The following is a 115,343-nucleotide window of genomic DNA, read 5'->3' on the forward strand; positions in this document are numbered from 1 at the left end:
GGGAATGTTAGATGGAGAGAAATTAAGTCCGCTTCAAATCTTTGCTGGAATTATTATTTTGCTAGGTGTTTATTTAGTGAATAAGAAGAAGTAGTTTTTTTTAGTTTCAAAGTTTCAAAGTTTCAAAGTTTCAAAGTTTCAAAGTTTCAAAGTTTCAAGGTTTCAAGGTTTCAATATTTCAATATTTCAATATTTCAAAGTTTCAAGATTTTTCTCGCAAAATCGCGAAGAAGCAATTTTTTTTGTTCATCTTAAAATTCTTAATTCTTAATTCTTGATTTCTGTTTCTTGGTTCAAAAAAGTCTTCGACAAGCTCAGACTGACATTTCGAATTTAAATTGTAATTTGAAGAATAAAAGAAAAACTTCAAATAAATCTACAAACATTCTCCGTGAAAATCTGTGGGATTTGTATCAAGAAAAATACAAAAAAAGAGAGTCAAAACACAATGTCTTGACTCTCTTTAATCTATTATAAGTTTCTTCTAATTATTTAAAATCAGCATCAGAAACTCCTTCGTTTACTTTAATTTCTTTAATAATAAAACTTAAATCCATTGGTCCCATTTTTTGACCAATAGCATGAGGAAACATAATTCCATTTACTGCTTTATAATCAGAATACACAGTTGGTACTGCAACCTCTTTTCCATCTGGTCCTTTTGCGGTCTTAACAGATTTTACTTTTAAGCCAGAAGCCATGTCATAAAAAACTTCAGTATCGTTATATTTTAAAACAATAGCGTTTTTACCATCTAAAGGCTCAATTCTAACCAATTTACCTGAAGTATAATCTAAATCACTAAATAAAGCATTACCACTTTTTGCTTCCGTAATTTGTTCTGGAGTCATAGGTATTTTTTGACCTCTAGCTTCAGAAAAACCAGTTGTTCCATCAAAAACAGTTTTTTGCACGGTATTTCCCATCACAGAAATTACTTGAGAAGTTTTATTTGGTGAAGAAGCTTTTATTGTCATTACTAATGGAGTTCCTTGAATTGTTGCATTTGCAACCATCATTGTAGTTTTAATTGACATAACTTTGTCTTTACCACCAATTGCTTCTAAGTATTTATTTACCACTTTTTCAGCAGTCAATCCATCTGGAATTGGCATTGTCATTGCTGGTTTTGTTGTAGGGTTTCCTTCTTTGTCGAAATATTTTATAATATAATCTGTTTTTTCAAGATTTTTTAAAACATCTATTCCCTTTCCAGTAATAACAATTCTAGCTTTATCTCCTCTAAAATATTTAATTGCAGCATTTTGTACGTCTTCTAAAGTTACTGCGTTAATATTTTTTAGGTAATTTTCGTAATAATCTGCAGGCAAATCATTAATTAAAATATTAAGTGCATTATTGGCAACAGTATTAGGGCTTTCTAAAGATCTAACAAATCCTCCAACATAAGTAGACTTTGCTAAATCTAATTCGGCTTGAGAAGCTTTTTGATATCTAATTCTATTGATTTCTTTCATAAATTCAACAACAGAACTGTCTGTAACCATGTTTCTCACAGATGCAGATGCTTTAAATCTACTAGCATATCTGCTTGCTCCAATTCCTGAATAAGCACCATAAGTATACGCTTTATCTTCACGTAGATTTTTAAAAACTCTACCTGTTCCTCCTCCACCAAGAATTCGGTTTGCTAAAAGAGCAGCAAAGTAATCTTTATCTGAAACCTTTAAATTTATAGCATTTATAACCGCTACTTCAGATTGTACTGCGTTTGGCATATTTATAAAGTTAATTTCTGTTGTAGAAGGATTTTTTACCTCAGGTAAAGCTTCTGCAGACATTACACCTGGTTTCCATCCACTAAATAACTTTGTAATTTGATTTTTAATTGTTTTAAAATCTACATCACCAACAATTGCTAGATAGGCATTGTTAGGTTTAAATTTTTGAGCATATAAATCTTTAACATCTTGTAAGGTGATGTTTTTTAACGTCTCTTCTGAAGTAAATTCTGCATAAGGATGATTCTTTCCATATGTTAAAACTTGATCCACTCTACTTGCAATTGCTGCAACACTATTTTCGTTAGACTTAATACCTTCTAAAGATTGTTTCATTTGCTTATCGAACTCTGCTTGGTCGAAAACAGGATTAAAAGCGGCATCTGCCATTAACTCTAAAACTCTTGGGAAGTATTTAGATAAAGAGCTTGCAGAAGCATTTTCAGCTCCAAAAGAAATATTGGCTCCTAAATAATCTACTTCTTTATCGAATGCTTCTTTAGAGATTGTTGTTGTTCCTGTACCTAACATACCTCCTACAAAACCTTCTACACCTTTTTTAGCTCCTTTAGAATAAGGTGCATTGTCTATAATTAAGGTTGCACTTGCTCTTGGTAATTTATGATTTTCTACCACTAAGACTTTAAGTCCGTTTGGTAATGTGAATTTTTTTGGAGTTCCTAAGTTTATGGTAGGAGCTGGTCCAGATTCTGGCATTTTAGTTCTATCAATTTGAGCAGAAATACTCATTGATAAGAATAAAAATGTAATTATTGAATATATTTTAGTTTTCATTTTTTTACAGTTTTATAAAATTATTTCTTTTGAGATGCTGGTAAATACTCAATTACAACTCTACTATTTTTACCTAAGTATTTTTTTGCAACTTCTCTAATTTCTTCCTTTGTAATAGAGTTAATAATTTCTAACTCTTTATTAATTCTATTTGTGTCGCCAACTAACATATAATTAGTAGCTAAAGATGCTGCAATGTCTTCTACATTATCGTTTGAAGAAACAAAGGTGTTCTCAAACTGATTTCTTACTTTTTGTAAATCTTCATCAGAAATTAACTCAGTTTGTATTTTTAAAATCTCTTCATCCATATCTTTAATTAAATCGTTAACAGGTAATTTACCTGTATGCATAGCAGCAACTAAATAAACACTGTAATCTTCTAATGCTCTTGCGAAAGAAAATGCCTGTAGTGCATTTTTCTTGTCATCGACCATTTTCTTGTATAATCTAGAACTTTTACCATTACTTAAAACAGTAGAAATAACATCTAAAACTTTAGCGTCTCTTTCTTTCATAGAAGGAGTTACATAAGCTAAACCTATAATAGGTAGTTGAATATTAGAATCATATTCTTTAACTCTTTTTTCAGTAGTTCTTTTTGGTTCAGTAATTTTTACAACATTTGGTTTCGTTCTGGATGGAATTGGTGCAAAATATTGCTCTACTAATTTTTTTGTATCACCTTTTTCAAAATCTCCGGTAATTACTAAAACAGCATTGTTTGGCATATACCATTTTTTATAAAAATCTTGGAATTCTTCTAATGAAGCACCATCTAAGTCTTCAATAAAACCAATTAAAGGTCTTCCATAATTATGTTTATCAAAAATATGCTTGTAAATATCTCCATAAATTATTTTACCATAAGGAGCATTGTCTAAACGTTGTCTTTTTTCTTCTTTTACAACTTCATTTTGGGTGTCTATTGCTTTTTGGTCGATAATAGGGTGTAATAAACGCTCAGACTCCATCCATAAAGCTAACTTTAATTCGTTAGAAGGTAAAGTTTGGTAGTAATAAGTTCTATCCCAATTGGTGTTAGCATTTCCACTAGCGCCTCTATTAGATTGAATTTCTCTCCAAGTTGCTCTTTCGATATTCTTTGTTCCTGTAAAAAGTAAATGTTCGTAAAAGTGTGCCATACCAGTTTTACCAGTTTCTTCATCTTTAGAACCTACATGATACATAACACCCACTGTTACTATAGGAGCACTATTGTCTTGATGCAAAATTACATGCATTCCATTGCTTAAATCATACTCCTCAAATTCAACTTTTTGTGCACTTGCAGAAAATGCAACTAACAGAGCTGAAGCAAGAGTTAAAATACTTTTTTTCATTTATTTTTTATTTAATTAATAATTGATGTTTGATATGACGCTCTATTATTAAGTTTGTTACAACAAATTAACAATAAAACTAAAAGAAATTCAAAAGTAAAAAGATTCTATCTAATTATAAAGTTAAAGATTGTTTATTCTCTTGATTATGATTGTATTATTTTTATAATCAAATATTGTATTAAACCAAAAAAGATGTATATTTGCACCCGCATTTTCGGCAACGAAAAGCAAAAACAAAGTATAAATACGCAAAACAAATAGTATGTACGCAATCGTAGAGATAGCAGGGCAGCAGTTTAAAGTTGCAAAAGACCAAAAAGTATACGTACACCGTTTAAAAGGAGAAGAAGGATCGAAAGTTACTTTCGATAACGTTCTTTTACTTGACGATGCAGGTAACGTAACTTTAGGCGCCCCAGCTATAGAAGGAGCTTCAGTAACAGCTCAAATTTTAAGTCACTTACAAGGTGATAAAGTAATCGTTTTCAAAAAGAAAAGAAGAAAAGGTTACCAAAAGAAAAATGGTCACAGACAAGCTTTAAGCGAGATTCAAATTGAATCTATCGCAGCTTCTGGTACTAAGAAAGTAACTAAAAAAGCGGCTCCTAAAAAGGCAGAAGCTAAAGTAGAAGCTCCAAAAGTAGAGAAGAAGGCAGCTCCTAAAAAGGCAGCTAAAAAAGGTGACGATTTAAAGAAAATTGAAGGTGCTGGACCTAAAGCTGCAGAAGCTTTAGTTGCTGCAGGGATCGATACTTTTGCTAAAGTAGCAAAAACAGATGCTTCTAAATTAAGCGAAATCTTAACAGAAGCAAGCTCAAGATTATCTCATATCGTTACAGATACTTGGCCAAAGCAAGCTGGTTTAGCTGCAGAAGGTAAATGGGATGAATTAAAAGAATTACAAGATAGATTAGATGGTGGTATTGAAAAATAATCACTAAAAAATTTAACTTTTAACCTATAAAAACTCAATAAAATGGCACATAAAAAAGGTGTAGGTAGTTCAAAGAATGGTAGAGAATCAGAATCGAAACGTTTAGGCGTAAAGATTTTTGGTGGTCAAGCAGCAATTGCTGGTAATATTATCGTTCGTCAAAGAGGAACTACACACAATCCAGGAGAAAACGTTTACATGGGTAAAGATCATACTTTACACGCAAAAGTAGACGGAATTGTAGAGTTTAGAAAGAAAAAAGACGATAGATCTTACGTTTCTATAACTCCATTCGAAGCTTAGTATTTAAGCTTAAAAATATTAAACGCCCAAACAATTTATTGTTTGGGCGTTTTTGTTTTAGAACATTACTATATCGAAATTTGAATAGTTTACGTAACTTTAGCAACAAATCACAACCATGAAACTTTCCCTACAAGTAATAATGCTATTTTTAGTCATTACCACATTTTCACAAGAGAAAAAATCTTCAGAAAAATTTAAAATTTATAAAGTAGAAGAATTTATTCTCGATAAATCTCTAGATTCTGCAAAGACTTATCTAAAAACTTTTTCTGAGAATGAGTACTCAAAAATTCTTCAAAAAATAATAGATAAAGAAGCTATTTCGTATCTACAGCAATACGAATTCTTTAAAAGAGTTAGCAATAGGCAAACTGTTAAATTCGAAAAAATATCTAAATATTTATATGAAAATATAAAGGAGCCATCCAATAAAAAAAAAATTAACAAAGATTACGTTTTTTTACAATGGTCTCATGTTTCTAAACTTAGAGATGAAGTAGGTTTAGATGAAGCATCTGCCTTACAAAAATCTTTAGAAAAATATGTAAATCAATTTAATGTTGCTAACGTAGAAGTTCAGAAAGCAAAAGTTAGAATTACAACGCATCCTATTGTAATGTTTCAAATAGAGCAAGATGTAGCAAATGGTAAAAAATTATGTTTGGAAAGTTTAAAAAAAGCTGAAGAAATAGAAGACAAACAACTCCAAATTATATTATTGTATCACTTAACAGATTTTCTTATACTCGAGGGAAAACTTCAAGAATATATAGATGTAAGTGAAAAGAGTTTAGAAATAGAAAATGAACTACCAGAAAAATCGCCTTATTATTACAGCATAATTCAGCACTTAATAGATGCATATGTTTATAAAGGAGATAATAATAGTAGGGTTGTAGATCTGTTGGATGAGCTGTATGGTTATGAGCCCACAAAAATTCAAACCTATTCTTTATATGAAAAATTGGTTTCGCGATTGGATAAAAATTCAGATTTAAAAAATAAAATTTTACAGAAGTTTGAAGTTAAAAATGTTTTAGAGTTAGTTCAAAAATTCGAAGATTTAGGAAAAGACCTGAATGAAAATGACAAATTTCACTTGTATAATGAAGCTTCACGTGCATTGGCTAAACATAAATTTTATGATAATGCCATGTCTTACAAAGACAAAGCAATATTTTTAACAAGAAAAATTTATTCAGAAGATCTTTCTAATTCTTTAGCAAATTACAAAACTGAACAAGCTGTTAAAGTTAAAGAAAAAGAAATAGCTCACGAAAAAGAGAAAACAGCTCTATATGGTATTATTGCTCTACTAGCAATTGTTTTATTATTAATAACACTAGTAGTTTTAAGAAAAATTAGAAAACAATCTAAGGAACTATCAGAAAAAAATAGACTGATAAAACAAACCCTAAAAGAGAAAGAATTATTAGTGAAAGAAGTGCATCATAGAGTTAAGAACAATTTTCAGATTGTTTCTAGTTTGTTAGAGTTGCAAAGCAAAGGAATTGAAGATGAGAAGGCAAAAGAATTAGCAAACGAAGGTAAAAACAGAATTAAATCGATGGCTTTAATTCATCAAAAATTATATCAAAATGAAACTGGTTTGGTTAATTTCGATGATTATATTCAACTTTTAACCAAAGAATTAAGTGCTATTTATGGATCAGATAACTCTGTAAAAACAACTATTTCTTCAACAGATATGAGTTTTGATGTAGATACAGCAATTCCATTAGGTTTAATTATTAATGAAATTATTACAAATTCTTATAAATATGCTTTTAGAAACGATAAAGAAAACAAACTTTCTATAACTATCAATAAAGAAAAAAATAGCGATTATAAGTTAACAATAGAAGATAATGGACCAGGATTATCTAATAATTTTGATGTTAAAAAAGCAAAAAGCTTAGGTTTACGTTTGGTAAATAGGTTAGTAAAACAATTACAAGGAACAGTAAATCAAACAAACAAAAATGGCGCAAAGTTCGAAATATTGTTTAAAGATTTTAATACAAGGCAACTTGTAGATTAGTTTTTAGATTCTTAAACTAGACGTTCAGAACATTTTTTTTATGTTTGGGGATTGTTTTTTTATCTAATAACTATTTTAGTAGATTAAATATATAATATGAGTAAGGTAAAAATATTAGTTGTTGAAGACGAGATAATAATTGCAGATAATATTTGCGATGCTCTAAATGATCTAGGCTATAATGCATTAGAACCTGCTATAAATTATACAGAGGCTATAGCAACAATTGAGGCAGAAAAGCCAGATATTGCTATTCTAGACATTCTGCTTTCAGGAAAAAAAACAGGTATTGATATTGCTAAGAAAATTAACGAAAAGTACAAATTTCCTTTTATTTTTTTAACTTCAAATTCAGATGCATTAACTATTAATCAAGCAAAAGAAGTAATGCCACCAGCTTATTTGATAAAGCCTTTTTCTAAAGAAGAATTATTTAGTTCTATAGAAATAGCATTGCACAATTTTTCAAATAAAATTGGAAATGTAAATGACGATAATTTAATTATTAAAGATTCACTCTTTATAAAAGATAAAGGTTTTTACATAAAAATAAATTTTGATGAAATTTTATATTTAAAAAGTGCACATGTTTATATAGAAATGATTCTTAAAAACGATGTAAAGCACGTAGTTAGAAAAAGTTTAAACGATATTTTAGAAAGTTTGAATGATAATTTTGTTCGTATTCACAGGGGTTTTGTTATTAACACAAAATACTTGGAGAAAATTAATCATACTTCTGTAAAAATTAAAAATGAAGAAATTCCTATTGGTAAAAAATATAGAGAGGATATAGTAAAGAGAATTAATTTAATCTAAAAATCTTATTTTTAGAACATTAAAAGAATGGTTTAGAACATTTTTTGTAGTAAAAACTAATTTTTATATACATTTACAACAGTTAAAGTATTAATAAACATTTTTTTCGGGGGAATGTTAATGTTTATAAAAACTTTATTCTAAAATAAAAGAAAGTCGTCTGTAAAAGATGGCTTTTTTTATGTCTGGTTTTTAAGAAACAGACTAACTTCTATTTTGTACTTTTACAAGTATGAAATTCTTGTACGATTTTGCAATTTTTTTAGCCTCACTATTTTTACCAATAGTGGCAATCTTCAATAAAAAAATAACACTTTTTGTTGATGGAAGAAAAGAAACATTTTCTAAAATTGAAGCTTTAAAAAATGAAAAAGTAATTTGGTTTCATGCAGCTTCTTTAGGTGAATTCGAACAAGCAAGACCTATAATTGAAGAATTAAAAAAGAAGACTAAAAAACATAAAATTTTAGTCACATTTTTCTCGCCTTCAGGATATGAAATTCGCAAGAATTATAATTTAGCAGATGTTATTTGTTATTTGCCATTAGATTCTAAATCGAACGCAAGAAAATTTGTAAAAACTGTAAACCCAGAATTGGCAGTTTTTATAAAATATGAATTTTGGCCAAATCTCTTAAATGAATTAAAAAATAAAAAAGTTCCTACTATTTTAGTTTCTGGAATTTTAAGAGAAAAGCAATTATTTTTTAAGAGTTATGGTGGTTTTATGCGAAAATCTTTAGAAGCATTTCATCATTTTTTTGTGCAAGATATTAATTCAGAAAAATTACTGAATTCCATCAATTTTAAAAATGTAACAGTTGCAGGAGATACTCGTTTCGATAGAGTTTCAAAAATATTAGAACAAGATAATACGTTAGATTTTATCAACGAATTTAAAGACGATAAATACACAATTGTTGTAGGAAGTACTTGGCAAGAAGACGAAGAGTTATTAGTGAATTACATAAATAATAAAGCTACAGAAGACGAGAAATTTATTATTGCACCACATAATATTAAAAATGATGCAATTTTAGAGCTTCAAAAATCAATCAAAAAGAAAACTGTTTTGTACTCTAATGTCATTTCGAGCGGAGCCGAGAAATCTAAAAATTTAAAAGATTATCAAGTTTTTATAATTGATACTATTGGTATTTTAACCAAAATTTACGCAGCTGCAGATATAGCCTATGTTGGTGGAGGTTTAAAAACAGGATTACATAATATTTTAGAGCCAGCAACTTTCGGAATTCCGGTTGTCATTGGAAATAAATACGAAAAATTTAAAGAAGCAGTAGATTTAGTGAAAATAGGAGGTTGTCTTTCTATTAAAAATCAGCAAGAATTTACTTCAACTTTTATCAACTTAAAAGAAGATGTAAATTTTAGAAACTTAACCGGAATTATCAACAAAAAATATATTGAAGATAATTTAGGAGCAACAAAATTAATTATGAATTATATAAAAACGAAACTATAAAAATGGATTTTATTTTACAACCTTGGCCTTGGTATGTTGGTGGGCCATTAATTGCATTGTCACTTTTTCTTTATTTTTATTTTGGAAAAAATTTCGGAGCCTCTACAAATTTCGAAACGTTGTGTACAATGGCTGGCGCAGGAAAAGTGTCGGATTATTTTAAGAAAGATTGGAAAGAACGTGATTTTGCATTGCTTTTTGTAGTCGGTTTAATTATTGGAGGTTTTATTTCAGCGACGTATTTAATTCCGAATCAAAATATAGATTTAAACCCAAAAACGGTTCAAGAATTAACAGATTTAGGGTTTAGCAATGTTGCGAATCAGTATTTTCCTGATGAAATTTTTAGTGAAGAAGTTGTGTTTTCTTTAAAAGGATTTTTAATACTAATCTTATCTGGAGTTCTAATAGGTTTTGGAACACGTTATGCAGGTGGTTGTACTTCTGGACACGCAATTACAGGTTTAAGTAGTTTACAATTGCCATCTTTATTAGCGGTAATTGGCTTTTTTATTGGCGGTATTATTGCTGCTTGGTTTATAATCCCTATTTTATTTTAGCTATGAAAAACATAAAATTTTTAATACTCGGAATCTTTTTCGCAATTGTATTAAGTAAAACAGAGGCAATTTCTTGGTATCGTTTTTACGAAATGTTCCGTTTTCAATCTTTTCATATGTTTGGAATTATTGGAGGAGCAGTTGTAATTTCAGCAATAATTATGCAATTGTTTAAAAGCGGAAAAATAAAAGATATCAATGGAAACAAAATTGTTCCAAAACCAAAGAAAAAAGGATTTATAAGTACTATTTTAGGAGGAACATTATTCGGTTTAGGCTGGGGAATTTCTGGAGCTTGTGCAGCACCAATTTTTGTAATTCTTGGTTTTAAATTTTTACCAGCTTTAATTTTATTAGTAGGTGCACTTTTAGGAGCTTTTCTATATGGAATTATAAGTAGAAAACTTCCAAATTAAAATAACAGTTTAGGAACTATTATCATAAAGTAAGCATTAAAATCAGTGTAATTTTGCAATATAAATGAGCAAATTAATAGACAATTTTGGGCGACAAATGGAGTATGTACGTTTAGCGGTTACAGATCGCTGTAATTTGCGTTGCCAATATTGTATGCCAGCTCATGGAATAGATATTGTACCAAGACAAGAGCTACTTACTTTTAAAGAAATGTATCGTTTAATTCGTGTTTTAACAGAATTGGGCGTTAAAAAAGTACGTTTAACTGGTGGAGAACCTTTTGTTCGTAAAGATTTTGTCGGTTTTTTGGAAATGTTGTCTTATAACGATTTGTTAGACGCAATAAATATTACCACAAATGGAGCAATGATTTCTCAACATATTCCAAAGATTGAAAAGCTGGAAAAAGTAAAACACATCAATTTAAGTATCGATAGTTTGCAAAGAGAAAAATTCGCAAAAATTACAAGAAGAGACGTTTTTCCTGAAGTTTATAAAACCTTTGAATTATTAGAAAAAAGTAGCTTAAATTTAAAATTGAATGTAGTTGTACAATCTGGTTTTAATACAGATGAAATTGTAGATTTTGTAAGATTGACAAAAGATAAAAACGTTGCAGTCAGATTTATTGAAGAAATGCCTTTCAATGGAAAAGGACAACGTGACATGCAAGAAAATTGGACGTTCAAGAAGATTTTAAACGAGATAAAAACCGAGTTTGATGTTCAGGAAATTAAATCTGAAAAATCATCTACTTCAAGAAATTATAAAGTTGAAAACCATTTAGGTTCTATTGGGATTATTCCTGCCTTTACAAGAACAATTTGTAACGATTGTAATAGAATTAGAATCACTTCCACAGGAACTTTTAAAAATTGTTTATTTGATGATGGTGTTTTTAATTTGCGAGATTTTATAAGAAAAGGAGCATCCAATGACGATTTAAAAGAACTTTTTTTATCTTTAGTAAAAGATAAACCTGAAAATGGTTTTATAGCAGAAGCAAATAGAAAAGATGGTGGCGCTTCTGAAAGTATGAGTACAATTGGAGGGTAGAAAAAAGCCCATCTTAATCTTCCCAAAGGGAAGAGACACTATTGTGTTTGTAGTGCTCTAAATATTATGTCTTATGAATAATTATAAAAAAGAATTTGAAGTTAATAGAATTTTAGAGTTTAAAAAGGAAATTGAAAAAGGTCTTGATAGTGGGATTTCTGATAAAACTATAAGTCAAATAGTAATAGATGTTGATGAAGAATTAATAAAAAAGATAAATTAAATATTCATTTGTCATTCCTGCGAAGGCAGGAATCCATAATAAGTAGATAGATTCAGAAAATGATTAACTGGAAAACTGTAATTTTTAGAACCCTTTTATTTTACGGAATTACTTTCTTATTACAATCTTTGAATTTTATTATCTAAATTATGGTGCTGATAGCGAACCACCAATAATAATGAAAGTTTGGTATGTAGTTTTTCTATATAATTATCTTCCATTAATTCTACCAAGTTTATATTTGAATTACGTTATTTTTAAGGCTAAAATTAATAAAGATTTGATGAAATTTAATTCCAATATTATAGTCTTAATTTTATTAATTATTCTCTATTTTTTCAAAGAAGATTTTATAAATTTAATTTTGAATTAGATTACACATTTAAATAAATGATTTCAGTAAAAGAAGCAAAACATATAAATTATTCACTTGTCATTCCTGCGCATGCAGGAATCCATAATAAGTTTTTAGGTTTGTATAATGCTTAATAGTTACGATTACACAGTTAGACAAATAAACAACTACACGTTTTTGAAATGATTTCAGTAAAAGAGGCAAAAAAAATAATTTTAAACTCAACTCAAAACTTCGGAGTTGAAGAAATTCCGTTTATAAAATCTGTTGGTAGAATTTTAAAAGAAGATATTCTTGCAGATAGAGATTTCCCTCCATTTAATAGAGTTTCTATGGATGGAATTGCAATTGACTTTACATCATTCAAAAACGGACAAAGAAGCTTTAAAATTGAAGGAATTCAACCTGCAGGAAGTGAGCAAATTTCACTAAATAACCCAGAAAATTGTATTGAAGTTATGACTGGTGCAGTTTTGCCAAATAATACAAATTCAGTAATTCGTTATGAAGATATTACTATCAAAAACGGAGTTGCTACAATAAATATTGATGAAATTAAAGATGCACAAAACATTCATTCTAAAGGAAAGGATGGAAAATTTGGCGATTTATTAATCAAACAAAACACAAAAATATCAGCATCAGAAATTGGTGTTTTGGCAACTGTTGGTAAATCATTTGTAAAAGTTGCAAAGCAACCAAAAGTTATGATTGTTTCCACAGGTGATGAATTGGTTGGTGTAGATGAAATTCCTTTAGAACATCAAATTAGAAGATCTAATGTTTTTACGTTGGTTTCATTATTAGAAAGATTACATATTCCTTCTGAAACTGCTCATATTACAGATGATAAACCCATTTTAAAACAAAAAATAGAAAGGTATTTGCAAGAATATGACGTTTTGCTTTTCAGTGGAGCAGTCAGTAAAGGTAAATTCGATTTTTTACCAGAAGTTTTTAATGAATTGGGTGTAGAAAAATTGTTTCATAAAATTGCACAAAGACCTGGGAAGCCATTTTGGTTCGGAAGCACAGCTTCTTTAAGTATTAGTGAACAGGATGTTTATCAGAATGAAAAAGGAAATAGTAAAAAGAACACAATTGTGTTCGGATTTCCAGGAAATCCTATTTCAACATTTGTAAATTGTTTAGCGTATTTTTATCCTTGGTATTATAAATCAGTTGGAGTAGAGGTTGAAGAGGAAACCGCAATTTTATCAGAAGATTTTGTTTTTAAACCGAGCTTAACTTATTTTTTACAAGTAAAATTAAGTTACAAATTTGGGCATTTAGTGGCAACTCCAATTACTGGAAATGGTTCTGGAGATTTAGCAAGTTTGGTAAATGCAGATGCTTTTATTCAATTACCAAATGATAAAAATGAATTTAAAAGTGGAGAGGTTTTTCCAATAATTAGATATAGATAATGAGTGATTTCACACACATAAACAAAAAAGGAAATCCTAAAATGGTAAATGTTTCTGATAAGAAAATTACCAAAAGAACAGCAATTGCAAAAGCAACAATGTTTTTAGGAAAAGAAGTGATTTCTAATTTTTCAAATGATGAATTAACTACCAAAAAAGGCCCCGTTTTTCAAACAGCGATTATTGCAGGAATTCAAGGTGTTAAAAAAACATCAGAATTAATACCAATGTGTCATCCATTATTAATTAATGGTGTAGATATTGATATTAAAATTATCGATTCAGAAAATATAGAAGTGCTTTGTGAAGTTACTATCGAAGGAAAAACTGGTGTTGAAATGGAAGCATTAACTGGCGCAAATATTAGTTGTTTAACAATTTATGATATGTGTAAAAGCATCAGTCAAAAAATGGTGATTAAAGAAGTATTGTTGGTAGAAAAAACTGGAGGAAAATCGGATATTAAAAATGGCTAAACATAAAAAACATACAAATTTAGAGAGAAGAGATAACGATAATTTCGCTCCAAATGAAATCGCTATTTTAGGTACAAATTGTGGGATAATTTCAGATTTAGTTCATAAGGTTTCAAAAAAATTATCAAACTATAAATTAGCATATTTTGATGCTTCTCACGCAAAAGATATTCAAGAAAATAAACTATCAGAATATACTTTTCATCATGAAGGAAATTTACAAATAACCACTTCTGGAAACGTAAATAAATTTGAACAACGTTTGCAATTTGCACAATACGATTACGTTTTTATCAATGGAAATCATTATCAAGGTGCAAAACAAATATTGATTTTAGACGAAGCAAAAGAAGCTTCCGTATTAAAAAGGTTGGAGCAATTAGACAGCATTCAGTTTATTATAAAGTTGAAAAAAGAAACGGAGTTTTTTGATTTTTTAGTTGAGAAATTTCCAAACATAAAAAATAAGATTTGCTATACTATTGATGAAGTTGATAAAATTGCAAATCATATCAATAATTTAGTTCTAGAAAAAATTGCTCCCATAAAAGGACTCGTTTTAGTTGGTGGGAAAAGCACAAGAATGGGAAAAGATAAATCTGAATTGAATTATTTTGGAAAACCTCAAAAAGAACACGCTAAAGAATTATTAGAAAATAATAATTTTGAAACTTATTATTCTGTTCAAACTGAATTTTCTGTCATTTCGAGCGAAGTCGAGAAATCTCAAAACGAAATTCCAGATGTTTTTCTAAATCTTGGCCCTTTTGGTGGAATTTGTTCTGCATTTCAGAAAGACCCAAATTCAGCTTGGTTGGTTTTAGCAACAGATGTACCATTTGTAAATGATGAAGTAATTCAGCAATTATTAAAACATAGAAATCCGAGTAAAGTTGCTACAGCAATTAAAGGAAAAAGCAAGGAGTTTGTAGAGCCTTTAATTACTATTTACGAACCAAAAGCATATTCAATTTTATTACAATATTTAGCACAAGGATATTCTTGTCCACGTAAAATGTTAATTAATTCTGATGTAGAAATCGTAGAAATTGATGATTCTTTTATTAGAAATGTAAATACTCCTGAAGATTTTGAAAGTGCTAAAAGGGGGATAAAAAACTAACGAATGTCATTTCGACTTTATGGAGAAATCTTACATTAAATTTGAAACGCAGTTTGTCATTCCTGCGAAGGCAGGAATCCATAGAAAGTAAGTTTAGATTCCTGCCTTTGCAGGAATGATAAAACGAATTTAAATATGCATATCATAAAAATGAAACCAACAAAAAATCAACTTTTTAAACGTCAAATAACATTATCCGAAATTGGAGAAGTTGGGCAAGAAAAACTACAAAACGCATCTGTTTTGGTTGTTGGTTGTGGAGGTTTGGGAAGTCCGATTGCGGTTTATTTGGCTTCAAGTGGCATTGGAAAAATCCATTTAGTAGATTTCGATACTGTTGATATTACAAATCTTCACAGACAAGTTTTTTATTCTTTAGAAGATGTAGATCAACCAAAAGCGGAAGTTTTATCAGCATTTATAAAAAAAAGAGCGCCTTTTACAGAAGTAACTTTTTCTAACAACCCAATTACAAAAGAAAATGTTTTTGAATTGATAGAAAAAGTAGATATTATTGTAGATGGAACAGATTCTTTACCAACAAAATATTTGTTAAACGACGCTTGTGTTATTAAAAATAAACCTTTGGTTTATGGTTCCTTATATAAGTTCGATGGTTATGTTGCTACTTTTAATGTCTTGCAAAAAGATGGAAGTTATTCTACAAACTTAAGAGATGCTTTTCCCGAAATGGCAACAGATATCCCAAATTGTGAGGAAGCAGGAACGTTAAACGCAATCGTTGGTATGATTGCGATGCAACAAATAAATGAAGTTTTAAAATTAGTTACAGGAATTGGAAAACCGTTGACAAATCAACTTCGTATATATAATACGTTGCAAAACACCGAGTTAAAAATGAAGTTAAAACCGACTTTTTTGAAAGATAAAATTGCGAAACTTTTTAAAGTTCAAACCTATGTAGATGTTGCTTGTAGTGGACAAAATTCTGATTGGCAAATTTCCCCAGAAGAATTAAAAAAACGTTTGTCATTTCGAGCAGAGGCTAATAATCTGGAAATCATTGCAGTTTTAAACAATTTAAAACTTCCCTTTGATGTGCAACAAACAATTCATATTAATAGTTTTGATGCTGATAAAATTACTGTTGATAAAAACAAAACCTATGTAATGGTTTGTCAGCGTGGTTTTAATAGTTACAGAGCTACTGTAAAATTGAAAAATAAATATCCAGATTTAGAAGTGTTGAATTTAACTGGCGGAATTTCGAGTTACAAATAAAATAAATGAAAAATCCTTTAGAATTTTATACAAAAAATAAAGCTGAGCTAGAAGAAAAAGCAAAAGAGTTAAAAAGTAAATCTGCTAATTTAAGTGTATTTAGATTTGCTGTTTTTTTAGCAACTTGTTTTTTAGTTTATTTGACTTTCGGAAAATATCCTGATGTTTTTATTGTTGCTTTTTTAGGACTTTTACTTTTTGGTTTTTTGGTTACAAAACATGTAAATCTTAAAAGAAAAAGAAATATTCTTGCTAAAAAAATTAAAATAAATGCAGTTGAAATTCAGGTTTTAAAAGGAGATTTTCACCAGTTAGAAACTGGTGAAGAATTTATAAATCCTGCTCATTTTTATAGTAATGATATCGATTTATTTGGATTGGGTTCTTTCTTTCAATCTATAAATAGAACTAAAACAAAAGACGGAAAAGTAGTTTTAGCAAACAGTTTAACAGAAAATAAAACAAATAATATTGTTGAAAAACAAGAAACTTTAAAAGAACTTTCTGGTAAAGTAAAATGGCGTCAGCATTTCTCTGCTTTGGCAAGTTTGGTTTCGGTAAATAGTACTACAAACGCAATTGTTGGTTGGATTTCTAATTACAGTTCTGTATTTCCAAAATTTTTAAAAACCCTTCAAATTGTTTTTACAATCGTTTCTTTAAGCTTAATTGGTTTGATTTCTTTCGGACAAATTTCTTTCACTTATATTGTTATTTGGTTTTTTGTCGGACTTTTTATTACGGGTAGATTTGTAATGAAAATCAACCACCTATACACAGAAGCAAGTAAAGCAAGAGATACATTTAAGCAATATCATTATTTATTAAATGAAATTGAAAATGAGGGATTTACTTCAAAAATATTAAAAGAGAAACAGCAAATTATCAATTCAGAAAGTAAAAAAGCTTCTGTTATTTTTAAAGAATTCGCGAGAATTTTAGATACTTTCGATCAGAGAAATAATATTGTTATCGCAATTTTTGGAAATGGATTATTTCTGTCTGAAATTTACAATGTCTGTAAAGTTGAAAAATGGATTTCAGAATACAAGCATACAGTCGGAAATTGGTTTGAGGTGGTTGCTTATTTCGATGCTACAAATTCGTTGGCGAACTTTAAATACAATCATCCAAAGTTTATATTTCCAGAAATTACTTCAGAAAAAAATGTGATTGAATCTACCAATTTAGGTCATCCTTTATTGAATTCAGAAAAAAGAGTTGATAATGACTTCAACATCAATAAAGAAGAATTTTTTATTGTTACTGGGGCAAACATGGCTGGGAAAAGTACGTTTTTAAGAACGGTTTCTTTATCTATAGTTATGGCAAATTGTGGTTTGCCTGTTTGTGCAGAAAGTTTTAAATATTCGCCAATAAAACTAATTACAAGTATGCGAACTACAGATTCTTTAACGGAAGATGAATCGTATTTTTATTCAGAATTAAAACGTTTAAAATTTATTGTTGATGAAATCGAAAATGAAGATTACTTTATCATTTTAGATGAAATTTTAAAGGGAACCAACAGTAAAGACAAGGCAATTGGCTCTAAAAAATTCGTCGAAAAACTAACAAAATCGAAATCTACAGGAATTATTGCAACGCACGATGTAAGTTTATGTGAGTTGGAAAATGAATTCGAAGACGTAAAAAATTATTATTTCGATGCAGAAATAATCAACAACGAATTGCATTTCGATTATACTTTAAAAAATGGTGTTTGTAAAAATATGAATGCTTCTTTCTTGTTGCAAAAAATGGAGATTATTTAGAGGTTTTGGTGTGAAAAGAGATAGGATTTAAAAAAAGGGAATCAAGAACCAAGAAGAATAAGACTGAATGACGTAAGACTTTATAGTTCGATGTTTTGTTAAAACAAATTTATAAAAACCTCTGTGAACCTTTTGAGAAACAATTAAAGTAAAGAAATTAACACAAGAGTGTTTCTTCCCTTTGGGAAGATTAAGATGGGCTTTTCCATTCTAGCGTTTCCACCAAACGCAATATATCTTCTTTAATATAATCTACAGCAGGTAAAATAGAATCGTAGTTAGGTTTTACATAAAAATACAATGAACCTTTTATAAAGTTATTTGTGCTATCTGTAACATGAAATTGTAATTGAGAAGCGGCGTTTCCAGTAATTTCATACAAGCTACCAAACACTCTTTTTTTAGGGTTTACAAAGTCTTTTGGTATAATTTGTTCCGCTTTTACTGTGTGTTTAAAAACTAGCTTTTCGGCTTCTGTTAATAATTCTTTGATGTTGTTATTTACTGGTCTGTAGGTAATATCTAGAGAAGCTTTTAAACTTGGATATTTAATTGTTAGCCAATTATTAGGCTCGTTAATTACTTCAGTATTATTTAAAATTTCAAAAGTATAAGGTCTTTCAATTGATAATTTTTGATATGTTTTTGTAGGGTAATTTAAACTCAAATACGCTTTTGGTTTTGGTAAAACATCTTCTTTGCAGGAAACAAAAATCAATATTAAAAATAAGAAAAATAGATTACGCATTTCTAGTGGCTTTAACTTGTTTTATGCGTTTTCTGTCTAACGCTTCAATAGTAAACGTATAATTCTTGAATTTTATTTTCTCACCTCTTTTTGGGAATTTTCCAGAAATTTCTAAAATAAAACCAGCCAAGGTTTCACTTTCTCCTTTTTCCTCCTCGAAAATGGCTTCATCTTCGTCATCTAAAACTTTGCAAAAATCTTTAATGGTTGTTTTTCCTTCAAAAATATAATTGTTAGCATCAATTTTAGAGTACGCTAAATCTACATCGTCAAACTCGTCATTAATATCGCCTACAATTTCTTCAATAACATCATCTAAAGTAACCAATCCACTTGTTCCACCATATTCGTCTACTACAATAGCTAAGTGATTTTTTATTGCTCTAAAATCGCCTAATAAATCGTCTAATTTTTTGTTTTCTGGCACAAAAAATGGTTCTCGGAGTAAACCTTGCCATTTAAAAGATTTTTTATATAAATGAGCTAATAAATCTTTGGCATATAAAACTCCAATTATATTATCTATATTTTCGTGATATACTGGATTTCTAGAATATCCGTTTGCAAGAATTTTCTCTAAAACTACCTCATAAGGTTCCTCGTCTGAAAGTGCAAAAATATCGATTCGAGGTTTCATAATTTGTACGGTTTCTGTGTTTCCGAAATTTACGATTCCCTCTAAAATTTTCTGTTCATCTTTTGTAGTTGCTCCTTGGGAAGTAAGTTCTAATGCTTGCGATAAAGTTTCCACAGAAAAGTTGGTTCCTTTGCTTCCTAATTTCTTTTCAATCCATTTTGTTAGGCTGATTAATGGCAACGTAAATGGAGTTAATATGATGTTGATTATATGAATAAATTTAGACATTACTTTCGAAAAAGCAAGTGCATTTCTAGATGCATAAACTTTAGGTAAAACTTCGCCAAATAATAAGATTAAAAAAGTAACTAAAATTATTTCTAATAAAAATCGAACAGGAACTTGAAACAACACTAAATCTAAGGAATAATTAAAATCTCCAAACAATGTTTCCGCCAAAGAAGCAAAAAGCAACACAATTAAAATATTGATAAAATTATTAGTAATTAAAATGGTAGCTAATAGTTTTCTAGGTCTTTCTAATAAAGTAACCACAATATTTTGTTGTTTTCCGTTGTTGGAAAGTTCGTTAATATCAGTTTGAGAAAGTGAGAAAAAAGCAACTTCGGTTCCAGATACTAAAGCAGAACTTAAAAGTAATAAAAGAAGTGCAATTCCATTTAAAGTAGTAATGAAATCTATAGATGCTAATAGGAAATATATTTGTTGGGGATCTGGGTCCAATTTTAATTTTTTTATAAGTTAGAAGGGTAAATCGTCATTTTCTTCAGGAGCAACCGATTTATGTTCTGGCTGTGTAGAAGTAGTGTTTGTTGGTTGTTGAGCTGGATTTACAGGTTGCGAATTAGCAGGATTATCAGCATTTTTCTTAGTAGATAACATTGTCATTTCTAAAACCTGAACTTCGGTAGAATAACGCTTTACACCATCTTGTTCCCACTGTCTGTTTTTTAGCTTTCCTTCCACATAAATTTTATCTCCTTTAGATAAATATTTTTCACAAACTTTCGCCAAACCATTTCTTACCACAATATTATGCCAATCTGTATTTGTTACTTTTTCGCCAGTCTGTTTGCTGGTATAACTTTCGCTAGTTGCAATAGGAAAACGACCTACACAATTTTGATCATCAAAATAATGCATTTTCACGTCATCGCCTAAATTTCCAATCAAGATTACTTTGTTAATTGTACCTGCCATAGCTTTGTTATTTATATATCAAATGTACTAAATAATCATTAATTTTTAGGTTGAAATTCTTCCAAAAAATTGGAAATTAATATAGGAACAGGAAAATCTTGAATGCTTTCCCAAGAAATAGTGGCGTTTTCTAGGGATTTTGTCTCTACAATCCAAAATTGTGTATATAAATGTTGATGAGATAATTTGTGTACAATTTCCTTTTTATTAAACAAAGAAATTGTAGTTTCATTAGGAAATAAATCAGTAAAATATTGGTTTGAAATCAATTCGTTTTTATTGATAATTTGCTCAGTTTCAATCAATGGAAACTCATACAAACCTTGCCAAATTCCTTTTCCTTTTCTCTCAGATAAAATGGTTTTATTATTATTCGTTTTAATCACTAAAAAATTAAAATATCGTTTTCTAATCTTTATTTTCTTCTCTTTTACAGGTAATGCTTTAGTTAATTTTTTTTCGAAAGCGACACAACTATTAGCAAAAGGACATGAATCACACAAAGGATTTTGAGGTTTACAATGTAGTGCTCCAAAATCCATAATTGCTTGGTTGTAAGTTCCAGGTTGTTTTTTGTCTATTAAAGATTGCGCAATGGTTTTAAACTCTTTAATTCCTGCAGTTGAGTTGATTGCTGTAGAAATGCCAAAATAACGAGAAAGTACCCTGTAAACGTTTCCATCTACAACTGCAGTAGGTTCATTAAAACAAATAGACGCAATTGCAGAAGCTGTATAATCTCCAATTCCTTTAAGTTTTATAATTTCTTTATATGTTGATGGAAATTCACCATTTAGTTCATTTGCAATGTGTTTTGCACTATAATGAAGGTTTCTTGCACGCGAATAATAACCCAAACCTTGCCACATTTTTAAAACGGTACTTTCATCTGCTTTTGCAAGGTCGAAAACTGTCGGAAATGTCTCTGTAAATTTTAAATAATATGCCAAACCTTGAGCAACTCTTGTTTGTTGGAGCATAATTTCGCTCAACCAAATAAAATATGGGTTCTTTGTTTCTCGCCAAGGAAGTGTTCTCTTGTTTTGTAAGTACCAGGATATTAGTTTGTTATAAAATTTCATTATAAAAAAATAGAATTGCAATATTACATTTTAAAATTCACATAAATTTAAGTCTTTATCTTTTTGGAATTGATTAATTATCATATATTTGCATCCGCATTTTTGAAAGTAAATTAATAAAAATATAGTAAAAATAGAGACATGACGAAAGCAGATATCGTATCGAAAATTTCAGATAAATCAGGAATCGAAAAAACAGATGTTTTGGCAACTGTAGAAGCATTTATGACTGAAGTTAAAGGTGCATTAGAAAATGGCGACAACGTTTATTTAAGAGGTTTTGGTAGTTTTATTATCAAAACAAGAGCAGAAAAAACTGGTAGAAATATTTCTAAGAATACTACTATTAAGATTCCAGCTCACAATATTCCAGCATTTAAACCAGCAAAAACTTTTACTGAAGGAGTAAAAAGTAAAGTAGCTGTTAAGTAACACAGTATTAATCGAAACTAAGGTTTCTAAAAACAACAAGCATTATGCCAAGTGGTAAAAAAAGAAAGAGAGCAAAAATCTCTACACACAAAAGAAAGAAAAGAGCTAGAGCAAATAGACACAAGAAGAAAAAGTAAGCTAATGCTTACTTTTTCGTTTATTGTTTAGCGAAAAAACAAAAAGTTCATTGACATTTGAAGGTTTAACAACTGCTAACGCAGAAAATCTTCACACGGTATTTAAAAATACCTGACAATATTAATCCATCTGCACAATTATGTGCAGTGTTAAAACCAAATTCAGCATGAAAACAGAATTAATAATTCGTTCAAATTCATCTGATATTGATTTTGCCTTATTAAGAGATGGAAAACTTATTGAATTAAATAATGAAACAACTGGTAACAAGTTTTCTGTTGGCGACATATTTTTAGCCAAAATAGGAAAAGTGTTAACAGGTTTAAATGCATCCTTTGTAAATGTAGGTTATCCAAAAGACGGGTTCTTACATTATCACGATTTAGGCGCGCAAGTAAACTCATTAAACTCGTTCATTAAGAAAGTAAGCACAGGTAAGTATAAAGAATTCACTTTAAAGAACTTCCGATTTGAGGAAGACATTAACAAAGACGGTAGTATTAACAAAGTATTAAAAACAGGACAAAACCTGTTGGTACAAATTGTAAAAGAACCAATTTCTACAAAAGGCCCAAGATTAAGTTCCGAACTTTCTATAGCTGGTAGATTTTTAGTTTTAGTTCCTTTTTCTAACAGAGTTTCTGTTTCTCAAAAAATTGAAGATCCAAAAGAAAAAGAACGCTTAAAAAGATTAGCAAAGAGCATAAGACCAAAAGGTTTTGGCGTTATTCTAAGAACTGTAGCCGAAGGCAAAAAAGTAGCAGAATTAGATAAAGATTTGCAAAACTCATTAGAGCGTTGGAAAACAATGTGTAAGCGAATTGCAAACACAAACACACCAACCAAAATATTGAGTGAATTAAACAGAGCATCTTCTATTTTAAGAGATGTTATGAATGATTCTTTTACAAACATTGTAACAAATGATGAAACACTGAAAGTAGAAATAAAAGAGTATTTACAGGAAATTTATCCTGAAAAGGAGAGTATTGTAAAACTACACAGGTCTGAAACTCCAATTTTCGAAAAATACGGAATAGAAAGACAAATTAAAACATCGTTTGGAAAAACTGTTTCCATGAGCAAAGGTGCCTATTTAGTTATAGAACACACAGAGGCTTTACATGTTATTGATGTAAATAGTGGAAATCGTTCGAATAAAGCAGGTTCTCAAGAAGATACTGCATTAGAAGTAAATCTAATTTCAGCTACAGAAATAGCACGTCAATTACAATTGCGTGATATGGGAGGAATTATAGTTGTAGATTTTATTGATATGCACAAAGCTGAAAACAGAAATAAACTGTACCAGCACTTGAAAGAGCAAATGGCTTTTGACAGAACAAAACACAAAATATTACCTCCAAGTAAATTTGGATTGGTACAAATTACAAGACAAAGGGTAAGACCAGAGTTAAGTATAAAAACTACCGAAACCAACCCAAACAATAATGGAGAAGTAGAAGCGCCAATTGTCTTGTTAGACAAGATTGAAGCAGATTTAGAAAAATTTATTTCTAATCCAAAGAATAAAAAGATCCAATTACATTTACATCCTTTTATTGCTGCTTATTTATTAAAAGGCGTTAATTCTATTCGTTTTAAATGGTATTTAAAACACAAAAAGTGGATTACAATTATACCTAGAGATGCTTACACTTACTTACATTATCAATTTAAATCTGTAAAAGATTAATCGATAATAAGGCAATAATTTTTTATCAAAAAAACCCAAAACTTTTTAAGTTTTGGGTTTTTTCATTTTATAAAAGTTTAAGAAAATATTTTTCAAATTTTAATTGTATAGATTCTTGTCTATTTTTCTAAAAACTATTGTTTCTCTTTAATCAAATACATATACACAGGGTAATGGTCTGAATAACCACCTGTATAACCTCCGTTAGAAAAACTTCTAAAAGGATATCCCTTATATTGCCCTCTTCTACTTGTTAGAAAACGCTTATTAAAAATCATTGCTTTATACATCTTATAAGTAGAAAAATCTTTTTCACCTTTATCTAACAATGGTGAAGAAATTAAAACCATATCAAATAAGTTAATATTATCTCTATATCCTAAAGTATTAAAACCTCTTCTATGTAAATCTTCATAAGGGTTGTAAATATCGTCTTCTTGTACTTCTTTCTTTTTACCCTTCGTTTTTAAAACTTCTTTAAAACTAGAATTAATTGGGTCGTCGTTAAAATCGCCCATAATTAAAATTTTCGCATTTGGTTCTTTGTCTCTAATTTGAGCTATTATTTTAGTGTTTTGGAAAGCTGCTTTTTCTCTTAACGGTCTGCTTTTTGCTTCTCCACCACTTCTAGAAGGCCAGTGATTTACAATTAAATGAATTAACTCGTCATCTAAATAACCAGAAACTAATAACTGGTCTCTAGTATAAACTTTCCTATTTTCTCTATAAATATTAGGATTAAAAGCTTGATGAAAAACCGGTTTAAAATATCTTTTTTGATATAATAAAGCAACATCAATACCTCTTTTGTCTGGAGAATCGTAATGGATAATCCCATAATGTTTCTTCGCTAAATGTTTCGATTTTACCAAATCTTCTAAAACACTTAAATTTTCTACTTCAGAAACTCCAATTATTGCAGGACTTGTATTTGCTTTATCTGCACCAATTTGGGCGATTACATCTCCTAATTTATCAATCTTATCCCAATAAACTTTAGAACGGTTTGCTTTTAACTCCATCATTGGACTAGCTTCATCATTAATAGAAGTGTCGTTTATAGTATCAAAAAGATTTTCTAAATTATAAAAAGCAATGGTTCTAATATTGTATTTTTTGCCTTTCTTCTGAGAGAAAGTGGCAGAAATTGTAAATAGAAGAATTAAGAATGTGATTATTTTTTTATTCATTATATAATAATTTATGTTTACAAACATATAAAACAAAATTTAGGCCAAAAATATATATTGTTAATTTAACATTAGTATTTGTTAAAAAACGTTAATTTTGCATACATTTTAATGTAAAAATAATATAAAAATTCAAACAAACTTTTATGAGAAAAATTTTTCTATCAATGTTTTTGCTTTTATGCTGTTCAGCATATATAAACGCACAAAATGTTGTAAAGGGAATCGTTGTAGATGGCGATTCTGAAAATGCTCTGCAAAGTGTCTTAGTAAGTGTAAAAAATACTACCACAAGTAAAGCTACAGATGTAGATGGTGTATTTAATATTACTGGTATTATTAATGGCAATTATATTGTAGAGATTAAATTAGCAGGTTACGAAACACAAAACTTTCCTGTAGAACTTTCTGGTAATGTAGTAGATTTAGGCACAATTTTACTTTTTAAAGACATTACAGAAGACCAAGATTTAAGTTTAATTACTATTACAGACGACGAGTTAAACGACGATGCTAGTGCAGCAGATAATATTTCTGGTTTGCTACAAGCAACAAAAGATGTTTTTTTAAGATCTGCAGCTTTCGAATTCAGTTCTTCTTTTTTTAGAATTAAAGGTTTAGATTCTGGAAATGGAAAAGTGCTTATCAATGGAATAGAAATGAACAAAATCTATGATGGTAGAGCGCAATGGAGTAACTGGGGTGGTTTAAACGATGTTTTAAGAAATCAAGAATTTAGTAATGGATTATCTCCATCGAACTTTACTTTTGGAGGCGTTTTAGGTTCTACAAACATGAATACTAGAGCTTCTCAACAAAGACCAGGAGTTAGAATTTCTTATTCTTCTTCTAATAGAAGTTACCAACATAGAGCTATGGCTACTTATTCTACAGGAATGTTAGAAGATGGTTGGGCAATGACTTTTTCTGGTAGTAGAAGAGCAGGAATAGAGGGTTTTAACGATGGTACAACTTACAATGCTTATTCTCTTTTTGCATCTATAGAAAAGAAAATTAACGACAACCATAGTCTTAGTTTTACATCTATTTTTACGCCAAATAGAAGAGGTAAATCTTCTCCTAACACACAAGAAGTTTTCGATTTAAAAGGAATCGAGTATAACGAATATTGGGGGAATTTAAATGGTAGAAAAGTAAACTCTAGAATTAAGGAAGTAGAAGAACCAATTTTAATGTTAAATCATTTTTGGGACATATCTGAAGGAACTTCACTTCAAACAAACGTAGCATATCAATTTGGTAAAATAGGAAATAGTCGTTTAGATTTTAACGGAGGTGCAAATCCAAGCCCTACATATTACCAATATTTACCAAGTTTTTTTGTTAGGAACGACGATTTAGCTGGAGCATATACAGCTAGAGAAAACTTTGAAAATGATGGACAAATAGATTGGAACAGAATTTTCGATGCTAATATTACAAACGCTACAGCAGGCACAAACAATGCTTATGTTTTGTATGAAGATAGAAATGATGATAAGCAATTTACCGTTAATACAATTTTAAATACAGACATTTCTAACAACATTACTTTAAATGGAAAGTTAGAATACAAACGTTTACGTTCTAATAACTTTGCAGAAGTTGTGGATTTGTTAGGTGGAAATGGATATTTAGATATTAATAATTTTGCAGATACAGAAGCTCAAAAGCAAAACGATTTGCAAAATCCAAACAGAGTAGTTTCTGAAGGAGATACGTTTAGATATAATTATAATTTAAATTCAGATTTGGTAAGTGTCTTTGCACAAGCACAATTTAAATACAATAAAGTAGATTTTTATACTGCTGCAAATGTTTCTAGAATTACACATCAAAGAGAAGGTTTATATCAAAATGGACGTTTTCAAAATAACTCTTTAGGTGAATCTGAGAAATTAGATTTTACAAACTATGGAGTAAAAGCTGGAGCAACTTATAAAGTTACTGGACGTCATTTATTAGACGCAAATGTTGCTTATTTAACCCAAGCACCAACGATTAGAAATTCTTTTTCTAACTCTAGAGAAAATAATAACATTGTAGAAAATTTACAAAGCGAAAAAGTATTTTCTGCAGATGCAAGTTATATTGTAAGAAGCCCAATTATTACTTCTAGATTAACAGGTTATTATACATCTATAAAAGATGCAACAGAAATTTCTTTCTATTTTGCTGATGGTGTTGGAGGAGATAATACTGCTTTCGTGCAAGAAATTTTATCTGGAATAGAAAAGAAACATGTTGGTTTAGAATTGGGTATAGAAGCACAAGTTACACCAACAATTAAATTAAAAGGGGCAGCTTCTATTGGACAATTTACTTATGATAATAATCCTGATTTATATCTTACTTCAGATGTTATTAATGAGGGTGTTTTCGATGCAAATGGACGTTCTAAAAATTACACATCTAATTTAAAGAATTACAAGATTGCTGCAGGGCCACATAAAGCATATTCTGTAGGTTTTGAGTACAGGGACCCAGATTATTGGTGGGTTGGAGCAACAACTAACTTTTTTAGTAATACATATGTAGATGTAGCTCCATTAACAAGATCTAGTAATTTTTATGAAGATTCAGATGGTTTAGCATTTCCAGATTACGATTTAGAAGTTGCTAAAGAACTATTACAACAAGAAAGATTCGACGATTATATGGTTGTAAATCTTATTGGAGGAAAATCTTGGAAAATCGACGATAAATATATTAGTGTATTTGCAACAGTAAATAACTTGTTGGGTACAGAATATAAATCTGGAGGTTTTGAGCAAGGTAGAAATGCAAATTATAGACAATTAAGAGAAGATAAATCTTTAGATACACCAGTTTTTGGAAACAAATATTGGTATGGAAGAGGTGCTACTTATTTTCTTAACGTAAACATATCATTCTAAAAAAAAACAAATTAAAATGAAAACAAATAAAATAATAATCTTAGTACTAGCATTAATTACTAGTATATCTTTTACCTCTTGTGTAGAAGATGGAGACTTTACTGTACCACAAAATTTAGGAGCAGAAGAAAATGCAGCAGTAGAAGCAATTAAAGCAGCAGTAACTGCAGGAACTTTACAAGAAATTTCAATATCTAATTTAAAAGGTTTATTTGTTAGTGGTCAAGCAACAGAAATCACTTCAGATTTGGTAGTAAAAGGATTCGTAACATCTTCGGATATTTCTGGAAACTTCTACAAAGAACTTTTTATCCAAGATACACCAAGTAGCCCAACTGCAGCAATTAAAATTGCGATTGAGTTAACAGACTCTTACAATAAATATAATTTAGGAAGAGAAGTTTACGTAAACCTAAAAGGTTTATTTATTGGAGAAACAAGATCTGGAGATGGAGTTATAGCAATTGGTGGTTCTAAAAATGAAGATGATGAAATAGAAAACTTATCATTAAACCAAGTAGAAACTTTAACTTTAAGAGCAGGAAATACAGAAGAATTAGTAGGTTTAGAAATTAAATTATCTGAATTAAACGACAGTCATGTTGGTCTTTTTGTAAAAATTAGCGATGCTCAATTTCCTACGAGTTTAGCAGGAAAAACATATGTAGATGCTAATGATGCGTTCGATACACAAAGAATGTTAGAAGCTTGTGACGGTTTTGGATATTCGAACTTTATCTTAGAAACAAGTGCTTTTGCAAGTTTTAAATTTTCAGTTTTACCTTCTGGAGGTGGAAGTATATCTGCAGTAGTTTCTAAGACTTTTAATGGTAGCGACTTAGTATTGGCTTTAAACGATGTTAAAGATGTAGACATGGAAGGTGCAAGATGTGCTCCATTAAACATTGCAGATTTTACTGTATTAGAAGAATTAGATTTCGATGCAGGTACAGATAACACAAATTTAGATTTTCCAAATTGGACAAACGTGGCAACAGAAGGAAACGAACTTTGGACAGAGCAAATTTTTAGTGGAAATGGATATGCAGAGTTTAGTGGATTTAGATCTGGAGATGCAGTAAATGTTGGTTGGTTAATTTCTCCTGCAATAGATATGAGTGCAAGTAGCAATGTATTTTTAAGCTTTAAATCTGCACAACACCATTTAGATTCAGATGCAAATACATTAGAGGTTTTTGTTTCAACAGATTTCGATGGAACAGATGTAGCTGGAGCAACTTGGCAACCAATAAGTGCTAATTTAGCAAACAGAAGCGATTCTTGGTATGCATTTAAAGATGCTGGTTTAACCGATTTATCTTCTTATACAGGAACTTTATATGTAGGTTATAAATACACTGGTTCTGGAACAGATACAGAATTAGATGGAGCTTATATGATAGACGATTTTAAAATTTTAGGAAAGTAATTTCTTAGAAATTTAACGCATAAAAAAACCAGTAAAGAAGAACTTCTTTACTGGTTTTTTCATTTTGAGAATATACAATTATGGTGTATAAATTTTATGTTTTATTGCATACATAACCATACCAACCCTATTTTTTACATTCAATTTTGTAAATAAAACATCTCTATAACCATCTATTGTTTTTGGGCTTAAACACATTTTATCTGCAATTTCTTTGTAAGTTAATTCAGAACAAGAATGCTTCATAAAAGCAATTTCTCTATCTTTAAAAGTAATGTTGTTTGTTTCGTTTCCAGAAATAGATTGCATTAATAAATTAGTTACATTTTTTGTATGAAAAAAACCATTTTCTACTATTTCTAACAATGCATTTTCTAAAACAGTTTTCTCAGTATCTTTTAAAAGATAACCAACTGCACCTGCTTTTAGCATTTTTAAAACTGTAGTATCTGCATCTTCCACAGACAATGCCATTACATTTACATAACTATGGTTTTCCGAAATCCAAGCTGTGGTTTCAATTCCATTCATAATTGGCATATTAATGTCCATTAAAACAACGTCTGGAATATTTTGCGGAGAAGCATTAAATTTATCAATTAATTCTTGTCCGTTTTTGCAAGTATACAATACTTTAAACTTGTCAAAAGAATTAACCATGCCTGCAATTGCTTGAGACAATAATGTGTGGTCATCAACAATTACTACCGAATTTTTTATCATAATTTGTAATGTATTAAAAGTGTTGTTCCCTTATTTTTTTCTGATGTAAAAACAGCTTCTGCTCCAATTAACTTTGCTCTATTAGAAATATTATCAAGTCCAATTCCTTTGCCTTTTTCTTCGGAAGCTAAAAAACCAATTCCATTATCTTGGGCAGAGACAATCATTTCCTTTTCTGTGTATTTTAAAACTACATCCAATTTAGAAGCCTTAGAATGTTTAATTGTGTTCGAAAAGAATTCTTGTAAAATTCTAAATATAACAATACTTACTTTTTTATCAATTTGTTGTTCTTTTCCTTTGATAGTTAAACTAGAATCAATGAAATTAAGGCGATTAAAACGATCTATTTCCAATTGAATTGCTTCTTCTAATTCAATATTTTTAATCGCTTCTGGATTAATTAATTTTGATAAAGCTCGCACTTCATTTAAACCTTTAGAAATAGTTTGGGAAACGTCTTTTATATTTTCTGGTGTTGCATTTTGTAGCTGTATTTTTGCTAATGTTAAAAGCTGACCAATATTATCATGCAGTTCCCAACTAATATTTCGCAATGTTTCTTCTCGAATTTCTATTTGTGTTTCTATAATTTCACGTTCGAAACGTTTTTTTGTTGCTTTTTGCTTTAATAATAATTTATTCTTACGTTTTTGAAAAACTGCAAATAACAGTATAATAGAAATAATAATAAAAACAATAATAATTGTAGATATGTATAAAATTATTTGACTTTCTTCTGACTCCATAAGATTCCAAATATAAAACAAGAATGCATTAAAATTGCTAAAACTCTTTGAACATTAAAAATAAAATCTAAAGTATTTTCCGATAATCCATCCATTTTAGGAAATATTGATACAAAAGGAATTGATGCCAAATAATAAAGAAGTAAACCAAAAGTAATCCAAAAAGAAAGTGTTTTTTTATAATCTAAAATTTTATCAGAATTTAAAACTTCTTTTAAATATAATATTAAAACTATACTAATTAAAATTGAGCCGATAATGTCCGAAATACTATTGTAAGGTGTTAAAAATAAACCTTGTGTTATTTGATATAAAGATGTTATTAAAAAGTTAAATTAAAAATATAAAAAGAAAAAGTTAAAAATTTTTTAGTATTTTTTTCTTGTATTATTCCCCTATAAAATAGAAACAATAAATTATATTGTAATACAATTAATAAGTTATAGAAAATAATATTGGTGACTATAACTTTAAGGTAAGCTAAGATATAACCTACAAAATCAAGCGTAAACATACAAAATAAAAATCCTATAAAATAGTTGATATTTATATCTTTAATCTTACTTCTATATATAAGAAATAAGATTAAAGATATAAATGAAAAAAAATAGATTAGATTATTCATTACCTGAATTATGGTAAGGAGGATATACATTACTTCTATTTGCACTAGAGCTTTCCAAGTCTTGTGGAGGGCTTAATCTTGCAAAAATATTTGGTAAAATACTTGCTCTACTTACCTTTCTCGTATTTTCGTTTGTAAACTTGTTTAAAAACTCTTGCATAGCAACTGGGTTTCCATTATCTGAATATAAAGGCTCGTAAGCAACATTTTTCTTCCCTTTAATAGTTGTTGTAGGTGAAAGAATTAAGGTTTGCTTTTTTTGTAGTTTTTCATCTTTATAATTTGCTGGATAAGCAGCAGAAAAAATTCGTATTCCTTCTAAGGGAATATCTTTTTCTTTAGACAATCTCTCAATATAAGCAATGTATTGTTTAAGTTGTTCTATTGTATAATGCATAGAAATAGTTTCCACACCACCAGCATTCTCATCTAAAACTTTCTTTTGATTGTTATCATATTCCTCGAACATCGATGCCATTTCTTGGTAAGTTAAAGCAGTAGATGGCCTTTCGTTATTATTGTAACAAGAATTACAATCTTTTGGTTTTACTGGATCACACGAAAAAAGTACACTTATACAAAGTGCAAAAACAAAATAATTTAATTTCATAATTGGTTAATTTTAAATTTCATACAAAATACATATTTATGTTTATTATCGGCTAAAATATTTCATTCAAAATATTAAGTACCTGTTAAATAGTAGAGTAAGTTTTTTTTAATATATTTTTTAGGGTGTTTTTCCTGTAGAATTTATAATGTAATGCCTGATAGATTTATGAAACAATAATTTCAATTTTGTAGCAGAAAAAGAAGTTTTATTACTTAGGGAAGATTGCGAAAAAAAACACCTCATTTTATTTGAGGTGTTTTTTCTATTTTTACAATATGAAAAAAATAGAACATATTGGAATCGCAGTTAAAGATTTAGAAACTTCGAATACGTTATTTGCATCACTTTTTGGAAAACCACATTATAAAGTGGAAGAAGTAGCTTCTGAAGGTGTAAAAACAGCGTTTTTTAAATCTGGACCTAATAAAATTGAGTTATTACAAGCTACAAATCCAGAAAGTGCGATTGCAAAGTTTATTGATAAAAAGGGAGAAGGAATTCATCATATTGCATTTGCAGTTTCTAACATAAAAGCAGAAATAAAAAGACTTACAAAAGAAGGTTTTGTAGTTTTAAATAAAGAACCTAAAATAGGAGCAGACAACAAGTTAGTAGCTTTTTTGCATCCAAAATCTACTAATGGTGTTTTAATAGAACTATGTCAAGAAAGAGATTAGTTAAAATACTGCTAACGAACACTGTCAAATGCTCACGAATTATTATCTTGCACCGTTAAAAAAATAGTACGAATGGCTTCAAAATTTGAATCTTATCAAAAAAGACGTTTAGCATCTTCTTACATTTCTGTTGTAATAAGTATTGCTTTGGTACTTTTTATGGTAGGTGTTTTAGGTTTTGTACTTTTAAAATCTACCTTGGTTGCCAATCGTGTAAAGGAAAAAGTGGCTGTTACCTTGTTCTTAAAAGATAATGTAAGTAGAAAACAAATAGATGGTTTTAAGGAATCTCTACAAAAAGAAGAATTCACAAAAAGAATTATTTATACTTCTAAACAGCAAGCTGCAAAAAATTACAGCAAAGAAATTGGCGAAGATTTTATGAAGTTTGTTGGAGAAAATCCATTAAAAAACGGAATAGATATTTATTTAAAAGCGGCATTTGTAACACCAGAAAAAATGCAAGAACTAGAAACACGTTTTCTTAAAAATGCATTTGTTGCAGAAGTTACTTACGATAAATTGCTTATAAATTTAATTACAAAAAACATTAAAAGAATTAGCTTTTGGTTGTTAGTTTTAAGTGGTTTCTTTGGTTTGGTAGCAATTATTTTAATTAATAGTTCTATTCGACTTTCAATTTACTCTAAAAGATTTAATATAAAAACCATGCAAATGGTTGGTGCAACAAAAAGTTTTATTAGAAAACCTTTTATTTGGCGAAGTATAAGATTAGGTTTTATTGGTGCGTTTTTAGCATTAATTGGCCTGGCTGTTGTTATTTATTATGCAGATAAATTTGCACCAAGCTTAGGTTTGTTAAAGGATTATGTTTCTTTATCTTACTTAACTGGTGGTGTTTTAATAGTAGCATTTTTAATTACTTGGTTAAGCACTTTTTTTGCCACACAACGTTTCTTAAATTTACGAACAGACGAACTTTATTATTAATTACATGGAAAACGAAAACATTCAAAAACCAGAATTTTTATTCGGAAAAAAGAACTACATTATTATGGTAGTTGGTCTTATCTTTATCTCTTTAGGCTTTATTTTTATGGCTGGTGGAGGAAGTGATAACCCTGAAGTTTTTAACGAAGAAATTTACAATTGGCAACGAATTCGTTTGGCGCCAACTTTGGTAATTATTGGTTTGGGAATTGAAATTTATGCAATTTTAGCAAATCCTAATAAATAAAGAATGGATATTTTAGAAGCAATAATTCTTGGAATTATACAAGGATTAACAGAGTTTTTACCAGTTTCTTCAAGTGGACATTTAGAGTTGGCAAAAGCCATTTTAGGAGACACTTCTGTGCCAGAAGAAAGCTTAACATTTACAGTAGTTTTACATTTTGCAACAGCATTAAGTACCATTGTTATTTTTAGAAAAGAAATTTTAGAAATTTTTAAAGGTTTGTTTCAGTTTAAATGGAATGAAGAGTTTCAGTTTTCATTAAAAATTATTATTTCTATGATTCCTGCTGTAGTTGTAGGTTTACTTTTCGAAGAGGAATTAGAATCTTTTTTCGGAGGAAAAATATTATTAGTGGGTTGCATGTTACTTTTAACAGCTTTGTTATTATTGTTGGCAGATAAAGCAAAACAAACAAATAAAAAAGTTTCTTTTTCGAACTCCGTAATTATTGGAATATCGCAAGCAATTGCAATGTTGCCAGGAATTTCTAGATCTGGAGCAACTATTTCTACATCCGTTTTATTAGGAATAGACAGAACAAGAGCTGCACGTTTTTCTTTTTTAATGGTAGTTCCCTTAATTTTTGGTAAAATTGGAAAAGATGTTCTAAGTGGAGATTTAAATTTTGAATCTTCGCAAATGATTCCTATTTCTGCTGGTTTTATTGCTGCTTTTTTAGCAGGTTTATTGGCTTGTAAATGGATGATTTCTTTAGTTAAGAAAAGTAAACTTTCTTACTTTTCGATTTACTGTGCAATTGTGGGAAGTATAGCTATTGGTTACGCTTTATTAAATTAATAAAACTTTAAATTTCAGCAAATAAATGACTGAAGAAGATTACAAAAACGGACAAGTTTTATTAATTGATAAACCACTTACTTGGACTTCTTTTCAAGTAGTTAACAAATTAAGGTGGGAAATTAAACAGCGCTTTAAAATTAAAAAAATTAAAGTTGGTCATGCAGGAACTTTAGATCCTTTAGCGACAGGTTTGTTAATTATTTGTACAGGAAAACAAACCAAAAAAATAGATACCTATCAAGGTCAAATAAAAGAATATACTGGAACTTTTACAGTTGGAGCAACCACACCAAGTTACGATTTAGAAACAGAAATAAACGAAACATATCCAACAGAACATATTTCTAAAGAATTATTAGAAGAAACTACCAAACAGTTTATAGGCGATATTCAACAAAAACCTCCGATTTTTTCAGCGATTAAAAAAGAAGGAAAACGTTTATATGAATTGGCTAGAAAAGGGGAAACTACAGAAATTAAAGCAAGAACTGTAACTGTTTCGGAATTTGAAATTACCAATATTAACTTACCAAAAGTAGATTTTAGAATCGTTTGTAGCAAAGGAACTTACATTCGTTCCATCGCTTTCGATTATGGAAAAGCACTAAACTCAGGTGCTCATTTATCAGCACTAAGAAGAACAAAAATTGGAAATTTTTCAGTGGATAAAGCTTTATCTGTAGAAGAATTTATTCAGAATTTGAAAGAGAATTAGTTTTTTATATTCTATTTTTTAAAACCTTAAAGAGTCCATATTAAATTTATTTGCGTCAAGCTTAGGCTTGTTATTCATGTAATTTTGTATCATAATTATTAATTAAAATGATAAAGATTATGAAAATGAATTCAATTAAATTATTTGCGACAGCATTAACAGTTTCTAGTTTTATGTTTGTTTCTTGTGATGATGGTAGTAAAAAAGCGTCTGATATAAAAGAAGATATTTCTGAAAAAATAGAAACTACCATAGATAATATGGAGAAAGAAGGAGAAGAGGTAATGGAAGAGGTGAAAACACGTACTTATAAGATGAAAGATGGTACTTCTATCGCTTACGATATAGATTCTAAAGGTATTGTTGGTTTTGATGATTGGAACGATTATACTATCGTAAATTACGAATTGGCAGATATGAGAAAGTCTAAAAATTTTACAATTGCAGAACGTATTAATAACATGAACTACAGAATAGCTAATTTAGGAAACACAATTCCTGCTTGGTTAAAGACAGAAGAAGTTATGGAAGATGTTGCAGATGTTCAGAAAGAATATAAAGAATTAATAGACGATAAAGACGCTTCTGAAGAAGAAATGAAAGAAAATTTAGAAGAAGTTTCAGAAAAATTCGACGATTTAAAAGAAGAGCTGGATGAGACTGTAAAAGAATATACGAAAATTCATAAAGAAGCAATCGAAGAATTTAACGAAGAAATTAAAAAAGGAAAAATAAATGCTGCTATTGAAGAGTATAATGAAGAAATAAAAAAGTTAGATAAAATGATTGAAAAAAAATAAATTTTCGCTCATTATAAATTATATTTAAATAAAAAAAGGCAGATTTAATTCTGCCTTTTTTTATGCTTAAAATTCTTACTAACGAGAACTCTAAAGAGTTAACCTTAGTTTTATTTGAGATAATAATATTCTAGTTGCTTAGGTAATTTTGTTGGAGATTATAAAATCAAAAAATATTTTATTATGAAAACAATTAAAAAAATAACAGCAGTTTTAGCTTTGTTAGCAGTTTTATTTACATCTTGTAGCGATACAAAAAAAACAAATGAAGCATTTAAAACTGTAAAAATTGAATTAGCAGATGGTAACACAGTTAATTATAAACTAGGTACAACTGGAACTTTGTCTTTTGACGATTGGAAAGGTTATAATACTATAAATTCGGAACTTTACGAAATTGAGAGAATGGATTTAGTAGCAACCACAGCAAAAATTGAAGAAATGCAAGCATCTATTGCTAATTTGGGAAATACGATTCCTGCTTGGTTAAGAACAGAAGAGGTTTTAGAAGATATAGACGATGTTCAAGAAGAATATCAAAAACTTTTAAAAGAGAAAAACGAACCAGTTAAAAACGTAAAACAAAACTTAGAGGAATTAATAGAAAAGTTTGATGATTTACGTGAAGAATTAAATGAAACGATAGATAAATATAAGAAATAGTTGTTAGTTAGTGTAATAGGTAAAAAAGGATAGATTCTAAATCTATCCTTTTTTTTATAAATAAAGAGCAAAAAAAAACCACTCTAAAAAGAGTGGTTTTTAAATATTTTAAACAGCTAAAAATTACTTAGCATCTTGCTCTAACAAATCAAAAAACTGATTTAATTTAGGCATAATTATAATTTTAGTTCTTCTGTTTTTCGCCTTGTTTTCAGCAGAATTGTTTTCAACCAAAGGTACATATTGGCTTCTACCAGCAGCAATTAAACGAGCAGGTTTAACCCCAAACTTGTATTGTAAAATACGTGTAATAGAAGTTGCTCTTAAAGCAGATAAATCCCAGTTGTCTTGTATTAAATCTCTCTTAATTGGAGTCGAATCTGTATGACCTTCAATCATAACTTCCATTTGAGGTTGATCTTTAATTACTTTTGCTATTTTTTCTAAAACAGTGTAAGCATTGTCTGTTACATTATAGCTTCCGCTTTTAAACAATAATTTGTCTGAGATAGAAATAAAAACAACAGTTTTTTCTACATTTACTTCGATATCTTTATCTTGTATACCATCTGTTAAGTTTCTAGTTAAATGATATTTAATAGCCAAGTTAATAGAATCTTTCTGAGTCATTGCTTTTCTAACTCCATTAATATATTTGTCTTTCTCACTTAATTGAGAAATAACAGTTTTAATATTATCAGAAGAAGATTGTGTTAAAACAGTTAAATTTTCAACTTGTTTTAGAGCAGATTTCTTATCCTCTTTTAAGTATTTTACTTGTTCTTGAAGAGAGAACATTTTCGCGTCTTCTTTTTCTTTTTCAATTAAACACTTTTGCAAATTAGTTTTTACAGTAAGTAATTCTTGTTCTGTACTTATTTTTTCTGCTTGCAATGCTGCGAATTCTTTCTTAGATACACATGAACTAATTAAAATTCCGGATAATATTAGTAATGATATTTTCTTCATTATTTTTAAAATTAATGATTTATTATTCCTACAAATTTAACAAAATCAATGAACAAAAAGAGGTAATATCAATATTTTATGAAAAAATTATATATTATTTTTACAACTTAGATTTAATAATTATGAAAACATATAAAATCTCACTATTCTTATTGGTATTTATATCTTTATTTTCATGTGAAAAAGAGATTGAAAATGCAGATTTTACATTAAAAGGATTTGTGTTTGGTACAACGTATAAAATTACATACTTAGATGCGCCTAAAAATTATCAAAAATCGATAGATAGTTTATTTCGTTTGGTAAATAAATCGGTTTCTACTTATATACCAACATCCGATATTTCTAAAATAAATAAAGGAGAAACAACTGTTATTGTAGATAAATATTTTAAAGAAATTTTTAAAAAATCGAAAAGAATTTACAAAGAAACAGATGGTTATTTCGATCCAACTGTGGGTAATTTAGTAAATGCTTGGGGTTTTGGTCCTAAAAAACAAAAAAACGATCTAACCAAAGAAGATATCGAAAAACAAATGCACTTAGTTGGTTTATATAAAGTAGATATTTTAAACAATAAAATTGTAAAACAAAATCCTGCAATTTATTTAGATTTTAATTCTATTGGTAAAGGATTTGGAATCGATGTAATAGCTCGTTTTTTGGATAGCAAAAAGATCTCTAGTTACTTAGTTGAAATTGGAGGAGAAATTCGTTCAAAAGGTACTAAAAAGAAAAACAAACCTTGGGTTATTAAATTAGTAGACCCAATAAAAACCAATTCTAATACTGGTTACAAAGTGTTAAATTTATCTAATAAATCTATGGCAACTTCTGGGAATTATAGAAAATTTAGAGTTGCAGACAATGGAAAAAAATATGTACATACCATTAACCCTAAAACTGGCTATGCTTTAGAAAGTAACTTATTAAGTGCATCTGTAATTGCAAGCTTAGATTGTGCAGATGTAGATGGGTATGCAACTGCTTTTATGGCTATGGGACTTGAAAAAACGAAAGAATTTATTAAAAATAATCCATCTATAGAGGTGATTCTTATTTACTTAAATAAAGATGGAAATTTAGAAGAGTTTACAAATTATACCTACAAGTAGGTATTTTATTTGCCGATTTAAATACTATTTTTGCTATATTGCATTACTTACAAAAAGAGAAATTTAAAATACCATGAAAAAAATACTAATAGCGTTTTGTTGCGTTATGACATTTTCAATGTCATATTCTCAGTCTAATTTAGATATTGCAAACGTTTATATTAAAAGAGCAAATTCGGTTATAGAAGAAAGTATAGATTATAAAGAAGCTTTGGCTCTTTTTGAAAAAGCAATGAAATATATGGACACCATAACTTCGCCAGATATTGCAAGTTTAGGTTCTAGAATTTATTTTGAATTAGAAGACTATAGAGAAGCACAAAAATATTCTAAACAATTTTTTCTTATTTCTAAAAATAAGAGATCTGAGTCATACATACAACAGTTAGACCTATTTGTAACTATTAACGAAGAATTAGAGCTTCAAATTGCAGAAGAAAATAGGATTGCAGAAGAAAAATTACAAAGACAGAAAGAATTACAAAGAATAGATTCTTTAAAAACAGTTTGGAAAACTACTTCTGCTAAACTTGCTATAAAAGTCGACAGTATATATAGTTTTAATAAAAATAATTACGCACTTTACACTAAAGATAATAAGTTTGGTATAATAAACGATGTTGGAAATATTGTTGTTGAAGCCTCAGAATTTCTATATGGAGTTAATTTTGAAGGTTATATTGTTCTTCAAAACAAAAAAGAAGACCCAAATAAAATTTACTATTTTAATACCTTTAAGGGTACTGGAAATATGTTACCATCGCCATCTGATTTTAATTCTATTTCTACACATTTTGGAAAAGTAATGCTACCAAGATCTAATGGTAGATTGGTTACTTATCCAAACAATTCTTACCAACCAATGGTTTATGATTTAAATGTGAACAAATTTGTAAAGGTTTCGAACCAAGAAGATTTATTTAAGACCTTAAAAAAAGGTGATATTATACGTAAATATAATAAAGAAGGAGAAATTAAATTAGATAAGGATTGGTATATTTTTGGTGGTCATTTAGGTGGAGGAGTGCATCCATTGTATGTAGAAAATGACTATAATATAAATGGATATTTATTTTCAGTAGATGGTTCTGTAACATCTGCAAACTCTCAATATAAATATTTAGGTGCTTTTTACAATAGTAAATTAGAAGCTATAAATGGAAGTACAAGAGTTTGGTTAAACCAAAATGGAACTAAAGTAGCAGCTCTTAAAGACGCAACAGCTAATTACGAAGGTAATTCTAAAGTAGTAAAATTAGAAGACGGAGCTTATCAAATTTTTAAGGACGGAAAAATTGTAAAGGGAACAGAATCTTTGGAAAAGATGGTAGATTATTTAAGGAAATTTAATTAACTATTTAAAGCATACAGGAAGAATTTCATTCTTCATTAAACAAAATCGTTCTAGTTTTTCTGGAGCGATTTTTTTTGTATAATCTACTTCGTTTACAGTAAAACCTATAGAACGTAGTTTGTTAAAATAATCTCGACCATAAATTCTTACATGATCATATTGTCCAAAAATTTCCGCACGTTTTTTTCGATTTGTAATAGAATCGTCTTCGAAAGTTTTTTCTCTAGACAAATCTTGCGGAATTTGAAAAATACCAAATCCACCAGGTTTTAAAACTCTATATAATTCTTGCATTGCTTTGGTGTCATCTTGGATGTGTTCCAATACATGGTTACAAAAAACAACATCAAATTTGTTGTCTTTAAAAGGTAAATCGCAAATATCTGCTTTAACGTCTGCGATTGGCGATTCTAAGTCCGAAGTTGTATAGTCTAAGTTTTTTTGCTTCCTAAAAAGATCTAAAAAACACTGTTCAGGAGCAATGTGTAATACTTTTAACTTTTTTGTAGAAGTAAAAAAAACAGTTTCATCTTTTAAGAAAAGCCACATTAACCTGTGTCTTTCTAAGGATAATGTAGAAGGAGATAAAGCATTTTCTCTTTGTTTTCCATATCCATAAGGTAAAAACTTTTTAAAGCTTCTCCCATCTATTGGATCTGTAAATTTATTACCTTTTAAATACCAAGCAATAACTGGTCGCACCAAATAGCTGGCCTTTATTAGTAAAGGTCTTGGAATGGTGTTTAAGATGGATTTAAAGATATACACGAACTAGTTTGCTCTAAATTCATCTTCCTCATTAGTAACAACCCCTAAAGCTTCATGTATATATTTAAATGTTGAAAGTAATTCTGGTTTTCCATTAACAATTGCAACATCATGTTCGAAATGTGCAGAAGGCTTATTGTCTAGGGTGGTAATTGTCCAACCGTCTGAATGTTGTCTTATTTTATGAGTTCCTAAATTTGTCATAGGTTCAATGGCTACAACCATTCCTTCTATAAATTTCTTTCCTCTTCCTCTTTTACCATAATTTGGCATTTCTGGATCTTCGTGCATTTCTCTTCCTAATCCATGTCCAACCAATTCTCTAACAACTCCATAACCATGGTCTTCTGTAAATTTCTGGATAGCATAACCTACATCGCCAACTCTGTTACCCGCTTTAAATTCACGAATACCAACATATAAACTTTCTCTAGTAACGTCTAATAATTTTTTTGTTTCAGATGCAATTTCGCCAACTGCAAAAGTGTAAGCATGATCTCCATAAAATCCGTTCTTTTTAGCTCCACAATCTATGGAAATAATATCGCCTTCTTTTAATGGTTCTTTATTTGGAATTCCATGAACTACTTGCGAGTTCGGACTCATACAAAGTGTATTTGGGAAGTCGTACAAACCTAAAAAACCTGGAATTGCACCTTCTGCTCTAATAAAATCTTCTGCAAGTTTATCTAAATATAAAGTAGAAATACCTGGTTTTACTTCTTTGGCTAACATTCCTAAAGTTTTAGAAACTATTAATGCACTTTCACGCATTAACTCTATTTCTTCTTTGGTTTTAATTTTAATCATATTAAAAAAATTGAAACGCAAAGTTACTATAATTTAAAGAATTAAGAGTGTAGTTGGGTTATTTGAAAAAAGAGAAAAATCCTTTTTTCTTTTTTACGGTTGGTTCGTAGTTAAAAATTTGTTTGTAAACAGCTGTCCAGCCAATAAAACCGCCAACATTTCTATCGTCTATAAATAAATCTGCATGAATTTTTCTACTGTCTATTCCATCGAAAATTTCTTCAGGATAACTATTGTTTACAGCGTAGAATTCGATACCATTTTTTTTACAAAATGCAACAGCTTCTTCTAATTTAGAGCCACTTCTATAAGTCCAAAGGATTAACCTGTAACCTTCGGATTGTAGTTTGTGCAGTGTTTCGAAAGCAAAAATTAATGGTTTTCCAACTTCTGGATATGCATCTTCTACAATGGTGCCATCGAAATCTACAGCAATTAGCAGGTTGTTGTTAAAAGTCATTATTTACTTTTATCGTAAGAATGTTTATATGGTTGTCTCGATACGATTTTTAAAATATCTTTCTCTAAAGATTCTCTTGCATATTCTACATAGCGTCCAACTTCTTTTCCATCTTTATAGAAAATAAAAGTAGGTACTCTTTTTATGTCTAAACCTTCTTGTAAATTATCTGGGGTTTTTTTACTACGATTAACAGTAACTAAATCTAAATTTTTAAAATTAAAATTAGCTTGTTCTAAAATCTTATAAAAATGTGGTGTTTCTCTTTTGCTATCTCCACACCAAGTTCCCATAAAACCTTTTATTTTATAGCCTTTTAATTCTTTTTTTAAAGCTTCGATAGTGGCTTCATCTGGAGTATAATTGTCAAATTTTTGAGTAAACCAAGAGTTGTAAGGCGCTTGCATAAAAGACTCTTTATTAGCAAAACCAATTAAGTCTCCACTTTTATTTTTAGCTGCAGTAATTTCTTGTTGTGCGTTACAAGAAATTAAAAGGATGGCGCATACAATTGTAAATATTTTTTTCATAATATAATTTTATAGTAACGAATGCTGTGTCATTTCTTCTGGTTGTTTTACACCCATTAAATCTAATATGGTAGGAGCAATATCGCCCAAGATACCACTTTTTATGGATTTTATTTCATCATCAATTAAAATGAAAGGAACTGGGTTTGTTGTATGTGCAGTATGAGGTGAACCATCTGGATTCATCATTGTTTCGCAATTTCCATGATCTGCAATTAATAAAGTAGAATAACCGTTTTTTAAACCAGTTTCTATTACTTCTTTTGCACAAATGTCTACAGTTTCACAAGCTTTAATTGCTGCTTCCATTATTCCTGTATGGCCAACCATATCTCCATTTGCAAAGTTTAAACAAACAAAATCTGCTTCGCCTTTTTCTAAATCTTCACAAAGTGCATCTTTTAATTCGTATGCACTCATTTCTGGTTTTAAATCGTAAGTTGCTACTTTTGGTGAATTTCTTAAAATTCGAGATTCACCTTCAAAAGGAGTTTCTTGTCCGCCAGAAAAGAAAAATGTAACGTGAGGATATTTCTCTGTTTCAGCAATTCTAATTTGTTTTTTACCAGCATCAGATAATACTTCTCCTAACGTGTTTTTAATATTATCGCTGTTATAAATTACGTTAATTCCTTTAAAAGATTCATCATATAAAGTAATAGTTGTAAAATATAAGTCTAATTTTTTCATTCCAAATTCAGGGAAATCATTTTGAGACAATGCATTTGTAAGTTCTCTTCCTCTATCTGTTCTATAGTTGAAAAATAAAACTACATCACCTTCTTTTATTTGTGCTTTTGGAGAACCATCAGCATTTGTTACTATAATTGGTTTGTGAAATTCGTCTGTTAAACCAGCTTCGTAATTTTTGTTTATAGTTGTAATAACATCTGTAGTTTTTTCACCAATACCATTTACAACACCATCATAAGCCTCTTTAACACGTTCCCATCGATTATCTCTATCCATTGCATAATAACGCCCAGTTACAGTAGCTAATTCTCCTGTACTTTCTTTCATGTAATCTTGAATATCATTTATGAAAAAAGTACCAGATTTAGGATCGCAATCTCTACCGTCTGTAAATGCATGCAAATACACATTGTTTACTTCATTTTCTTTGGCAACATCTAAAATTCCTTTTAAATGATCTATGTGCGCATGAATACCACCATTAGAAACCAAACCTAATAAATGAACATCTTTGTTGTTTTCTTTAGCGTAATTTAAAGTATCTAATAACACTTTTTCTTTGCCTAAAGTTTTTTCTTTAACAGCTTTATTAATTCTTGCTAAATTTTGATATACAATTCTACCAGCACCTAAATTCATATGACCAACTTCCGAATTTCCCATCTGTCCTTCAGGTAAACCAACATGTAAACCATCTGTTCTTAATTCCGCATGCGGATATTGGTTGTATAAATTGTTAATATAAGGTGTGTTTGCGTTGTAAATTGCGGATACTTTTGGGTCTTGTGTAATACCCCATCCATCCAAAATCATTAAAATTACTTTCTTATTCATCATCTAAAATTGAACAGTAAAAATAAGAAAGATTTTTGGCTTCTCTTTAATTTTTTACGAAACCGATAGCGTAAGAAAGAATTGCCAATTAAAGAACTATTAGTTTATAAATTTTTAAAGTTTTTTGATTATTAAGTTATTTAAAATACAACCCAATAATACCTTTTTATCTTACAAATCCTTTTGTTTATTTTTTATTCAATTTCTAGAGAATTGTTATAAAGATAGAAAAAGAAACTTTTGGTTGTTAAAAAATATTAAATCAGCATTTTAATATGTAATTTTGTAAGAATATTATAATTATGTGTTATGGATGCTCATTTTGAATTGAACGATGTTACCAAGAAACTTCCCAAACATTTACACAAGTTTGTGGTAAAACAACCTTATGACGAATATACAGCTCAAAACCAAGCAGTTTGGAGATATGTAATGAGAATGAATGTAGATTATTTGAGTAAAGTAGCACACAGCTCTTATGTAAAAGGATTAAAAAAAACAGGAATTTCAATTGAGAAAATTCCACACATGGCTGGCATGAATCGTATTTTAAAAGATATTGGTTGGGCTGCAGTTTCTGTAGATGGTTTTATTCCACCAAATGCTTTTATGGAATTTCAAGCCTATAATGTGTTGGTTATCGCTTCAGATATGCGAACTATTAATCATATAGAATACACTCCAGCACCAGATATTATCCATGAAGCAGCAGGTCATGCACCTATTATTGCCAACCCAGAATATGCAGAATATTTAAGACGTTTTGGAGAAATTGGAAGTAAAGCAATTTCGTCTGCAAAAGATTACGAAATGTACGAAGCAATTCGTTTGTTGTCTATTTTAAAAGAAGATCCTAATTCTACAGAAAAAGAAGTAGAAGATGCACAAACAAAAGTAGAATATTTACAAGATAATATGGGCGAATTATCTGAAATGGCACAAATTAGAAATTTACATTGGTGGACAGTTGAATATGGTTTAATTGGCAGTTTAGAAGACCCAAAAATTTATGGAGCAGGTTTACTCTCTTCTATTGGCGAAAGTGCTTGGTGTATGAAAGATGAAGTAAAAAAAGTACCTTATTCGATTGAATCTGCAAATATAAATTTCGACATTACAAAACCACAACCACAATTATATGTTACGCCAGATTTTGCACATTTAAGCTTGGTTTTAGAACAATTTGCAAATAAAATGGCGATTCGAAAAGGAGGTTTAAAAGGCATTCAAAAATTAATAAATTCCAAAAACTTAGGAACGATAGAATTAAGTACAGGAATACAAATTTCGGGCGTTTTTACTAATGTTATTGAAGATGAAAATGGAAAACCAATTTACTTTCAAACGACAGGAAATACAGCTTTAGCAAATAGAGACAAAGAATTAATTGGACATGGAATAGAAAACCATTTTAATGGTTTTGGGAGCCCTGTTGGAAAATTAAAAGGTATAAATATTGCCATAGAAAATATGAGTCCAAGAGATTTGGAAGCCTACCAAATTTACGAAGGCAAAAAAATAAACTTAGAATTTGAAGGTGGAATAAAAGTAGAAGGAGATGTAATTACAGGAACTAGAGATTTACGAGGTAAAATTCTACTAATTTCTTTCGAAAACTGTACAGTTACACATGGAGAAACTGTCTTGTTTAAACCAGAATGGGGTATTTACGATATGGCTGTTGGAAAAGAAGTAGTTTCTGCGTATTCTGGAGCTTCAGATATTAACTCATTTGAAGATAATTCTAAAGTTTCAGAAACGAAAACTCATAAAATTAAATATTCCGAAAACGAGAAAGTTTTATATAATTTATACGACAATGTTTGTGAAATGAGAGAAACGAATACAAGTTCTGAAGAAAACATCGAAACTATTTTTAATCAAGTAAAAACAAATTTTCCTATAGATTGGTTGTTGAGTTTAGAATTATATGAAGTAGCTTTGCAAAATAATTTTACTGTAAAAACAGATATTTTAAATTATCTATTCGAATTGCAGCAAAATAAAAAATATAAAAGGTTAATTGAAAACGGATTGAATTTGTTACAGGTAAACGAATTACAATCATAAAATTATTAAAAAAGATGGGATTGTTTGGAATTTTTAGTCAGAAAGATAAATCTGAAATCATAAAAGAGTATTTAGAAAAAGATGCAATAATTTTAGATGTTAGAACATTATCTGAGTGGAATGAAGGGCATATTGAAAAATCTAAACACATTGTGTTAAATTTAATTCCGTTAGAAATAGAGCAAATAAAATCTTGGGAAAAACCTGTAATTGCAGTTTGTAGAAGTGGAGGTAGAAGTGGACAAGCTACACAATTTTTAGCCCAAAATGGAGTAGATGTTGTTAATGGTGGTCCATGGCAAAATGTGGCACAACATTTAGATTAACGATAATTACCAAATCCTTTTTTTCTTCGCTTTTGAAGTCTATTGTAGATTTTGTATGAATCTAGTATTTTAGAAATAATAGCAAAAACACCACCTAACATAGCACCAACAAAAGCACCCATAGTTAAGGCATCGAAGTCGTGACCTGTTGTTAAAAATTTTATGTAAAATAAAACGATTCCTATAATTATAGATACAAAAAAAGTCTTCAGTTTAGATTTTGAGAAGTAAACGTAAGCTCCACAAAATACACCTGTAATTATAGAAGTAGCTGTAATTTTTGTTAAAAACAGCTCAAGTAAACTATTGGTATCTGTAACAATTACAGAAGTAACAAACATACCAGTTAAAGCACCTGCGATTATACCAATTAAAATTTTTCGAATCATTTTTAACTACGACTATTTTTTAAAGGTACAAAAAATTAATTTTTTAAATAAGATTTCTTTTTTGCGCTTTCATTACAGCTTCCATTTTACTGTGTACTTGTAGTTTCTTATAAATATTTTCGATATGTTTTCTAACAGTAGATGGAGAGATTATTAAATTATCTGCAATTGCATTGTAATTTAAACCTTTACTTAATTGTACTAGAATTTCGGTTTCTCTTTTAGAAAGTTTTATTTCACTAGTTTCTATTTTTTTTGTTTCTAGAAGCGTAGGGTTTCTTAGTAAGTTTAAAGTTTTTAAGGCAATACTTGGCGTCATTGGTGCACCACCTTTTGTGACTTCTAAAATGCTTTTGTAAAGGTTGTTAGCATCTATTTCTTTTAATAAATAACCATTAGCTCCTGCTTTAATTGCATTAAAAATACAATCATCATCATCTACAACCGTAAGCATTATAATTTTTATTTGAGGGTGTTTGGTTTTTATAATTTCTGTAGCCTTTATACCATCCATTTCCGGCATTTGAATGTCCATTAAAATAACGTCTATATTATGGTTTTCCTCTAATTTACCAATTAGTTCTGCACCATTATTTGCATGAAATTTCACAGAAATATCATTAAAATAAGATAGTTTTTCTTTGATAGCTTTTACTAAAAAATAATTGTCTTCGGCGATACAGATTTTTAGAGTCATAGTTTGGTTGTTTACTGCTTCAATTTAAGACTAATTTATAAAAATAGTTATACGTCATTTGCCGTATTTTTTTGAGAGGTTTCAATGTTAATAATTGTACCTATTTCTAATTTCGAATCTATTTTTACGGTTCCACCAATTTCGCTCATTCTTTTTTCCATGTTCGATAATCCATTGCCCAATTCCACAGAATTTATATCGAAACCAATTCCATTATCAATCACAGAAATTAAAAACTGATTTTCTTTTTTATCAATATTAATTTCAATTTTTGAAGCTTGGGCATATTTTATTGCGTTGTTAATTGCTTCTTGAATTACTCTAAAAATATTCATGCCTTCTAAAGAAGAAAAAGCTTCATTTTTGTTGATATTATAATTGACTATAAAATCGATATTTTCTGTGGCATTTTTTGCTTTTTCAATAAAAGATAAAATTCTTGTGTGCAAATCTTCTACAGTAATTTCGTTTTTATTCATTGCCCAAATAGTATCTCTTAACTCGTAAATTGTCTCAGTTGTAAAAGAACTAATTCCTGCCAATTTATTTTTTAGTTTTGTGTTTGCATCTTTGGTTACAAATTTTAAATTATCTACAGAAGAAATAATAAAAGTAAGTTGAGAACCAATATTATCGTGCAAATCTCTGGAAATACGCAAACGTTGTTCTTGCAATCTGTTTTGAGTTTTTATAGTTGCTAAAGCATCTTTTAAGTCTATTTCTTTTTGAAGTTGTTTACGTTTAAATTGGTTTCTCTTATAAATAGCGAAGAATATAATTGCTAAAATAAGCAATGCAGATCCCAAAAGAATTGCATATAAGTTTCTGTTTTTTATAGCGAGTTTATTTTCTAATAGTTGTTCTTTTTGAATTGCAATTTCCTTTTCTTTTTTTGCGGTTTGATATTTAGCTTCAGTTTCTAAAGTTGATTTTGCACGGTCATTTTTAAATACGGAATCTTTAATTATTAATAATTTTTCTAAATCTTCAATAGCTTTTACAAAATTTTTATTCTCTTTATACAACTGTGCTCTTTCGTCATAAATCCACACAAAAGTTTCTATATACTTGCTTTTATTTGAATAATGAATTGCAGAGTCAAACATTCTAAGGGCATATTTATATTTTTTAGCTCTTCTACCATACATCGCTAAATTTGTGTATATAGCACCCAAAGCATAGTCATTTTTTGTAGGTTTATAAAGAGATAAGCCTCTTTCTGTGTAAAGTTTAGAATTTTCTAAATCACCTAAAAGCATATAAGTGTAACCTATGTTTACAATATTATTTCTAATATCTGTAGAATCTAATTCAGGTAAATAATTTAATATTTTTTTTTGATAAACTAAAGCACTATCCAACTCGTTATTTTCGTTAAATGCTGCAGCTGTAATGCTTAGTGCATTTGTTTTAGATTTTAGGGGAATGGTTTTATCATTTTCTAAAATTTTTGTTGCTAGCTTTCCATACTCAATTGCTTTTTTATAATCATGAAAAATACGATAGGTAGCAGAAATATTTACTAGCATTTGAGATTTGTAGTAATTGTCTTCAAAAAACTCTGCAATTGCTAATCCTTTTTGAGATAAATCTATGCTTTTTTCAAAAGCACCTGCACCATCATAATAATGAGCAAATTCAGTAATAAAATCTAAATACTTTTTGTAATGTTTTTTATTTTTACTAAAAGGAGTTACCTTTTTAAAGTAATAGTGAATACTATCTTCGGAATTTTTTTTTAGAGACTCTCTGGCTTTTAAAAAAATAGCATTCGAATTATCATAAGAAAGAACTTCTTTTGATTGCGAAAAACTAACTGAATAAATAAATAGTAAGAAAATTGTTGTTTTGAAATTAAATGTCATGACTATTTATTGAGCTGAATATTAACTATGGACACTAATTTACAGAATTATCTTTATTTCTGTCCCTTTTTCTATGATTGAAATTATTTTTAGTTTCCCACCAATTTCGCTCATTCTTTTTTCCATGTTCGATAATCCATTGCCCAATTCCACAGAATTTATATCGAAACCAATTCCATTATCAATAACAGATATTAAAAACTGGTTTTCTTTTTTATCGATTTTAATTTCAATTTTTGAAGCCTCAGCATATTTAATACTATTATTTACGGCTTCTTGTACAACTCTAAAAATATTCATGCCTTCTAAGGAAGAAAATGCTTCGTTTTTGTTAATGGTATAGTTTACTGTAAACTCCACATTTTCAGTGGCAATTTTTGCTTTTTCTACAAAAGATAAAATTCTTGTATGCAAATCTTCTATGGTAATTTCGCTTTTATTCATTGCCCAAATAGTATCTCTTAACTCGTAAATTGTCTCAGTTGTAAAAGAACTAATTCCTGCTAATTTATCTTTTAATTTTTCATTGGCATTTTTGCTTACATATTTTAAATTGTCTACAGAAGAAATTATAAAGGTAAGTTGAGAGCCTATATTATCGTGTAAATCTCTAGAAATTCTTAAACGCTGCTCTTGCAATCTATTTTGTGTTTTAATAGTTGCTAAGGCGTCTTTTAAGTCTATTTCTTTTTGTAACTGTTTTTTCTTTAGTTGGTTTCTTTTGTAAACTGCAAAAAAGATGATTCCTAAAATTAATAACGCAGATGCTAATAGAATGGCATATAAGTTTCTATTTTTTATGGCTAATTCTTGTTCTAAAAGTTGCTCTTTTTGAATCGCAATTTCTTTTTCTTTTTTTATTGTTTGGTATTTGGTTTCTAGATTAGCAATTTCTTTTGCGTTATTTAAAGAAAATAAAGAATCTTTTAAACGAATGTTTTTTTCTGCTAAAAAGTTTCCTTTTTTATAGTTTCCAATTCTAAAAAAACTTTCAGCTGAATGAAAATGTAAATCTGAAGCTAGATATATATCTTCTGGGTGTTTTTTTAAGATTTTAAAAGCTAAATCGGAATAAAAAAGAGCTTTTTTAGGTAAGTTTATTTTATTGTATAAAGCAACTAAATTAGAATAAGAACTAATTTTTTTACTTTCTTTATATTGCTTTTTGTCTGAAATATTAATTGAAGCTAAATAATGTTTTATGGCTAATTCATAATTTTTATTTATGTTATAAATGTTTCCTAGATTATCGTTAATTGAAATTTGATTTATAAAATCATTAGTTTTTACAGATATTTCTAAGCTTTTTTTTAAGTAGATTATTGCTTTTTCATATTGCTTCATAATTTTATAGCATACAGCTATGTTATTTAAAGAAAGCCCAATTTTTGTTTCATCATTATATTTTTCTCTTATTTTTAAAGCCTTAAAATGATATTCTAAAGCTTTGTCTGTAAGAAACATCTCTTGGTAAATTAAACCTATGTTACTTAGTGGGTTCGCTTTGTTTAATTCATTATTTAGTTCTTCTTCTAGTTGTAAAGATTTAAAAAAATAATCTAAAACTTTATTAAAATATCCTTGATTCCAATTATACATACCAAGGTTATTTAGACATTTACTTTCTAAACTTTTAAAGTTATTTTCTATAGAAAGTTCTAAAGATTTAGAAAAATAATAATTAGCAGAATCTTTTATTCCAATTACATCAAAATAAATACCATGAGTATTTGTTAGTTTAATAAAACCAAATTTATAGTTTGCTTTTTTTGTGAACTCTTCTCCTTCTGTAATAATTTTTAAAGCCTTTTTTTTATCAGAAAAAATATATTTAAATCCAACTTTATTATATGCCTCAGCAATTATTGAATCGTTATTTGTCTTTTTTGCGCTAATTAAAAGGCTATCTATTTCTTGACAATAAAAATTAGTGAAACTAAAAAAGAATGTAAGGATGAAAAGTCTAATTTTCATAAGATTATTTTAGGTTGATTTAAATATTTCAGTTAAAGAAAAACGAGTATTTAAGAGACCAACATTTAATACATTTAAATGTAGTTGTGTTTTTTTTTGAATGTTCTCAATTTCTAAATCAACAATATTTAGTTTTTTTTCTAGCAATTTTTCTTTTTTAAAATCTAAAAGTAAATAATTTAGTTTGTTCATTTCTAGATTTTTATATTTTTTATAATTTAAATATAAGAAAAGTAACAATAAAAAGATAAATACTAAAAGTAGTATTAAGGTCGATTTGCTATTCGTTGGGAGATTTATCATTAAAAATTTTTTTAATTTAAAAAGGAGATGGTTGCTGTTTTTTAAAAACAAACAACCATCTGTAACCCTAAAATAATTTTACTATTTTTTTTGAGTTACTGGAGATTCTTTATCTTATTTTAATTTATCAAAAAACTCGTCTAATTGTTTGTCTAAAAAGGTATTACATGCATTGTAAAAGCCTTCTGCATATTTGTCTCCATCTACATTAATCCATTTTGTAGTTGTAGAAAAACGATCTGCTTTTGCATCTAAATAATTAGAAAAAGTTGAAAAAGAAGTTGGTGTAAAAGAACCTTGCTTTTGATAAGCAACCACTTTTTCTTTTTTCATGATGTCGTTAATTTCTAGATCTTCTTTTAAAGTACCTGTATAACTAGCCTGAACTTGGTCGTAAAATGCAACGTTAGAACTAACACGATGTATGTCTGATGCCCCTTTTATTTTTACAGAACCAAATAATTTGCCTAAAGTTGTTTTTTTCTTTTTAAATTTTTGTGGAATTGTAATTGCGTATTCTCCTACCAAGCGTAAATTGGTTTTAATTTTTACTTTTGCGGCTCTTCCTTTCATCCAATCGTTACCTGTTTCAGAGAAAATTACGTATAAATTTACGTCGGTTACAATGGCATTATTTAATTGTTTGGCAAGTTTTGCTTGTATGCCTGAACTTCCAAAATCGAAAAACCCTTTTTTCTTATAATAAAAAGTGAAGTTTTCTGGTGCACAAGTAATAATTCCAGATAAGTTTTCTTTTAAATATGGTCCAGTTGCTTTGTCCCAATCTTTTATAGCCTCGGTTTTTGCAACTTCTTCGGAAGTAATAATTTCATAGCCTTCTGCTTTTAATCTTTTTATGTAGTTTTTATACAATTGATTTGTTTTCTCCTGCATTTTTACACCATCAATTCCGCCTAAACCAATAGCAGCTTTTGCAGTAGAACTACTTGTATTTCCGCCAATTCTTCCGCCATTTCCACCAGCTTTAAAATCGATGGCTTCTTTATATACTTCAAAATTTACGTTAAAAGAATTAATAAATATTCTTTTAGTTGCTTTTTTCATGGTTTTAAATGCCCACTTTTTGTTAGTAGTTTTTATTTTACCAAGACTTTGCGCATTTACAGAAATTGTAAAGCAAATTACGATTACAGATAAGAGTAGTTTTTTCATTTTAAGTGTTTTAAAGTTACATTACAAAATTCTCTAAAATGTAAAGTTTGCACAATACGTCATTTGACGTATATTTTTTTATTCAGTAAAAATGATAAGTTGTTTTTTTATTTCTTCCTTGGTTACTTTCTCGTTTTCTAGTTTTTCTGATAAGTAATCTAACGTTTTTGAGTTTTTATTGATAGATTCTAAACACAAATCGATAATCAATCTAAAGAAGATTAATAATATGGCTGCAATAATTCCTGCTTCGCCAAAAACAATAAAAAAGAAAGAAAGAATTACCACAAATTGTTGAACAAAAATTCTAACATAAGGTTTAAACATAATTTCTTTTGCAGTAAATTCTAGGTATTTTTTCTGATGAATATAATCAGTAATAAACTTACCTAAATGCATAAAAATAATTGATGGTAAAGCATATTTTATATCTTCTAAATTTAAAATGATTCCATAATTTTCTATAATGTTAAAGGGTTCTTTAATAGGAGAGGTTCCTTCCATACCAAACAGAGAAAAACCAAAGAGTGATTGAATTGCCACAAACATTCCATAATGCAACAAGAAAAATAAGATAAGACCAAAATCAGTTTTTTTTGATTTCCCATATAATATAGACCACAACATTTTTAGAGCATTAAAAATTCCGATAACTATTGTTTCTAAAAAGTAGGCAAATAGAATAGACATTGCAGAAGCTTTACCAATATATAAAAGGAATAATAGGTAAATGGAACTTAACCAAATAAAGGCATTTTGCTGTGTTGGATAAAAGATAGATTTTAACATATGGCTGGTTTTATAAGCCGTAAAAATCAGAAATAATGGAATTATAAAAAATACGACAAATGCCTTATTTATTTTTTTTTCAAATATAAAAGTAGGGTAAAATATATTTTAATTGTTTTATTAATAGATATACTAAAATATGTATTAGAATTTAATATTATAAATTATGAAAACAATAAAAAACGTATTAACTATAATTGCTATTTCTACTTTAAGTTTAGTAAACGCTCAAGAACAAAAAAAACAAGTTTCTAAAGAATCTAAAACCTCTTATTATCAAAATAGGGCTAAAGAAGATGCTAAATTTGAGCAACAATACACAGCAGAAACAAAAAAAGAAGAAAAGAAATTTTGGAAAGAGCAAAAAGCTTATGAAAAAGAGCTAGAAAGAAAAGATAAAGAAGCGCATGCTGCTTATATGCAAGGTAAAAAAGACGCTTACGCAGAACATCACAACCACTGTAATAACCATTGTAGTCATGGTTATTATTACCATAATCATGCAAGGTTTTATTATACTTACGAGTATAGAAGACAACCAAGATATAGAAGTAGTGTTAGAACAAATGTAAGAGTTGGTTTACCAAGCGTAAGAATTGGTTTTTAAAAAAATAAAAGATTATAATTAAGAAAGCTTGTAGATAATAAATCTACAAGTTTTTTTTATTGAAATTTTACAAAAGGTAATTTAGATTGAATTTCACTGATTTTTAAATCTAAATTTTTTAAAAATTTCTGATGTTGCTCAGAATTTTCATTAAATGGTCTGTGAGAAATTCCTTTTTGTATGGTTTCTATTTCTTGCATTGTTTTCTGTGCTTCTTCACTAAACCAAGAGCTAGAAAATTTATTCCATATATAATTAACGGCAGTTGTATTCGGATGAATCATGTCTTCATTGTAAAAACGGTAATCCCTTAATTCATCCATCATAATTTCATAAGAAGGAAAATAATGAATATTATTTCTAGAATTTATTATACTGCAAATTCCTGAAATTAAATGAGATTTACTCTGTGTGTTTTCAACAAAACCGTCTTTTAAATGTCTTACAGGAGAAACTGTAAAAATTATCTGTACAGATGAGTTTACAGATTTTATAAGAGCAACGATTCCTTCTAAAATTTCTGAAACTTCATTAACAGATAAAAGCTCTTTTAAGAACTTTTTTTGCGGAATTTTATGGCAGTTTGCAACTATTGCATCAGTTTCTATAAAACGATATACCCAAGAAGTACCAAGAGTTATAACAATATGGGTTGCTTCTTCTAATTGTTTTTTTGTTTGTCTTAATGCTGAATTTAGGTTTTCTAAAAGTTCGTTTTTATTTGCAGAACTTAAACTAGAATGCGCATCAAAACAATGCCAACGTTCATTTTGATAAATTAAATCGTCTTGCGAATATATTTTTTCGTTGATTGCATTTGTAACCAAATGTTCAATTGCTTTTGGTTGAAAAAGAATTCCAAACGGATTTTGGTTCGACTGAAATTTATAATAAGAAAGTTTCTCTCCAATATTTTCTGAAAAACAAGAACCAATTAAAAGCAGTTTAGAATCGTAGTTTATAGGATTCCTTTCTTCTTTTTTAATTGGTATTTGCGTTAGAAAATTCATTTTAAACCAAATAATCTTTTGCTTTATCTAAAGCATTAGGAATTCCTCCAGGATTTCTACCACCAGCAGTTGCGAAGAAATTTTGTCCTCCTCCACCTCCGTGAATTAATTTTCCTAGTTCTCTAACAACTTTACCAGCATCATAACCACGTTGGTTGGCTAATTCTTTAGAAATATAACAAGTTAACATTGCTTTTTCTTTACTAGGAGCAGTAGCGAATAATAAAAATAAATTTTTATGGTCTTTTCCTAAATCGAAAGCTAAATTTTTAATTCCGTTTGCGTCTAAATCAACCTTTGTAGCTAAAAATTGAACACCATTAATTTCTTGCAATTGGTTTTTTAATTCTCCAGATAAATTTTTGGCTTTATCTTTTAAAAGTTGCTCTATTTGTTTTTGTAAACTTGCATTTTCCTCTTGCAATTTTTGCACAGCTTTTACAGGTTCTTTTGCATTATTAAGCAAATCTTTTATTTCGAATAAAGTTCTATTATTATCATAATAAAAATCTTTTACAGCTTCGTTTGTAATGGCTTCTATTCTTCGAATTCCTGATGCAACAGCGCCTTCAGATTTTATTTTAAAATGCCAAATATCCCCAGTGTTTTTTACATGCGTTCCACCACAAAGTTCCATCGATTTCCCGAATTTTATAGCTCTAACAGTATCGCCATATTTTTCGCCAAATAAAGCCAAAGCACCTTCGTTTAAAGCTTGTTCCATAGGAATGTTTCTTCTTTCAATTAAAGGAAGTTTTCCTGCAATTCTTGCGTTTACAAAATCTTCTACATCACGCAATTCATCAGTCGTTAATTTAGAAAAATGAGAAAAATCGAAACGTAAATATTTAGAATGTACAGCAGAACCTTTTTGCTCTACATGAACACCTAAAACCTCTCTTAAAGCTTGGTGTAAAAGGTGTGTTGCAGTATGATTACATTCGGTTCTGTAACGTTGTTTTTCATCTACAACTGCTTTAAAACTTTCATTTAAATGCTTTGGGAGGTTTTTCGTAAAATGAATTATAACATTATTTTCTTTTTTGGTATCTAAAATATAAACCACATCTCCATGAACATCTTCTAAATAACCTTTATCGCCAACTTGTCCTCCACCTTCAGGATAAAAAGGTGTTAAATTAAATACCAATTGATACATTTCGCCATCCTTTTTAGAAGTAACTTTTCTGTATCTAGTTAATTTTACATTTGCATCTAAAGAATCGTAACCGATAAATTCTTCCACTGCATCATCCACCAAAATAGTCCAATCTTCTGTAGACATTTCGCTTGCGGCTCTCGATCTATTTTTTTGTTTCTGAAGTTCCTCTTGGAACCCTTTTTCATCTAAAGTAAACCCTTTTTCAGAAAGAATTAAGGCTGTTAAATCTACTGGGAAACCAAAAGTATCGTACAATTCGAACACTTTTTCTCCAGAAATTTCCTTAGATGAAGAGTTTTCGATAATTGCATCCAATAAAACCAAACCTTGGTCTAAAGTTCTTAAAAAAGAAGTTTCTTCCTCTTTAATTACATTTTCTATCAATTGTTTTTGAGCTTTTAATTCTGGGAAAGCTTCGCCCATTTTTTTGCTTAAAACATCTACTAATCTGTAAAGAAAAGGTTCTTTTTTATCTAAAAAAGTAAATCCATAACGAACGGCTCTTCGTAAAATTCTACGAATTACATAACCAGCACCAGTATTACTTGGTAACTGTCCATCAGCAATTGAAAAAGCGACAGCTCTTACATGATCGGAAATTACACGAGTTGCAATATCTTGCTTTTCATTATGTCCGTATTTTGTGTTGGTAATGGTTTCAATTTCTCTAATGATTGGTGTAAAAACATCTGTATCGTAATTAGATTGTACGTTTTGTAATACCATACACAAACGTTCGAAACCCATTCCAGTATCTATATGTTTGTTCGGTAAATTCTCAAGAGACCCATCTGCTTTTCGGTTGTATTGCATAAAAACCAAATTCCAAATTTCTACAACTTGCGGATGATCTTCATTAATTAAAGTTCGACCATCTACTTTCGCTTTTTCTTCAGCAGAACGAATGTCTACATGAATTTCAGAACAAGGTCCACAAGGTCCTTGTTCGCCCATTTCCCAAAAATTATCTTTTTTATTTCCTTTTAAAATACGGTCTTCAGCAATAAATTCTTTCCATAAATCAAATGCTTCAGTATCCATTTTTAATTTATCGGAATCTTCACTTCCTTCAAACACTGTTACGTATAAAATGTCTTTATCAATTTTATAAACTTCGGTTAATAGTTCCCAAGCCCAAGCAATTGCCTCTTTTTTAAAGTAATCTCCAAAAGACCAGTTCCCTAACATTTCGAATAATGTATGGTGGTAGGTGTCGTAACCAACTTCTTCTAAATCGTTGTGTTTTCCTGAAACACGTAAACATTTTTGAGAATCTGCAATCCTATTCTTTTTAGGAATTCCATTTCCTAAGAAATACTCTTTAAATGGTGCCATACCAGAGTTTACAAACATTAATGTTGGATCGTCTTTGGTAACCATTGGTGCAGAAGGCACAATTAAATGCGATTTTTCTTTATAAAAATTTAAAAAAGTAGCACGAACATCTTGAGATTTCATAAAATTGAAGTTTCTAATTTTACTGAATTTTGTTAATTATTTTCTAAAAAAAACTACCTTAAAAAAGCAGTTGTAAAACATTTTGTAAATTTGGGAGTTATTAAAAACGAGATTCTAATAAAAAAAACGAATTTAAAAACAAAAATAGTACATTTACCAATATGGCAAAAGTAAAATATTATTACGATGCAGATACGCTTTCTTACAGAAAAATTGCTGTAAAGAAAAGTGCTTACTTCAAGAAATCTGTATTTGGTATTTTTGCTATCTTTTTAATAGCTTTTATAGGTTTTATTCTCTTTAGTCAGTTTATTATGTCTCCGAATGAAAGAGCATTAAATAGAGAGAATGAGAATTTAAAATTGAATTACGAAATACTTTCAAAAAGAATTGAAGAAAATGTTGGGATTTTAGCACAAATTCAAGAAAGAGACGATAATATTTATAGATCTTATTTTGAAGCAAATCCTATCCCAGAAGAACAAAGAAAAGCTGGTTTTGGTGGTGTAAATAGATATAAGCATTTAGATGGTTACGATAATTCTAAAATGATTACTAAGATTACCAAAGACGTAGATATTTTATCGAAACAAATGGTGGTTCAATCTAAATCTTTGGACGAAATTGTTGCTCTTGCAAAAGAAAAAGAAGAAATGTTAGCGTCAATTCCTGCGATTCAGCCAGTAAAAAATGAAGATTTAAAAAGAATGGCTTCTGGTTATGGAATGCGAATTCATCCTATTTTAAAATATCGTAAAATGCATAAAGGAATGGATTTTACAGCGCCAGTTGGAACACCAATTTACGCAACTGGAAATGGAAAAGTTATTCGTGCACAAAGAAGTAGTTCTTTTGGAAATGTTGTTTATATAGACCATGGTTATGGTTATAAAACGATATATGCACACATGAGTATGATAAAAACTAGAAAAGGGAAAAAAGTAAAACGTGGCGATTTAATTGGTTATGTTGGAAATACGGGTTTATCTGCAGCAGCACATTTACATTACGAAGTTCATAAAAACGACAGAGCCGTAAATCCTATTTACTTTTATTATGGAGATTTAACTCCAGACGAATTCGAAGCGATGCAAAAAGCAGCTGCTATAGAAGGGCAGTCTTATGATTAAATTGGAAGTTGGGAGTGACAATAAATGAATATCTTAAAAAAAAGAGATTTTTTCTAAAACTTATTCATTTACTTTGAATCTTGAACCCAAAACCAAAACAAACCTTGAACCCACAGTATGCATGTAGATTTACCAGAAAAAAGATACTATAAAATTGGCGAAGTTGCAAAAGCATTTAACGTGAATGCGTCTTTAATTCGTTTTTGGGAAAAAGAGTTCGATATTATAAAACCTAAGAAAAATGCGAAAGGTAACCGCCTTTTTACGCAAGATGATATCGTAAATTTTAAGCTAATTTTTAATTTAGTAAAAGAAAGAGGTTTTACTTTAGAAGGAGCAAAACAAAAGCTGAAGAAAAACCCAGAATCTACCTTTAATAAGCACGAAATAATTACAAGATTAGAATCTGTAAAAGCAGAATTGAATAAAATTAAAAATCAATTGTAACAGAATATGTATTTCTGTGTCTAATAATTGATAATAGCTCTAATAATTGATAATAGCTCTAATAATCTTTAAATTCTCACGAATATTAGGTATTTTTGAAGCAATAAAAAAAAATCAACTAACAAATTTAAAAATAGAAATTATGAAAAAATGGTTAATTCCAGTAATAGTTATAGCTATAATTGGTTATGCAATTTACAGTTGGGCAGTAGGTTTTAATAACACTGCAGTAAAATTAAACGAAAATGTATCTGAATCTTGGGGTAATGTGGAAACTGCGTACCAAAGAAGAACAGATTTAATTGGAAATTTAGTAAATACTGTAAAAGGAGCTGCAGATTACGAAAAAGGAACTTTAGTAGAAGTAATTGAGGCAAGAGCAAAAGCAACTTCTGTAAACATAGATCCATCTAATATTACACCAGAACAATTAGCACAATTTAATAAAGTACAAGGTGGTTTAAGTGGCGCTTTAAAAAGTTTGTTGGTAACTGTCGAAAGATATCCTGACTTGAAAGCGAATCAAAATTTCTTAAAATTACAAGACGAATTAGCAAGTACAGAAAACCAAATTTTAACAGCAAGAACTCGTTATAACGAAAATATTAAGCCTTTTAACAATCACGTTAAAACGTTTCCAAACTCAATATTAGCAGGTTGGTTTAATTTTGAAGGAAAACCATATTTCCAGTCAGAAGCAGGAGCAGAAAACCCAGTTAAAGTAGATTTTAGTAAATAATAAAAGATGTCTAAAGTAGAAGAATTTCTTAGTCCAGCAGAAGAAAAGGAAATTATTTCTGCGATTAGAATAGCAGAGACAAATACTTCTGGCGAAATACGTGTGCATATTGAAGCTTCTTCCGAGAAAGACCATTATGAACGTGCGTTAGAAGTATTTCATCTGTTAAAGATGGACAATACAAAAGACGCTAATGCCGTCTTAATTTATGTTGCTGTAAATGATAAAAAATTTGTTATTTATGGCGATAAAGGAATAAATAAAGTGGTTCCCAAAGACTTTTGGGATACCACCAAAGACGTAATTCAAAATAACTTTAAAAAAGGAAATTTTAAACAAGGTATTGTTGATGGAATTTTAAAAGCTGGAGAAGAATTACAAGATCATTTTCCTTGGCAAATTGATGATGAAAACGAATTATCTAATGAAATTTCTAAATAATTAAATGAATTTCTTGAAATCAATTAAAGTCGTAATATTCTTATTTGGAATTTTTTCCACTCAATTAATTTTTGGGCAATTTACTGTTCCAGAGAAACCGAAATTTCAAACAAGCGTTTACGATTACACAAAACTTCTTTCAGATAATCAAAAAACAAGTTTAGAAAATAAACTTGTTCGATATTCAGATTCTACATCCACACAAATTGTTGTTATAATTATTGAAACCACAAAGAACGAGAGTATTGGAATTCTTGCTCCAAGATGGGCACAAAAATGGGGAATTGGTCAAGCCAAAGAAGACAATGGAATACTTATTTTATTAGCCGAAAAAGATCGTAAAATTTGGATTGCTCCTGGTTATGGAATAGAGCCAATTTTAACTGCAGGAATCGTTGGAGATATTACAAGAAATGTAATTATTCCAGAATTTAAAAGAGGCGATTTTTATGGTGGATTAGACAAAGGGTCAGATGCAATCTTTCAACTGTTAAATGGCGTATATAAAGGATCTCGCAAAGAAAATGCGAAAGGTTTCGACCCTGGAATTATATTTTTTATTTTAATAATTATCATATTTATTATTTTAATCTCTAGAGGAAATAAAAATAATGGAAGTGGAGGAAAACGCTTTAGAAGAGGTTCTTTAGCAGATACAATTTTCGATACTATTATTTTAAGCAACGCTGGTAGAGGTGGAGGAAGTTTTGGTGGTGGCTTTGGAGGCTCTTCTTCTGGAGGTGGTTTTGGAGGTTCGTCAGGAGGTTTTGGTGGCGGATTTGGTGGTGGTGGATTTAGTGGTGGTGGAGCAGGTGGAAGCTGGTAAATAATCTTTCTTTCTTGAAAATTTAACCTTCTCAAAGAAAATTTATACTTCAAATTTTATTTTTAACAAGGAAAAACGGAACGCTTTTTGATGATTATTAAGAAAAAAATAATTGTATTTATGTTAAAGAAAATTTCGTTTGTATTTAGTTTTTTGTTGTTGATGAGTTGTCAGAATTTCGGGCAATTAAAAATGTTGGCAGATTTGCCTAAAGATTTAAAAGAAGTTTCTGGAACTGAAATTGTAGCAAAATCTGATTTAATTTGGATGATAAATGATGGAGGAAATAAACCAGAATTATTTGGTTTAAATGAAAAAGGAAAAATCATTAAAGAGATTTACATTAAAGCCAAAAACCACGATTGGGAAGATTTAACTTCCGATGAAAAAGGAAATATTTACATTGGCGATTTCGGAAACAACTTAAACAGAAGAAAAAATTTGTCTATTATTATTGTCGAACAAAATGAGTTGGATGAAAAGAATGCTGAAGTAGACGAAATTGAATTCGAATATCCGAATCAGACTAAATTTCCACCTAAAAAGAAAAATAAGTTTTTTGATACTGAAGGTTTTTTCTACTTTAAAAAATCACTTTATATTTTTACCAAAAGTAGAGTAAAAGGAAATTACGGAAAAACAACGATGTATAAAATTCCTGCTAAAAAAGGAAAATACGTAGCAGAAATTGTAGGAGAATTCGAAAACTGTAGCAGTTTAGAATGTTGGATAACTTCTGCAGATATTTCTGAAGATGGAAAAAAAGTAGCATTATTATCTCAGAAAAATGTACTAATCTTTACTGATTTTAAAGAGGATAATTTCCTCTCAGGAAAGGTTCAAAAGATTGAATTAACACATCGTTCTCAAAAAGAAGGCATTACTTTTAAAGACAACAATACCTTATTAATTACAGACGAAAAAGCGCACGGAGCTGGAGGTAACTTATATGAGTTGAAGATTTAAAAAAGAATCACAAACTTGTAAAATAACAAAGCCCAACCTGCAACTAAAAACAAACCTCCTAAAGGTGTAATTGGTCCTAAAAAACGTAGTTTTTTATTATTTACAGAAGAAATTACCAAACCATAAATAGAAAACGAAAACAAGAAAACACCAATTATAAAAGCATGGATAATATATCTGTCAATTGGAATTTCCGAGTTTAATTGAAATCCTAAAATCAACAATACAATTGCGTGATACATTTGGTATTTTACGCCAGTTTCAAAACTTTGTAACTGCTCTATATTTAATTTTTTCTTCAATAAATGTGCTCCAAAAGCACCTAAAATAATTGCTAAGCATCCAAAGAACGCTCCAAAAAGTAAACCTTGCTGACTCATATTTTTCTAAAAATCGAAACCTAAACTAAATGTTATTCTTAAACCATCACTACTGTTAAACGCACCAACACTTGTGGTTAGCATATTTGCTGCGTTTAAGAAAAATCCTCCACCATAAGATGTATTTGGAGTTGGAGAATCTAATGGAGCAAATACAATGTTATCTGGAGATTCCCAAACTTTTCCATAATCGAAACCACCATAAACACCAATATTAATTGGCAGAATTGCAGTTCTTAGGTTGCTAATGTTATAGCGAATATCTGTTGTATGATAAAATGCATTCTTTCCAGTAAAACGTTCGTTTCTATAACCACGTAAACCTTCATTTCCTCCAATTGTTGCGGCTTGGTAAAATTCAAAATCATTTCCAAAAGTAAAATGTCCATCTACCTTAGAAGCTAAAACTAATTTTCCATTAGGTATTATTTTATGAGTAATACCTAAGGATGTTGTGGCGTAAGAGAAATTACGTTTGCTATTTAAACTTCTTGTATGCCCCAATAATGCATTAAATTCTACACCTAAAGTTGGAAAAGCAGGATTGTCTGAATGTTGGTAATAATAACTAGCTTCTGTATTAAAGAAATTTTGGGCTTTAAAGATTTTGTTTGTTGCTAAATACTGTGTTTCTAAAAAACGATTAGAAGTTCTTTCAACATCAAAATTTTGAAAATTAGCAGCTAATTTAATTTCAGCACCTAAATCTCCTCTATATTTTAAAAAAGAACCCACTTGAATTTTTCTGATCTTAACTCTATTAAAATTTCTATTTTCCAAATCATCTGCTTCTGGGTTGTAAGAATTATTACCATATCCAAAGAAATTTCTAGCATAATTTGGGCTGTTAAATTGTGCATTTAAACCTAAATTTAAACGATCTAAAATATTGGCATATTCTCCATTGTATTTTAATTCGTAACCATTTGTTGCGAAAAAATAATAACCTTCTATAATGTGTTTTCTAGTAAATGGATTTCTTTCGAAACTATTTACTAAAAGTGTATTTTTTAACCCGATTTTAATACCATCATCTGGATTGTAACCAATTGCAGGAGAAATTAAATTACTTCTACTTTTTAACTTTTTGTAGTTATATGTATTTGTTTTATAATCGTCTGTAATTTTTTTATGAACATTAGTTGTTTTAAATGTATTTTTCTTTGACTTTTGATCGTAAACTTTTACGTTTTTCTTGTTATTAATTTCGTAAGTATCATTATTTAAACCCCCAATAATTTTCAATTTTATAGTTTTATTTCCATTTTTTCCATTCAAAAGAAAGACATCATCATCGTCTAAACCATACATCCAAATTTCTTTGGTAACTTTATATTTGTAGGTTCTTTCATGTACAATATCTGCTTTTTCTCCATCTTTAATTCTGTAAACAGCAACTTTTGTATCGCCATTTCGAAAACGTTCAATTTCGAACCAATCGTCTTTATTAGTTCCTGTTATAACTTGAAACTTATTTAAGTGTTTAAAATATTTATCGGAAATTTTTTGAAGATTTTTTCTTCTTCCTTTCAATTTTCGTTTAATATCGTCGATACTTTCATCTCTAACTTCTTTTGGAAATTTAGAAAAGGCACTTTCTATAACTTTGTCTGTAATTTGATTTTGAATAATAGAAACTTGTTTGTCCCAAATTTCTTTGTTAGATTCTCGAATCAATCTCATGTCTAATGGATAAGCAGACATACTAAAATGTTGTGGGCTTTTTATGTCCTCCTCATAAGAACGCATTCCTTTTAAAGCAGGAATGGAACCTGTTAAAAGATTCATTAAAAAACCATCACTAAAAATAGAAAAAGCTTGGTCTCTATCTCTTGGAACTGGTCTATAAACAACTTTTTCCCCTTCTTTAAATTCTGCCCATCTCCATTGGTCTTGATGCCTGTCCCAATCTCCAATTAACATGTCAAACAAACGTGCTCTTATATAAGAGGCTTCATCTAAAATGTACTTTTCGTCTTTTGCTAAATTCTTTCTTAAATCGTCTGTACTAATAATTTCATCAGAAAAACCAAAGTACTTTTTATCTCCATGTCCATCTGCAGTTCTTGCTTCAATCATGTACAGTTCATCACCAAATTCTGCATTAAATTTTTGCAAGCCTTTCTGTTTTGGTACATAAAACAAAATTGGTTTTGTATGGTAAACATCTATGGCTTCTGCCAATTTATCAATCGTAAAAGGTGCATATGGATGAGATCCCGTAAAAACATCTAACAACAAGTCTTCTGTGTATGTTTTTTTAAATTGACCTTCTACATATTGGTTTTTAAAAGCAACAGCTTGTAAATATTGTACAGCATTTTTTCTTAAAGCTCGCATTACATATTCTCTACCATCTTTACCTTCTAATCTTAAAGATTTAGATTGATGTCCTCCACCTTTTCTAACAGGTTTTAAACCTCCATATAAAGTATCTAAATTTACAGTTGGTGCTACGATTTTTTGACCAAAATATTTACGATATCTTTTTCCCCAAAGAAATTTATAAAACTTTCCTCTTTTAGTTTCTGAATCTTTATAAATTCCAGCTTCTTTTTCTGTAAGTTTTGCGTTTGGGAAATTTGTAAATTCTACAACACTATCTTTTTTGAAAACATTGGCTTCAAAAACTATTTTACGCTCTTTTGCAGTATAAAAATGAACTGTAGAAGCTCCGTCTTCATATACATCTAGTCTTGCAAAACCTTGTGTTCCGTATGAAAAAAGACCACCATTTACATTTTTTGTCGCAGTAAATTTAGAACCAGAACCACTTACAATTTGTGGTATATTATCTTGTACTATGTATTGGATACTATGTTCGTGCCCAGAAACAAAAATTATTTTTTCGTTCTGTTGTGCCAAACTAATAATTCGTTTTCTTAAATGATTGTATTTATCGTTTTGTTGGTCTGTATTTGTAACTCCAGATGCTTTTCTAAGAATATTTAAAGCAGAACCAAAAACTGGTAAAGGTTTCATATGGCTTTTAAATGAATAATAACCTCCATGAGGTCCATTGGTAAACATTGGATGGTGTAAAGCAATAAGTGTTGTTTTTCCTTGCGATTTTTTTATTAATCCTTCAAATTCTTCAAAGAATTTTTCTCTTGTTTTTATTTCACATTCGTCGTTTATTCCTGGGTGATTGTCCCAGTTTGTAACATACCAATGTGTGTCAACAACAATAATGTTTATCTCGTCGTTTACTTCTATTTTTTCTAATGGACAACCATTTTCTGGTTGAAAAGTGTTTTTTCCTAAAGCTTCTTCAACTAACTTTTCTTGTCTTTTTAAACCTTTTAAACCACTATACCAGTCGTGATTTCCAGGGATAACTAATGTTTTACCTGGAAAGCTTTTGCCAATATCTGTTTGAACTTTTAAACGGTATTTTGCAAGTTTATAGTTTTTTGAGTTTTCATCTGGAATTCCTTTCTGATATACATTATCTCCTAAATAAATAAGAGTCGAATTCTTGTTTGCCGATTTAATTTCTTGTTCTAAATAAGAAAGTGCAGAATCTTTTTGATACAAATCTGAATTACCTGCATCTCCAATTAAATAAAAAGAGTGAATTACTTTCGAAGAATCTTTTCTAGGAACATATTTATGATCGTTTGAAACTTGCATTTTTATTGTAGCACAAGCAGAAATTAGGGAAATTATAATTAGAAAGAAAGCGTATTTATAAAGTTTCATAGGTCTTAAAAATTATTTAAATATTGATTTTTTATAAGAATTGAAATCTTCTTTGGTGTCAATATCTATAAAATTTGTATTCAATTCAGGACAAAGAACATCATTTTTTTTGGCATTTATGAACTCTTTTGCACCTTTGTCTCCCTCTATCAATAACAATTGAGGAAAATATTTTTTCGAGAAAATTACAGGAACTCCAAGTATATTACCATAATTTGAAGCAATTATTTTAGAATTATTACTCTTAAATAATTGATACATAGCTTTTAAATAAGTTTTTTCTATAGCTGGTTGATCTGCTAAAAGCACGCAAATTCCGTCAAAACTTAAGTCATTTTTCTGAATATATTTCACTCCAGAAATAATGCTAGAACTTAAACCATTTTCTGAATTTTTATTTAAAATTACAGTTATATTTTTAAAAGATATTTTTTCTTGAATTTCTTTAGAACTATTACCTAAAACACAAAAAACATTCGATTTTTGAATTGAAAAAGCTTTTTCTAAAACGAGTTCAAGTAAATACTTATCGCCAATTTTAAGAAGTTGTTTTGGAGTTTTCATACGAGAAGAACGACCACCAGCCAATATTAAAATTGCGATTTTATCCATTTTTATTGATTAATTTTCCCTGATAAATTTCGTAATGAAAAAGGTTCTTTCTTTCTAAGAATAGATAGTATTTCAGCAATAATAGAAATTGCAATTTCCTCTGGTGTTTGCGCACCAATATGCAAACCTGCAGGTGTGTAAATTATGTCTAAAAATTCTTCAGAAGTTTCTGGTGCAAAGTCGAAAAGCTCGTTAAATAAACGTTCTCTTCTATTTGGAGCCCCTAAAATACCAATGTATTTTGGGTTGAATTCTGTAAGTTTTACCAAATATTTTAAATCTTGTACGTAACTATGGTTCATAATTACAATGGCAGTATTTGTATTAATGTTTTTAAACTGAATTGTTTCTGGGCTTTCTCCAACTACAACATTTGCTCCAGGGAAATCGATTAATTTTTTACTGTCTTTAGCGGATGTAATTACATCGATTTCCCAACCTAAATTAGAAGCAATTTTGCATAATTTCACAGCATCATGTTCGCCTCCAATAATAATTAATTTAAATGAAGGTTCTAAAAGCTGCGTAAAAACAAATTCTTCTTTTTTATGTTGAAGATGAAAGGATTCAGAAAATAAAAATTGTTTATTATTTTTAAAAGTAATTGCTGAACCAAAATTCCCGAAAACTTCATCTTCTTTAGAATAAAGACAAGTTATTTTAAAAGATTCTCTATTTTTTGTAGCTTCAGAAAAAGCCAATAAAAAGTAATTTGAGATAAAAAAAGGTTCTAACAAAATGTATAAAATTCCTTCACATCCTAATCTATACCTTCCATCGTACGTAATTATCTTTGGCTTATTGTCTCTAAAAACTGTTTTTGCTCTTTGTATAATTTCTTTTTCTACGCAACCACCACTTACAGCTCCAGTATAGGAATTGTCTTCAGAAATTAACATTCTAACACCAGGTTTTCTGTAAGAAGAACCATCTAAATCCACAACAGTTGCCAAGACATTTTTTAATCCTTTTTGTTCGTTAATAATGGCTTTCTCTATAATTTCTTTAAGTTCGTGAATCATTAAAAGTGTGTAGTTTTCTAAGGACTAAGATAAAAATTTAAAGTGGATTCGAAATAACAACTTTACTTGAATACTTTTTCTTTAATAGCTCTAATTTTGGATGAATGTATTTTTTACAAAATGGTTTTTGTGGGTTTTTCTGAAAGTAATTTTGAAACTCATTTGTAGAAGCTTTAAATTCTTTAAACTTTAATATTTTAGTGATAATTTTCTCTGAAAAATTAGATTGTATTTTTTCTATTATTTGTTCAATTTCTTGAACTTCATTTTCTTTAAAATAATAAATAGCAGACCTATATTTTTCTCTCATAGAATGATTACTCGTACTTTTATGAGTTAATAAATGGACTTCAATTAAGGTTATTAAATCAATTTTGGAAACATTAAATTCTACTATTACTGCTTCAGAAAAAGAAGTATTTCCATTTGTTGAAGAAACCCATCCTTGTTCCACTTTTTCTACACCAATTATAGATTGAAATACAGCTTCTGTACACCAATGACAGCCACCACCAAAAGCAATTTTTGTTAATTCCATTGCAGATTTTTCCTTTCATTCCAATAAAATTCTGGCGCAATTTTAAAGGAATTTAATGTTTCTATTTCCTCGAATGTGAGTGTAAAAGAATCTAATTTTAAATTTTCTTTTAATTGTTTAAAATTACTTGCTCCACTTAAAATAGTAGCATTTGGAATGGTTTGTTTTCCATATTTTAAGGAAATAGCATCTACACCAACCTTGTAATTTTCCGCCAAACTTTCTAAAACAGCATACATTTTGGAATAATGATTGTAGTTTTCATTCCGAAAAACACGTCCATTTGCCAAAGCTTCTTTTATTACAATCGTTTTATTTTGATTATTTAATTCAGCTGAAATTTCTTTTAAACTCTGGTCCAACAAATTATAAGTTACTTGAAAAAGGTCGAATAATTGTTCTCCATCAACTACAACATTTAAGGCATTTTTAATTACTTCAACTTGGTTAGTTCCAGTAGTCGTTAATCCTATTTTTAAATTGTGTTCTTTCTTTATAAAAGCCAATTTTTCTAAAACTTCGGTATTTTCTAAAACACCAGTTTCTAAAGTCGCAGAATGAATTTGATACACTTTTAAATAGGGCAGTAGCTGTTTAGAAAATTGCCACTGCTCATTTAATTTGGCTAAACTATGTTCCTTTATTTCGTGAATTTTTGCATTTGCATCAAAATTTGCGGTGTACGTATAACCCCATTTTGTTGCTACTTCTATGGATTTATCGTTTTTTGTTAGTAACCATTCTAACAATAATTCTTCTGCCAAACCATAACCTGGAGCAGTATCGAAATATCGAATGCCTAAATTGTAAGCATCTTCTAAAACCAAAAAACTTTCTTTTCTAAAAATTTCTAAATTAGAATTATCACAACTTTCTTGACGTACATTTATGTATTGTGGTCTTCCTAAAGCGGCTGTTCCAAGTCCTAAATTCATATTATATAATTTTAATGTTTTCTAAAAAATGAATCACTTTTTGTGCTGGCATTTCACAAGGTTTTAAAATTTCTTTTTTAGAAGTGATGTAATAATTTAAGCTGATAAAATTGTTGCCTTTTAATTCTTTACCATAAATTTTAAATGATTTACCTTCATTAAAAATTTGTTTTGTTAGGCTGTATTTTTTGTTCTCGTAAATTCCCTCAGAATAACCTTCAGGTAAATTATGTATGGTTTTTAGAACTTTCATTGTTTGTCAACTTTATCATACCTAACAGGTTTTAAAAACCTGACTGTTTTTTTATTTGAAATTGTCATTTTGAGCGAAATGTAATGAAGTCGAAAAATCTTTAATTTAGAGATTCGATATAGATTTCTCCACAAGGTCGAAATGACAGTTTTTAATTTTTTAAGAACTACAAGATAACATAGAACAACCTACTTTATTTCTTGCCCATTCTGGCCTTTTTACAAACCATTTTTCGCTTTCTGGCTGTTCTTTGTATGGATTTTTCAATAATTGAAATAACTCTTCAATTAAAGAATAATTGCCTTCATCTGCTTTGTCAATCGCCAATTGTGCCATGTAATTTCGCAACACATATTTAGGATTAACCCCATCCATTTTTTCTTTTCTTTCAGCATGTGAAAGTGTTTCTTTTTGAAGTCTTTCTGTATAATTTTGAAACCATAAATTCCATCTGCTTTTCACTTCGCCAGAAATATCTTCAAGATTGTAAAAAGCATCTTCTACAATTTTTAAGCTGGATGAATCTTCATCTAAATTGCTTAGATTTCTGAAGAAAATAGTCATATCTGTTTCTGTCAATTGTAAATTATCTTCTAAGTTTTGAATCAATTCTATGTCATTTTTATCAACTGAAAATAAACCTAATTTAGATTTCATCATTGTAAAAGATTGTTTTTCAAAATCTACTTTATAATTGTTCAAAATTTCTTCTAAAGGTTTTGCATCTTCAATTAAAGGATACAAAGCATTTGCTAATTGATACAAATTCCACAAACCAATATTTGGCTGATTTCCATATCTGTAGCGTTTATTTTGGCGATCTGTTGTGTTTGGTGTCCAGCCAAAATCGAAACCTTCCAACCAGCCATAAGGTCCGAAATCGATAGTTAAACCTAAGATGGACATGTTATCTGTATTCATAACTCCGTGTACAAAACCGACTCTTTGCCAATCGATAATCATATGTAAAGTGCGCTCAGAAACTTCTTTAAAAAAACTGATATACGTTTCCTTGGATGGATTTCCCAAATGGGAAAAATGATTTATTATGGTGTAGTCTGTCAATATTTTTAAGTTTTTCACATCGTTTCTCGAAGAAAAGATTTCAAAATTACCAAAACGTAAAAAACTTGGCGCTGTTCTCGCAACAATTGCCCCTTTTTCGTAGGCAGGATTTCCATTATATAAAACATCTCTTAAAACTTGGTCTCCAGATAAACTTAAAGACAAAGCACGCGTTGTTGAAACGCCTAAATAAAACATTGCTTCACTGCACAAATATTCTCTTATGGACGAACGTAAAACCGCCAAACCATCTGCAGTTCTAGAATATGGAGTTTCTCCAGCACCTTTTAATTGCACTTTCCAATTCTTGTTTTTGTGTTCTACTTCAAACAAATTTATGGCTCTTCCATCTCCTAATTGTCCTGCCCAATTTCCAAATTGATGTCCAGCATAACACATGGCAAAAGGCTTTGTTTCAGGATAAATTTCATTTCCAGTAACAATATTTTTAAAGAAATCGGTTTTAGTTTCTTCTTTGGTAATTCCTAATTCAGAAGCCATTTCTTTAGAAACATGTAACACTTTCGGGTTTGATGTTTTCTTAGGAGAAACATAAGAAAAAACGGCATTTTCTACTTGTCTTCTCGAATTTTCTAAGTTTTTATCTGCTGGTAAACTTTCTGTAAAAGTATGTTTTATGTTTAGTTTCATTTGTCTTTTGTTACAAGGGATTTAAATCTCTTGTTGTTTTATAAGCCATTTTTGAAGATCCTTATCAGAAGGATTTCTTAACTTTTTTGTACCAATTGTAATTGTTGGAAAATTCAATTTTCCATTTTCATACAATTTACGTAATTCTTTGGCATTTTCTAAATTTTGGGCACATCTAAAAACGCGTAATCTAAATTACGCGTTTTTAAAAATGTTTTATAATATTTGGTTTTATGGCATCTTTCTGCGCCATACAATTTAATCATCTTACTTCAATTTATCCGCATATAATTTTCTCAATTTTGCCAATTTTGGTTCAATTACAAAACTACAATACCCTTGTTGTGTATTTTCTCTATAATAATTTTGATGTTCTTGTTCAGCTTCATAAAAAATTGGTAGTGGACTAATTTCTGTTACAATTTTATTAGAATAATAAGGCTGAATTTGTTTTATAACTTCCTCTGCAATTTTGTGTTGCGTTTCATTTTCGTAATAAATTACAGAACGATATTGTGTACCTCTATCTGCACCTTGTTGGTTTAAAGTTGTAGGATCGTGTGTGGTCATAAAAACAACCAAAATGTCTTCGAAAGTAATAATATTTGAATCGAATGTTATTTGAATTACTTCTGCATGTCCAGTTAACCCAGAGCAAATTTCTCTATATGTTGGTTTGCCTGGTGCATTTCCACCAGCATAACCAGAAACTACTTTTTCTACACCTTTAACTTCTTGGAATACAGCTTCTGTACACCAAAAACAACCACCTCCTAATGTGGCAATTTGTAAACTTTTATTATTCATTTCCTTCTTCTTTCTCCAACTGCATAGATTCCGAGTTTATACAATAACGCAACCCACTTGGTTCTGGACCATCAGGAAAAATATGCCCTAAATGTGCATCGCAAGTGTTACACATTACTTCTACTCGAACCATACCAAAAGAAATATCTTTATGGTATTTTATAGCATTTTCTTTAATTGGTTGTGTAAAACTTGGCCAACCAGAGCTTGAATCGAACTTTATAGTAGAATCGAATAGTGGAGTATTACAACAAACACAATTGTATTGCCCTTCGTCGTAAATACTACATAAAGCTCCTGTATGTGGTCTTTCTGTACCTTTTTGTCTTGTAATTCTAAACTGTTCTGGAGTTAAAATTTCTTTCCATTCAGTATCTGTTTTTTCTACTCTTCTTTCTGGTGTTGGATTTCCTTTCGTAGAAAATCTAATTACATCTTTCCATGTTAGCATAAGTTAATTCCTTTCTTTTTAATTAATAATATATGCTTTATAATATTTATGTAGTCGAAAAACGGGTTGTTTTCTTACAAAGAACATTTCATTTTGAAATACCAAAAGCATTACTTAAATTTACAATATAATATACAAACCAAAGGCAATTAAATTTGACTATTTTTGTATGAAAATTAAATGTTTATGACTGAATTAATTGCTGAAGTAGAAAAATTCGTTTACGGTTTATTGAGTGATGAATTACATGCAAATTATGTGTATCATAATTTAGCACACACGCAAAGAGTAGTTGAAAAAACGAAAGAGTTAGCAGAGAATTTAGAAATTATAAAAGTTGAAGCAGATAATCTTGAAATCGCTGCTTGGTTCCATGATGCAGGTTATATAAAAGGATCTGAAAACCATGAAGAAAACAGCGTTATAATTGCGAAAGATTTTTTGAAAACAAAGAATTTTTCAGAAAATAGAATTAATACTATTTGCCAATTAATTTTAGCAACAAAGATGAATTATCTTCCACAAAATAATTTGGAGGGAATTATAAAAGATGCAGATTCATCTCATTTAGCTTCAAAAAGATTTTTTGATTATACTTCTTTATTAAGGAAAGAATGGGAGCTTGGTTTAGGAAAAAAATATTCAAATGAAGAGTGGATTGAATTAAATCTATCTTTTTTAACTCACAAACATAGATATTATTCTGATTTTGCTTTAAAAAATTGGAGTAAAGACAAGGAGAAAAACTTGGCAAAATTGTTAAAAAACCAAAAGAAACTTAAAAAAGAGAACAAAAAATTTAAACAGAAAAAAGTTGCTTTAGATTTAAAGAAAAATAAAAGTATTGTTCCAGAACGTGGTGTGGAAACGATGTTTAGAGTTGCTTTAAGAAACCATATTACTTTAAGTGATATTGCAGATACTAAAGCCAATATTTTACTTTCTGTAAATGCAATTATTGTCTCATTAGCTTTATCTAATTTATTACCTAAGTTAGATAATCCTTCGAATGCGCATTTGTTAATTCCTACAATTATTTTTGTTGCATTTACTGTGGTTTCTATGGTTTTGTCTATAATCGCGACAAGACCAAATGTTACTGAAGGAAAGTTTACGAAAGAAGACGTATCTAATCGAAAAGTAAACTTATTGTTCTTTGGAAATTTCCATCAAATGAAATTGGAAGATTTCGAATGGGGAATCTCGGAAATGATGACAGATAGAGACTATTTATATGGTTCACTTACTAAAGATTTGTATTTTTTAGGTTTAGTGTTAAATAGAAAATATAAAATATTACGTCTTACTTATACTGTTTTTATGATTGGAATTATTGTAAGTGTAATTGCCTTTGGGGTTTCTTTTAAATTTAAAGGAATGCCAGTTTAGGCTTCAATTTGTTTTATTAAATCGTTTAGTGTTATTGTTTTCTTTTCATCAAAATCTTTTTGATAAACAACTTCTACTCTAAGCGCCTTTAAACCAGAAACACCCTGTAAATCTTCTAATTCTAAATACTCAATTTTGCCCAATTGCTTTTTAGATTGTAAGAAATTTATGTATTTAATATATTCTAAAGCATCTTTATCTTGTGAGTAAATTATTGCAATTTTTCCAGGTTGAGTAATACGTTCTTCAGAATTTTTTATGTGAGCTTTGTCAATACGTTTTTTAATAATTTCGTAACGAATATTATAAGCACCATCTACATCGAACTGTTTTTCGTCCATTCGAAATTTAATTGCCATGGAATTACTATGCACCAAAACCAAGGAAGCAACTCTTAAGTTATGTTCCATTTTATCTAATAAAGAAAATGCAATATTTTCCATTTCGCACATGGTTTGTAATTGCCAAAGGCGAAGGTTGTATAAATAAAGTTCGTCGAACTTTTTATCTTTTGCGATGGATTGTCCAATGTACATGTTAAATTCTACACCATCCGTTTTATATCTTTCGAAATAATGAGGAAACATTTGTTGCGCATCTTTTTGTTTCTTGTCTATAAATTTAGATAATTTAAGGTTGATAAGGTTTACACTTTTTTCGTAATCTTTACGTTTTTCATAAACGACGTTTAAATTTTCATCTAAACGATTCATATAAATACTTACTTTTTTGGAAAGTGGTTTGTTAATGTCTTTAATATGCTTAAAAACAGGATATATTTCTCTCTGTAAAAAATCCAGTATATTAATTTCGTCTCCAGCATTTAACTCTTCTTCTACATCTTTTAAAAATGTGGAAACACGAAACATTAACTCGTTATAAATTGGAAGTTTTTCAGTTTTACAAGCATCTTTTAAAACAGAAATTGCCAAAGTAAGTTGTGTAATTAGATCTTCTCTAATTGCTTGGTTTCTTGCTTCAGAAGAACCTTTAATATCACTTTGTCCATAAAGAGGAAAGACATCGTTAAAAACAATTTCGTCTAATTTTGCGTTGTCATTTGATTGAGACTCCAAATGATATTTTTGTGCAGCTTGGTAAAAACGCCATTTTACAGAACTGTGAATAGAGGTGTAGTTTTCTTGAATTGTTGCCTCTAAAACATTCTGTCTTTCTTCTGATGTTCTTTTTACAGCGGCTTCGAAAACAGGTAAAATATCTTTTAATTTGTTAATATTTACCGAGTTTAAATCATAAGCTCTTGGAGAAGCGATTTCTAATAAAGCTAAATCGCCACTATTATTAGCTTTAATAGGAATTAGGATAATACTTTGTACACCTGAGTCGTATAAACTATTGTAAAATGAATTTTTATCAGTGGCTTTACCATATTCTTCTAAATCGGAAATGACAAAAGTTTCGTGGTCTACAAATACTTTTTGAATAATATTCTGACAGAAATAATCTGATGAACACATTATTTGGTCTTCATTATTTAAAATAATACTATTCGATTTATTAACGACTGTTTCGCATAATTTTCCATTGAATTTGTCGAAAATAGAATAGCCCAATTTTAAGTCTCTAATACTATAAAAATCTCGTAAATTATTTTGAAGTCGGAAGATTAAATTATCGCCACCACCTAATAAATTCGCTTTTATAGAAGACAACATTTCTTCGGAAGTAACATCGAATAAATTGATTATACCAAAGCCTTTAAAAATATAACTATTTGGAGGAAATTTTTCTTTCCAAAGATCTATGTCATCAAAATTATTTAAAAGTTCTCTAAAATCTTCTTGTGTGATATTAGGAGCGTTTTTAGTAGCTGTAATTTCTGAAAAATCTGCATTAAAGGTTGCTCTATAATATTTCATTGTTCCAGTTGTTTTGTCTGGAATATCGAAATAAAAAGGTCTTTTAACATCTACATTATAGCCGTAAACAAAACTTAATATAAAGGTACATGCCATAATATACATGCTTTCTTCTTCGAAATTTCTTACTGTAAATTCATAATTTTCACCTGCATTTTTTATAATGTTTTCAAAACGAGAGGTAAATTTAAAGGATGTAAAAGAAAAAGGGATACTTACTGCTTTTATTTCGTTATTTAGTAGTGGTTCTGGAAAAAGCGGGTCTAATAATAAATTTATTGGTTCGTGATATTTTTCCAATAAAGAATAATCTGAAAAACCATTTATTAGTTCTGGGTATTTCTCTAAAAGAAGAATCATTTCCTTTGCAGATGAGTGAAATGGATGGTTTTCGTATTCTTTTTGAGCATATTTTTCAAACACAACAAAAACTTTCTCAAAAGAAATATTTAATTGCAATGGCAATTCTACTCCAGAAACTAAACTCGATTCTATTATTTTCATTTTTTCTCTTTTACTCTACTAATTTACAAAATTGTTTATAAATGGTCGTAATTTCTTAATGGTACTTTCTTTTTATTAAAATTTAGTGGAACAAATATTAATGAGATTGCAACTAATACACAAGTTTTTTAAATAGGGATTTTTATTCCAATCTTAGGGATTGAGTAAGTGCGTTAGGGATTGCAATGGAAATCCTTTTGCCTTTTTTAAGGCAAAAGATTGCAATGGAAAGCCCGCTCGAACGCCCAAAAAATTATAAAAATTTGTTACAAATTGGTTTTATTTCTGTCTGAAATAAATAGTAATTGGAACTCCAGAAAAATTGTAGATTTCTCTTAATTTATTCTCGACAAAACGTTTGTAAGGATCTCTAACATATTGTGGTAAATTACAGAAAAACGCAAACTGAGGTGTTTGTGTTGGTAATTGCATACAATATTTAATCTTTACGTATTTTCCTTTAATTGCTGGTGGTGGATAGCTTTTTACGATGTCTAACATGGCATCATTAAACTTGCTCGTCGCAATTTTATTTTTTCTGTTTTCGAAAACTTCAACTGCAGTTTCTATGGCTTTAAAAATACGTTGTTTCGTTAAAACGGACGTAAATACGATTGGCACATCTGTAAAAGGCTCAATTTGTTTTCGAACCATTGCTTCGAAATCTCGCATGGTATTGGTTTCTTTCTCTACCAAATCCCATTTATTTATTAAAATAACAACTCCTTTTCTGTTCTTTTCTGCCAACCAAAAGATGTTTTGGTCTTGTCCTTCGAAACCACGAGTGGCATCTACAACCAGAATAATAACGTCTGCATATTCAATAGAACGTACTGCACGCATAACAGAATAAAATTCTAAATCTTCTTTTACTTTCGATTTTTTTCTAATTCCTGCAGTGTCGATTAAGTTAAAATCGAAACCAAATCGGTTGTACTTTGTATCGATGGAATCTCTTGTGGTTCCAGCAATATTGGTTACAATATTTCTGTCTTCCCCAATTAAAGCATTTATAAAAGACGATTTTCCTGCATTTGGTCGCCCAACAACAGCAAATCTTGGTAATTCCTCTTTTTCTAAATCATTCTCTTCTGGTGCTGGCATTTTTTCTGCCAAAGCATCTAATAAATCTCCAGTTCCACTTCCGTTAATAGAAGAAATGGTGTGGTAATCGCCCAACCCTAAATTGTAAAACTCTACTGCATCTGCATCACGCATTGCATTATCTACCTTGTTTACTGTAACAAAAATTGGTTTTTTTACTTTACGAAGTATTTTTGCAACTTCTGCATCCATAGGAGTTATTCCTTCTTCTACATCGACCACAAAAACGATTAAATCTGCCTCTTCAATGGCAAGATTTACTTGTTTTCTAATTTCTTCTTCAAAAATATCATCGGAACCAATCGCGTAACCACCAGTGTCTATCACAGAAAATTCCTTTCCATTCCAGTCCGATTTTCCATAATGTCTGTCTCTTGTAACTCCGCTTACAGAATCTACAATTGCTTCTCTACGCTGTACTAATCTGTTAAAAAGTGTTGACTTCCCTACATTTGGTCTTCCTACAATGGCAACAATGCTATTCATCTTAATTGAAATTTTTTGCAAAGATACAATTTACTGTATGATAATTAATCGTAATTTTAGACAGTTATAAAATCAGTTTTTTATGAGTGATAAAAAAACGCTCCTTATTGAAAAAAGAAATAGCGAATTATTTCTAAGACCTCGTTTTTCTATTGATTTAGAAGAAAATGCTGAAGTTTTATTAAATAGGTTTTCAGATGCATTTAAAAAAGATGATAATCCAATGAGAGGGAATATTGTAGACAGCCATATTTTTATAAATGTTCCACAGAAAGAGGAGCATTTTTGGTCACCACAATTGCATTTAGAACTTGTAGAAAAAGAAAATAAAGAAACTGAATTAAAAGGTTTATTTGGACCAAAACCTCAAGTTTGGACGCTTTTTATGTTCGTACATTTTGTAATAGGAATTTCTTTTTTAGGGTTTTGTGTTTTATTATACACAAGATTGTCTCTAAAAGAATCGCTTGTTTTTCCTGTAATTATGATGATTGCTTTGCCTCTAATTTGGATATTACTTTATTTTTTAGGGCAAATAGGAAAGGACACAGGGAAATCTCAAATACAAGATTTACATGATTTTATGATTGGTATTATTTAAAAAAGTACCTTTCATGCTGATAAAATGAAATGTTTGTTTATAGTGAAGTTGAATACTAAAATTACTCTTTATTAATTTTGATTATATCCGAAACGTTTCAGTTGACTTTTATCGCTTCGCCAATTTTTATTGACTTTTACATACAATTCTATAAAAACTTTTTTCTCGAAAAATTTCTCTAAATCCTTTCTCGCTTCAGCGCCAACTCTTTTAATAGCAGAGCCTTTATGACCGATAATAATTCCTTTTTGAGTTTCACGTTCCACCATAATTACAGAACGAATTCGAACAATATGCTCTTCTTCGGTAAATTCTTCGGTTTCCACTTCTACAGAATATGGAATTTCCTTTTTGTAATGCATTAGAATTTTTTCTCTAATTTTCTCATTTACAAAAAAGCGTTCTGGTTTGTCTGTTAATTGATCTTTTGGATAAAAAGCAGGCGATTCTGGTAATAATTCCTTTATTTTTTCGAAAACTTCAGAAACATTAAAACCTTCCAAGGCAGAAATTACAAAAACATCTGCATTTGGGACTTTGTTTTTCCAGTATTCTATTTTTTCTTCCACTTCAACTTGCGAAGATTTATCAATTTTATTTAATAATAAAATCACAGGAATTTCACTATGAATTATTTTGTTGAAGAAAGCTTCATTTTTTAATTCTTTTTCGCCAACTTCTACCATATAAATTAGAATATCTGCGTCATCTAAGGCAGATTTTACGAAATCCATCATCGAAGATTGTAATTCATAGGCAGGTTTTATGATTCCTGGCGTATCCGAAAACACAATTTGATAATTTTCTTCGTTTACAATTCCTAAAATTCGGTGTCTTGTTGTTTGCGCTTTAGAAGTGATAATAGACAGTTTTTCGCCTACTAACGCGTTCATTAACGTTGATTTACCAACATTAGGATTTCCAATAATATTTACAAAACCAGCTTTATGTGTCATACTGCAAAGATAATTCCTTTTTACAGTTCATTCAATTTTAGTGTATTAAAAAATAATTAAAATAAAGTTTGGTTAGTATTTACATTGTATTGTATATTTGCAGTCCAATAATTTCGGCGATATTATGGCTCGCAAGTTAAAAGCTAAAGTGAAAGAATTGGAAATTACAACGCGGGATAGAGCAGTAGGTAGCTCGTCGGGCTCATAACCCGAAGGTCACTGGTTCGAGTCCAGTTCCCGCTACAAAGCTTAATGCTATTAGAATCAACGGATTGTTTACGAACAATCCGTTTTTTTATGTCTTTAAGTTTCTTACTTTTACGTACCGTAAACGTTTTGCCTTTGAAGATGAATTATTGGATTCAAAAATCTACACAGGAGGAGTAGATATTTCCTCTTGATTTTATACTCATTTTACAAAAGAAAAAATCATTACCTAAAGATTTGTTTGTTATTTCGAAATTCAGGAACTGGAAAATTTGTAAAGCAAAATTTATAAAAATATACGTATACTAATTAAAAATTAACAAGGAACTTTTTTTTAACGACTATAGAACAAGCTTTGTTGCAATATGGTTTTAATCCCTATGAAATTAATATTGTTTTGGAAGAAGCTATTTTTTCAAGACATACAACAAGGAGCAACAACAAAGAAATAGTACATCAACAGCCAACTATTAAAGATACAAATGTTACATCTATTTTAAGTGCTTTTGAATTGACTTTAGATTTAAAAGCAAATATATTTAACAAAAAATCTTTTATTCAAAATAAGATTCAATATAGGTCTTTTTGAGAAATGGTTAAAAGCGAAAACTTATTTCGATAATCCCATCACCTTTATAACAAAGAAATGAATTTTCTAAATGATTAAAAAAAACAAAGATCATTTTAAATTAGGAAAAGAATATGGGATTCATTTATTTTAATTAGTTAAATCGTTTTCTATTAACCAATTTATTAAAGACGAAGTCCAAGACTTACTTGTTCCACTTTTCCCTAAACCAAAACCATGACCTCCTTTTTCATAAATATGTATTTCAACAGGAATATTATTTACTTTTAACGCTAAATAATACTGTAGACTATTTTCTATAGGTACAGATTTATCATCACTTGCATGAACTAGAAATGTTTTTGGTGTTAAAGTGCTAACTCGTTTTTCATTAGAAAATGTTTCTGTATTTTCTTTTGAAGCGAATTTTCCGAGTAAATTAATTTTGGACCCTTTGTGAGTAATTGAATCTTCCATAGAAATTACTGGATAAATAAGAATTGAAAAATTAATTTTTGAAGTAACATCGTCCTTCATTTTGTAAACAGTTTTATTAAATTGTGTAGATAAAGTTGCAGCTAAATGTCCGCCAGCAGAAAAACCAATTACACCAATTTTATTTTTATTTAAATTCCAAATTTCAGCTTTTCTTCTCACAAAACGAATTGCCTCTTGCGCATCTTGTAAAGGCCCAATTTTCTTATCTTTCATTATAATATTATTAGGCAACCTGTACTTTAATACAAAAGCTGTAATGCCTAAATTATTTAAAAACTTTGCTACTTTATAGCCTTCTTTGTTTATTGCTAAATGTTTGTAGCCTCCACCAGGAAAAATAACCACAGAAGTTCCATTTGGTTGTTCTGGTTTAAAAATTGTTATTGTTGGAACAGAAACTTGACTTGTTTTATTTAAAATTGAATCTTTAAATACTTTAATCTCTTTAAATTCTGAGTTATTAATGGCATTTGGAATTGTTCCATTCCATAGATTAACTTCAATGCTTTGGGCATTACATAAGCTACATACATAAAAAAAAACTACATTTACGACCTTTTGTATTTTTTTCATTTCTTTAATTTATGATAAAAGCTTTTAAAGAACTTACTTTTTCTTTCAAAGAATTTAGAGCTAATTTTGATACTTCTGTTGCTCCTAAAATTGATAAGTGCGTATTATCTTCTTTCCCTTTTGGATAATAAGGGATTTCATTTGGTAGATAATGTAAGTGTAATTTTTTAGAACCTTCAACCCCATAAGATTCTTCTAATTTTTCTGTTAAATATTGTAGATCGATAAAAGGAACATTATACTCTTTTGCAACTAGCCTAACTTCTCTTGGGTATGCACCATGCGTATCTGTAAAAGTACCATACTCGTTAAACCTTCTTCTTACGATAGGAGTAAATAATACAGGAATTGCTTCTTTTTTTCTAGTTTCTTTTACAAATTTTATTAGATTGTTTCTATAGGCTGTTTGCGGATTTGTATACCTTTTAGGGTCTTTTATTTTTTGATCATTATGACCAAATTGAATAAAGACATAATCTCCTTTTTTTAATTGATTGTAGACTTTGTCCCATCTTTTTTCTGAAATAAAACTTCGTGTACTTCTCCCATTTACGGCATGGTTTTTTACATTAACGTTTTTATTTAAAAATGTGGGTAATAATTGGCACCAACCTCTCTCTGGGTTTGTATCTGGGTTTCGTTTATCTGCCATGGTAGAATCTCCAATAGTATAAATAGAAACTTGCTGGTTAAGTTGTTCTTCTTTACAAGATTGGAAAACAATTAAAATAAATAAAACAATTATTTTATAGATTTTCATACCACTCTTTTTTAGATGTTTTTTTATACTTACCTAAAATATTTTTTAACGTATATTTTTTAGATTCTCTTTTACTTAATTGATAAGACCAATCTACTCTTTTTTCAGGTCGAAAACCTTCACCTTTATTATTATATTCTGTATAAAACGTAGTTTTTTCAGCTTCTGGTTTTTTCCAATTGTCCCATCCAATAGGTAGAATATGTTTTCCTAAATCGCAATTTATAAAAACAGTTTTTGCATAAATTCGCCAAGGTCGTCCTAAATATACTTTACTAATATTTTTAGTTGCTGTAAGCTTACATTCTTTAAAAACATATCCAAATAACGAATCTTTTGGTGTAGACGCTGCTGTAATATAAGAGTCTTTTTTACTATGAATTTGGCAGTTTTCAAAAAAAGCAGTTGCGCTTCCAAAAATAAAATCTGTAGTACCTTCTATGTAGCAATCTTTATAGTATTGCTTGCCTTTTCCTGATGCGTATAATGTATCTTGATTTCCTAAAAGCTTACAATTTATAACAGCAACTTCATCAGAAAAAACAGATAATGCAACAGCTTGTCCAACTTCTCCTGAAGAGTTTTCTATAGTTAGATTTTTAAGAATTACATTATTAGCTTCTATTAATAATGTATACGTGTAAAAAGTACTGTTTCTTCCCAAACCAATTTTGTTAAAATAGTCGTCATAAGTTATAACTGTATTTTCTTTACTTTCTCCAATTATAGACAGATTTGAATTCCATTCATGAACTTTAACCTTTTCTTTGTAAATACCATTTTTAATAAAAATAGTAACTCTTTCATACGGAAAAGACTTTGTATTATTAATAGCTTCTTGTATTGTTTTATAATCTCCAGTACCATCTTTTGCTACTACAATCTTGTATTCATTTACAGGTTTAACATTTTTATTTACAGAATGCTTTAGTTTCCAATCTGTGTATGTTTCTAAAACTTTTCTAGGATGATTAACATACCAAGCATAACCATTTCTACGCTCAGCACCAATTTCTGTAATTGAATACTTTTTGATACCATCTCTATCGCAAAAAAAAGGAGTATTGTCTTTTAAGTCCATAAAACGAGCCCAAATTGGTTGTGCATTTACATCTGGTATCATTTTTTTTTCAATAAGTTTTCCTGCTTTACTGTAAATTCTATCTTCTCTTAAATTATTAATTTTTGTAGATTGAAACCAAGAAACTGCGGCATTTACAGCAGTAATTATTTCTTTAGAAGGATTTTTAATAGACATTAAAAACAATACAATATTAGCAGATTCGCTTCCACTTAAAGATGGTAACTCATAAGCTCTAGCTTTTGCAGGTTCTAGTGTGTTTTTGTTATGTTGTGCGCACCAAGCTGTAAGCTCTCCATTTTGTTTGTATTGAGTTTTTAAAATACAATGAATGCCTTTATTATAAGCTATATTAATTTTTTCTAATTGTAATTTTGTTGGTTTAATTGAATAATAATCTGTGTTATTTTTAATCTCTTTAAGGAGATTTAAAATATTTATCATAGAATCATCATTATAAGTAATATGAGTGTAATAGCCTTTACGTAAAGGATAATATTGTGGCCAACCCCCATTATCATATTGTGCTTCTAGCAAATAATCTAATGCTTTAAAAAAACTATTTTTGTAACGCTCATCTGGAATTTGGTGATACATTTTAGATAGAAAAAGCATTTCTTGAATAGTTGCTCCATTATCTGTTGTTGCTCCTTTTCCTTGAGGTTTTAAAGCGATTAATACTTCTTTTTTTTCTTTAGAAAGCGGTTTGTGCATTTGCACATTTTTTGGCCAACCACCAATTTCTCGTTGATATAATAAAACATTTTCTGCTATTTGTTTTGCTTCTACAGAAGCGAACCAGAAAACCTCTTTATTATGAATAATATCTTGCCAGGATTGATTGTGTATTTGTGCTTGAAAATTAAACGTTACACATACAATACATATTAATAGAAAATTTTTCATAATTCAACTACTTGTTGTTCTTCACTACTCTTTATTGCAGCTTCTATAATTTTAATAACATCTGTAGCATCTTCTGCAGAAACAGGTACAGCTGTTTTGTTTAAAATTGCTTCAGATATACCGTTATAATATTCCATATAATCTCCTTTTTCTGAAAGAATATGTTTTTTTATAATTTCTCCCTCTATCTCTATGTGTAATAAACCTTGTTCTGATATTGGTTCTATTCCCCAATTTTTAGAGTTTGGTTTTAATCCTTTTTGTAGTTCTACTTCTTGAATATCTGCCTTTGTTTTAATAAAAGAACCTTTTTTACCATGAAGTATGTAGCCTGGTAAAGTTTCTCTAACAAAATAACTAGACTTTAAGTTTACGTAAAAATTATTGTAATAGAGTTTTACATCGAAATAATCGCCAACTTTAGAGTTATTTCTAAAACTATCTAAGTTAGCAAACAATGCTTTAGGCATTCCAAATAATTGCAATGCTTGGTCTATTAAATGCGAACCCAAATCATACAAACTACCAACCCCTTTAATTGGTAGTTCTTTATGAGTTTTATAACTTAAATCTGGTTCAAACCTATCATAATGAATCTCTACATCTACTAAATCTCCTAGAATGCCTTTATCAATAATTCTTTTAACAGTTTTAAAATCACTGTCCCAGCGCCTGTTATGATACACAGAAAGTAAAACATTTTTATCTTTTGCTAGTTGTACTAATTCTTCTGCCTCTGCAACAGTAACAGTAAAAGGTTTTTCTACAACAACATTTTTTCCTGCTAAAATTACTTTTTTTGTAAAATTATAATGCGTTGTATTTGGGGTATTCACAACAACTAATGCAACCTTATCATCAACTAAAATATCTTCTAAACTTCTAAAAGTTTTTACAGTTGGATAGTTTTTTTTAGCTTCGTTCTTAGTGCGTTCAAAAACACCATAAAAATTAAGATTTGGATGTAAATCTATAAATGGAGCATGAAATACATAGCCACTCATGCCAAAAGCACATAAGGCTACATTAATTTGTGAATTTTTCATTTTTAATTATTTATCTAATTCTAAAGCAGCCAAAATAAAAGGACCTGTACCATGTAAGTTATTTACTCTTTTAGCTTCACTTATGTAATACTCATAAGAAGCATCTCTGTATGGATTTCCTCCTAAACCAGCACCTTTACAGGTTTGAGTAAGATGAATTTCTCCATCTTCATCCACTGTAACTAATTCTTTAACAAGACCGTCAAATGCTTTGTTGGCATCCACTTTAAAACTTTCTGGTAAATATCCTTTACGTACTCCTTTTGCAAATGCATACGCAAACATTGCAGTACCAGATGACTCTAAATAATTGTCTTCTCTATTAGGGAAATTAGGAACTTGATACCAAATACCAGACTTATCTTGCACTTTTAATAAAGCAGTAGATAAATCGTTTAATTGTTGAATTAACATGTCTCTTTTGGGATGATCTTGTGGAAAATAATCAAGCACATCTACCAAAGCCATCACATACCAACCTAAAGATCTAGACCAAAAATTTGGAGATTTACCAGTTTTTTTATCTGCCCAACCCATTTGTTTGCTTTCATCCCAAGCGTGTAATAACAATCCTGTTTTTTTATCTAATGTTTTGTTATAAATAAGTTCAAACTGGTGTGCAACATCATCAAAATTCTTTCCATCTTCATATTCAGAAATATACCTTGCCAAAAATGGTTGTCCCATATATAAACCATCTAACCACATTTGGTTTGGATATATTTTTTTATGCCAAAGACCACCAGACTTGGTTCTTGGATGTGTTTTTAATTGTTTTCTTAATGTTTTAATGGCTGTTAAATATCTTTCTTCTTTTGTTTTTTCATACAAAAAGAAAAGAATTTTTCCTGCGTTAATATTATCGATATTATATTTCTCTAAATCATAATTTAAAATAGTTCCAGTGCTATCTATTAATTCATCTGCATATCCTTTTTCATATTCAAAATATTTTTCATCTCCCGTTTTTTGATACAGTTTCTCAAAAGACAAAGCCAATAAACCATGTTTGTAATTCCAGCTTAGTTTCTTGTGATTATCTACATCACTTGCTTTTGGAAAACGTTTCATTATAGACAATGCCATACGTTCAGACCATTTTAAATTTTTAGAAATAGTAATTTCTTTTACAGTATCTGCTTTCTTAACTTCTTTCTTTTCACCTTTACAACTTGTAAAAAAACCTGTAACTAATATTAGTATTATTGCTATTTTTTTCATTTTATTTTACTTTTTTTCGTACTTCTTAATTACTAAATATTTTAAATCTGTGTCTCCTGCATTACTAATTCCGTGCATACTAAAAGACGGACAATAAAGGCTTGTATTTGCTTCTACAACAACCTCTTTTCCGTTTAAGTGAAATTTTGCCTTGCCTTCTAAAACATAAAAGAATTCATCTTCTTTGTGTTTATGTGGCGGATGCGTTGCTTTTCCGGGTGCAACAACACTCATCTTTAATGTACGTCCGTCTAAAAAATCTTTATCTGCAAACCAGTATTGGTAACCTACTTTTGTTGGTTTTACTTCTTCTTTATTAAAAGTATTTACACAGTTTTCTATTGTATATTCTTTTTCTTGCGCTAAAATTTTATTGCTTTTTAAAGTTAAAAAACCAACAAATAACAAAGACAAAACTTTTATTTTTAAAACTTTTTTCATTCTATTGTATTATTAGTATTTAATTCTGATAACTTTTCGTTTAAATAAATAAGAAAATCGTTTTCTGTTTTAATACCATTAGGTTCTTGTTCCCATGCACCTAAAAAATAAAATGCTATTGGTTCTGTAGTTGGTTTAAATTCAATTAAATAATCGTCTTCTCCTTTTTTTGTGTCTAAAGTGTTTTCTATTTCATAAAAAATAGCCATTCCTAACTTATCTGGTACTAAAGTTTGTACACCATATGTTGCAATATATGCCCATTTTTTATTGGCGCTTTCTTTAGAAAAATATTTTACATTATGATCTACAATTCCTGTTACAATACCGTTAATTGCTATAGATGTTTGAATGATATGTTTTGTAATTCTAGAATCTGAATTGATACTTAGAATAGACTTTAAATCTATTTTATCACTAGCAGTTTTCCATCCTTTGTAATTAATTGTAATTTTAGAATTGTCTGATGAATTTTCTATGGAAGCAAATGTAGAATCTACTTGTTTAAAATGAAACATTTCTGAATCTACCAATCTTCCAATAGAACCTATTCCTAACCCTTTACCAACTTTTAAAATATCTTGTCCCCAAGATTGTGGCTCATGATAAGAATCGAAACCATCTTGCCCAACTTTAGAAAGAATTAAAGAATCTGTTTTTTTTCCGAAAATATCAATAGCATTTCGCCAATCTAAATATAATCTGTAACCAACTTTATTACTTTCCCAACCCGGACCTTCATATCTTAAATACCAAGTATGATCTGTATGGTTGTCTGGTACTCTTAACTCTGTAACGTTTTTAAAAGATGTTCCTCCATCATATTCTTTATGTCCTCTTTCTCCATCAATCCATTTTCCGCCTTCTGCTATAGAAATTTCTGCATATGTTTTTGGTGAAGAAACAACTTCTGTAGTATTAATTATCTTTTCCTTTTTTTCTGATTTACAAGCTGTAAAAATAGCAACAGAAAATATTATTGTAATTAATTTTATTGTTTTCATTTTAGTTTGCTTTAAATTTTTGATTTAAAAATTGAGTAATAAATTTTAGAGTATCATTAAAATATGGTTGAAATAACCAGAACGTATGTGGGCTATTTGGTATTGTTTCTACTTGACTGTAAATAGCATAATTATCTAAAATTTTAATCACATCATCTCTTCCTGCATGAAATCTTTTAAATTGACTATTAATAAATAAAATTGGAGGTGTATTTTTATTTGTGTGAAATAGAGGAGAAGCTTCTTTCCATATTCTTGGTTTATCTCTAAAAGAACCTCCTAACCATAAACTTGCCATTTTACCCTCTTTAGAATCCGGATGTTTAAATGCCAAAATACCATCTAAATTTATAATTGCTTTAACTGAAGCAGAAACTACATTATTAGCTTCTTCTTCAAATTTAATATTATTATTTGTAGTACCCACCAATGTTGCCATTTGTGCACCAGAAGAGGCACCCAATATTGCAACTTTAGAACTGTCTGTATGAAACCTTTTCGCATTTAATTTAATAAATTTAATTGCAGATTTAACATCATAAATTCCTTTAGGATATTTTGCTTCATCCGCTAACCTATATTCTATAGCAAAACAAGAGTACCCTTTTGTAGCTATATTTTTTGCCAAATTATGCATGTGAGATTTGTTTCCTGATTTCCAACCACCACCATGAATTAAAATTACTGCTGGATTATTTTTATCTTTATTTATAAAAGCATCTAATGCGAGGTTTCTATAATTTAATTTTTTGTATACTATATTTTCTGTTTGAGAAACATTATTAAACTTTTTTGTTTTTACAACTTTAATCTTTGGAAAGACTTTTACATATTTTTTGAATGTACTATTTATAGAGTAAGAAGTATCTTTTAAAATATTTTGCAAAGCAGAAACTTTTGTAAAATACATTACACAAAAGAATAAGAAAAATAGACTTTTAAATTTCATTTTTACATGTAAATAAATAAGCCTGATTGTTTATAAACCAGGCTTAAATAAAATCAACTCAAATTCAAAAATAATTACTTTGTTTTATATTAAGACATCTTTTAATACTTCTGTTATTGATAAGCAGCATTCTGTGGAAAGTCTTTATTCTGATTTAAATCTAATGCAGACTGTGGTATTGGTCTTAAAATTTTAAGCTCTCCATTTGCCCCATTAAAATTACCTGTTTCAACTAAATAATTATGCATAGATGCACGTTCTACCAACTTACCTGTTCGTTTTAAATCGAACCATCTGTGGTATTCTCCAAACAACTCTCTTGCTCTTTCGTCTAACAGAATATCTATATCATAATCTGCTAAAGGTGTAGTTAAGCCTGCTCTATTTCTAACTGTATTTAACCTTGCCAAACCTGTTGCTTTGTTAGTGTTTAAATAAGCTTCTGCTGCAATTAAATAGGTTTCACCTAATCTAGATAAAATAATATCTCTTGTACTTACTCTAGAATCATCTTGAAATGGTGCTTTTGGATCGTCGAATTTTTTTGCAGGTATTGTTTGGTAGTCGCTACTTACAACACCGGCTGCATAAGTACCCCATTCATGTATTTGTGCTTCTGGATGTGCTAAAGCATAAGCAGAAATATCTGCTGGAGTTGCCCATTGTGGGGCATAATAATGTCTTACCTCTAAGCTACTAGTATCGTCTACATCAAAAGCATCATAATATCTCATAAATGCTTCTGTCATAAATGTAGCTTTATATCTTTCATCTTCTTCAGTAAATAAACCTAAGGCAAAATCTGTAGCTAATAAAGTATAACTTCTCCAACCAGCATCACCAGCATTTTCAGAACCACCTAAATAAGGTCCGTACCAATTTGCTTGTTTATGTCCTAAATTTTCTGGATCTGTACTCGCAGATGCTGTGCTGTATTGTACAGAAAAAACAGTTTCGTTGTTTAATTCATTTCCTGGTTCCCATAATTCATCAAAAGGAATTGTTAAAGATTGACCTGCAATAGCTTCATCTGCATAAGATGCAGCAGTAGCAAAATCATTTGTATCTGCAAAATTTTCATAAGCTCTTGTTAAATGTACTTTAGCTAACAAATGTTGTACTGCTTTTTTATTAACTCTACCAATATAAGAACCGTTACTAACAGCGCTTAAAGACTCTTCTAAATCTGTAATGATTAATTTATAAACATTTTCTGCTGAATCTCTATTAAATGATAAAACAGGACTATCTACAAAATCTTTTAAAATACCAACACCACCATATGTTTGTGCTAGTAAGAAATAAGCATTTGCTCTTAAATACTTTATCTCTCCAATATATTGATTTAAATTGGTTGTTTTTTCTGTTAAATCTGAATAATATAAGGCTGTATTTGCAGAGTTAATTGCTCTATAACAAGAAGTATATAATTGGTCTACACCTACAGAAGAAGAGTTTAATTGTGTATATTGTGATAGGCCATCTGGTTCCGATCCTCTACCAGAACCTACAGCATATAAATCTGTTCCAGCACAAAATACATACGCATCTCCTCCATATATTTCTTTTAATTGTGCATAATTTGCGTTAACTAATGTTTCAAATCCTGAAGCAGTTATATAGAAAGATTCTGCTGTTTCATTTGATCTATTATCCTCTTCAATAAAATCTGAACACTTACTAAACAGTATTGTTAAGATTCCTAAAACTAATATTTTTTTCATCTTTTTTTATTTAAAATTTTAAACTTAATCCTAATTGATATGTAGCAGAACTAACTCTACCTACATTAAATGACGCTGTTGCCCATTCTGGGTCATAACCATCATAATCTGTTATAACAAAAGGATTTAATACATTTGCATAAATTCTAAGTCCGTTAATTTTTAATTTACTTAACAAATCTTTGTTAAAAGTATAACCAACAGCAATATTCTTAATTTTTATAAATGAAGCATCTCTGTAGTAGCCAACTTTATCGTTTCTCCAATATGTACCAGCATTTCTAGGTTGTGGATAAGAATTTGAAAATTGTGCAGGAATACCTGCTGCATTTTCAGGAATATACCAATCTGCTATATCTAATTTTTGTCTACCTCTATCTCTAACGTCTGTAAAGTTTTGGTGGAATTCACTAAAAGCAAACACACCTTGGTTTGTGAATGCAGAAATAGACAGGTCGAAATCTCCAACCCTTAAGTTAGAAATAATACTTCCAGACCATGATGGATCTGAGTTCCCTAAAATGGCTCTGTCATTATTTGCATCTATTTTCCCATCATTATTTAAGTCTTTAACTCTTGCTTGTCCAGGAGTTTGACCAAAACTTGCAGCTTCTGCAGCTTCACTTGGTTGCCATATACCGTCAAAAACAAAGTTGTAATAAGAGTTTAAAGATTCTCCAATAAACCAGTTATTACCAATATCATCTACTTCAGACTGACCATTAATTTCTTCTAAACTATTTGTGTTTTTAGTAAAAGTAAAAGTTGTTTCCCAAGAAATATTTTCTTTTTGAATATTTTTAGTTGTTAATAAAATTTCTACCCCTTTATTACTAATAGATCCAAAATTAGCAAAAGTACTACCACTTGGAACACCTAATTCTAAAGGTAAACTTTGTCTACCAATTTGCCCTTCAGATAATCTATCATATACATCTAAACTACCAGAAATTCTGTTGTTTAAAAATCCAAAATCTACACCAAAATTAATTTCTCTAGTCTTTTCCCAAGTAAGAGCTTTGTTTGCTAAAGAAGAAGCTAACCAACCATTTGCAGTTGCTCCATTAAAATCATAAAATAATTGTTGGTCTAAGGTGTTTAAAGTAGAATACGCCTGTACATTATCATTACCAGTATAACCAAAACTAACTCTAGCTTTTAAATTTGATATAGAATTGTTGTTGCTTAAGAAGTTTTCTTCATTAATTTTCCATGCAAATGCTGCAGAAGGAAAAGATTCCCACTTATTACCTTCTGATAGTAAAGAAGAACCATCCCATCTATTAGATAATGTAAATAAGTATCTGTCTTTAAACGCATAATTTAATCTTAAAGCATAAGAGCTTAAAGTATTTTTTATAAAAGCAGAACCTAAATTAAAAGTACTTGAATTACCAGAACCAATATTATTAAACCCTGTGTTAAAAGGTTGTTCTCTAGAACTTAGAAAAGAGCTTTCTGTAGTATTAGAATAAATACTTTGTAGACCTAATAAATTAAATGAATGATTTTCATTTAAATCGTGTTTTATATTAAATTGATTATCCCAAGTATAGTTAAAGTTTTCACTAGTAGATAATTCTGAAGAAGGTAAGTTTTTATTACTTAAACCTGTGTTAGTTAATGCTCCCCAAGCCTTTCCTCTTGTTGAGTTTGTGTAACCTCCAGAATATGTTGTTTTTAAACTTAACCACTCTATTGGTTTGTATTCAAAATATACATTTCCTAATATTTTCCATCTTCTTCTCTCATCATCTGTATTTGCAATTTCTAGTAATGGATTAAAAGTACTAGTTTTATTAATTGCAAAGTTTCCATTTGTTGGGTATGTTAATTTACCTGGTTGTGGAAATAATTCTCCTATTAACTCATTTCCATTATCATCTATAGCCCAAGGAGATAAAAATGGATTTAATCTAAAAGCATCTCTCATTGCAACAGAACTACCAAATTGTTCGTTGGTTTTAGCAATAGTTATGTTAGAACCTGCTGAAATTTTATCATTTATTTTATGATTTACACCTAATTTTAATGTGTATTTATCTATAGATTCATTAGCAATGTTTCCTGTCTCTTTTTGCATTCCTAATCCTAAATTATATGCTAAACCATTTTCTGCTCTACCACTAATATTAATATAGTTGTTTTGTTGAATACCAGAATTTAAAACAGCATCATACCAATCGAATACTTGGTTTTTATTTGCTCTTTCTAATAATAATGCATTTGCAGTACCAACAACCGAACCCGCTAACATATCTGCAGTAGTAGTTGATGCATCTCCACCATTAGTTGTAGCAAAATAAGCAGATTGGTGATATTTCCACCATTTTTCTCCACCCATCATTTTTGGTAATCTTGTTGTAGATTTTACACCATAAGAAGTTTCTAAAGAAACATTAAAACCAGATTTTGCATTTGAACCATTTTTGGTAGTTACAATTACTACACCATTTGCTCCTCTTGAACCATAAATTGCAGATGATGATGCATCTTTTAGAACATCCATTCTAGAAATATCTTGTGGATTTAAAAAACTAATATCATCTACAAAAACACCATCTACAACAAATAACGGATTTCCGCCAGATAAAGAGTTTGTTCCTCTAATTGTCATATTAAATCCATCTCCAACTCTACCAGTAGCAGATGAAATTTGTACACCTGCAACATTACCTTGAATAGCTTCTAAAGGATTTGTTGCATTTTTTTCTGTAATTGCAGCGGCGCTAACTGTACTTACAGTTCCTGTTAAATCTTTTTTCTTAACTGTTCCATAACCTACCACCACTATTTCGTCTAAAGATTCTGCATCAGGAGATAAAACGATATTTAATTTACTTTTTCCATTTACTAATACTTCTTTAGAACTAAACCCTATATAAGAAACCACTAAAGTAGCATTAGTATTTTTTAATGTTATTGAATAGTTTCCATCGAAATCTGTTGAAGTACCATTGTTGGTGCCTTTTTCTAAAATGTTTACACCTGGTAGTGGTGAGTTTGTTTCGGAATCTGTAATAATACCTTTAACTGTTTTACCTTCCTGAGCTAAAATGGAGTTAACTCCAAAAAAGCCAAGAAATAATAGCAAGGTAACAAAATGCTTAAAGCATTTTCTTTGTAAGAATTTAATGTTCATAATTTAATTGTTGTTTATTTATAGTTAATTTGATTGTTTTGGACTTTGCATTAATGAACCGTTTATATAAGTATCTATTAGTTTTAAATTTGATAAATGTTCTATTGAAAAAGCATTATCTACTTTTTCTATAATTACATTTTTAAGTGTTACATTATTAATTTTAGACTGTTCGTAACCTTTTGCTAAAATGGCATAATAACCACCATTTTTAACTTTAACATTTTCTAATAAAATATTTTTTATTTGTGGAATAAAATCTCCTGTTTGATTTGTATAAGTAGCATAATGCATATTTAATTTTAAAACAGCTTCTTTTACTTGGCCAACTTCTAAATCTCTTACATATACACCATCTATAATTCCACCTCTTCTAGAATTTGTTTTTAATCTAATAGCTCTATCTAAATTAGGGCTATTCATTTTGCAATTGTCTACATAAATATTTTTTACTCCAGCAGACATTTCACTTCCAATTACTACACCACCATGACCATCTATCATGTTACAATTTTGTACTACAATGTTTTCGCTTTTAATACCAACTCTTCTTCCTTCAGCATCTCTACCTGCTTTTATTGCTATACAATCATCACCAGTATTAAATGTGCAATTTTTAATTAGTACGTTTTTAGAATATTCTGGGTCGCAACCATCATTATTAGGTCCATGACTTTCAACAGTTACTCCATCTATAGTAATGTTATTAGATTTAAAAGGGTGTATAATCCAAAATGGTGCATTAATAATTTTAACACCTTGTAGCAATACACTTTCACATTCATAAAATTCAATAAAATTTGGACGTAAATAATGCCCATCTCCAAAGACTCTTTCATTTAATGGAACATTATTTTGTCCCATATCCATTAATCTTGGTAGGTTTAAGCTGTCTTTCTGTTGTGGCATCTCTTTTTTCCAGCCATAAGTATCTTTACCACACCATTTCCACCAATTATTATTACTTGCCTGACCATTTAAAACACCTTTACCTGTAATGGCTATATTTTTTTTGTTTTTTGCATAAATTAATGGAGAATAATTCATTAACTCTACCCCTTCATATGAGGTAGCAACTAATGGGTAATAATCTTTTGAGTTTGTACTAAATAATACTTCTGCACCTTCTTCTAAATGTAAGTTTACATTATTTTCTAAGTGAATAGCTCCTGTTAAATATTTTCCAGCAGGGATAATAATTTTCCCTCCACCATTTTCTGTACATGTTTTAATAATTTGTTTAAAAACATCTGTATTAAAAGTAAGTCCATCTGGGTTTGCGCCAAAATCTAAAAGATTGTAAGTTTTTTCTAAAAATTTAGGTTTGCTGATAGAATTAATTACTTTATCCATATCATCCCAAACAGCAAGAGATTCTTGGGCTTCTTTTTTTCTTTGACATGAAGAAAATATTATAAGACAAAAAATTATTAAAACTTTATAAATATCAAAAAAATTGACTTGTCTTTTCGTGTTATTTTGTTGCATTATTATTATTTATTAATTGAAATCAAAATTACATAATGTAATCGATTACCAAACATAGAAATATAGTTCTAATTATCCAAATTAATTTAACAAAAAATTAATAAATATGTGTTTTTATCCTTTTTATTAGAAAAAAAACTGTTTTTTTTGGGTATTGAAATATTTTATTTTACATTTTAAAGAAATAAATTATTTAAAAATGTAATCGATAACATTAAAATAATAAATATTTTACTTGCCAAATTTAAAAAAATACCTTTATTTTAATCAAACAGCTAAAATGTCTAAAAAAACAACAATATACGATATTGCTAAGGAGCTAAACATAACAGCTGCAACAGTATCTAGAGCATTAAATAACAATCCTAAAATAAGTTCAAAAACTAAAGAATTAGTTTTTGAAACTGCAAAAAAAATGAACTATGAGCAAAATAAACTTGCACTAGCTCTTAAAAGTGGTAAAAGTTATAATGTTGGTGTAATTGTGCCGAGAATAGATAGTAACTTTTTTAGTTCGGTAATTAGAGGTATTGAAGAAGAACTTTATCCTGCTGGTTATCATGTAATTATTTGTCAAACACATGATCAAGAAGAATTGGAAATTAAAAACATTAATTCTTTATTAAACGCTCAAGTAGATGGTGTTTTAATGTCTATTTCTAATGGTAAGCTTGAAGAAAATGATAGTTTTAATCGTTTGTTAGAAAAAAATGTTCCTCTAATATTTTTTGATAGGAAAAAAGAAATAAACAATGTAAGTTCTGTAACAATAGACGATTTTAATGGAGCTTACATGGCAACAAAGCACTTAATTGATCAAGGTTGCAAGCGCATTGCTCATTTATCTAATAATAGAAAATTAGAAATCTTTAGAAATCGTTATTTAGGATACAAACAAGCAATACTTGATAATGGTTTAGAATTTGATGAGAACTTAATTGAAGAAATTCAAAGTAAAGTATTAGAAGGAAGAAGTACTGTAAAAAGATTTTTAGAAATGGATAGACCGCCAGATGCAATATTTTCTTCGAGTGATTTTACAGCTTTAAGTGCAGTGCAAGAAATTAAAGCACACGGATTAAAAATTCCGGAAGATATCTGTGTTGTAGGTTTTAGTAATGAACCTTTTACTAGATTTATGGAACTTTCTATAACATCTGTAGACCAATCTCCAAAAGAAATGGGTAAAATTGCTGCACAAGTATTTTTAGAAGAGGTAAAAAACAGCAAAAAAATAAAATCTGAAAAACATGTAGTTCTAACACCAGAATTAATTATTAGAAAATCGTCATTAAAAATTCTTAAAAACAAAAAAGCCAAGATTTAAATCTTGGCTTTTTTTATAACGAAACTCCTCTTCTCCATGGAATAAAATCGTTTTGGTTTAAAAGCTTTGCTTTGGTTTTTATAGTGCCACTTGCAACAGCTATCATGAATTCTAATAACTCATCTGCCATTTCTTCAATGTTTTTTTCACCACGAATTACAGCACCAGTTTCAATATCTATAATATCTGGCATTTTTACTGCTAGTTCTGTATTAGAAGCTACTTTTACAATTGGTGCAATTGGATTTCCTGTAGGCGTACCTAAACCTGTTGTAAATAATACCATATTTGCTCCAGCGCCAACTAAAGCAGTTGTACTTTCTACATCATTTCCTGGTGTACACAACAAAACCAGACCATTTTTAGAAATATATTCTCCGTAATCTAAAACACTTTCTACAGGGGAAGTTCCTCCTTTTTTTGCTGCTCCAGCAGATTTCATTGCATCTGTAATTAAACCATCTTTAATATTTCCAGGAGAAGGATTCATATCAAAACCAGAACCAGCATCTACAACAGATTTTTCAAAAGCTTTCATTAATGCTAAAAATTTATCGCTGTCTTTTTCATCCACACATCTGTTTACCAATTCTTGCTCTACACCACATAATTCCGGAAATTCAGCTAAAATAGCAGTTCCTTTTAAGGCAACTAACAAATCTGAAACTACTCCTAAAGTTGGGTTTGCAGAAATGCCAGAAAATCCATCTGATCCACCACATTCTAAACCAACTCTTAATTTTGATAAAGGAGCAGGTTTACGTTTCATGTTGTTGGCTTCTTTTATTGCTACAAAAGAATCTTTTACAATGGCTGTTAACATTTCATCTACAGTACCCATTTGTTGTTGTTCGTAAATTAATACAGGCTTATTTAAATTAGGATTAATTGCTTTTAATGCGTCTTTAAATATATCTATTTGTAAATTCTGACAACCTAAACTTAGCACAGTTACCCCAGCTACATTAGGGTTGTTTACATAACCCGCTAATAATTTTGCTAAACTTTCTGAATCTTGTCTAATACCACCACAACCTCCTGGATGAGTAATGAATTTTACATCAATATTATCAAATACATTATTACTTGTTTCTGTTTCATCCATAATAGAATCAACATTATTTACAAGTGAACGTAATAATAATTGTTGTGCTGATGGTTTTTGCTTTAAAAGCTCTTTTTCGAAAATTTCTTTTAAGATTTCTATGTTTCTGTTTTCACAAAAAACTAGAGGAAAAAACAACCATACATTTTCTGTTCCAACTTGCCCATCTTCTCTATGAAAGCCCATAAATGTTCTATTCTTCCATTTTTCTACATTAGGCGCAGTCCAATGAAAGTCTTCTGTTTTACCAAAAACTTTGTCACTTTGATGCTTTACATTTTCTGTTGTTAGCACATCTCCTTTTTCTATTGTGTTATTAGCAGTTCCTACAAGAACACCATACATAATAATTCTATCACCTACATTAAATTTTTTTAGTGCAATTTTATGCTTAGATTTTGTGTAAGATAAAATTTCTATATTTTCTCTTTCAAAAGAAATAATTTCTCCTGCTTTTAAGTTTATTAAAGCTACAGCAACATTATCTGACGAGTTTACTTTTATTAATTTGTTTTGCATCCTAATAATTATGTATTAGTTAGATATTTTAATTAGTATTTTTTACTAAAATTTTCAAACCCACTTTTTATTCCGTTAGAATCTATTTCTGCTAAAGCAAAAGCAATTGCATTTGATAGGTTTTCTATTTTAGTTAGGTCTTGGCCCCAATATTCTTTATTACTTAAAACTGTGTTTACTATTGCATTGTAATCTGTGTTTTTCCAGATTTCTGCAAAGTTTGCAACAATTTTTTCATTATCATTTATAGGTAAATTTTCACCATTAAAAGTACCTTTATAAAAACGGATGAGTGCTGCAAAAGCAAATGTTAAGCAGGTTGGTAGTTTTTTATGAATATTTATATACTCTAAGATGCTAGGTAAAACTCTAACTTTAAATTTAGAAATACAGTTTAATGCTAAGCTTGATATGTTATGTTTGATAAAGGGGTTTCTAAAACGATCTAAAACTTCATAGGCGAATTCTTCAATTTGTTTTTTGTCAAAATCTAGTGTTGGTATAATTTCATCAAAAATAATTTGATTAATTAATCCACCCGTAAATTCATTATCTACAGATTCTTTTACAGTTTTATTTCCATACAAATAAGAAAAAGCAATTAATGAAGTATGTGCTCCATTTAAAATTCGTACTTTTCTAGTTCTAAAAGGCTGCATATCATCAACAATTTTTACATCTAATTTTGTTTTATTAAAAGGTAATTTTGCTTTTAAATCTTCACCACCTTCAATAACCCAAAGTAAAAATGCTTCTGCCGTAACAATTAAATTATCTTCATAATTTAACTTTGCATTATAGGCTTTAATTTCTGCTTTTGGATAACCTGGAACAATTCTATCTACTAATGTACTATGAAACGAATTACTTTCTTGTAGCCAAGTTTTAAAATCACCTCCTAAATTCCAATCAGAAATATATTTTAAAATGATTTCTTTTAAAGTTTCAGAATTATGGTTAATTAGTTCACAAGGAATTATAGTTAAACCTTTTTTTGCATCACCTTTAAAATGTTTAAAACGCTCGTGTAAAAGCACTGTTAATTTAGCAGGAAAAGAACTTGGTGGTTGCATTTCTGCTGTATCTGAAGCTACGTATGCAATACCAGCCTCTGTGGTATTTGAAATAATAAACTCTAAATCTTCTTCTTTAGCTAAACTTAAATAATCAATAAAATTTGCATAGGGATCTACACCTTTTACAATGTTGTCTATCAATTCAATTTCTTGAATTTCTTTACCTTTTTTAACACCTTTCATAAAAAGTGTATACAAACCATCTTGATCATTTAGAATTTTTACCAAACCATTTTCAATAGGCTGAACAACAGCAATACCTGCTTTAAAATTTACTACTTTATTTAGTTCATTAAAAGCGTAACCAATAAATGCTCTTAGGAAGTTTCCTTCTCCAAATTGTATTATTTTAATTGGAAGTTTATCTTCTAATCCTGTATTTTTTCTATTTAATTTTTTCATTTTATCTAATTTTATTTTGATTACCTAAAATCTATAGTCCAAAAATTCTTGGTAAAAACATTGATATTTCTGGTATAAAACTAATTAGCATTAATACACCTAGCATAATTGCTAAAAAAGGTAATAAAGACCTGATAACTTTGGTTACTGAAACATTGGCTACACCACTACCTACAAAGAGTAAGGTGCCTACAGGAGGTGTACAAATACCAATGCATAAATTTAATACAATTACAATTCCGAAGTGAACAGGATCCATACCTAAAGTAGTTACTACTGGTAAAAATATTGGAGTAAATATTAACACTGCAGGTGTCATGTCCATAAACGTACCAACTATTAATAAAATAATATTAATAGCTAAAAAGATGGCGAATTTATTATTTAATGACTCTAATAAAAAAGTACTAATCATTTCTGGAATCCCTTCGAAAGAGAATAACCAAGACATTGCCATAGAGGTACAAATTAAAAACATAACAACAGAAGTGGTTTTTCCGCTAATTAATAATATTTTTGGAAAATCCTTCATTTTCATGTCACCATAAATTAAAGAAAGTATAGCTGCATAAAGTACGGCAATAACAGAGGCTTCAGTTGCTGTGAAAACCCCGGCTACGATTCCGCCAACAACAACTACTAATAGTAGTAAGCTAAAAAAAGCTTTTCTAAAATAGATCCAAACTTCTAAAAGTGTAGAACGCTTTCCTCTTGCATAACCTTTGCTAATTGCAATAAATGCGATGTAACCCATAATTGCAAAACCCAGTAAAATTCCAGGTAAATAACCAGCAATAAATAATGCGGCTACAGATGCAGTTCCTCCACTAGCAAGGGCGTAAACAATTAAAATATTACTTGGCGGAATTAATAATCCCGTTGTTGATGATGTAATATTTATGGATGCACTTAACGCTCTCGGATATCCTTCTTTTTCCATTCTATCTGTCATAATAGAACCAATTGCAGAAGCTGCTGCTACTGCAGAACCAGAAATGGCTCCAAAAAGCATTGATGCTAATACGTTTACATAGGCTAATCCTCCTGGCAGGCTTGCTACTAAAGATTTTGCAAAATTAATAAGACGATTTGCAATACCACCTTGTTTCATAATTTCTCCTGCCAATACAAAAAAGGGTATTGCTAATAATGCAAAACTATCTATACCAGTTGTCATTCTTTGGGCAATAGTTGTTAATCCAGGTAGTTTATCAATATTTAGTAATAAACTTAATGTTGTGGAAATTCCAATACTATATGCTACTGGAACTTTTATTAACAAAAGCACAAAGAAACTTACAAACAAAACGATAATACTAATAATCTCTATACTCATGATTAACAAATGTTTTTATTAGAATAAATTTTTGATATGTGGTACACAGAAAAAGATATTATTAAGAAACCACTGAATGGCAAAACAGCATATACATAACCTAAAGGAATACGTAAAGTACCCGATAATTGATCTAGATGCAAGGTTGTATAAACCAAATTTATACCTCCAATAACCATAACAATAAGTGCAAAAAGGAATATAAAAATCTCAATAACTATAGACGCTTTTCTTTTGTTAGTTAGCGATAGTTTTTGGTATAAAAAATCCATTGATAGGTGTTCTCTTTTTGCATTTAGATAAGCAGCGCCTATAATGGTCATCCAGATTAATGAAAATCTAGCAAACTCTTCTGTCCAAGTAAAAGAAGTACCCAAAAGATATCTTGAGAACACTTGGAAAAGAACATCTAAAACTAATAATCCAAAAATTATTATTATAAACCATTCAAGAATTTTGTTAACTTTATTAAAAGTAACCTCATATTTATTCATGTTAATTATTTTTAATTTCTTTTACTAATTTGCCCATTTCTGGGAATTTTTTCACAAAATTTATTACAACGTTTTTAGATTTTTCTGCAAACAATGATTTTTCTGGAATAATAACTTCTACGCCCCAATCTTTTATAGTTTTTAGAGACTGATCTACAGATTCTTTCCAAAATATTTTTTCAGCTTGAGCTGACTCATCTGCTGCCTCTTGTACCCAAATTCTTTCTTGTTTAGACAGTTTATTCCAGTATTTAGTACCTATCAATAATACATCTGGTACAGAAGAATGTTCATCTAACGTGTAATATTTACTTATTTCGTAATGATTTGAAGAAACAAAAGAAGGTGGGTTATTTTCTGCACCATCTACAACACCTTGTTGAATAGCAGCATATAATTCTCCGTAAGCTAAAGGTGTAGCAGCACCTCCCATAGAATTTACCATATTAATAGCCATTTGATTATTTTGTACCCTAATTTTAAGGCCATTTAAATCTTCTGGAGTTCTTATTGCTTTTTTGCTTGTATAAAAACTTCTACTCCCAGCATCGTAGTAACATAAACCCCGTAACCAAAATTTAGATCCTTTTTCTAAAATTGATTTACCAATTGCCCCTTCTAAAACACTAAATTGATGTACTTTATTTCTAAAAAGATATGGAATTCCTAACACATTGTATTCAGGAACAAAGTTAGATAATATAGCTGCACTGACTTTGGTGGCAGCAACACTACCAATTTGCAATAACTCTAAAGTTTCTCTTTCTGATCCTAATTGGCCGTCAGGAAAAATTTTAACTTTTAATGTACCATTAGATTTTTTTTCTAAAGACTTCTTAAATTCTAAAATACCCTTGTGTACAGGGTGAGTTTGTGGCAAGGTATGACCCAGGTAAAGAACTTTATAATTATTTGTTTTTTTACAAGACACTATGCCTGTAAAAAGAATAATTAATAGAATTATTTTAATTCGCATACTAATATTTTTATTTAATTAAATTTAAAATATTCTTTAGCGTTATTATAGCTAATATCAGAAACCATTTTACCAATCCATTCCATATCATTTGGTAATTCTCCTCGTTTAATTTCATCGCCTAAAAGATTACATAGTATTCTTCTAAAATATTCATGTCTAGGAAAAGACAAGAAACTTCTAGAATCTGTAAGCATACCAATAAAACAACTAATTAAACCCATATTAGAAAGTGCGTTTAACTGTTTTGTCATTCCATCTTTTTGATCTAAAAACCACCAACCAGAACCAAATTGTACCTTTCCTTTTACACTACCATCATTAAAGTTGCCAATCATGGTAGCCATTACTTCGTTGTCTGCAGGGTTTAGGTTATAGATAATAGTTTTAGTTAATTTATCTTTACTGTCTAAAGCATTTAAAAATGCCGATAACTTTTGTGCTTGAGAATAATCTCCAATAGAATCCCAGCCTGTGTCTGGTCCTAAAATAAGATGCATACGTGCATTGTTGTTTCTTAATGCTCCTAAATGATACTGTTGTACCCAACCATACTCGTGGTAAGTTTCTGCTAAAAATAATAAGATAGCGCTTTGAAACTTTAGAGCTTCTATGTTAGAAATTACTTTGCCTTCTCTTTTCTTCGCAAAAATTGCTTTTACTTCTGCTTCTGTAAAAGTTTCAAAATAAATTTTATCTAATCCATGATCACAAACGCTACATCCGTTTTTATCAAAGAAATCGATTCTATTTTTTAATGCATCACATAAATCATTATAAGTAGAAATAGTTGTTGCGGCAGCATTTCCTAAAGAATTTACATACTCATTATAACCTTTAGCATTTATTAAAATTGCTTTGTCTGGTCTAAAAGAAGTTCCAACTTTTACGTCAAAATTAGATTTTTTTATTGCTTGATGGTATTTTAAATTGTCTGTTGGATCTTCTGTTGTACAAACATATTCTGCATTTACTTTATTCAATAATTGTCTAGTGCTAAAAGAACCCGATGTTAATTGACTTTGGGTTTGCTCCCAAATATTTTCTGCTGATTTTTCGTTTAATAAAACTGTAATACCAAAATATCTTGTTAACTCTAAATGGGTCCAATGATATAAAGGATTACGCATTGTGTAAGGTACTGTCTTTGCCCAGTTTAAAAATTTATCTTTATCTGTTCCATTTCCTGTAATAAACTTTTCATTAATACCCAAAGTACGCATTGCACGCCATTTATAATGATCACCATTTATCCAAATATTTGTTATATTATTAAATGTTTTATCCTCAGCTATTTCTTTAGGAGGTAGGTGATTGTGATAATCTATTATGGGCTGATTCTTAGAATAGTTGTGATATAATTCTTCAGCGTATTTATTTTCTAACAAAAAATTATCGTGAATAAAATTTTTAATCATTAGTTTTCTTTTTTAATACTTCGTTAGAAGTATACCTTATCTTATGAAAAGTATTTAATATTGTTAAATTGTAATCGATTGCACAAATATAAAATAAAATTCCATATAACTAATATTTAATTATTTTAATTTAAATGGTTTATGATTATTACATTCAATTTATGCTTTTATTTTATTTGTATAACTATGATTAGTAGTTGTTTTTGTAATAAATGAAAAATTAACGGAGAAGATAGAATGAATTAAAATTACTAAAGTAATTTGCTGTTTTAATTGTTAAAGGTTACAGACAGTAAACTTTTAATTTTAAGCTTATTAACATATTATAAATACTTGTCTTTTTTACTTGAATAAGTAAGAATTATTATACTAAAAAATATTACATATTTGATTAGAAATTAATTATAAATAAAAGTAGAAATTTGTCGAAGACAATTTAATTAAAATATAGTATAAAATTTGGACGTTTTAGACGAACTATAACCTGATGGTATCTTGTTTGAGTCCAGTTCCCAATAAAAGTTTAAAAAAAAAACCGAATTGTAAGAACAATTCGGTTTTTTTATGCTTTATTTTTTGAAAATATTACAAAACCTACTTTAAAGTAAATGTTACTTTTTGTAATTCAGATGAATTTGGACCAATCATTACTTCAAAATCTCCTTTTTCTATAGTTTCTTTGTTATTAATTCCTATAAACTGTAGCTTTTCTTTGGTAACGTAGAAATCGATTGTTTTTGTTTCCTTAGACTTAAAAGCTACTTTTTTGAAATCTTTTAATTCTTTAAAAGGTCTCATTACAGAGCAAAATTTATCAAAAATATATAGTTGAATTATTTCTTCTCCATTTCTATCGCCAGTATTTGTAATATCTATAGAAACCTTTACACTATCATTAATAGACATTAATTTTTTATCTAAACGAATATTTTTATACTTGTAATTTGTATAACTTAGTCCATACCCAAAAGGATATAAAGGTTCAGTTTGAATATCTCTATGGGTTGTACTGTATCTATTATTGCCAGTACCAGCATTAAAAGAATGGCTTGTTCTTTTGTAGTTGTAAAAAATAGGAACTTGCCCTTGATGATAAGGAAAAGATACTGGTAATTTTCCAGTTGGATTTACAACCCCAAAAAGAATATCTGCAACAGCATTTCCGCCAGTAGTTCCAGGCATCCAAGCTTGTAGCAAAGCGCTAGATTTTTTTGCAACATCTGTTAAAACATATGGACGACCAGTAATTATTACACTTACTATTGGAGTTTTTGTTTTTGAAAGTGCATCCAATAATTTCTGTTGTGCTCCAGGTAATAACAACGAAGCAACTCCACCACCTTCGCCACTCATCCATTCTTTTTCTCCTAAAGCAAGAACAACCACGTCCGATTTTTTTGCCAAAGCAACAGCTTCAGCAATCATTTCTTCTCCTTTAATTTCAAAATTTTCTACGATACAACCTTGTGCATATGAAATTTTATTATTATTCATTTGCGCTTTTATTCCGTCAAAAATCGAAACTACATCTTTAGCTTCTCCTTTGGCAGACCACCAGCCTAATAGGTCTTTTTGAGATTTGGCAAAAGGACCAATAATCGCAATTTTTTGATTCTTAGATAATGGAAGGGTGTTATTTTCATTTTTTAAAAGAACCATGCTTTTAGCTGCCATTTCTCTGGTTTCTTTTAAGTTTTTCGGAGACATCAATTCATCTTTTTCTCTTTTTTCATCAAAAAAAGCATATGGGTTTTCAAATAAACCAGCCTTTTCTTTTAATCTTAAAACTTTTCGAACTCTATCATTTAATTGTTTTTCTGAAATAGTTCCATTTTTAATTAAAGAAGGTAAGATTTTTAAATATACTTTTGAAGACATATCCATATCATGTCCTGTTTCAATAGCCATTTTAACAGCAATAGTATCATTCTTTGCGATTCCAGAAGCAACTAAATTGGTAATTGTCATCCAATCTGTCATTAATAAACCATCGAACTTTAATTCTTCTCTTAAAATAGTATTCATTAAATATTTATTGGCAACTACAGGAACTCCATCATATGCAGTATATGCAGACATTACACTAGAAACACCAGCATTAATTGCAGCTTTAAAAGGAGGGAGATGTAATTCTCTTAATTCTCGTTCAGAAAAATTTTGAATATTATAATCCCTACCCGCTAAAGAGGCTCCATAACCAGCATAATGTTTTACAGTTGCCAATAAATTTTGATGTTTTCCATTGCTTTCCTGAAACCCTTTTACTCTTGCAGTGGCAATTAAGCTTCCTAAATATGGGTCTTCTCCAGCACCTTCTAAAATTCTTCCCCAACGTGCTTCTTGGGCAATATCTACCATTGGTGCATAAGTTAAATGCAAGCCAGCAGCAGAAGCTTCTCTTGCTGCAATTGCTGCTGAGTTTCTAATCGCAGGAAGGTCCCAACTTGCGGCTTCTGCTAAAGGAATTGGAGCAATAGTTTTATATCCATGAATTACGTCTTCTTGAAATAAAATAGGAATTCCTAAACGAGATTCTTCTACAGCAACTTTTTGAACTTCTAAATTTGTTTTAGCTCCATTCGATTTTAAAATAGAACCAACTTTACCTTCTTTTATCCATTTATATACTGTGTCTTTTGGATAAAATTGACCAAAAGGGATTAAGTTTAACTGCCCAACTTTTTCTTCGATGGTCATTTTAGCTAATAAATCTTCTATAATTGAATCTTTTGTGTTCTTCTTTTTATTACAAGAAAAAAGAAAAAATATTGAAATAATACAGGTAGATATAAATAATTTACGGGTCATAATTTTTTTAAAAATAGTAAAGTTTGTTTTGTTTTTAATATGAAAGAGTAATGCCTTAAAAAGTTATCTTTAGCCTAACCAACCATCTCTGTCTAGACTTCTGTATTGAATTGCTTCTGCAATATGGTCTGGAGAAATAGCTGCTGCATTTGCCAAATCTGCAATGGTTCTAGAAACTTTTAAAATACGATCGTAAGCTCTTGCAGAAAGGTTTAGTTTTTCCATCGCTGTTTTTAAAAGAGTTAAACTCTCTTCAGATAATTTACAGTATTTCCTAATTTGTTTTACATTCATTTGAGCATTGTAATGTACGTTTTCAAATTCTTCAAATCTTTTAGATTGTATCTCTCTAGAAGCTGTAACACGTTTTCTTATTTCAACAGAAGATTCTCCTTTTCGTTCTTCGGAAAGTTTTTCGAAAGGAACTGGAGTTACTTCGATATGAATATCTATTCTATCTAAAAGTGGTCCAGAAATTTTACTTAAATAACGTTCCATTTCCTGTGGGGTAGAGGTCATAGGAGAGTTTGGGTCATTAAAAAAACCACTTGGACTCGGATTCATGCTTGCCACTAACATAAAACTACAAGGATAAGTAACTGTAAATTTTGCTCTAGAAATCGTAACATCTCTATCTTCTAAAGGCTGACGCATTACTTCTAAAACGTCTCTTTTAAACTCTGGCAATTCATCTAAAAATAAAACACCATTATGCGAAAGTGAAATTTCTCCAGGTCTTGGATATTGCCCACCACCAACTAAAGCGACATTGGAAATCGTATGATGTGGACTCCTAAAAGGTCTTTGATACATTAAACCTTCATTTTTAGTTTTACCAACTACAGAATGTATTTTTGTAGTTTCCAAGGCTTCATGCAAAGTCATTGGTGGTAAAATAGAAGGTAATCGTTTTGCTAACATTGTTTTTCCAGATCCTGGAGGGCCAATCAAAATAATATTATGTCCACCAGCAGCTGCAATTTCCATACAGCGTTTTATGGATTCTTGTCCTTTTACATCGGAAAAATCGAACTCTGGAAAATCGATATTTTTATAAAATTCTGCTCTTGTATCTACAATTGTAGGTTCAATTTTTTTGTCTTCGTTGAAATGATTAATCACTTCCATAATATTCTCCACACCTAAAACTTCTAAATCGCTTACAATTGCTGCTTCTTTGGCATTCGCTTTTGGGAGAATAAAGTATTTAAAACCTTCTTCACGCGCTTTTATTGCCATAGGTAAAACACCTCTTATGGGTTGCAAACTTCCATCTAAAGAAAGTTCTCCCATAATAATATACTCGTTAATGTTAGTGGATTTTATTTGGTTAGATGCAGTTAAAATACCCATAGCCAAAGTTAAATCGTAAGCAGCACCTTCTTTACGAATGTCTGCAGGTGCCATATTTATAATTATTTTTTTACCAGGAAGTTTGTAATTGTTATTATTTAAAGCTGCAGAAATTCTGAAAGAACTTTCGCGAACAGCATTATCTGGTAAACCTACTAAATGATACCCAACACCTTTATCTATATTTACTTCAACAGTAATTGTGGTTGCTTCTATGCCAAAAACAGCAGAACCAAAAACTTTAACCAGCATATTTTATTTCTCTTTCGTTAAAGGTAAAGAAAAAAATGATTATTTAAATTATTTATTTTTAAATCAAACATTTATAAAAAAAAGAAATTAGGTTATTTCTAAATTTAGAAATAACCTAATTTTAATTTATAACAAGGATGCTATAATTAGATTTTAAGCAGAATTCCTACTTGCATTAATATTCCCAAAAAGAGAACGCATTACCATTTTTTCGAAGATTTCTAATTCCTCTGAGTTTCCTTCCGTTTTTTGTAATTCTTGGATTTTCTTTAACGCATATTGCTGAATTGTTAATAATGGTAAAACAATTTGCTCTCTTATTTCAATTGAAGCTTTTCCTACAGGGAAATTTTCCATGAGTTCTGTATGTCCAGCCAATTTTAATAACAACCTTTTTGTAGTTTTAAATTCTTCGTGAATTAATTTCCAAAATTCGCCAAATTCTTTGTCATTAGCCATATATGCTGTTAATTCGAAGAAAGATTTTGTTAAACTCATCATACTATTTTCTAGTAAGGTTTTAAAGAAATCTGAGGCGTTATAAAATTCTACAATTTCATCAAATCGATTCGCATCTTCGTATTTTTTTAACGCAGTTCCAACTCCAAAAAACCCAGGAACGTTTTGTTTTAATTGACTCCAGCTACCTACAAAAGGGATTGCTCTTAAAGCAGAGAAATCTAATTCTGCAGACGAAGAACGTTTACTTGGTCTACTACCAATATTTGTTTTTGCATAGTACTTTAACGTACTCATTTTTTCTAAATAAGGTAAAAATTTCGGATGATTTTTAAAATCTACATAAGTTTGGTAACTTGTAGAAGCTAAATCGTCTATTAATTTTCTGTGATCGTCATTTAATTGATCTTTTGTAAAAACTTCATTTTTAATTCCAGAACTTAATAATTGTTCTAAATTATATTGCGAAGAATTTTTTGTTCCGAAGTTAGAGCTAATTGTTTGTCCTTGAACCGTTAATTGAATTTCTTTATCTTCGATAGTTGGACCTAAAGACGCATAAAATTGATGTGTTTTTCCTCCACCTCTTGCAGGAGGTCCTCCACGTCCGTCAAAGAAAATTACTTCGATATCAAATTCTCTGGAAACTTTTGTAAGCGCTTCTTTTGCTTTAAATATTCCCCAATTTGCCATTAAATAACCACCATCTTTTGTTCCGTCAGAAAAACCTAACATAATAGTTTGTTTGTCTTTTCTTTTAGATACATGATGTCTGTAAACTCTATTAGAATATAAAGTTCGCATTACATCTTCTGCATTTATTAGATCTTCTACAGTTTCAAAAAGTGGAATAACATCTACTGGCAATTCATTTTCGAAACCACATAAATTTAACATGGCAAAAGTTTCCATTACATTTAAAGCAGTTTGATTATTACTTATAATGTAACGATTTGCACCACGTTCTCCATTTCTAGATTGTATTTCTTTTAGTGCATACATAGACTCGATTGTTTTTACTGAAATCTCATCCGTTAAATTCGCAGGATCTATGTTTCCTTTTACCAAAGAAAGAATTTCTATTTGCTCCTCTTCAGAAAGATGTATGTAGTTTTTTGGGAAAGTAGTATCGCCCATTTCTTGCATATCTTTTACGATTTGCGTAAATGCTGTGTGATGCACTCTACTATCTTGTCTAATATCTAAAGTAGCGAAATGGAAACCGAAAATTCTAACTTTATTGATAAAGTCATTCAATTCATCAATAAATAAAGATTGATGTTTCGTTTCGATAATTTCTCTCGCTTTTTCTAATTCTTCTAATAGTATTTTTTGATTAAAATTTACTTTTGTGTAACTTCTAACAACGTGTTTGTATAATCTTTTTTCAACTTTTGATAAAATTTCTTGAACCCCATCAAAAGTAAAACGTCTTTTTAATCTTCTAACATCTCTATAGTAATTTCTTAAAATAGTTTGACGCAATCTCTCTGCAACATCTAACGTGATTTTTGTAGTTACAAATGGGTTTCCATCTCTATCTCCTCCTGGCCAAAAACCTAAATCTATAATTTCGTTATCTATTGGTTTTCCATCGTAAATATTGTTCTGTATATAATTGTAGATTTTAGATACAGAATCATAAAATACATTCTCTAAATACCAAATTAAACTTACGGCTTCATCAAAAGGAGAAGGTTTAGCTTTTTTGTAAAATGGTGTTTTACCTAATTGAGCTAACAAGTTTTTAATTAAAAGTAAATCGTCGTTTTGTATTGCTTTATCTAAATCTGTAATAATTCCTAAAACAGATCCAGGGTAAAACTGTGTTGGATGTGCAGTTAAAACCACACGTACTTTAAATTCCTCTAAGTACGATTTTAATTCTTCTTTTTTATTTCCTAAAATTGCCAATTCTTCCGAACTTCTTAAAGTACCAACCCCATCCATATTATTTACAATAGGAAATGCGGCGTCTTCAATTGCATCAAATAAAACAACTTGACGTTCTATATATTGAATGAAGCGAAATAGTAAATCGGTTTTTTCTTTTTCTGAAGGGTTTTCTTGATACTTTCTAAAAAATGTTTCTACAATTTCTGTAGGATTTTTACCTTCTTGAAATCCTTTTTTACATACTTTATGAAATAATGGCAAGAAAACACCAGTATTGCTAATTGTATCGAAAGGTAAGGTCATGAAAATACTGTTGTAAATTTGGTATTTAGACAACACATTCTCATTAAATCGTGAAAGTTTTGGTAACGTAGACATTTTTTATAAATTTTATAAGGTAAAGCTACAAAAAAGGACAGTTACAAAACTTAGGTTTATGGTAATAATTAGTTTTTTAATTACGAAAACGATATAAATTTAGGGTGTAATTTTGTAAAATGATAAAACCTATAATTATTGCTTATTTAAGAAGTATGGCTGAATTCTATTTTGAATCAAATGAAGGTTCCATCTTGTTGGATCATTTTTCAATAAAAAACCTTTTAAAAAATTTTCATTTTGATATTTATTATAATCATCATAAATAAAAACAGAAGGTTTTTTACCAATAAATTTAGAATTTATAACCATTATATTATTTTCAATATCAAAAGCATCTACAGTTACAAACTCCAAACCTTCTAAATCTAGTTTTTTATTTAGTGCAGAAAAACTATTGACATCTTTTTCAAGTTCGAAAGTATAAATACTAAGAGGTTTTTCTTTCTTTGTAAGATCTGTTTTTTGAGCAAATAAAGAAATACTAATAAATAAGGCAGAGAACAAAAATAGATTACGTTTTTTCATAATTTAATAGGTTGAGATTGATTGATGTATTTCTATCAATATTTGTACCAATTCTTACTTTTTATTAAAATTTTCTATCCCTTTTTGTAGCCAATCTTTATAGGTTTCTGTATCTGTATATTGTTGAGGTGTATTTAAAATTTCTAAATTGGCATTCATTAAAACATAATAAGGTTGAGATGCATTTTTAAAGTTTACAACTTGAAATGTAGACCATTTATCTCCATAAGTTCTTATCTGCTTAATTTTGCCATTCGCTTTCTTAAAATCGAATTGAGCATCTTCTGGAAGCTTCTTTTCATTATCATCTACATATAAGGATATTAAAATATACTCATTTTTAAGAATGTTATAAACTTCTGGATTGCTCCAAACGTTTTCTTCCATTTTACGACAATTTACACAAGCCCAACCTGTAAAATCTAAAAGAATTGGTTTGTTGGTTTCTTTTGCAACAGCCAAACCTTCATCGAAATCTTTGTAGCAATTTAAACCTAAAGGACAATCGTTTTCTTGTTCGTAAATACTATAAAATTGCGGAGGTGGAAAACCACTTAAAGCGTTTAAATTCCATGTAGGATTTTTAAAAGTTCCAGGAATTAAATAAATAACAAAAGCCATTACTAAAACACCAAATGAAACTCTAGAAAAAGAAAGTTTTTTAATTGGAGAATCGTGTGGGAATTTAATTTTACCTAAAAGATACAATCCAAGTCCGAAGAAAATAATAATCCAAATTCCAATAAAAATTTCACGTTTAAAAATTCCCCAATGTCCAACTAAATCGGAGTTTGATAAAAACTTAAATGCCAATGCTAATTCTAAGAAACCTAAAACTACTTTGGTTGTATTTAGCCATCCACCAGATTTTGGTAAAGAATTTAACCAGCTTGGAAACAGTGCAAATAAGGCAAAAGGTAAAGCTAAAGCAACTCCAAAACCAGACATTCCTGCCGTAAGTTGCATGGCTCCACCATCTGAAGTTAAAGAGCCTGCTAATAAAGAACCTAAAATTGGTCCAGTACAAGAAAATGAAACAATTGCCAACGTTAATGCCATAAAGAAAATACCGATAATACCTCCAATACTGGAAGCAGAATCCATTTTATTTCCCCAAGAACTTGGTAGTGTAATTTCGTAATACCCAAAGAAAGAACCTGCGAAAAATACCAATATCGCAAAGAAGAAAATATTTAACCAAACATTTGTGGAAATGGTGTTTAAGATTTCTGGATCTAAACTATCTAAAAAATGAAAAGGCAAACTTAATAAGATATAAATAGCAACAATAAAAATACCATATAAAATAGCGTTAGAAACTCCTTTTCTTTTACTTTGAGATTGTTTGGTGAAAAATGAAACTGTTAAAGGAATCATTGGGAAAACACAAGGTGTTAACAGTGCTAATAATCCACCAACAAAACCTAAGAAAAAGATATTAAATAAAGAACTATTAGTTTCAGTATCTTCCTTTGAATCTGTTTTTAAAAGAGCCGTATTTTTTAAATCTAATTTTAGTTTTTTCGATAAAAGTTTACTTTTATTATCCAAAGAAATAGTTTCTGTTACTTCTTTATTATCTTTAAGAGAAAAAGAAAAAGTTTCGTCTATTTGGATGCAAGCTTCTTTACAAACTTGCCCTAAAAGACTAATTTTTATAATCTCTATTTTAGGGTCTTCAACTTTAATTCTTTGTGTTATTTTGGCGTAATCTTTGAAGAAAATTTCTTCTTTTTCCCATACTTCAGTGTACTCTTTATGAGTTTCACTTTCTTTAGCATCTCCAATTAATTTAAAGCCAACCTCTTCATCTGTATAACAAGTACAAATTTTCAATGGCATAGATGCACCTTCAGGATTATATTGAGAATATAAATGCCATTCAGGAAAAAGATCTGCTTCAAAAATTAAATCGTATTCAGTTTCAGAAACTTTATTAATTGAAGATTTCCAAACAATCGGGTTTTCTTCAGTTTGAGAAAAAATAGAGAGTGTAATAAATAACAGGAAAATGGAAAAAACTTTTTTCATAGTAACTTAATATTTATGAAATATTAAAGATTTAAATCATTTAAAGTCTCCACTAATTTTTTATCTGAAGGTCTTGGAGCATTCGCACTAACGATGTTTCCTTGTGGATCAATTAATATAAAACGAGGAATTCCTTTGATTCCATAATCTTGTATAAATTTAGAATCCCAATTGTTATCAGCCATTAATTGTAAACCACCTAATTCTCTATCAACAATCATTTTTTTCCACTTTTCGTAGTCTTTTTCTGTATCAATAGAAATGCTTACAAACTCGATATTTTTATCGTGAAACTCTTTTTCTACTTTCTTTAAAGATGGAATTTCGGCAATACAAGGCCCACACCAAGTTGCCCAAACATCTATATAAACGTATTTACCTTTTAAATCGTCTAAAGATTTTGTGCCACCAGCATTGTTTTCGAAATCTGTAAATTTAGGAGAAGGATTTCCTTTCGATAAAGACATGATTTTTTTATACTCAGCATCAATTTTTGCGTTGTTAACTTCGTCTGTAGAATTTTTGCTGTAAATCGAATAATAATCTTCTAAATCTTCTGTATATGTAATTCCATATTGAGCATCTGCATACAATAAGTTGTTTTTAATTTTCTGACTTTTTAAGCCTGTAATAGTTTTTAAATAAGCAATATCTCTTGCAATAGTAGAATCTTTTTTAACCAAATCGTTCGACTTATCTCTAAGTTCGGAACCTACTAACATTCTGTAAGATTGAGAAAATAGGAAATCGCTCTCGTTTTCTATATCTAAACCCTCTAGGTCACTTAAAAAGCCTTCAGAAGGTTCAAATTCTCTATTCTTAGTATAATAACCATGGTAAGATTTGTAATTTTTTAAGAAAGAAAGATAGTTGTACTTAATATTTTTTAATTCTTTGGTTTTAAAGTCTTCAGAAATACCATCTGTATTGTTAATTAAATCTTCTTCACCAACTTTTATTTTTAAAACATGCTCTTTAAAATCAGCTTCGTTTTTAGAAAACATTTCTTTTTGATCTCCCATCAAATCAGAAGCTAATTTTC

General features: G+C 29.3%; 101 protein-coding genes and 1 tRNA gene (2 of these 102 running past the window's edge). 41 read left to right on the plus strand and 61 right to left on the minus strand.

All coding sequences use genetic code 11. The features are described 5' to 3' along the window. Positions 1 to 94 carry the final stretch of a DMT family transporter gene (locus H9I45_RS12375; protein ID WP_088353768.1) on the plus strand. Its footprint begins 782 nt before the window's first position, so the window shows 94 of its 876 coding nt (coding positions 783-876); its start codon lies beyond the left edge, outside the window; it ends in the stop codon at positions 92 to 94. A gap of 394 nt (positions 95 to 488) precedes the next feature. On the opposite strand, the gene H9I45_RS12380 is transcribed toward H9I45_RS12375, so the two are convergent. Both H9I45_RS12380 and H9I45_RS12385 read right to left on the minus strand, forming a co-directional pair. After that, a complete protein-coding gene (locus H9I45_RS12380; protein ID WP_088353769.1) occupies positions 489 to 2,537 on the minus strand; it encodes a M16 family metallopeptidase in 2,049 nt (682 codons plus the stop codon). A 20-nt stretch (positions 2,538 to 2,557) separates the two neighbouring features. After that, the gene (locus tag H9I45_RS12385; protein ID WP_088353770.1) at positions 2,558 to 3,880 is read right to left on the minus strand and encodes a M16 family metallopeptidase; all 1,323 of its coding nucleotides are present in this window, start codon (positions 3,878 to 3,880) and stop codon (positions 2,558 to 2,560) included. A 265-nt stretch (positions 3,881 to 4,145) separates the two neighbouring features. Here H9I45_RS12385 and rplU point away from each other — a divergent pair, with 265 nt between their 5' ends. The 14 genes from rplU (at position 4,146) to H9I45_RS12455 (ending at position 18,120) form a co-directional block, all read left to right on the plus strand. Continuing rightward, positions 4,146 to 4,817: a 50S ribosomal protein L21 gene (rplU, locus tag H9I45_RS12390; protein WP_088353771.1), complete on the plus strand. Its 672-nt coding sequence runs from the start codon at positions 4,146 to 4,148 to the stop codon at positions 4,815 to 4,817. Positions 4,818 to 4,859: 42 nt separating this feature from the next. Further along, positions 4,860 to 5,120 carry a 50S ribosomal protein L27 gene (gene rpmA / locus H9I45_RS12395; protein WP_088353772.1) on the plus strand — a complete coding sequence of 87 codons (261 nt, stop codon included), beginning with the start codon at positions 4,860 to 4,862 and terminating at the stop codon, positions 5,118 to 5,120. A gap of 118 nt (positions 5,121 to 5,238) precedes the next feature. Further along, entirely contained in the window at positions 5,239 to 7,164 is a 1,926-nt protein-coding gene (locus H9I45_RS12400) for a sensor histidine kinase (RefSeq protein ID WP_088353773.1), read from the plus strand. A gap of 96 nt (positions 7,165 to 7,260) precedes the next feature. After that, the gene (locus H9I45_RS12405; RefSeq protein ID WP_088353774.1) at positions 7,261 to 7,983 is read left to right on the plus strand and encodes a LytR/AlgR family response regulator transcription factor; all 723 of its coding nucleotides are present in this window, start codon (positions 7,261 to 7,263) and stop codon (positions 7,981 to 7,983) included. 232 nt (positions 7,984 to 8,215) lie between these two features. Further along, positions 8,216 to 9,466 (plus strand): 3-deoxy-D-manno-octulosonic acid transferase, encoded by a 1,251-nt coding sequence (locus tag H9I45_RS12410; protein WP_088353775.1) that lies wholly within the window; start codon positions 8,216 to 8,218, stop codon positions 9,464 to 9,466. A 2-nt stretch (positions 9,467 to 9,468) separates the two neighbouring features. After that, complete coding sequence (locus H9I45_RS12415; protein WP_088353776.1) at positions 9,469 to 10,026, plus strand: YeeE/YedE family protein; 558 nt, start codon at positions 9,469 to 9,471, stop codon at positions 10,024 to 10,026. Positions 10,027 to 10,028: 2 nt separating this feature from the next. After that, a complete protein-coding gene (locus H9I45_RS12420) occupies positions 10,029 to 10,442 on the plus strand; it encodes a YeeE/YedE thiosulfate transporter family protein (protein ID WP_088353777.1) in 414 nt (137 codons plus the stop codon). A 64-nt stretch (positions 10,443 to 10,506) separates the two neighbouring features. Continuing rightward, positions 10,507 to 11,499 (plus strand): GTP 3',8-cyclase MoaA, encoded by a 993-nt coding sequence (gene moaA / locus H9I45_RS12425; RefSeq protein WP_088353778.1) that lies wholly within the window; start codon positions 10,507 to 10,509, stop codon positions 11,497 to 11,499. A 73-nt stretch (positions 11,500 to 11,572) separates the two neighbouring features. Continuing rightward, positions 11,573 to 11,722, plus strand: coding sequence for a hypothetical protein (locus H9I45_RS12430; protein WP_176397548.1), 150 nt, complete (start codon positions 11,573 to 11,575; stop codon positions 11,720 to 11,722). Between the two features lie 537 nt (positions 11,723 to 12,259). After that, positions 12,260 to 13,504, plus strand: a complete 1,245-nt coding sequence (locus tag H9I45_RS12435; protein WP_088353779.1) for a molybdopterin molybdotransferase MoeA — start codon at positions 12,260 to 12,262, stop codon at positions 13,502 to 13,504. Continuing rightward, positions 13,504 to 13,980 carry a cyclic pyranopterin monophosphate synthase MoaC gene (moaC, locus tag H9I45_RS12440; protein ID WP_088353780.1) on the plus strand — a complete coding sequence of 159 codons (477 nt, stop codon included), beginning with the start codon at positions 13,504 to 13,506 and terminating at the stop codon, positions 13,978 to 13,980. The genes H9I45_RS12435 and moaC overlap by 1 nt, the downstream gene beginning before the upstream one ends. Next, complete coding sequence (locus tag H9I45_RS12445) at positions 13,973 to 15,103, plus strand: NTP transferase domain-containing protein (RefSeq protein ID WP_088353781.1); 1,131 nt, start codon at positions 13,973 to 13,975, stop codon at positions 15,101 to 15,103. Before moaC ends, H9I45_RS12445 begins: the two co-directional genes overlap by 8 nt. A gap of 150 nt (positions 15,104 to 15,253) precedes the next feature. Beyond that, positions 15,254 to 16,345, plus strand: coding sequence for a HesA/MoeB/ThiF family protein (locus H9I45_RS12450; protein WP_088354039.1), 1,092 nt, complete (start codon positions 15,254 to 15,256; stop codon positions 16,343 to 16,345). A gap of 5 nt (positions 16,346 to 16,350) precedes the next feature. After that, complete coding sequence (locus H9I45_RS12455) at positions 16,351 to 18,120, plus strand: MutS-related protein (protein ID WP_088353782.1); 1,770 nt, start codon at positions 16,351 to 16,353, stop codon at positions 18,118 to 18,120. 190 nt (positions 18,121 to 18,310) lie between these two features. Here the strand turns inward: H9I45_RS12455 and gldD are convergent, their stop codons facing one another. From gldD to mutY, 4 genes are read right to left on the minus strand one after another with little or no spacing between them, the layout of a single operon-like run. Further along, on the minus strand, positions 18,311 to 18,868 hold the full coding sequence (gene gldD, locus H9I45_RS12460; protein WP_088353783.1) for a gliding motility lipoprotein GldD: 558 nt from the start codon (positions 18,866 to 18,868) through the stop codon (positions 18,311 to 18,313). Then, a complete protein-coding gene (locus H9I45_RS12465; RefSeq protein WP_176397549.1) occupies positions 18,861 to 20,189 on the minus strand; it encodes a gliding motility-associated protein GldE in 1,329 nt (442 codons plus the stop codon). The genes gldD and H9I45_RS12465 overlap by 8 nt, the downstream gene beginning before the upstream one ends. An 18-nt stretch (positions 20,190 to 20,207) precedes the next feature. After that, positions 20,208 to 20,666, minus strand: coding sequence for a single-stranded DNA-binding protein (locus H9I45_RS12470; RefSeq protein WP_176397550.1), 459 nt, complete (start codon positions 20,664 to 20,666; stop codon positions 20,208 to 20,210). A gap of 38 nt (positions 20,667 to 20,704) precedes the next feature. Beyond that, positions 20,705 to 21,748, minus strand: a complete 1,044-nt coding sequence (mutY, locus tag H9I45_RS12475; protein WP_088353784.1) for an A/G-specific adenine glycosylase — start codon at positions 21,746 to 21,748, stop codon at positions 20,705 to 20,707. A gap of 141 nt (positions 21,749 to 21,889) precedes the next feature. Here mutY and H9I45_RS12480 point away from each other — a divergent pair, with 141 nt between their 5' ends. Next, on the plus strand, positions 21,890 to 22,180 hold the full coding sequence (locus H9I45_RS12480; protein WP_088353785.1) for an HU family DNA-binding protein: 291 nt from the start codon (positions 21,890 to 21,892) through the stop codon (positions 22,178 to 22,180). A 304-nt stretch (positions 22,181 to 22,484) separates the two neighbouring features. Next, on the plus strand, positions 22,485 to 24,014 hold the full coding sequence (locus H9I45_RS12485; protein WP_088353786.1) for an Rne/Rng family ribonuclease: 1,530 nt from the start codon (positions 22,485 to 22,487) through the stop codon (positions 24,012 to 24,014). A gap of 134 nt (positions 24,015 to 24,148) precedes the next feature. On the opposite strand, the gene H9I45_RS12490 is transcribed toward H9I45_RS12485, so the two are convergent. After that, a complete protein-coding gene (locus H9I45_RS12490) occupies positions 24,149 to 25,204 on the minus strand; it encodes an endonuclease/exonuclease/phosphatase family protein (protein ID WP_088353787.1) in 1,056 nt (351 codons plus the stop codon). Positions 25,205 to 25,350: 146 nt separating this feature from the next. Here H9I45_RS12490 and H9I45_RS12495 point away from each other — a divergent pair, with 146 nt between their 5' ends. Then, a complete protein-coding gene (locus tag H9I45_RS12495; RefSeq protein WP_088353788.1) occupies positions 25,351 to 28,101 on the plus strand; it encodes a carboxypeptidase-like regulatory domain-containing protein in 2,751 nt (916 codons plus the stop codon). 16 nt (positions 28,102 to 28,117) lie between these two features. Further along, entirely contained in the window at positions 28,118 to 29,530 is a 1,413-nt protein-coding gene (locus tag H9I45_RS12500; protein ID WP_088353789.1) for a DUF5689 domain-containing protein, read from the plus strand. 78 nt (positions 29,531 to 29,608) lie between these two features. On the opposite strand, the gene H9I45_RS12505 is transcribed toward H9I45_RS12500, so the two are convergent. From H9I45_RS12505 to H9I45_RS12515, 3 genes are all read right to left on the minus strand, one after another. After that, a complete protein-coding gene (locus H9I45_RS12505; protein ID WP_088353790.1) occupies positions 29,609 to 30,253 on the minus strand; it encodes a response regulator transcription factor in 645 nt (214 codons plus the stop codon). Then, the gene (locus H9I45_RS12510; protein WP_088353791.1) at positions 30,250 to 31,002 is read right to left on the minus strand and encodes a sensor histidine kinase; all 753 of its coding nucleotides are present in this window, start codon (positions 31,000 to 31,002) and stop codon (positions 30,250 to 30,252) included. Before H9I45_RS12510 ends, H9I45_RS12505 begins: the two co-directional genes overlap by 4 nt. Positions 31,003 to 31,619: 617 nt before the next feature. Next, complete coding sequence (locus tag H9I45_RS12515) at positions 31,620 to 32,237, minus strand: hypothetical protein (protein WP_088353793.1); 618 nt, start codon at positions 32,235 to 32,237, stop codon at positions 31,620 to 31,622. Between the two features lie 278 nt (positions 32,238 to 32,515). Here H9I45_RS12515 and mce point away from each other — a divergent pair, with 278 nt between their 5' ends. The 7 genes from mce (at position 32,516) to H9I45_RS12550 (ending at position 37,094) form a co-directional block, all read left to right on the plus strand. Then, entirely contained in the window at positions 32,516 to 32,917 is a 402-nt protein-coding gene (gene mce, locus H9I45_RS12520) for a methylmalonyl-CoA epimerase (protein ID WP_088353794.1), read from the plus strand. A gap of 72 nt (positions 32,918 to 32,989) precedes the next feature. Beyond that, positions 32,990 to 33,868: a cell division protein FtsX gene (locus tag H9I45_RS12525; protein ID WP_088353795.1), complete on the plus strand. Its 879-nt coding sequence runs from the start codon at positions 32,990 to 32,992 to the stop codon at positions 33,866 to 33,868. 4 nt (positions 33,869 to 33,872) lie between these two features. After that, entirely contained in the window at positions 33,873 to 34,115 is a 243-nt protein-coding gene (locus H9I45_RS12530; protein ID WP_088353796.1) for a DUF3098 domain-containing protein, read from the plus strand. Positions 34,116 to 34,118: 3 nt separating this feature from the next. Continuing rightward, positions 34,119 to 34,913, plus strand: a complete 795-nt coding sequence (locus tag H9I45_RS12535) for an undecaprenyl-diphosphate phosphatase (protein ID WP_088353797.1) — start codon at positions 34,119 to 34,121, stop codon at positions 34,911 to 34,913. Between the two features lie 25 nt (positions 34,914 to 34,938). Then, positions 34,939 to 35,631 carry a tRNA pseudouridine(55) synthase TruB gene (gene truB, locus H9I45_RS12540; protein ID WP_088353798.1) on the plus strand — a complete coding sequence of 231 codons (693 nt, stop codon included), beginning with the start codon at positions 34,939 to 34,941 and terminating at the stop codon, positions 35,629 to 35,631. Positions 35,632 to 35,756: 125 nt separating this feature from the next. Continuing rightward, on the plus strand, positions 35,757 to 36,431 hold the full coding sequence (locus tag H9I45_RS12545; RefSeq protein ID WP_140422750.1) for a hypothetical protein: 675 nt from the start codon (positions 35,757 to 35,759) through the stop codon (positions 36,429 to 36,431). Positions 36,432 to 36,614: 183 nt separating this feature from the next. Continuing rightward, positions 36,615 to 37,094: a hypothetical protein gene (locus tag H9I45_RS12550; RefSeq protein ID WP_088353800.1), complete on the plus strand. Its 480-nt coding sequence runs from the start codon at positions 36,615 to 36,617 to the stop codon at positions 37,092 to 37,094. 123 nt (positions 37,095 to 37,217) lie between these two features. Here H9I45_RS12550 and H9I45_RS12555 read toward each other — a convergent pair whose 3' ends face one another. Beyond that, complete coding sequence (locus H9I45_RS12555; protein WP_088353801.1) at positions 37,218 to 38,063, minus strand: OmpA/MotB family protein; 846 nt, start codon at positions 38,061 to 38,063, stop codon at positions 37,218 to 37,220. 122 nt (positions 38,064 to 38,185) lie between these two features. Between H9I45_RS12555 and H9I45_RS12560 the strand changes: the two genes are divergently transcribed. Next, the gene (locus tag H9I45_RS12560) at positions 38,186 to 39,178 is read left to right on the plus strand and encodes an FAD:protein FMN transferase (RefSeq protein ID WP_088354040.1); all 993 of its coding nucleotides are present in this window, start codon (positions 38,186 to 38,188) and stop codon (positions 39,176 to 39,178) included. A 73-nt stretch (positions 39,179 to 39,251) separates the two neighbouring features. Further along, on the plus strand, positions 39,252 to 40,532 hold the full coding sequence (locus H9I45_RS12565) for a tetratricopeptide repeat protein (protein WP_140422751.1): 1,281 nt from the start codon (positions 39,252 to 39,254) through the stop codon (positions 40,530 to 40,532). Here H9I45_RS12565 and H9I45_RS12570 read toward each other — a convergent pair whose 3' ends face one another. From H9I45_RS12570 to gpmI, 5 genes are read right to left on the minus strand one after another with little or no spacing between them, the layout of a single operon-like run. Beyond that, positions 40,533 to 41,300, minus strand: a complete 768-nt coding sequence (locus H9I45_RS12570; protein WP_088353803.1) for a class I SAM-dependent methyltransferase — start codon at positions 41,298 to 41,300, stop codon at positions 40,533 to 40,535. 3 nt (positions 41,301 to 41,303) lie between these two features. After that, a complete protein-coding gene (map, locus tag H9I45_RS12575; RefSeq protein ID WP_088353804.1) occupies positions 41,304 to 42,110 on the minus strand; it encodes a type I methionyl aminopeptidase in 807 nt (268 codons plus the stop codon). A 58-nt stretch (positions 42,111 to 42,168) separates the two neighbouring features. Next, positions 42,169 to 42,570 (minus strand): BT0820 family HAD-type phosphatase, encoded by a 402-nt coding sequence (locus H9I45_RS12580; protein ID WP_088353805.1) that lies wholly within the window; start codon positions 42,568 to 42,570, stop codon positions 42,169 to 42,171. Continuing rightward, complete coding sequence (locus H9I45_RS12585) at positions 42,570 to 43,100, minus strand: thioredoxin family protein (protein ID WP_088353806.1); 531 nt, start codon at positions 43,098 to 43,100, stop codon at positions 42,570 to 42,572. The genes H9I45_RS12580 and H9I45_RS12585 overlap by 1 nt, the downstream gene beginning before the upstream one ends. A gap of 9 nt (positions 43,101 to 43,109) precedes the next feature. Next, entirely contained in the window at positions 43,110 to 44,627 is a 1,518-nt protein-coding gene (gene gpmI / locus H9I45_RS12590) for a 2,3-bisphosphoglycerate-independent phosphoglycerate mutase (protein ID WP_088353807.1), read from the minus strand. Between the two features lie 309 nt (positions 44,628 to 44,936). Between gpmI and H9I45_RS12595 the strand changes: the two genes are divergently transcribed. Further along, complete coding sequence (locus H9I45_RS12595) at positions 44,937 to 46,697, plus strand: aromatic amino acid hydroxylase (RefSeq protein ID WP_088353808.1); 1,761 nt, start codon at positions 44,937 to 44,939, stop codon at positions 46,695 to 46,697. Between the two features lie 14 nt (positions 46,698 to 46,711). Further along, a complete protein-coding gene (locus tag H9I45_RS12600; RefSeq protein ID WP_088353809.1) occupies positions 46,712 to 47,023 on the plus strand; it encodes a rhodanese-like domain-containing protein in 312 nt (103 codons plus the stop codon). On the opposite strand, the gene H9I45_RS12605 is transcribed toward H9I45_RS12600, so the two are convergent. The 7 genes from H9I45_RS12605 to H9I45_RS12635 all read right to left on the minus strand — a co-directional run bounded on the left by H9I45_RS12605 (position 47,020) and on the right by H9I45_RS12635 (position 54,213). Then, the gene (locus H9I45_RS12605) at positions 47,020 to 47,412 is read right to left on the minus strand and encodes a hypothetical protein (protein ID WP_088353810.1); all 393 of its coding nucleotides are present in this window, start codon (positions 47,410 to 47,412) and stop codon (positions 47,020 to 47,022) included. The two genes, H9I45_RS12600 and H9I45_RS12605, sit on opposite strands and share 4 nt — an antisense overlap. Positions 47,413 to 47,455: 43 nt before the next feature. After that, positions 47,456 to 48,109: a response regulator gene (locus tag H9I45_RS12610; protein ID WP_088353811.1), complete on the minus strand. Its 654-nt coding sequence runs from the start codon at positions 48,107 to 48,109 to the stop codon at positions 47,456 to 47,458. Positions 48,110 to 48,156: 47 nt separating this feature from the next. Then, a complete protein-coding gene (locus H9I45_RS12615) occupies positions 48,157 to 49,974 on the minus strand; it encodes a tetratricopeptide repeat-containing sensor histidine kinase (protein WP_088353812.1) in 1,818 nt (605 codons plus the stop codon). Positions 49,975 to 50,013: 39 nt separating this feature from the next. Next, positions 50,014 to 51,948 (minus strand): tetratricopeptide repeat-containing sensor histidine kinase, encoded by a 1,935-nt coding sequence (locus H9I45_RS12620; RefSeq protein ID WP_088353813.1) that lies wholly within the window; start codon positions 51,946 to 51,948, stop codon positions 50,014 to 50,016. A 9-nt stretch (positions 51,949 to 51,957) separates the two neighbouring features. Beyond that, positions 51,958 to 52,140, minus strand: a complete 183-nt coding sequence (locus H9I45_RS12625; RefSeq protein ID WP_088353814.1) for a hypothetical protein — start codon at positions 52,138 to 52,140, stop codon at positions 51,958 to 51,960. A gap of 225 nt (positions 52,141 to 52,365) precedes the next feature. Continuing rightward, positions 52,366 to 53,424, minus strand: coding sequence for a hypothetical protein (locus H9I45_RS12630; protein ID WP_088353815.1), 1,059 nt, complete (start codon positions 53,422 to 53,424; stop codon positions 52,366 to 52,368). Between the two features lie 78 nt (positions 53,425 to 53,502). Beyond that, the gene (locus tag H9I45_RS12635; protein WP_088353816.1) at positions 53,503 to 54,213 is read right to left on the minus strand and encodes a DUF6498-containing protein; all 711 of its coding nucleotides are present in this window, start codon (positions 54,211 to 54,213) and stop codon (positions 53,503 to 53,505) included. A gap of 166 nt (positions 54,214 to 54,379) precedes the next feature. On the opposite strand from H9I45_RS12635, the gene H9I45_RS12640 reads away from it, so the two are divergent. Beyond that, positions 54,380 to 54,820: a hypothetical protein gene (locus H9I45_RS12640; protein ID WP_088353817.1), complete on the plus strand. Its 441-nt coding sequence runs from the start codon at positions 54,380 to 54,382 to the stop codon at positions 54,818 to 54,820. Positions 54,821 to 54,876: 56 nt separating this feature from the next. Here H9I45_RS12640 and H9I45_RS12645 read toward each other — a convergent pair whose 3' ends face one another. Then, positions 54,877 to 55,830: a GSCFA domain-containing protein gene (locus H9I45_RS12645; RefSeq protein ID WP_088353818.1), complete on the minus strand. Its 954-nt coding sequence runs from the start codon at positions 55,828 to 55,830 to the stop codon at positions 54,877 to 54,879. 1 nt (position 55,831) lies between these two features. Then, positions 55,832 to 58,450: an alanine--tRNA ligase gene (gene alaS / locus H9I45_RS12650; RefSeq protein WP_088353819.1), complete on the minus strand. Its 2,619-nt coding sequence runs from the start codon at positions 58,448 to 58,450 to the stop codon at positions 55,832 to 55,834. A gap of 161 nt (positions 58,451 to 58,611) precedes the next feature. On the opposite strand from alaS, the gene H9I45_RS12655 reads away from it, so the two are divergent. The 6 genes from H9I45_RS12655 (at position 58,612) to H9I45_RS12680 (ending at position 62,999) form a co-directional block, all read left to right on the plus strand. Then, entirely contained in the window at positions 58,612 to 59,580 is a 969-nt protein-coding gene (locus tag H9I45_RS12655; protein WP_088353820.1) for a M23 family metallopeptidase, read from the plus strand. 117 nt (positions 59,581 to 59,697) lie between these two features. After that, positions 59,698 to 60,027, plus strand: a complete 330-nt coding sequence (locus tag H9I45_RS12660) for a MerR family transcriptional regulator (protein ID WP_088353821.1) — start codon at positions 59,698 to 59,700, stop codon at positions 60,025 to 60,027. Between the two features lie 142 nt (positions 60,028 to 60,169). Beyond that, positions 60,170 to 60,766 carry a LemA family protein gene (locus tag H9I45_RS12665; protein ID WP_088353822.1) on the plus strand — a complete coding sequence of 199 codons (597 nt, stop codon included), beginning with the start codon at positions 60,170 to 60,172 and terminating at the stop codon, positions 60,764 to 60,766. 6 nt (positions 60,767 to 60,772) lie between these two features. Next, positions 60,773 to 61,207 (plus strand): TPM domain-containing protein, encoded by a 435-nt coding sequence (locus tag H9I45_RS12670; protein WP_088353823.1) that lies wholly within the window; start codon positions 60,773 to 60,775, stop codon positions 61,205 to 61,207. 4 nt (positions 61,208 to 61,211) lie between these two features. Further along, on the plus strand, positions 61,212 to 62,033 hold the full coding sequence (locus H9I45_RS12675; protein WP_088353824.1) for a TPM domain-containing protein: 822 nt from the start codon (positions 61,212 to 61,214) through the stop codon (positions 62,031 to 62,033). A gap of 120 nt (positions 62,034 to 62,153) precedes the next feature. Then, positions 62,154 to 62,999, plus strand: coding sequence for a hypothetical protein (locus tag H9I45_RS12680; protein WP_088354041.1), 846 nt, complete (start codon positions 62,154 to 62,156; stop codon positions 62,997 to 62,999). Here H9I45_RS12680 and H9I45_RS12685 read toward each other — a convergent pair. From H9I45_RS12685 to msrB, 10 genes are all read right to left on the minus strand, one after another. Next, the gene (locus H9I45_RS12685) at positions 62,996 to 63,379 is read right to left on the minus strand and encodes a DUF423 domain-containing protein (RefSeq protein WP_088353825.1); all 384 of its coding nucleotides are present in this window, start codon (positions 63,377 to 63,379) and stop codon (positions 62,996 to 62,998) included. The two genes, H9I45_RS12680 and H9I45_RS12685, sit on opposite strands and share 4 nt — an antisense overlap. A gap of 6 nt (positions 63,380 to 63,385) precedes the next feature. Then, complete coding sequence (locus H9I45_RS12690; protein WP_340936257.1) at positions 63,386 to 67,012, minus strand: metallophosphoesterase; 3,627 nt, start codon at positions 67,010 to 67,012, stop codon at positions 63,386 to 63,388. A gap of 81 nt (positions 67,013 to 67,093) precedes the next feature. Then, positions 67,094 to 67,693, minus strand: coding sequence for a nucleotidyltransferase family protein (locus H9I45_RS12695; RefSeq protein WP_088353827.1), 600 nt, complete (start codon positions 67,691 to 67,693; stop codon positions 67,094 to 67,096). Between the two features lie 2 nt (positions 67,694 to 67,695). Next, the gene (locus tag H9I45_RS12700; RefSeq protein ID WP_088353828.1) at positions 67,696 to 68,715 is read right to left on the minus strand and encodes an XdhC family protein; all 1,020 of its coding nucleotides are present in this window, start codon (positions 68,713 to 68,715) and stop codon (positions 67,696 to 67,698) included. A gap of 37 nt (positions 68,716 to 68,752) precedes the next feature. Then, complete coding sequence (locus H9I45_RS12705) at positions 68,753 to 69,253, minus strand: peptide-methionine (S)-S-oxide reductase (RefSeq protein WP_088353829.1); 501 nt, start codon at positions 69,251 to 69,253, stop codon at positions 68,753 to 68,755. Further along, positions 69,244 to 70,188, minus strand: coding sequence for an aldo/keto reductase (locus H9I45_RS12710; RefSeq protein WP_088353830.1), 945 nt, complete (start codon positions 70,186 to 70,188; stop codon positions 69,244 to 69,246). Before H9I45_RS12710 ends, H9I45_RS12705 begins: the two co-directional genes overlap by 10 nt. Before the next feature lies 1 nt (position 70,189). After that, entirely contained in the window at positions 70,190 to 70,441 is a 252-nt protein-coding gene (locus H9I45_RS12715; RefSeq protein WP_088353831.1) for a peptide methionine sulfoxide reductase, read from the minus strand. 159 nt (positions 70,442 to 70,600) lie between these two features. Further along, positions 70,601 to 72,157 carry a protein adenylyltransferase SelO gene (locus H9I45_RS12720; RefSeq protein ID WP_088353832.1) on the minus strand — a complete coding sequence of 519 codons (1,557 nt, stop codon included), beginning with the start codon at positions 72,155 to 72,157 and terminating at the stop codon, positions 70,601 to 70,603. A 267-nt stretch (positions 72,158 to 72,424) separates the two neighbouring features. Beyond that, positions 72,425 to 72,964, minus strand: a complete 540-nt coding sequence (msrA, locus tag H9I45_RS12725; protein WP_088353833.1) for a peptide-methionine (S)-S-oxide reductase MsrA — start codon at positions 72,962 to 72,964, stop codon at positions 72,425 to 72,427. Then, entirely contained in the window at positions 72,957 to 73,415 is a 459-nt protein-coding gene (gene msrB / locus H9I45_RS12730) for a peptide-methionine (R)-S-oxide reductase MsrB (RefSeq protein WP_088353834.1), read from the minus strand. The genes msrA and msrB overlap by 8 nt, the downstream gene beginning before the upstream one ends. A 186-nt stretch (positions 73,416 to 73,601) precedes the next feature. On the opposite strand from msrB, the gene H9I45_RS12735 reads away from it, so the two are divergent. Next, positions 73,602 to 74,804, plus strand: coding sequence for a Pycsar system effector family protein (locus H9I45_RS12735; protein ID WP_088353835.1), 1,203 nt, complete (start codon positions 73,602 to 73,604; stop codon positions 74,802 to 74,804). Here the strand turns inward: H9I45_RS12735 and H9I45_RS12740 are convergent. Both H9I45_RS12740 and der read right to left on the minus strand, forming a co-directional pair. Beyond that, positions 74,801 to 77,188, minus strand: a complete 2,388-nt coding sequence (locus H9I45_RS12740) for a GAF domain-containing protein (protein WP_088353836.1) — start codon at positions 77,186 to 77,188, stop codon at positions 74,801 to 74,803. The two genes, H9I45_RS12735 and H9I45_RS12740, sit on opposite strands and share 4 nt — an antisense overlap. 279 nt (positions 77,189 to 77,467) lie before the next feature. After that, entirely contained in the window at positions 77,468 to 78,778 is a 1,311-nt protein-coding gene (gene der, locus H9I45_RS12745; protein ID WP_088353837.1) for a ribosome biogenesis GTPase Der, read from the minus strand. An 82-nt stretch (positions 78,779 to 78,860) separates the two neighbouring features. On the opposite strand from der, the gene H9I45_RS12750 reads away from it, so the two are divergent. Next, positions 78,861 to 79,379: a GTP-binding protein gene (locus H9I45_RS12750; protein ID WP_088353838.1), complete on the plus strand. Its 519-nt coding sequence runs from the start codon at positions 78,861 to 78,863 to the stop codon at positions 79,377 to 79,379. 71 nt (positions 79,380 to 79,450) lie between these two features. Here H9I45_RS12750 and era read toward each other — a convergent pair whose 3' ends face one another. Continuing rightward, positions 79,451 to 80,335, minus strand: a complete 885-nt coding sequence (gene era / locus H9I45_RS12755) for a GTPase Era (RefSeq protein ID WP_088353839.1) — start codon at positions 80,333 to 80,335, stop codon at positions 79,451 to 79,453. A 170-nt stretch (positions 80,336 to 80,505) separates the two neighbouring features. Here era and H9I45_RS12760 point away from each other — a divergent pair. Next, positions 80,506 to 80,578: transfer RNA gene (locus H9I45_RS12760), tRNA-Met, on the plus strand. 682 nt (positions 80,579 to 81,260) lie between these two features. On the opposite strand, the gene H9I45_RS12765 is transcribed toward H9I45_RS12760, so the two are convergent. From H9I45_RS12765 to H9I45_RS12815, 11 genes are all read right to left on the minus strand, one after another. Further along, positions 81,261 to 82,181: an alpha/beta hydrolase gene (locus H9I45_RS12765; protein WP_088353841.1), complete on the minus strand. Its 921-nt coding sequence runs from the start codon at positions 82,179 to 82,181 to the stop codon at positions 81,261 to 81,263. A gap of 4 nt (positions 82,182 to 82,185) precedes the next feature. Next, positions 82,186 to 82,941, minus strand: a complete 756-nt coding sequence (locus H9I45_RS12770) for a rhamnogalacturonan acetylesterase (protein WP_088353842.1) — start codon at positions 82,939 to 82,941, stop codon at positions 82,186 to 82,188. Beyond that, entirely contained in the window at positions 82,928 to 84,928 is a 2,001-nt protein-coding gene (gene pelA / locus H9I45_RS12775) for a pectate lyase (RefSeq protein ID WP_088353843.1), read from the minus strand. The genes H9I45_RS12770 and pelA overlap by 14 nt, the downstream gene beginning before the upstream one ends. Then, positions 84,925 to 85,974, minus strand: coding sequence for a Gfo/Idh/MocA family oxidoreductase (locus H9I45_RS12780; protein WP_088353844.1), 1,050 nt, complete (start codon positions 85,972 to 85,974; stop codon positions 84,925 to 84,927). The genes pelA and H9I45_RS12780 overlap by 4 nt, the downstream gene beginning before the upstream one ends. Positions 85,975 to 85,980: 6 nt before the next feature. After that, on the minus strand, positions 85,981 to 87,195 hold the full coding sequence (locus H9I45_RS12785; protein ID WP_088353845.1) for a glycoside hydrolase family 88/105 protein: 1,215 nt from the start codon (positions 87,193 to 87,195) through the stop codon (positions 85,981 to 85,983). A 6-nt stretch (positions 87,196 to 87,201) separates the two neighbouring features. Further along, a complete protein-coding gene (locus H9I45_RS12790) occupies positions 87,202 to 87,636 on the minus strand; it encodes a cupin domain-containing protein (RefSeq protein WP_088353846.1) in 435 nt (144 codons plus the stop codon). Next, a complete protein-coding gene (locus H9I45_RS12795) occupies positions 87,633 to 88,640 on the minus strand; it encodes a DUF4861 family protein (RefSeq protein WP_088353847.1) in 1,008 nt (335 codons plus the stop codon). Before H9I45_RS12795 ends, H9I45_RS12790 begins: the two co-directional genes overlap by 4 nt. Position 88,641: 1 nt before the next feature. Next, positions 88,642 to 89,589, minus strand: a complete 948-nt coding sequence (locus H9I45_RS12800; protein ID WP_228454910.1) for an alpha/beta hydrolase — start codon at positions 89,587 to 89,589, stop codon at positions 88,642 to 88,644. Between the two features lie 113 nt (positions 89,590 to 89,702). Next, entirely contained in the window at positions 89,703 to 91,313 is a 1,611-nt protein-coding gene (locus tag H9I45_RS12805) for a RagB/SusD family nutrient uptake outer membrane protein (RefSeq protein WP_088353849.1), read from the minus strand. 10 nt (positions 91,314 to 91,323) lie between these two features. Continuing rightward, positions 91,324 to 94,455: a SusC/RagA family TonB-linked outer membrane protein gene (locus H9I45_RS12810; RefSeq protein ID WP_088353850.1), complete on the minus strand. Its 3,132-nt coding sequence runs from the start codon at positions 94,453 to 94,455 to the stop codon at positions 91,324 to 91,326. Between the two features lie 24 nt (positions 94,456 to 94,479). Beyond that, the gene (locus H9I45_RS12815; protein ID WP_088353851.1) at positions 94,480 to 95,943 is read right to left on the minus strand and encodes a glycoside hydrolase family 28 protein; all 1,464 of its coding nucleotides are present in this window, start codon (positions 95,941 to 95,943) and stop codon (positions 94,480 to 94,482) included. A 280-nt stretch (positions 95,944 to 96,223) separates the two neighbouring features. Here H9I45_RS12815 and H9I45_RS12820 point away from each other — a divergent pair, with 280 nt between their 5' ends. Further along, a complete protein-coding gene (locus H9I45_RS12820; protein WP_088353852.1) occupies positions 96,224 to 97,270 on the plus strand; it encodes a LacI family DNA-binding transcriptional regulator in 1,047 nt (348 codons plus the stop codon). A gap of 13 nt (positions 97,271 to 97,283) precedes the next feature. On the opposite strand, the gene H9I45_RS12825 is transcribed toward H9I45_RS12820, so the two are convergent. From H9I45_RS12825 to H9I45_RS12880, 12 genes are all read right to left on the minus strand, one after another. Further along, positions 97,284 to 98,894, minus strand: a complete 1,611-nt coding sequence (locus H9I45_RS12825) for a UxaA family hydrolase (protein WP_088353853.1) — start codon at positions 98,892 to 98,894, stop codon at positions 97,284 to 97,286. Between the two features lie 32 nt (positions 98,895 to 98,926). Then, entirely contained in the window at positions 98,927 to 100,372 is a 1,446-nt protein-coding gene (locus tag H9I45_RS12830) for a tagaturonate reductase (RefSeq protein WP_088353854.1), read from the minus strand. Positions 100,373 to 100,403: 31 nt separating this feature from the next. Beyond that, entirely contained in the window at positions 100,404 to 101,708 is a 1,305-nt protein-coding gene (locus H9I45_RS12835) for a TRAP transporter large permease (protein ID WP_176397551.1), read from the minus strand. Between the two features lie 2 nt (positions 101,709 to 101,710). Next, positions 101,711 to 102,202 carry a TRAP transporter small permease gene (locus H9I45_RS12840; RefSeq protein ID WP_088353855.1) on the minus strand — a complete coding sequence of 164 codons (492 nt, stop codon included), beginning with the start codon at positions 102,200 to 102,202 and terminating at the stop codon, positions 101,711 to 101,713. Position 102,203: 1 nt separating this feature from the next. After that, entirely contained in the window at positions 102,204 to 103,082 is an 879-nt protein-coding gene (locus tag H9I45_RS12845; protein ID WP_254712584.1) for a TRAP transporter substrate-binding protein, read from the minus strand. Between the two features lie 110 nt (positions 103,083 to 103,192). Then, on the minus strand, positions 103,193 to 104,596 hold the full coding sequence (uxaC, locus tag H9I45_RS12850; protein WP_088353857.1) for a glucuronate isomerase: 1,404 nt from the start codon (positions 104,594 to 104,596) through the stop codon (positions 103,193 to 103,195). A 594-nt stretch (positions 104,597 to 105,190) separates the two neighbouring features. Further along, positions 105,191 to 107,404, minus strand: coding sequence for a beta-glucosidase BglX (gene bglX, locus H9I45_RS12855; RefSeq protein WP_088353858.1), 2,214 nt, complete (start codon positions 107,402 to 107,404; stop codon positions 105,191 to 105,193). 69 nt (positions 107,405 to 107,473) lie between these two features. Beyond that, positions 107,474 to 109,009, minus strand: a complete 1,536-nt coding sequence (locus tag H9I45_RS12860; RefSeq protein WP_088353859.1) for a YifB family Mg chelatase-like AAA ATPase — start codon at positions 109,007 to 109,009, stop codon at positions 107,474 to 107,476. 153 nt (positions 109,010 to 109,162) lie between these two features. Then, on the minus strand, positions 109,163 to 111,742 hold the full coding sequence (locus tag H9I45_RS12865; RefSeq protein WP_088353860.1) for a phosphoenolpyruvate carboxylase: 2,580 nt from the start codon (positions 111,740 to 111,742) through the stop codon (positions 109,163 to 109,165). A 135-nt stretch (positions 111,743 to 111,877) separates the two neighbouring features. After that, positions 111,878 to 112,270, minus strand: a complete 393-nt coding sequence (locus tag H9I45_RS12870; RefSeq protein WP_088353861.1) for a hypothetical protein — start codon at positions 112,268 to 112,270, stop codon at positions 111,878 to 111,880. Between the two features lie 54 nt (positions 112,271 to 112,324). Next, entirely contained in the window at positions 112,325 to 114,301 is a 1,977-nt protein-coding gene (locus H9I45_RS12875) for a protein-disulfide reductase DsbD family protein (RefSeq protein WP_088353862.1), read from the minus strand. 23 nt (positions 114,302 to 114,324) lie between these two features. Continuing rightward, a protein-coding gene (locus H9I45_RS12880; protein WP_088353863.1) for a TlpA family protein disulfide reductase crosses the window boundary here: on the minus strand, positions 114,325 to 115,343 show its 3' portion. The gene runs 361 nt beyond the window's last position; the window shows 1,019 of its 1,380 coding nt (coding positions 362-1,380); its start codon lies off the right edge, out of view; it ends in the stop codon at positions 114,325 to 114,327.

The sequence above is a fragment of the Polaribacter haliotis genome (genome assembly GCF_014784055.1).
Classification (GTDB): Bacteria; Bacteroidota; Bacteroidia; order Flavobacteriales; family Flavobacteriaceae; genus Polaribacter; species Polaribacter haliotis.

Bases quoted from the DNA above. Each gene is read 5' to 3' on its own strand.
- H9I45_RS12485 (WP_088353786.1), top strand. From the start codon at position 22,485: ATGAAAACAGAATTAATAATTCGTTCAAATTCATCTGATATTGATTTT.
- H9I45_RS12840 (WP_088353855.1), bottom strand. From the start codon at position 102,202: ATGAATAAATATGAGGTTACTTTTAATAAAGTTAACAAAATTCTTGAA.
- msrB (WP_088353834.1), bottom strand. From the start codon at position 73,415: ATGCTAACATGGAAAGATGTAATTAGATTTTCTACGAAAGGAAATCCA.
- H9I45_RS12715 (WP_088353831.1), bottom strand. From the start codon at position 70,441: ATGAAAGTTCTAAAAACCATACATAATTTACCTGAAGGTTATTCTGAG.
- H9I45_RS12765 (WP_088353841.1), bottom strand. From the start codon at position 82,181: ATGAAAAAAATACAAAAGGTCGTAAATGTAGTTTTTTTTTATGTATGT.
- H9I45_RS12490 (WP_088353787.1), bottom strand. From the start codon at position 25,204: ATGAATAAAAAAATAATCACATTCTTAATTCTTCTATTTACAATTTCT.
- H9I45_RS12500 (WP_088353789.1), top strand. From the start codon at position 28,118: ATGAAAACAAATAAAATAATAATCTTAGTACTAGCATTAATTACTAGT.
- moaA (WP_088353778.1), top strand. From the start codon at position 10,507: ATGAGCAAATTAATAGACAATTTTGGGCGACAAATGGAGTATGTACGT.
- H9I45_RS12860 (WP_088353859.1), bottom strand. From the start codon at position 109,009: ATGCTGGTTAAAGTTTTTGGTTCTGCTGTTTTTGGCATAGAAGCAACC.
- mutY (WP_088353784.1), bottom strand. From the start codon at position 21,748: ATGAAATTTTATAACAAACTAATATCCTGGTACTTACAAAACAAGAGA.
- H9I45_RS12430 (WP_176397548.1), top strand. From the start codon at position 11,573: ATGAATAATTATAAAAAAGAATTTGAAGTTAATAGAATTTTAGAGTTT.
- H9I45_RS12565 (WP_140422751.1), top strand. From the start codon at position 39,252: ATGAAAAAAATACTAATAGCGTTTTGTTGCGTTATGACATTTTCAATG.
- H9I45_RS12825 (WP_088353853.1), bottom strand. From the start codon at position 98,894: ATGCAAAACAAATTAATAAAAGTAAACTCGTCAGATAATGTTGCTGTA.
- H9I45_RS12670 (WP_088353823.1), top strand. From the start codon at position 60,773: ATGTCTAAAGTAGAAGAATTTCTTAGTCCAGCAGAAGAAAAGGAAATT.
- H9I45_RS12405 (WP_088353774.1), top strand. From the start codon at position 7,261: ATGAGTAAGGTAAAAATATTAGTTGTTGAAGACGAGATAATAATTGCA.
- H9I45_RS12505 (WP_088353790.1), bottom strand. From the start codon at position 30,253: ATGATAAAAAATTCGGTAGTAATTGTTGATGACCACACATTATTGTCT.
- H9I45_RS12800 (WP_228454910.1), bottom strand. From the start codon at position 89,589: ATGAAATTTAAAAGTCTATTTTTCTTATTCTTTTGTGTAATGTATTTT.
- H9I45_RS12685 (WP_088353825.1), bottom strand. From the start codon at position 63,379: ATGAGTCAGCAAGGTTTACTTTTTGGAGCGTTCTTTGGATGCTTAGCA.
- H9I45_RS12595 (WP_088353808.1), top strand. From the start codon at position 44,937: ATGGATGCTCATTTTGAATTGAACGATGTTACCAAGAAACTTCCCAAA.
- H9I45_RS12470 (WP_176397550.1), bottom strand. From the start codon at position 20,666: ATGGCAGGTACAATTAACAAAGTAATCTTGATTGGAAATTTAGGCGAT.
- H9I45_RS12605 (WP_088353810.1), bottom strand. From the start codon at position 47,412: ATGATTCGAAAAATTTTAATTGGTATAATCGCAGGTGCTTTAACTGGT.
- H9I45_RS12675 (WP_088353824.1), top strand. From the start codon at position 61,212: ATGAATTTCTTGAAATCAATTAAAGTCGTAATATTCTTATTTGGAATT.
- H9I45_RS12530 (WP_088353796.1), top strand. From the start codon at position 33,873: ATGGAAAACGAAAACATTCAAAAACCAGAATTTTTATTCGGAAAAAAG.
- H9I45_RS12625 (WP_088353814.1), bottom strand. From the start codon at position 52,140: ATGAACAAACTAAATTATTTACTTTTAGATTTTAAAAAAGAAAAATTG.
- H9I45_RS12535 (WP_088353797.1), top strand. From the start codon at position 34,119: ATGGATATTTTAGAAGCAATAATTCTTGGAATTATACAAGGATTAACA.
- H9I45_RS12410 (WP_088353775.1), top strand. From the start codon at position 8,216: ATGAAATTCTTGTACGATTTTGCAATTTTTTTAGCCTCACTATTTTTA.
- H9I45_RS12795 (WP_088353847.1), bottom strand. From the start codon at position 88,640: ATGAAAACAATAAAATTAATTACAATAATATTTTCTGTTGCTATTTTT.
- H9I45_RS12705 (WP_088353829.1), bottom strand. From the start codon at position 69,253: ATGGAATTAACAAAAATTGCTTTTGGTGGTGGCTGTCATTGGTGTACA.
- truB (WP_088353798.1), top strand. From the start codon at position 34,939: ATGACTGAAGAAGATTACAAAAACGGACAAGTTTTATTAATTGATAAA.
- H9I45_RS12610 (WP_088353811.1), bottom strand. From the start codon at position 48,109: ATGACTCTAAAAATCTGTATCGCCGAAGACAATTATTTTTTAGTAAAA.
- uxaC (WP_088353857.1), bottom strand. From the start codon at position 104,596: ATGATTAAAAATTTTATTCACGATAATTTTTTGTTAGAAAATAAATAC.
- H9I45_RS12710 (WP_088353830.1), bottom strand. From the start codon at position 70,188: ATGAATTTAGGACTTGGAACAGCCGCTTTAGGAAGACCACAATACATA.
- H9I45_RS12585 (WP_088353806.1), bottom strand. From the start codon at position 43,100: ATGAAAAAAATATTTACAATTGTATGCGCCATCCTTTTAATTTCTTGT.
- H9I45_RS12555 (WP_088353801.1), bottom strand. From the start codon at position 38,063: ATGAAGAAAATATCATTACTAATATTATCCGGAATTTTAATTAGTTCA.
- H9I45_RS12495 (WP_088353788.1), top strand. From the start codon at position 25,351: ATGAGAAAAATTTTTCTATCAATGTTTTTGCTTTTATGCTGTTCAGCA.
- rplU (WP_088353771.1), top strand. From the start codon at position 4,146: ATGTACGCAATCGTAGAGATAGCAGGGCAGCAGTTTAAAGTTGCAAAA.
- H9I45_RS12780 (WP_088353844.1), bottom strand. From the start codon at position 85,974: ATGAAAAATTCACAAATTAATGTAGCCTTATGTGCTTTTGGCATGAGT.
- H9I45_RS12635 (WP_088353816.1), bottom strand. From the start codon at position 54,213: ATGTTAAAATCTATCTTTTATCCAACACAGCAAAATGCCTTTATTTGG.
- H9I45_RS12865 (WP_088353860.1), bottom strand. From the start codon at position 111,742: ATGTCTACGTTACCAAAACTTTCACGATTTAATGAGAATGTGTTGTCT.
- H9I45_RS12480 (WP_088353785.1), top strand. From the start codon at position 21,890: ATGACGAAAGCAGATATCGTATCGAAAATTTCAGATAAATCAGGAATC.
- H9I45_RS12655 (WP_088353820.1), top strand. From the start codon at position 58,612: ATGGCAAAAGTAAAATATTATTACGATGCAGATACGCTTTCTTACAGA.
- rpmA (WP_088353772.1), top strand. From the start codon at position 4,860: ATGGCACATAAAAAAGGTGTAGGTAGTTCAAAGAATGGTAGAGAATCA.
- map (WP_088353804.1), bottom strand. From the start codon at position 42,110: ATGATTAAAATTAAAACCAAAGAAGAAATAGAGTTAATGCGTGAAAGT.
- H9I45_RS12455 (WP_088353782.1), top strand. From the start codon at position 16,351: ATGAAAAATCCTTTAGAATTTTATACAAAAAATAAAGCTGAGCTAGAA.
- H9I45_RS12600 (WP_088353809.1), top strand. From the start codon at position 46,712: ATGGGATTGTTTGGAATTTTTAGTCAGAAAGATAAATCTGAAATCATA.
- H9I45_RS12665 (WP_088353822.1), top strand. From the start codon at position 60,170: ATGAAAAAATGGTTAATTCCAGTAATAGTTATAGCTATAATTGGTTAT.
- H9I45_RS12380 (WP_088353769.1), bottom strand. From the start codon at position 2,537: ATGAAAACTAAAATATATTCAATAATTACATTTTTATTCTTATCAATG.
- H9I45_RS12400 (WP_088353773.1), top strand. From the start codon at position 5,239: ATGAAACTTTCCCTACAAGTAATAATGCTATTTTTAGTCATTACCACA.
- H9I45_RS12640 (WP_088353817.1), top strand. From the start codon at position 54,380: ATGAAAACAATAAAAAACGTATTAACTATAATTGCTATTTCTACTTTA.
- H9I45_RS12645 (WP_088353818.1), bottom strand. From the start codon at position 55,830: ATGAATTTTCTAACGCAAATACCAATTAAAAAAGAAGAAAGGAATCCT.
- H9I45_RS12515 (WP_088353793.1), bottom strand. From the start codon at position 32,237: ATGAAATTAAATTATTTTGTTTTTGCACTTTGTATAAGTGTACTTTTT.
- H9I45_RS12580 (WP_088353805.1), bottom strand. From the start codon at position 42,570: ATGACTTTTAACAACAACCTGCTAATTGCTGTAGATTTCGATGGCACC.
- H9I45_RS12770 (WP_088353842.1), bottom strand. From the start codon at position 82,941: ATGAAAATCTATAAAATAATTGTTTTATTTATTTTAATTGTTTTCCAA.
- H9I45_RS12415 (WP_088353776.1), top strand. From the start codon at position 9,469: ATGGATTTTATTTTACAACCTTGGCCTTGGTATGTTGGTGGGCCATTA.
- H9I45_RS12630 (WP_088353815.1), bottom strand. From the start codon at position 53,424: ATGAAAAAACTACTCTTATCTGTAATCGTAATTTGCTTTACAATTTCT.
- H9I45_RS12810 (WP_088353850.1), bottom strand. From the start codon at position 94,455: ATGAACATTAAATTCTTACAAAGAAAATGCTTTAAGCATTTTGTTACC.
- H9I45_RS12695 (WP_088353827.1), bottom strand. From the start codon at position 67,693: ATGGATAAAATCGCAATTTTAATATTGGCTGGTGGTCGTTCTTCTCGT.
- H9I45_RS12830 (WP_088353854.1), bottom strand. From the start codon at position 100,372: ATGAAAAAATTAAATAGAAAAAATACAGGATTAGAAGATAAACTTCCA.
- H9I45_RS12615 (WP_088353812.1), bottom strand. From the start codon at position 49,974: ATGACATTTAATTTCAAAACAACAATTTTCTTACTATTTATTTATTCA.
- H9I45_RS12835 (WP_176397551.1), bottom strand. From the start codon at position 101,708: ATGAGTATAGAGATTATTAGTATTATCGTTTTGTTTGTAAGTTTCTTT.
- H9I45_RS12385 (WP_088353770.1), bottom strand. From the start codon at position 3,880: ATGAAAAAAAGTATTTTAACTCTTGCTTCAGCTCTGTTAGTTGCATTT.
- mce (WP_088353794.1), top strand. From the start codon at position 32,516: ATGAAAAAAATAGAACATATTGGAATCGCAGTTAAAGATTTAGAAACT.
- gpmI (WP_088353807.1), bottom strand. From the start codon at position 44,627: ATGAATAAGAAAGTAATTTTAATGATTTTGGATGGATGGGGTATTACA.
- gldD (WP_088353783.1), bottom strand. From the start codon at position 18,868: ATGCGTAATCTATTTTTCTTATTTTTAATATTGATTTTTGTTTCCTGC.
- H9I45_RS12550 (WP_088353800.1), top strand. From the start codon at position 36,615: ATGAAAACAATTAAAAAAATAACAGCAGTTTTAGCTTTGTTAGCAGTT.
- H9I45_RS12450 (WP_088354039.1), top strand. From the start codon at position 15,254: ATGAAACCAACAAAAAATCAACTTTTTAAACGTCAAATAACATTATCC.
- H9I45_RS12445 (WP_088353781.1), top strand. From the start codon at position 13,973: ATGGCTAAACATAAAAAACATACAAATTTAGAGAGAAGAGATAACGAT.
- H9I45_RS12660 (WP_088353821.1), top strand. From the start codon at position 59,698: ATGCATGTAGATTTACCAGAAAAAAGATACTATAAAATTGGCGAAGTT.
- era (WP_088353839.1), bottom strand. From the start codon at position 80,335: ATGACACATAAAGCTGGTTTTGTAAATATTATTGGAAATCCTAATGTT.
- pelA (WP_088353843.1), bottom strand. From the start codon at position 84,928: ATGAAAAATTTTCTATTAATATGTATTGTATGTGTAACGTTTAATTTT.
- der (WP_088353837.1), bottom strand. From the start codon at position 78,778: ATGAATAGCATTGTTGCCATTGTAGGAAGACCAAATGTAGGGAAGTCA.
- alaS (WP_088353819.1), bottom strand. From the start codon at position 58,450: ATGAAATCTCAAGATGTTCGTGCTACTTTTTTAAATTTTTATAAAGAA.
- H9I45_RS12815 (WP_088353851.1), bottom strand. From the start codon at position 95,943: ATGCAACAAAATAACACGAAAAGACAAGTCAATTTTTTTGATATTTAT.
- bglX (WP_088353858.1), bottom strand. From the start codon at position 107,404: ATGACCCGTAAATTATTTATATCTACCTGTATTATTTCAATATTTTTT.
- H9I45_RS12545 (WP_140422750.1), top strand. From the start codon at position 35,757: ATGAATTCAATTAAATTATTTGCGACAGCATTAACAGTTTCTAGTTTT.
- H9I45_RS12785 (WP_088353845.1), bottom strand. From the start codon at position 87,195: ATGAAAAAAATAGCAATAATACTAATATTAGTTACAGGTTTTTTTACA.
- H9I45_RS12805 (WP_088353849.1), bottom strand. From the start codon at position 91,313: ATGAAAAAAATATTAGTTTTAGGAATCTTAACAATACTGTTTAGTAAG.
- H9I45_RS12690 (WP_340936257.1), bottom strand. From the start codon at position 67,012: ATGCAAGTTTCAAACGATCATAAATATGTTCCTAGAAAAGATTCTTCG.
- H9I45_RS12740 (WP_088353836.1), bottom strand. From the start codon at position 77,188: ATGAAAATAATAGAATCGAGTTTAGTTTCTGGAGTAGAATTGCCATTG.
- H9I45_RS12435 (WP_088353779.1), top strand. From the start codon at position 12,260: ATGATTTCAGTAAAAGAGGCAAAAAAAATAATTTTAAACTCAACTCAA.
- H9I45_RS12560 (WP_088354040.1), top strand. From the start codon at position 38,186: ATGAAAACATATAAAATCTCACTATTCTTATTGGTATTTATATCTTTA.
- H9I45_RS12790 (WP_088353846.1), bottom strand. From the start codon at position 87,636: ATGAAAAAAGTTTTAAAAATAAAAGTTTTGTCTTTGTTATTTGTTGGT.
- H9I45_RS12735 (WP_088353835.1), top strand. From the start codon at position 73,602: ATGACTGAATTAATTGCTGAAGTAGAAAAATTCGTTTACGGTTTATTG.
- H9I45_RS12875 (WP_088353862.1), bottom strand. From the start codon at position 114,301: ATGAAAAAAGTTTTTTCCATTTTCCTGTTATTTATTACACTCTCTATT.
- H9I45_RS12720 (WP_088353832.1), bottom strand. From the start codon at position 72,157: ATGAAACTAAACATAAAACATACTTTTACAGAAAGTTTACCAGCAGAT.
- H9I45_RS12620 (WP_088353813.1), bottom strand. From the start codon at position 51,948: ATGAAAATTAGACTTTTCATCCTTACATTCTTTTTTAGTTTCACTAAT.
- H9I45_RS12820 (WP_088353852.1), top strand. From the start codon at position 96,224: ATGTCTAAAAAAACAACAATATACGATATTGCTAAGGAGCTAAACATA.
- H9I45_RS12680 (WP_088354041.1), top strand. From the start codon at position 62,154: ATGTTAAAGAAAATTTCGTTTGTATTTAGTTTTTTGTTGTTGATGAGT.
- H9I45_RS12750 (WP_088353838.1), top strand. From the start codon at position 78,861: ATGAGTGATAAAAAAACGCTCCTTATTGAAAAAAGAAATAGCGAATTA.
- H9I45_RS12525 (WP_088353795.1), top strand. From the start codon at position 32,990: ATGGCTTCAAAATTTGAATCTTATCAAAAAAGACGTTTAGCATCTTCT.
- msrA (WP_088353833.1), bottom strand. From the start codon at position 72,964: ATGAATAATAAAAGTTTACAAATTGCCACATTAGGAGGTGGTTGTTTT.
- H9I45_RS12420 (WP_088353777.1), top strand. From the start codon at position 10,029: ATGAAAAACATAAAATTTTTAATACTCGGAATCTTTTTCGCAATTGTA.
- moaC (WP_088353780.1), top strand. From the start codon at position 13,504: ATGAGTGATTTCACACACATAAACAAAAAAGGAAATCCTAAAATGGTA.
- H9I45_RS12700 (WP_088353828.1), bottom strand. From the start codon at position 68,715: ATGATTCACGAACTTAAAGAAATTATAGAGAAAGCCATTATTAACGAA.
- H9I45_RS12510 (WP_088353791.1), bottom strand. From the start codon at position 31,002: ATGGAGTCAGAAGAAAGTCAAATAATTTTATACATATCTACAATTATT.
- H9I45_RS12870 (WP_088353861.1), bottom strand. From the start codon at position 112,270: ATGAAAAAACGTAATCTATTTTTGTTCTCTGCCTTATTTATTAGTATT.